Source organism: Streptomyces venezuelae (genome assembly GCF_008642355.1).
Classification (GTDB): Bacteria; Actinomycetota; Actinomycetes; order Streptomycetales; family Streptomycetaceae; genus Streptomyces; species Streptomyces venezuelae_B.
This window is the reverse complement of record NZ_CP029193.1, coordinates 1768006-1880039: the sequence shown is the minus strand read 5'-3', so window position 1 is coordinate 1880039 and position 112034 is coordinate 1768006. Positions and strand designations below refer to the sequence as shown.

Below are 112034 nucleotides of genomic sequence, written 5' to 3'. Positions count from 1 at the left end.
ACCGCATGGTCCCCCTCAAGGTCGGCGAGGAGATCGACCGCGACCAGCTCCTGCGCCGCTTCGTCGACATCCAGTACACGCGCAACGACCTGGCGTTCACGCGCGGCACCTTCCGCGTCCGCGGCGACACCATCGAGATCTTCCCGGTCTACGAAGAGCTGGCCGTGCGCATCGAGATGTTCGGCGACGAGATCGAGGCCCTCTCCACCCTGCACCCGCTCACCGGCGAGGTCATCAGCGACGACGACCACCTGTACGTCTTCCCGGCCTCGCACTACGTAGCGGGTCCCGAGCGCCTGGAGAAGGCCGTCACCGGCATCGAGAAGGAGCTCACCGAGCGCCTCGCCGAGCTGGAGAAGCAGGGCAAGATGCTGGAGGCCCAGCGCCTGCGCATGCGCACCACGTACGACCTGGAGATGCTCCGCCAGATCGGCTCCTGCTCCGGCGTCGAGAACTACTCGATGCACTTCGACGACCGCGCCCCCGGCACCGCCCCCAACACCCTCCTCGACTACTTCCCGGAGGACTTCCTCCTGGTCCTCGACGAGTCGCACGTCACGGTCCCGCAGATCGGCGCGATGTACGAGGGCGACGCCTCCCGCAAGCGCACCCTCGTCGACCACGGCTTCCGGCTGCCCTCCGCGCTGGACAACCGCCCCCTGAAGTGGGAGGAGTTCCTCGGCCGCATCGGGCAGACGGTCTACCTCTCGGCGACCCCGGGGAAGTACGAGCTCTCGCGCGGCGACGGCTTCGTCGAGCAGATCATCCGCCCCACCGGCCTCGTCGACCCCGAGGTCGTCGTCAAGCCCACCGAGGGCCAGATCGACGACCTCGTGCACGAGATCCGCACGCGCACCGAGAAGGACGAGCGCGTCCTGGTCACCACCCTCACCAAGAAGATGGCCGAGGACCTCACGGACTACTTCCTGGAGCTCGGCATCCAGGTCCGCTACCTGCACAGCGACGTCGACACCCTGCGCCGCGTGGAGCTCCTGCGCGAACTGCGCGCCGGTGAGTACGACGTCCTGGTCGGCATCAACCTCCTCCGTGAGGGACTCGACCTCCCCGAGGTCTCCCTCGTGGCGATCCTCGACGCCGACAAGGAGGGCTTCCTGCGCTCCGGCACCTCCCTGATCCAGACCATCGGCCGCGCGGCGCGCAACGTGTCCGGCCAGGTCCACATGTACGCCGACAAGATCACTCCGGCGATGGAGAAGGCCATCGACGAGACCAACCGGCGCCGCGAGAAGCAGATCGCGTACAACAAGGAGAAGGGCATCGATCCACAGCCCCTCCGCAAGAAGATCAACGACATCGTGTCGCAGATCGCCCGCGAGGAAGTCGACACCGAGCAGCTCCTCGGCTCCGACTACCGCAAGGCGAAGGCCGGTAAGGCACCGGTGCCCTCGCTCGGCGGCGAGGCGGCCAAGGCGGGCAAGGCCGCCGCGCCCGCCAAGGGCAAGGCGAAGGGCAAGAAGGGCGCCCAGACCGTCCCCACCGACCGGCCCGCCGCCGAACTGGCCGAGCAGATCGACGAGATGACCGAGCGCATGCGCGCGGCCGCCGCCGACCTGCAGTTCGAGATCGCGGCCCGGCTGCGCGACGAGGTGTCGGAGATGAAGAAGGAACTCCGGCAGATGCGGGAGGCGGGCCAGGCCTGATCCCGGTCGGCCCGAGCCCGGCCCGATGCTGTGACGGCAGGGCCTCGGGAACACGTCTGGGGCCCGGGAAACGGCGTACTGCCCGGTCTGTTGCAAAGCCGCCACAAAGTACGGCCCGGACTGCTGCTTCGCAGGTCGGAGTGCATAAGGTGCTGGGCAACCGCAAGAGGCGGTTGCCCAGGCAGTTCGAGAGGGGACAGCGCGTGACGGTCAACATGACCAAGGGTCAGGCCATCAGCCTGCAGAAGGACGACGGGGGCGCCCTGACCGCGGTGCGCATGGGACTGGGGTGGCAGGCGGCTCCGCGCCGCGGTCTGTTCGGCTCGCGGACCCGTGAGGTCGATCTGGACGCCTCGGCGGTGCTGTTCGCCGACAAGCAGCCGGTGGACGTCGTGTTCTTCCGCCACCTGGTGAGCGACGACGGCTCCGTGCGGCACACCGGCGACAACCTCGTGGGCGGCGTCGGCGCGGGCGGGGACGACGAGGCGATCCTCGTCGACCTCCAGCGGATCCCCGTCCACATCGACCAGATCGTCTTCACGGTGAACTCGTTCACCGGCCAGACCTTCCAGGAGGTGCAGAACGCGTTCTGCCGCCTGGTCGACGAGACCAACGGCCAGGAGCTCGCGCGCTACACCCTGGACGGCGGCGGCCAGTACACCGCGCAGATCATGGCGAAGGTCCACCGGGCGGGCGCGGGCTGGCAGATGACGGCCATCGGCACTCCGGCCAACGGCCGCACCTTCCAGGACCTGATGCCGTCGATCCTGCCGCACCTGTAGAGCGCCACAAGCACCATCCGTACGTACAAGGGGGAACGAACGCGATGACGGCCGAGCTGGTGCGGGGGCAGAACCACCCGCTTCCCGGGACCCGTATGGAGATCCGCGTGTCGGCGGGCCGGCCCGTCGTCGCGGGCGCCACACTCGGCGACGACCGGGGCCGGGTCCACGGCGTGGAGTGGGTGGCCCACCCCGGCTCGCCCACCCTGCCGGGCCTCGAGGTGTCCAAGCAGGCGGCCGCCGACCACCGCCTCGCCGTCGACCTCGGCGCCCTCCACGACACCGTGCACCGCGTCAGCGTCCTGCTCGCGCTGCCCGTCGGCGTCGAGGGTCCGGCCACGTTCCGCGCCCTCGCCGCACCCTTCATCGCGGTCACCGGACTCGACGGCACCGAGATCGCCAGCTACACCATCACCGACCTGGACGCCGAGTCCGCCGTCGTCGCCCTGGAGCTCTACCGCCGCCAGGGCGCCTGGAAGGTCCGCGCCGTCGGCCAGGGGTACGCGGGCGGCCTCGCCGACATGCTCACCGACCAGGGCCTGCCCGAGGCCCGCGAGCTGGCAGCCGCCATCAACGAAGCGGTCGCCCGGGGCCTGGCCCGCTCCGTGGCCGCCCCGCCGCCCCGCCCCGCCGAGGGCACCCGCGTGCGCACCGCGTCCCAGGGTCAGGAAGGCCACCCCGCCCCGCCGCCCGAGAGCCACCCCGACGCCGCACCAGGACGCCCCGCGCGGCAGCCGGGCGACGACGCCCCGCTCGCCCCCGCCGACCGGCCGAGCGGCGGCCCCGTCGACTACGCGCACCCGCGCCGCCAGACCACCGCGCCCCCGCCACCAGCGCCCACCGCACCACCGGCCCGCCCCGGGGAACCCGCCCAACCGGTCGCGGGCGACGCCACCGGCTGGTCCATGGAGGAGCGGCTCTACAACCAGGTGTGGGGCATGTTCGAGGATCTGGCCCGCACCACGGCGGCGTACCGCAGCGCCGTCGACTTCGCCGACTCCCGCATGGAGCAGGAGCTCGACAAGGTCCTCTCCGACCCGCGCAGCCGCATCGGCGGCGCGGGTGACGCCGCACGCGAGAGTGCCCGCGCCAAACACGCCGACCTCGTCGCCCGCGCCAGGGCCGCCCTCGACCGCGACCTCGCCCAGCTCGCCGCCGAGGCCGAGGTCGTCGAGCCCGCCCTGCCCCCGGCGTACGCGTCGTGGAGCAGCCCGGCCTGGCACGCCTACCGCGCTCCGATGGAGATCCCGATGGCGCTGCGCCTCGGCGACCTCCACCTGCCCGAGCGCGTCGACCTGCGCATCCCGATGCTCGTCCGGCTGCCCCTGGAGCGCGGCCTGTGGATCGACAGCGGCAAGGCCCTCACCAACTCCTTCACCGACGCCGCCGAGCTGCGCAGGCTGGCCATGGACACCGCCGTCGCGCACGCCGCGCGGCTCCTCGCGGCCTATCCGGCGGGCGAGTTCCAGGTGCACGTCATCGACGCGGCGGGCGCCGCCGCGTCCTCGCTCGCCCCGCTCGTGGAGGCCGGTGTGCTCGCCGGGCCCCCGGCCACCGGGGCGGCGGGCGTCGCGGACGTCCTCGGCGGGCTCACCCAGCGCGTGGACCTGGTCCAGATGGCCGTCCGCGGGGGCGCCGCCGACGCGCTGCCGCCGGACCTGGACATCGCCGAGCAGCTCCTGATCGTCAACGACTTCCCGCACGGCTTCGACGACCGGGCGGTGACGCAGCTGCGCTACCTCGCGGACGAGGGACCGGCCGTCGGCGTCCACCTCATGATGGTCGCCGACCGCGAGGACGCCGCCGCGTACGGCCCGCTGCTCGACCCGCTGTGGCGTGCGCTGCTGCGGCTGACGCCGGTGCCCGACGACCACCTCGCCGACCCCTGGGTCGGGCACACCTGGACGTACGACCCGCCGGTGATCCCGGCGAACAGCCAGATCCTGCGGCAGCTCCTCGACCGGATCGCGGTGGCCAGGCGCAATGGCGGGCGTTGACGTCAAAGCGACTTTTGTACCTCCCTGACCAGGCCTTTTGGTTTTCGTTTGCCGTCTCCTTTACCAATGCTTGGTGTTTCGCGTACGCTTCTACCTGCGGAGGGGAGTACTCCCGGCTGCGACGTACCCGTCAATACGGACCGCCATCGGTCCCGGGGCGTCGGCCCGACACATGGCGGCAACCGCCTCGGGTGGAAGAGACCTCCGGCAGCGACGACGCTGATCAGTAGCCGTACGACGCCGGAGGCGCAGTGGACGTTTCAATGACCCTGTGGGTGACGACCGTTCTCGGTCTGTGTGCCCTGATCGCGGTCGACTTCTTCATCGGGCGCAAGCCCCATGACGTGTCGATCAAGGAAGCCGGAATCTGGACGATCGTCTGGATCGTCCTCGCGGCGCTCTTCGGACTCGGCCTGCTCGTCGCGGGCGAGAGCCAGGCGTCCGGCGAGTTCTTCGCCGGCTTCATCACCGAGAAGTCCCTCTCCGTGGACAACCTCTTCGTCTTCATCCTGATCATGGCGAAGTTCTCGGTCCCCTCCCACCTGCAGCAGCGCGTGCTGCTGTTCGGCGTGCTGATAGCGCTGGTCCTGCGAGCGATCTTCATCGCCGCCGGCGCCGCGGTGATCGCCAACTTCTCGTGGGTCTTCTACATCTTCGGCGCGTTCCTCATCTACACCGCCTGGAAGCTCATCCAGGAGGCCCGCGCCGACGAGGAGGAAGAGGACTGGGAGGAGAACCGTCTCCTGAAGTCCATCGAGAAGAAGTTCGGCGTCTCGGACCGGTACGAGGGCACGAAGCTGTTCGTCAAGAAGAACGGCAAGAAGATCATGACGCCGCTCATGGTCGTCATGCTCGCCATCGGCACCACCGACGTGCTCTTCGCGATGGACTCCATCCCGGCGATCTTCGGCCTCACCCAGGACCCGTACATCGTCTTCACCGCCAACGCCTTCGCCCTGATGGGCCTCCGCCAGCTGTACTTCCTCATCGGCGGACTCCTCAGGAAGCTGGTCCACCTCAGCTACGGCCTGTCGGTGATCCTCGGCTTCATCGGCGTGAAGCTCGTCCTGCACGCCCTGCACGAGAACGGGGTGCACGTCCCCGAGATCTCCATCCCCGTCTCGCTCGGCGTCATCTGCGGCGTCCTGGTGATCACCACGATCACCAGCCTCATCGCCTCCAAGAAGCAGGAGCAGCAGGCCGCCGCCGAGGCCGGGGACGACGCCCGCAAGGACAGCGTCGAGGCCTGACGGCACCCCTCCCGCCCGGCAGCGGGCGGGAGGGACCGAGTAGCGGCACCAGAGCGCCCGGGGCAGCATCGAGTCATGGTCACTCGGCTCCGGGCGCTCGGCACGCAGTGGACGGCCGTGGTGCCCGTCCTCGCCATCGTTCTCCTCGCCCTCACCTGGGGGCGGGACCTGCCCGGCGTGGTGGTCGCCGTGGTGACACTGGTCCTCGCCGGGGCGGTGCTCGCCGCCGTCCACCACGCCGAGGTCATCGCGCACCGCGTCGGCGAGCCCTTCGGCTCACTCGTCCTCGCGGTCGCCGTCACCATCATCGAGGTGGCGCTGATCGTCACCCTCATGGCCGACGGCGGCGACAAGAGCTCCACCCTCGCGCGGGACACCGTCTTCGCCGCCGTGATGATCACCTGCAACGGCATCGTCGGACTCTGCCTCCTGGTGGGCGCGCTCCGCCACCGCGTCGCCGTCTTCAACCCCGAGGGCACCGGCGCCGCCCTCGCCACCGTCGCGACGCTGGCCACGCTCTGCCTGGTCCTGCCGACGTTCACCACCACCAAGCAGGGCCCCGAGTTCTCCACCGCCCAGCTCACCTTCGCCGCGATCGCCTCGATCGTCCTCTACGGCCTCTTCGTGACCACCCAGACCGTGCGGCACCGCGAGTACTTCCTGCCCCTGACCGAAGAGGGCGAGGTCATCGACACCGACGGCCACGCCAAGGGTCCTTCCTCCAAAGCGGCACTGCTGAGCCTGGGGCTGCTCGGGCTCGCGCTGGTCGGAGTGGTCGGCCTGGCCAAGGGCGTGTCCCCGACGATCGAGTCGGGCGTGGAGAGCGCCGGCATGCCGCACGCCGTCGTCGGCGTGATCATCGCGCTGCTCGTACTGCTTCCGGAGACCATCGCGGCCGTGCGCGCCGCCCGCCGCGACCGCGTCCAGACCAGCCTGAACCTCGCCCTCGGCTCGGCGATGGCCAGCATCGGGCTGACCATCCCGGCCGTCGCCGTCGCCTCCGTGTGGCTGTCGGGACCGCTCGTGCTGGGGCTGAGCTCCACCCACATGGTGCTGCTCGCGCTCACCGTCATCGTCGGCACGCTCACGGTCGTGCCCGGACGCGCCACGCCGCTGCAGGGCGGTGTCCACCTGGTGCTGTTCGCGGCGTTCCTGGAACTCGCCGTCACCCCGTAGCGGCGGCCGGGTCGGGGGCCGCTACCGGACGGGTCTCCGGCAGCAGCGCGAAGCAGCCGAGGCTCAGCAGCGCGATGCCCGTCAGATACGCGGCCACACCCCACGGCGTCCCTCCGCCCTGCGCCGCCGCCGTCGCCACGATCGGGGTGAGCGCACCGCCCACCACCCCGCCGAGGTTGTAGCCGACCGCGGCGCCCGTGCACCGCATCCGGGGCTCGTAAAGCTCCGGCAGATACGCGCCGATCACCGCGAACATCGCGATGAACGCGAGCATCGCCACCAGGAACCCGGTGAACATCAGCAGCGGCTGCCCGGTCGAGAGCAGCGCGATCATCGGGAACATCCACAGGGCCGTCGCGGCGCACCCGAACAGGCACAGCGGACGCCGTCCGTAACGGTCCCCGAGCACGGCGACCACCGGCGTCAGGGCGCCCTTCACCACCACCACGGCCATGATGCAGCCGAGCATGACGGTGCGGCTGACGCCGAGTTCCTCCACTCCGTACGAGAGCGACCACGTCGTCACGGCGTAGAACACCGCGTACCCGACCGCCAGTGCGCCCGCCGTGAGCAGCACGAGACGCCAGTGGTCGCGCACCACTTCGGCGAGCGGCACGCGCGCGTGCTCGCGCAGCCCCAGGAAGTCCGGGCTCTCGGCGAGCGAGCTGCGCAGCGCGAGGCCCACCGCCACGAGCAGCCCCGCGATCCAGAACGGCACCCGCCACCCCCAGGCCGCGAACTGCGCCTCGCTGAGCGTCGCGGACAGACCCAGCATGATGCCGTTGGCCAGCAGGAACCCGACCGAGGGGCCGACCTGCGGGAAGCTCGCCCACAGCCCGCGCCGCTCGGCCGGCGCGTGCTCCGCGGTCAGCAGCACGGCACCGCCCCACTCGCCCCCGAGCCCGAGCCCCTGCAGGAACCGAAGGACGAGGAGCAGCACGGGAGCGGCGATCCCGATCGACTCGTACGTGGGCACGCAGCCGACGGCGACCGTGGCGACGCCGGTCAGGAGCAGCGACGCGATGAGGACGGGCCGCCGTCCGTGCCGGTCACCGATGTGCCCGAAGAGGACGGACCCCAGCGGGCGCGCGACGAACCCCACTCCGAAGGTCGCGAACGCGGCGAGAGTTCCCGCGAGCGGCGAGAACGTGGGGAAGAACAGCGGCCCCAGGACCAGAGCGGCCGCTGTCCCGTAGATGAAGAAGTCGTAGAACTCGATGGCGGTCCCGGCGAGCGAGGCGGCCGCGAGACGCGGCAGTGAGGGTGGTGCGGTTCGGTGCATGCCGCGTCAACTACCCACGGTGACCCCCAGTAACGCATCGCGACCAACTCGCGTCGCTGGGGAGTGTGTTCCCGTGCGTGGAGTGCGTGATAGACCTCCCCTATGACGCGCAGCCTCGCCACCGCCCCGATCATGATCCTGAACGGCCCGAACCTGAACCTCCTCGGTCGGCGCCAGCCCGAGATCTACGGCACGGACACCCTCGCCGACGTCGAGGTCCTCTGCGCCAAGGCCGCCGCAGCGCACGGCGGGACCGTGGACCTGCGGCAGAGCAACCACGAGGGCGAGCTGGTCGACTGGATCCAGGAGGCGCGCGAGCACCACGCGGGCATCGTCATCAACCCCGCGGCGTACTCCCACACGTCCGTCGCGATCCTGGACGCCCTCAACACCTGTGATGGCTTGCCGGTGGTGGAGGTGCACATCTCCAACATCCACCAGCGCGAGGCGTTCCGGCACCACAGCTACGTCTCGCAGCGCGCCGACGGCGTCATCGCCGGATGCGGTGTGCAGGGGTACGCGTTCGCGGTGGAGCGGGTGGCGGCGCTGGTGGCCGCCGGGGCGTGACGCGTACCCCTCCGGATCACCAGCCCCGCGCGCGCCACTCGGCGAGGTGCGGCCGCTCGGCGCCGAGCGTCGTGTCGCCGCCGTGGCCGGGGTAGACCCACGTCTCGTCCGGCAGCGCCCCGAAGATCTTCGTCTCCACGTCGTCGATGAGGCTCGCGAAGGCCTTCGGGTCCTTCCACGTGTTGCCGACGCCGCCCGGGAAGAGGCAGTCGCCGGTGAACACGTGCGGGTGGCCGTGCGGGTCGTCGTAGACCAGCGCGATCGAACCCGGGGTGTGGCCCACCAGGTGCCGCGCGGTCAGCGTGACGCGGCCGACCGTGATCGTGTCGCCGTCGTCGACCAGGACGTCCGTCGGGACGGGGATGCCCGTGGCGTCCTCGCGACCCGCGTACGTCCGCGCCCGGGTGGCCCCGACGACGGCCGCGAGGGCCTGCCAGTGGTCGCCGTGCTGATGCGTGGTGACGACGGACGCGATGCCGTCGTCACCGATCAGCGTCAGCAGCGTCTCGGCGTCGTTCGCCGCGTCGATCAGCAGCTGCTCGCCGGTGGCCCGGCAGCGCAACAGGTAGGCGTTGTTGTCCATCGGCCCGACCGCGACCTTCGAAATCATCAGGTCCGGCAGCTCGTGCACATCCGCGGGTCCGCCGACCTTCACCGCTCCGCTGTACGTCATGTCCGCCAGCCTATAGCGGGGGCAGGGCGGGCAGGAGGCCCCCTTCGGCCGTGAGTGCGGTGCCGTCGCGGCGGCCCGCGAGCCAGCCGACCACGTCGGGCGCGGCCCCGGAGACGGTGACTTCGGGGCTGCCCGCCCTACCGGTGCTCCACGCGTGCGTGCCGTCCGTGATCCGGACGGGCGGGACGTCGGGGTTCCCCGAGAAGCGTGCCGTCAGGAAGGCGATCTCCCGCTGCACGAAGTCCACGGGCAGGTCCTCCAGCTCGTACCCGATGCCGAGGTCGACGTGGTGCAGCTCGACCTCGACCCAGCGCCGGAAGGGCACCCGCGCCGCCGTATCCGTGACGCCGTTGCGGAGCTCCACCGTGCGGGACCAGTCGGCGTCCCGCTCGCCCTCCGCCAGGAAGCGGGCGCCGCTCTCGCGCACGTCCGCCAGTTGCGCGTCCAGCGGCCGAGGGGCGTCCCGCTCGATGTCCGCGTCCCTGGCCTGCGCGCTCTCGTACATCGGCCGCCCGGCGAGGACGTTCACCAGCGCGTCCGCGTTCCGCGCGATGTGGGCGAGGACGTGGCCGCGGCTCCAGCAGGGGAGCCGTGACGGCTCGGCAGTCGAATCGTTGTTCAGTTTCGCCGCTGCGCTGAGCAGCCGGTCGGTCGCGTCACGTACAGACGCCAGGTCGCGCACATGATCAATCATGCGGTCGACAATAGCTGCGCCACACGTTCGGGTGAAGGGCTCTCGGGGCGGCCGCAAATCGAATACGCGTGCTATATGGTCGATGGCGGCATCGGGCATTCTTGAAGGTCCGGGTTTGTTGTGCATGTGGAACCAGGGAAGCGGCCCGGCGTTGTCAGTGGCTCGCCCTAGTCTGTGAACGACGGGGGTTCTGCCCCCTGTCTCTCTCTCAAGAAAGGTGCGGACCCGGCGTGGCCGACCGTCTCATCGTCCGTGGCGCGCGCGAGCACAATCTCAAGAACGTCTCGCTCGACCTCCCGCGCGACTCACTCATCGTTTTCACCGGACTCTCCGGGTCGGGCAAGTCCTCGCTCGCGTTCGACACGATCTTCGCCGAGGGCCAGCGGCGGTACGTGGAGTCCCTCTCCTCGTACGCCCGCCAGTTCCTCGGTCAGATGGACAAGCCGGACGTCGACTTCATCGAGGGCCTCTCGCCCGCGGTCTCCATCGACCAGAAGTCGACGTCGCGCAACCCGCGCTCCACGGTCGGCACGATCACCGAGGTGTACGACTACCTGCGCCTGCTCTTCGCGCGCATCGGCAAGCCGCACTGTCCCGAGTGCGGTCGCCCGATCTCCCGGCAGTCGCCGCAGGCCATCGTCGACAAGGTCCTCGAGCTGCCCGAGGGCAGCCGCTTCCAGGTCCTGTCCCCGCTGGTGCGCGAGCGCAAGGGCGAGTTCGTCGACCTCTTCGCCGACCTCCAGACGAAGGGGTACTCCCGCGCGCGGGTCGACGGACAGACGATCCAGCTCTCCGAGCCGCCCACGCTCAAGAAGCAGGAGAAGCACACCATCGAGGTCGTCGTCGACCGCCTCACGGTGAAGGACTCCGCCAAGCGCCGCCTGACCGACTCCGTGGAGACGGCCCTCGGCCTCTCCGGCGGCATGGTCGTGCTCGACTTCGTCGACCTCCCCGAGGACGACCCCGAGCGCGAGCGGATGTACTCGGAGCACCTCTACTGCCCGTACGACGACCTGTCCTTCGAAGAGCTGGAGCCCCGCTCCTTCTCCTTCAACTCGCCCTTCGGCGCCTGCCCGGACTGCACCGGCATCGGCACGCGCATGGAGGTCGACCCCGAGCTGATCGTCCCGGACGAGGACAAGTCCCTCGACGAGGGCGCCATCCACCCCTGGTCGCACGGCCACACCAAGGAGTACTTCGGCCGGCTCGTCGGAGCCCTCGCCGACGCCCTCGGCTTCTCCACCGACATGCCGTGGGCCGGACTCCCGCAGCGCGCCAAGAAGGCCCTCCTCAACGGCCACAAGACGCAGATCGAGGTCCGCTACCGCAACCGGTACGGCCGCGAGCGGGTCTACACCACCGCCTTCGAAGGTGCCGTCCCCTTCGTCAAGCGCCGCCACAGCGAGGCCGAGAGCGACGCGAGCCGCGAGCGGTTCGAGGGGTACATGCGCGAGGTGCCCTGCCCCACCTGTGAGGGCACGCGCCTCAAGCCGATCGTCCTGGCCGTCACGGTCATGGGGAAGTCCATCGCCGAGGTCTCCGCGATGTCCATCAGCGACTGCGCGGACTTCCTCGCCGAACTGCGGCTGGGCGCCCGCGACAAGAAGATCGCCGAGCGCGTCCTCAAGGAGGTCAACGAACGCCTGCGGTTCCTGGTCGACGTCGGCCTGGACTACCTCTCGCTGAACCGCGCCGCGGGCACCCTCTCCGGAGGCGAGGCCCAGCGCATCCGCCTGGCCACCCAGATCGGCTCCGGCCTGGTCGGTGTCCTGTACGTCCTGGACGAGCCGTCGATCGGTCTCCACCAGCGCGACAACCACCGCCTGATCGAGACCCTCGTCCGCCTGCGCGACATGGGCAACACCCTCATCGTCGTCGAGCACGACGAGGACACGATCAAGGTCGCCGACTGGGTCGTCGACATCGGCCCCGGCGCGGGCGAGCACGGCGGCAAGGTCGTGCACAGCGGCTCCATGAAGGAGCTGCTCGCCAACGACAAGTCGATCACCGGCCAGTACCTGTCGGGCAAGAAGGCCATCCCGGTGCCGGACGTGCGCCGCCCGGCCGACCCGTCCCGGCAGCTCACGGTGCACGGCGCCCGCGAGAACAACCTCCAGGACATCGACGTCTCCTTCCCGCTCGGCGTCCTCACCGCCGTCACGGGCGTCTCGGGCTCCGGCAAGTCGACGCTCGTGAACGACATCCTGTACACGCACCTGGCCCGCGAGCTGAACGGCGCCCGGTCCGTCCCGGGCCGCCACACGCGCGTGGACGGTGACGACCAGGTCGACAAGGTCGTGCACGTCGACCAGTCGCCCATCGGCCGCACCCCGCGGTCGAACCCGGCGACGTACACGGGCGTCTTCGACCACGTCCGCAGGCTCTTCGCGGAGACCACGGAGGCGAAGGTCCGGGGCTATCTGCCCGGCCGCTTCTCCTTCAACGTCAAGGGCGGCCGCTGCGAGAACTGCTCCGGCGACGGCACGATCAAGATCGAGATGAACTTCCTCCCGGACGTGTACGTGCCGTGCGAGGTCTGCCACGGCGCGCGCTACAACCGCGAGACGCTGGACGTGCACTACAAGGGCAAGTCCATCGCCGAGGTCCTCGACATGCCGATCGAGGAGGCGCTCGACTTCTTCGAGGCCGTGCCCGCCATCGCCCGGCACCTGAAGACGCTCCACGACGTCGGCCTCGGGTACGTACGCCTCGGGCAGTCGGCGCCCACGCTCTCCGGAGGCGAGGCCCAGCGCGTGAAGCTGGCCTCCGAACTCCAGAAGCGGTCGACGGGCCGGACCGTGTACGTCCTGGACGAGCCGACCACCGGTCTGCACTTCGAGGACATCAGCAAGCTGATCACGGTCCTCTCCGGCCTGGTCGACAAGGGCAACACGGTCATCGTCATCGAGCACAACCTCGATGTGATCAAGACGGCCGACTGGGTCGTCGACATGGGTCCCGAGGGTGGCAACGGCGGCGGTCTGGTCGTCGCCGAAGGCACGCCCGAGGAGGTCGCGGGCGTCCCGGCCAGCCACACCGGCAAGTTCCTGCGGGACATCATCGCGGCGGACCGGATCAGCGACGCGGTGCCCTCGCAGGGGCGTAGCGCGGCGAAGAAGACTCCCGCGAAGAAGAGCGCCGCGAAGAAGTCGGCCGCCAAGAAGGTGGTGGCGGCGAGCGCCACGGCCAAGAAGACGGCCACGGCGCGGACGAGCGCGGCCACGAAGAAGCCTGCCGCCTCCAAGGCGGCCACGGCAGGCTCCGCCAAGAAGACCGTCACCAAGAAGGCCGCCCCCGCCAAGAAGACGGCCGCGAAGAAGACCGCGCGGGCCCGCAAGGCCTGACCGGCGCCGCGCATGGGGGACCCGACCGGGATTCCCGACCGACGCGCCCCGCCCCTCACCAGGGGCGGGGCGCGTCGTCGTGCGCGGGGGAGCGGCGGCCCGAAGACGTCTTGTCCGGCGCCCCGTTGTCATGGTCGGCTTGCCCCATGCCCGTACGCAGCGAACGCGCAGGCCCCGTCACCACCGTCGTGCTGTCCCGCCCCACCGCGCGGAACGCCGTCGACGGGCCCACGGCCCGCGCCCTCGCCGACGCCTTCCGCGACTTCGACGCCGACCCGCGCGCCTCCGTCGCCGTGCTGTGGGGCGAGGGCGGCACGTTCTGCGCGGGCGCGGACCTCAAGGCGATCGGCACGCCCGACGGCAACGAGGTCACCGAGGACGGGGACGGCCCCATGGGCCCCACCCGGATGCGTCTGACGAAACCGGTGATCGCGGCGATCGCCGGCCACGCCGTCGCGGGCGGCCTCGAACTCGCCCTCTGGTGCGACCTGCGCGTCGCCGAGGAGGACGCCGTCCTCGGGGTGTTCTGCCGCCGCTGGGGCGTCCCGCTCATCGACGGCGGGACGGTGCGGCTGCCCCGGCTGATCGGCGAGGGGCGCGCCATGGACCTGATCCTGACCGGCCGCCCGGTGGGCGCCGCGGAGGCGCTGGGCATGGGTCTGGTCAACCGGACCGTGCCCACGGGCACCTCACGCGCCGCGGCCGAGCGCCTGGCCGCCGAGATCGCCGCGTTCCCGCAGACCTGCATGCGGCACGACCGGCTCTCCCTGCTCGAACAGAGCGGCCTGCCCGAAGAGGAGGCGATGGCGGGCGAGCTGGCCCATGGCCTGCACTCCCTGGCGGAGGCGGCACAAGGAGCGGCACGGTTCGCGGCGGGGGCGGGGCGGCACGGGGCGTTCAACGGGCGTTGAGCGCAGGGACACCGCCGCGTTCAGCGTTCCGCGACCGGCTCCAGGAACTGCATGTCCAGCTGGATCTTCACGACGTCGCCGAGCAGCCCCGGGGCGAAGTCGAGCCCGAAGTCGCCGCGGCGGATCTCGCCCGACGCCTCGAACCCCGCGTGCCTGCGCTCCCGGCCGGGGAAGCCCTCGACACCGCCGAACTCCACGGCCAGCGTCACCGGCCTGGTCACGTCGCCGATGGTCAGCTCGCCTTCCATCACCCACTCCTCGTCCGCGCCCGCGATCCGCGTCGAACGGAACGTCATCGTGGGCCGTTTCTCGACGTCGAGCAGATCGGAGGACACCACGTGCGCGTCCCGGTCCTTGTTCCCCGTGTCGATCGAGGCGAGGGCGATGGTGGCCGTCACCGAGGAGTCCTCGGCACGCTCACCCACCACCAACTCCGCCCGCACGTCGGCGAATCGGCCGCGCACCTTGGAGATGCCGAGGTGGCGGACGGAGAAGTTGACGGCGGAGTGCAGGGGCTCGATCTCCCAGACCCCGGCGGCCAACGGCAGCGCGGGGGCGGGTGCAGAGGCGGAGGCGGACGAGGCGTTGGTCGCTTCAACAGTCATGGCCCCACCTTGCGCCGCGCTCCGGCCGCGAGGGAGGCCGAGCCGAGGCTGGTAGTGACAGGGCCACGATCCGCGGCCCTGCCGTTGGTACGTTCGCACCGTGAGCGAGAAGAAGCCGTGAGCGAGAAGAAGCCGTGAGCGAGAACGAGCTGGGTGCCTTCCTGCGGGCGCGACGGGAAGCCGTCACGCCCACCGAGGCCGGCCTGCCCACCGGCCCCCGCCGCCGCACTCCCGGCCTGCGCCGCTCCGAGGTCGCCGCCCTCGCCGGCATCAGCGTCGAGTACCTCACCCGGCTCGAACAGGGCAGGGACCGCCACCCCTCCGCCCAGGTGCTCGGCGCGCTCGCCGACGCGCTCCGCCTGCGCGTCGAGGAACGCGTCCACCTGCGCCGCCTGGAGAAGGAGAGCGGCAAGGACCCGTGCTGCCCGGCCGCAGTCGCCCCGGCCGCGTCGGTCAGGCCCACCGTGCGCGCCATCCTGGACAGCATGGAGCCGACGCCCGCCGTCCTCCTGAACCGCCTCGCGGACGTGCTGGCCTGCACGACGGGCTACCGACGGATCGCGGAACCCCTCGGCATCCTGGACGGCGCGCGACCCAACCTCGCCCGGTACGTCTTCACCGACGAGCGGGCCCGCGCCGCCCACCCCGAGTGGGACCGGCTCGCCGACGACCTGGTCGGACACCTGAAGACCGACTCGATGCTCGACGATTCCCATGTGCGGGGCTTCCTCGACGAGTTGACCGTCGACGCGGGCGCACCCTTCGCCGACCGGCTCACCGGCGCGCCCGTACTGCCCCGCCGCAGCGGCGTCCAGCGCATGATCCACCCCGACGCGGGCCCGCTCCGCCTCGAATACGAGACGCTCGCGCTGCCCGACGCCGACCCGCAGCGGCTGATCGTCTACGTACCGGCGGACAGCGCCACCGCGGCCGCCCTGGACCGGCTCAACGGCCGCAGACCCGGCGGCCTGCACGTCGTCAACGGCTGACGGCACACCAGCACACCGGTCGACCAGCGCACCTGCCGGCCGGCGGCGGTCACGGTCGGGCCAGTTCCGCCGCGTACGGAGGCTCCGCGCCCGCCCGGGAACACGTGAGCGCCGCCGCGTGTGCCGCGAACCGCAGCACGTCCGTCCAGCCCTCCGCGCCGAGACCGGCGAGCGCGTCCGCCGACAGCGCGTCCCGGGCGCGGAGGCCGTGCAGCAGCGCCGCGTTGACGGTGTCGCCCGCGCCGATCGTGTCGACCACGTCGACCTTCTCGCCGGGCACGCGCAGCTCCGTACCGTCCCGCGTGTACAGCGAGAGCCCGTCGCCGCCGTGCGTGACCACCACGGCGGCGGGCCCGGCGGCCAGCCACTCGTGCGGGGTGCCGCCGAGCCAGTCGGCGTCCTCCCGCGACAGCTTGAGCAGCGTCACCGACGGCAGCCAGCTCTTGAAGCGCGTGCGGTAGGCGTCCGCGTCGGGGATCAGACCGGCGCGTACGTTCGGGTCGAGCGCCGTGAAGACACCGTTCGCCGCCGCCCGGCGCATCAGTTCCTCGTACGCGCTCGCGCCCGGCTCCAGGACGAGCGAGCAGGTGCCGAACGACATCGCCCGCACCCCGTCGGGGAGGCGGTCGGGCACTTCGAAGAGCCGGTCGGCCGTGCCCTCGACGTAGAAGGAGTAGCCCGCCGAGCCGTCCGCGCCGATCGAGGCGACGGCGAGCGTCGTCGGCTCCGGACCGCGCTGCACGGGCGTCACGTCGACGCCGGCCGTCCGCAGCCCGTACAGCAGTGCCTCGCCGAACACGTCCCGGGAGACGCGCGAGCAGAAGGCCACGGGGGAGCCGAGCCTGCCGAGCGCCACGGCGGTGTTGTACGGGCCGCCACCGAGGCGCGGGGCGAGCGCGGGCAGCCCGGCGCCGCCACCCGCACCGGCGTGGTGCACGCTGTCCGGTTCCCCGCCCGCGTCCTGCGGTACGAGGTCGATCAGGGCCTCTCCTGCGACGACAATCACGGGTCATTCCTCTCGGGCACCGTCCGGGTGGGCTCGCCGCGCCCAGGCTAGGCCGTGCGCGGCGCAGCACGCGGAACCGGGCAGGACTCGGGCACGGTCGTGCCCGACCCGGTCGGAGCGCGGTGCACCGGTATGGTCTGATCCGTCACCGATGCCCTCCTGACCTGTGGAGACACCATGTCCGGCACCCCCCACGCCGCCCGTCGCACCGTGCTGCGGGCCGCCGCTCTCGCCCCGGCCGTCGGACTCGGTCTCACCGCCTGCTCGTCCGGCGACGGGGCGAACCGGTCGGCGCCGACCGCGCCGGTGGATCTCGGCAAGGCCGACGACGTGAAGGTGGGCGCCTCCAAGCTGTACAAGGACAGCAACGTCGTCGTCAGCCGGATCTCCGACGACGAGTACAAGGCGTACAGCACGATCTGCACCCACGCGCGCTGCCCCATCCAGAACCTGGAGGGGCACAAGCTGATCTGTCAGTGTCACGGCAGCGAGTTCGACGCCACCAACGGCAAGGTGCTGCACGAGCCGGCCAACGAGCCGCTCCCCGAGGTGCCGGTGAAGGTCACGAACGGCAAGATCATCGCGGGCCCGGCGAAGAAGGCCTGACCCCGGGCGGCCGTTCGGCTCTCACTCCCAGTCCCACGCGATCCCCAGGATCCCCGCCCGCACCTGCGGCTCGACCACGTGCACCGACCGGTGGCTGCCGCTCAGCGTCAGCTCCTGCCGGCCACCGCGCGGGGCCGCCGCCGACTGCTGGGTGAAACGGTGGCAGCGTACGGGCAGCGCCTTCTCGTCGTACCGGATCTGCAGTGCGTACTGGCCCCCCGCGTAGGTGAAGCCGCGCATGTACTCGGTGGCGGTCCCGGCCGTGCCGTCCTCGAAGCCGTAGCCGAACAGATGGGTGTCACCCGCGCGCAGCCGGGCGTCGAAGAGCAGCTCGGCGACGAGCACCCCCGTGCCCTTGTGCCAGCGCACCCTCCCCGTGCGGCAGTTCTCCAGGGCGAGCACCCGGACGCGGTCGGGCGCGCACCCGGGGTCGCCGTGGTGGATGGCCACGTAGCGGTCCACGCCGTCCCGGTGGGCGCGTACGACATGCTGCGACTCGCGGCCGAGCAGCTCGCGTGCCGCGCCGATCCGCACCCGTTCGTGGTGGCCGATGGTGTGCAGCCCGCCGTCGACCGGCGAGCCGAGGTCGGTCAGAAGGGACCGCAGCACGTCGGACGCCTCCACCAGGGAGCGGTACGAGCGGGCGGCGGGCCGGGCCCGGTCCGCGCGCTCCGCCGGCCGCACGAGCAGCCTGATCAGTGACTCCTCCGGGAGCTGGAGGATCTCCTCAAGGGCGCGTACGGCGCGCAGGGACTCGGGGCGCTGCGGCCTGCGGGCGCCCTGCTGCCAGTAACTGAGGCTCGTCACCCCTACGTTGACGCCGTGCCGGACCAGATGGTGGCGTATGCGCTGCAGGGGGAGGCGCCGCGCGGCGATGGCGGTGCGCAGCGCGAGGTGGAAGGGGCCGGTGCGCAGGGCGGCCTCCAGGTCCGCGGGCGCCTCGGGCCCGGGTTCCGCCGCGAGTGGTGTGCCGTGCCGCAAGACGGGCTCCTCTTGTGAACGTTCACATCTGCCGTTCCGGCGTTCGCGCCGGTGGGGGCGGGCTGCCAGGTGGACGCACGGCCCGCGTTCACATCCGTACGCCGCCGTTCACGGCCCAAGTAATTCCGCATTGAAGCGTGTTGACCTGCACCCGACAACACTTGATGCTCAATCGCAGCGTCCGGACGCGCTCCTCCAACCCCACCCGCATGGGAGGAACGCGATGCGCTCACCACACAGCAGGAGCGGCGGCGCCGGCAGGCAGAGATGTCTCTCCGCGCTCGCCGTCGTCACGGCGGCCCTGTTCGCCGCGCCGGTGGCCACGGCCACGGCAGCCCCGATCCACCCCGCCCCCGCCACGTCGGCCGCGCCCGAGGCCCGCACGGCCAACGCCGACCCGTCCGTTCTCGCCGCCAAGCGGCTGAACATCACCATGCAGGCCCAGCAGAAGACCAACTGGTGCTGGGCGGCGGGCGGCAACACCATCGCGACCTACATGGGCCGCAACTACAGCCAGAACCAGTTCTGCAACGCCGCCTTCGGGCGCAGCCAGAACACCGAGTGCCCCAACAACCAGGCCACGCTCGGCAACGTGCAGAGCGGCCTGCGCTGGGCGGGCATCAGCCCCGGCTCGTACGTCACCGGATGGCTGCGCTATCCGACCGTGAAGGCCGAGATCGACGCCGGCCGCCCGGTCGAGACCCGCATCCAGTGGTCCAACGGCGGCGGCCACATGCACGTCCTCTACGGCTACGACGACGCCGGCAGCTGGGTCTACTGGGGCGACCCCTGGCCATCGAGCGACCGCTACAACTGGGCCTCGCACGCCTGGTACGTCGACAACAACACCTTCTCCTGGACCCACTCGCTCTACCGGATCGGGGCGTGAGAGCGATGACCCGTCACCCTTCCCGCCCCGTGCCGGGCCGACTGGTGAGGGCCGCGCTCGCGGGCAGCGCCGCCACCCTGCTCCTCGGTCTCGCCGCCCCCGCCGCCTCCGCCGACACCGACCCCGCCGCGCCGTCCGCCGCGTCCAGGGCCGCAGCGCACCGGGCGGCCGAGGCGCCGAAGAACCTCGACACGCTCTCCCGCTTCTTCGCCAGGGAGGGCGCGGTCACCAAGGCCGCGGCCGACCCGCGCGTCGAGGGCAGGACCGTGCCCGTGTACTACCTCTCTCCGGACTTCGTCGCGGGCAAGAAGGGCGCATCCATCGCCCGCCTTGAGTTCCTCGCCAGCAAGGCGGTCTCCTCCGACGGCCAGGAGGCGTCCCTGTGGACCGTCCGGCAGGGCGGCACCTGGCAGGTCGTGAACATCGCCACCGGCGACGACGAGACCCACTACGCGCGCGTGGGCGCGGAAAAGGCCCCCGGAGGCACCGTCTTCCACGAGCCGCAGATCAACGCCTGGTATGTCCTGGACGACCGGGACGGCACACACACGCGCGTGCTGCCCCTCGACAAGGACGCCACACGCGCCGTGGGCGCGCAGGGCACCTCGGTCGCCGCCTACCGCGAGCGCGTGCACAAGGCGTACGCCGACAAGCTGCCGGGCTCCGCCTATGAGAAGTCGGGCAAGGCGGGCGGCTACGACGAGCCCGCGCCGGGACCGAAGACGGACGACGGCGGGCCGGTCACGGTCGCCTCGTCGCTGGCGGGCGCGGGGGCACTGCTCGCCCTCGGCCTCTCCGGAGCGGCTCTCGTCAGGCGCCGCGGCGCCCGGCAGCGGGGCTGAGCCGGGGGAGCGGCGGCCGGGACGCCGGCCGCCGCTCCGCAACCCACCGCGCTCTCAGTTCAGCGCGCTGCCGGCCAGCCACTGCTTCCAGTCCACGTTCCAGTCGCCGTAGCCGTTGCCCGGCGCCACGGTCTCCTTGGAGCCGACGACCCGCACGATGTCGCCGGGGATCACCTCTTCGTAGAAGCGCCGCGCGGTCCCGTCGGTGGCCAGGCCTATGCAGCCGTGCGTGACGTTGCTCTCCCCGGCCGTGGCGTTGGCGTTCGGGTTCTCGTGCAGGTACGTACCCGAAGTGGTCAGGTGCACCGCGTAGTTGTAGTAGTCCTTGTACGCCTTTCCGTATCCCACGGTCCGGGAGTCCATGAGGACACGGGACTGCTTGTCGAGGACGACCATCGTGCCGTTCCAGGTGTCCATGCCCGGGGCGCCCGCGGTCACCTTCACCTCGCGCGTCCTGCCGTCCTTCACCACCTTCATGGTGTGGGTCCGCACGTCCACCGTGGCGACGAGTGAACGGCCCACCTCGAACGTCCGGGTGGTCCGCGATCCCGCGCGGACGGTGACCTTCGTGCCCGGCTTCCACGGCTCGCGCGGCCGGTAGTCGACGCGCTGGCCGTCGTGCAGGTTGCGGTCCTTCACCCAGCTCCACGACCCCGTCACGCCGGGGTCGGTCGTCACCTTCAGGCGCCGCTCGACCGCGGCCCGCTCCGCCTCCGGCACCGGGCGGTCGAAGGTGAGCGATATCGGCATGCCTACGCCGACGGTCCGGCCGTCCGCGACGTTGACCCGCACGTTCTTCAGGGCGGCGGGATCCGGAGCGGGCTTCGTCGTGGGCTCCTGCCGCGCCGCCGCGCGGTCCGCCGCGGGCTTCGCGTCGGACGCCCGTCCCTCGTCCGCCCCGCCCTGCGCGGAGCAGCCCGCCAGCGCGAGCGAACAGAGCACCGCGGCCCCCCACGCGCGCGTGCCGCGCCTCGCCGTCATTCCTGTGGTCATCGGTCCCCCTGGGCTGTGTTTCGATATACGCGACCTGTACGCACGGCGGAGGCGGCGGGTTGCACGCGAGATGCGGGAAATTCCAGAACACGTGATCCGGCGGGGCCGGACGGGGGCGCGGGGCATGACGGAGGACGAGTTCGACGCGTTCTACGCCGCCGCCTTCCCGCGCCTCGTCGGTCAGCTGTACGCGCTGACCGGTGATCACGGCGAGGCGCAGGACGTCGTCCAAGAGGCGTTCGTACGCGCCTGGGACCGCCGCCGCAGCTTCCTCGCCGACGAGGCCCCCGAGGCCTGGATCCGCACCGTCGCCATGCGCCTCGCCGTCAGCCGCTGGCGCAGGGCCCGGCGCTGGGTCGACCTGGTGCGCAGGAACCCGCCCGCCGACCGCGTACCGGGGCCGGGACCCGAACGCACCGCCCTGGTGCAGGCGCTGCGCACCCTCCCCGAGGCGCAGCGCACCGCCGTCGTCCTGCACCATCTGTGCGACCTCAGCGTCGAGCAGGTAGCCTCCGAGACCGGCTCGCCCGTCGGGACGGTCAAGGCCCGCCTCTCGCGCGGCCGGGCGGCGCTCGCCGCGCAGCTGTCCGCCGGACCGGACGCGATCGGCGCACGTGACGACGACGGTGACGGGCGGAGCGCGAAGGAGAGTGGCCGTGTCCGATGACCTGACCTCCGCGCTCCACGGCCTGGCGGCCGACCACGCGACGCCGCCGCCCGTGCCCGGCGCCGAGATCCGCCGCCGCGCCGTGGTGCGCGGACGCCGCCGCCGCGCCGCGGCCGCGGGAGTGACCCTCGCCACGGCGGCCGTGGCCGTGACCGTCGTCGCCGGACTTTTCACCGGCTCGGACGACGCCCCCCGGCCGCACAGGAAACCGGCCCCCGTCGCCACGGACAGCGCCCGCGCGCCCGCCGCCACCGTCGACCTGGCCCGGCACCGCATGACGCTCGACGGCCGGGAGCTGCCGGTCTCCGCGGGCACCGCGGCGCACCCGACGCCCACCGGCCGGATGACGGTCGTCGCCACGTACCCGAAGAAGCGCCTGACGGCGGGGAACGTGGGACTCGACAAGTACGACCTGACGCTGCCCTGGGTCGTCGAACTGCGCACCCCCGACGGCTCGACCAACTACGTCGTCGCCCTCACCTACAACGAGAAGGCGCCGGGCGACATGGACGTCACCAAGGGCTGGATCGGCCTGCGCGTGGACGACGCCCGCACCTTCCACGACAGCGTCGAACCCGGCGACGTGATCACCGTCCGCACCGGTGCCTCCGGCGGCTGACCCGTACTGTCAGCGGCCGCCAGTAGGCTGTCCGACATGGCCGACCCTTCCAGCTACCGCCCCAAGCCGGGACAGATCCCCGACGCCCCGGGGGTCTACAAATTCCGCGACGAGCACCGCCGGGTGATCTACGTCGGGAAGGCCAAGAGCCTGCGCCAGCGCCTGGCCAACTACTTCCAGGACCTGACGGGGCTCCACCCGCGGACCCGCTCCATGGTGACGACGGCCGCGTCCGTCGAGTGGACGGTCGTCACCAACGAGGTCGAGGCGCTCCAGCTGGAGTACACCTGGATCAAGGAGTTCGACCCCCGCTTCAACGTCAAGTACCGCGACGACAAGAGCTATCCGTACCTCGCGGTGACGATGAACGAGCAGTTCCCGCGCGTGCAGGTGATGCGCGGCGCCAAGAAGAAGGGCGTGCGCTACTTCGGGCCCTACGGCCACGCGTGGGCGATCCGTGACACCGTCGACCTGCTCCTGCGCGCCTTCCCGGTCCGCACGTGCTCCGCGGGCGTCTTCAAGAACGCCACCCGCACCGGCCGCCCCTGCCTGCTCGGGTACATCGGCAAGTGCTCGGCGCCCTGCGTGGAGCGCATCACGGCCGACGACCACCGCCAACTGGCCGAGGACTTCTGCGACTTCATGGGGGGCCGCACGGGCACGTACATCCGCCGTCTGGAGCGGCAGATGGCGGACGCGGCCGAGGAGATGGAGTACGAGCGGGCGGGCCGCCTGCGCGACGACATCGAGGCCCTCAAGAAGGCCATGGCGAAGAGCGCCGTCGTCCTCGCCGACGCCACCGACGCCGACCTCATCGCCCTCGCCGAGGACGAGCTCGAGGCCGCCGTGCAGATCTTCCACGTCCGCGGCGGACGTGTGCGCGGCCAGCGCGGCTGGGTCACCGACAAGGTAGAGGCGGTCACCAGCGGCGACCTCGTCGAGCACGCCCTCCAGCAGCTGTACGGGGAGGAGCGCGGCGACGCCGTGCCCAAGGAGGTCCTCGTCCCCGCCCTGCCCGACCCCATAGAACCGGTCCAGGAGTGGCTGACCGAGCGCCGCGGCGCCAACGTCTCGCTGCGCATCCCGCAGCGCGGCGACAAGAAGGCACTCATGGAGACCGTCGCGCGCAACGCGCAGCAGTCCCTCGTCCTGCACAAGACCAAGCGCGCCTCCGACCTCACCACGCGCTCGCGCGCCCTGGAGGAGATCGCCGCCGCCCTGGAGCTGGACAGCGTCCCGCTGCGCATCGAGTGCTACGACATCTCGCACCTCCAGGGCGACGACGTCGTCGCGTCGATGGTCGTCTTCGAGGACGGCCTCGCCAGGAAGAGCGAGTACCGCCGCTTCCAGATCAAGGGCTTCGAGGGCCAGGACGACGTCCGCTCCATGCACGAGGTGATCACGCGCCGCTTCAAGCGCTATCTCGCGGAGAAGGAGAAGAGCGGGGAGTGGGTGGACGAGGAGACCGGTGAGGTGGCCGACCTCGGGCCCACCGAGGAGGACGGCCGCCCCAAGCGGTTCGCGTACCCGCCGCAGCTCGTCGTCGTCGACGGCGGCCAGCCGCAGGTCGCCGCCGCCAAGCGGGCCCTGGACGAGCTCGGCATCGACGACATCGCGGTGTGCGGTCTCGCCAAGCGCCTGGAGGAGGTCTGGGTGCCCGACGAGGACGACCCGGTCGTCCTGCCGCGCACCAGTGAGGGCTTGTATCTCCTCCAGCGGGTACGTGACGAGGCCCACCGCTTCGCGATCACCTACCAGCGGACCAAGCGGGCCAAGCGCTTCAAGGCCGGACCACTGGACGAGGTGCGCGGTCTCGGCGACGCCCGCAAACGGACGGTGATCAAGCACTTCGGTTCGGTGAAGCGGCTGCGGTCCGCGACGATCGACCAGATCTGCGAGGTTCCGGGCGTGGGCCGCAAGACGGCCGAGGCCATCGCGGTGGCCCTCGCCCAGGCGGCACCCGCCGCCCCGGCGGTCAACATGACCACCGGGGAGATCCTGGACGACGACGAGCCGCTCGCCGCCGCCGAGGAGGTGCCGGCCGCCGACGAGCCGCTCGTCGCGGCCGAAGAGGACCGGGAGCCGCCCCTCGGGGCCGCGCCCGGGGAGAATGGGAGCGGGGAGCCCGTGACCGCGGGCACCCCGGAAGAACGACGGGGGCAGGAGACATGACCGAGCACGACGAAGGTGGAGAGCAAGTGAGTGCGGGCACGCCCATGGAGACGCCGGCCGTCCCGGACGCCGCGATTCCCGAGCTGGTGATCATCTCGGGCATGTCCGGCGCCGGACGCAGCACCGCCGCGAAGTGCCTGGAGGACCTCGGCTGGTTCGTGGTCGACAACCTGCCGCCCGCGCTAATCCCCACGATGGTGGAGCTCGGCGCCCGCTCGCAGGGCAACGTCGCCCGCATCGCGGTCGTCGTCGACGTGCGCGGCAGGCGGTTCTTCGACAACCTCCGCGAGTCCCTCGCCGAGCTGGAGTCGAAGAACGTCACCCGGCGCATCGTCTTCCTGGAGTCCTCCGACGAGGCCCTGGTCCGCCGCTTCGAGTCGGTCCGCCGCCCGCACCCGCTGCAGGGCGACGGCCGCATCGTCGACGGCATCGCGGCCGAGCGCGACCTGCTGCGCGAGCTGCGCGGTGACGCCGACCTGGTCATCGACACCTCCAGCCTGAACGTGCACGAGCTGCGCGCCAAGATGGACGCCTCGTTCGCGGGCGAGGAGGAGCCCGAGCTGCGGGCCACCGTCATGTCCTTCGGCTTCAAGTACGGCCTGCCCGTCGACGCCGACCTGGTCGTGGACATGCGCTTCCTGCCGAACCCCCACTGGGTCCCCGAGCTGCGCCAGTACACCGGCCTCAACGAGGAGGTGGCGGCGTACGTCTTCAACCAGCCCGGCGCCAAGGAGTTCCTCGACAGGTACGCGGAGATGCTCCAGCTCATCGCCGCGGGCTACCGCCGCGAGGGCAAGCGCTACGTGACGATCGCGGTCGGCTGCACCGGCGGCAAGCACCGCTCCGTCGCCATGTCGGAGAAGCTCGCGGCGCGTCTGGCCTCCGAGGGCGTGGAGACGGTCATCGTCCACCGGGACATGGGGCGCGAATGACCCCGAACCGCCGGAGCGTCCGCCTGAGCAGGCTGGGCCGCAAGAGGGGCACCCAGCCGAAGGTGGTCGCCCTCGGCGGTGGCATGGGCCTGTCCGCCTCGCTCGCCGCACTGCGCCGCATCACCGGAGCCGGTGACCTCACCGCCGTCGTCACGGTCGCCGACGACGGCGGCTCCAGCGGCCGGCTCCGCGACGAGCTGGGCGTGCTGCCCCCCGGTGACCTGCGCAAGGCCCTCGCCGCGCTCTGCGGCGACGACGACTGGGGCCAGACCTGGTCCCGCGTCATCCAGCACCGCTTCCAGTCCAAGGGTGACCTGCACGAACACGCGGTCGGCAATCTGCTGATCGTCGCCCTGTGGGAGCAGCTCGGCGACCACGTCCAGGCGCTCGACCTCGTCGGGAGGCTGCTCGGCGCGCAGGGCCGCGTGCTGCCCATGTCGGCGGTGCCGCTGGAGCTCCAGGCCCTGGTCAGGGGCCACGACCCGGCGCGCCCCGACGACGTGGACACCGTGCGCGGGCAGGCCACGGTCGCCCTCACGCCCGGCGAGGTCCAGTCCGTGCACGTCGTGCCGCACGACCCGCCGGCGGTCCCCGAAGCGGTCGCCGCCGTCCTCGACGCGGACTGGGTGGTCCTCGGTCCGGGCTCGTGGTTCTCCTCGGTGATCCCGCACCTCCTGGTCCCCGAACTGCTCGACGCGCTCACCGAGACGAAGGCCCGGAAGGTGCTCTCGCTCAACCTCGCGCCGCAACCGGGAGAAACCGAAGGGTTCTCTCCGCAGCGTCATTTGGAGGTTTTGGCCCGACACGCCCCTAAACTCGCCCTGGACGTGGTGCTGGCCGACGAGGCCGCCGTGCCCGACCGTGAGTCACTGACCGATGCCGCCAAGCGGCTCGGTGCCACGGTCGAGCTGGCGCCGGTGGCCCGGCCCGACGGGACTCCGAGGCACGACCCGGAGCTCCTGGCAGCCGCGTACGACCGTATTTTTCGGATGCATGGAAGGATCGGCCCATGGCGATGACGGCAGCGGTGAAGGACGAGATCTCCCGGCTCCCCGTCACCCGGACCTGCTGCAGAAAAGCAGAGGTCTCGGCGATCCTGCGGTTCGCGGGCGGCCTTCACCTGGTGAGCGGCCGCATCGTGATCGAGGCGGAGCTGGACACCGCGATGGCCGCACGGCGGCTCAAGCGGGACATCCTGGAGATCTTCGGGCACAGCTCGGAGCTGATCGTGATGGCCCCCGGCGGCCTCAGGCGCGGTTCGCGCTACGTGGTCCGGGTCGTCGCGGGCGGCGACCAGCTGGCCCGCCAGACGGGTCTTGTCGACGGCCGCGGCCGTCCCATCCGGGGCCTGCCGCCGCAGGTGGTCTCGGGGGCCACCTGCGACGCCGAGGCGGCGTGGCGCGGCGCGTTCCTCGCGCACGGCTCGCTGACCGAGCCCGGCCGGTCCTCCTCCCTGGAGGTGACCTGCCCGGGGCCGGAGGCCGCGCTCGCGCTGGTCGGCGCCGCGCGCAGGCTGCAGATCGCGAGCAAGGCGCGCGAGGTGCGGGGCGTGGACCGCGTGGTCGTCCGTGACGGCGACGCGATCGGCGCGCTGCTCACCCGTCTGGGTGCACACGAATCGGTGCTCGCCTGGGAGGAGCGGCGGATGCGCCGCGAGGTGCGGGCCACCGCCAACCGCCTCGCCAACTTCGACGACGCGAACCTGCGCCGCTCGGCCCGCGCGGCCGTCGCGGCGGGTGCCCGCGTGCAGCGCGCCCTGGAGATCCTCGGCGACGAGGTGCCGGAGCACCTCGCGGCCGCCGGACGCCTGCGCATGGAGCACAAGCAGGCCTCCCTGGAGGAGCTGGGCGCGCTCGCCGACCCGGTGCTGACGAAGGACGCCGTCGCGGGCCGCATCCGGCGCCTGCTCGCCATGGCCGACAAGCGCGCCCAGGACCTGGGCATTCCGGGCACGGAGTCCAACCTGAGCGAGGAGCTCGCGGACAACATGGCGGTCTGACCCGCCGCTCCCGTACGTCCCGGAGACATCTCGTACGTCTCGTCAGCCGCTGGTGTCCCACAGGGCACCGGCGGCTTTCGCCTGCCGCCCCGCACGCCTGCACCCGCCGTATTGACATGATCATGCACTGTCACGAGCCTGGCATCCCGCACATCTGTGCCGGACAACCGCAAGGGGGGCTCATGAGACGAAGAGCGAGCGCGAGATCCGTTCTCGCCACCGGCGCACTACTGGTCGGCGGCCTCGTCGCCGCGCCGACCGCCCAGGCCAGTGGCCCGGGCAAGGCCCCGGCCGCCGACGACCCGGCGGCCCTGCAGGTCTACCAGGCAGAGGTCACCGAGAAGCAGATACCCATCCTCGCCGAAGCCGGCCAGGACACCCACGAACTCGCGGGACAGGCACCCGAGAGCGGCACCCACTCCGTCGAGCTGTACCTGACCGAGGGCCAGGCCAGGGCCATCGAGCGCAAGGGCATCGAGCTCAGCGAGCACAAGGTGTCGGCGGCGGCACTGAAGCGGATCGAGGCCGCGGGAGACGGCGTCTACCGCCCGTACAGCGGAAAGGGCGGCCTCCAGGAGGAGATCGTCAAGACCGGGCAGGCACACCCCGGCATCACCAAGGTCGTCTCCATCGGCAAGACCCTCCAGGGCAAGGACATCCTCGCCCTGAAGCTCTCCAGGAACGCCAAGAAATCCAAGGACGGCTCCAAGCCCGCCACGCTCTACATGTCCAACCAGCACGCGCGCGAGTGGATCACCCCCGAGATGACCCGCCGCCTCATGCACCACTACCTGGACAACTACGGCAAGGACAAGCGCATCACCAAGCTCGTGAACTCCACCGAGCTGTGGTTCGTGCTCTCCGCCAACCCCGACGGCTACGACTACACGCACGCTGCCGACGGCAACCGGCAGTGGCGCAAGAACCTGCGTGACATCAACGGCGACGGCAAGATCGCCCCGGGCGACGGCGTCGACCTCAACCGCAACTTCGCCTACAAGTGGGGCTACGACAACGAGGGCTCGTCCCCCGAGCCGTCCTCCGAGACGTACCGCGGCACGGGCCCGATGTCCGAGCCCGAGACCAAGGCGCTCGACCGCTTCCAGAAGCGCATCGGCTTCACGTACGGCATCAACTACCACTCCGCGGCCGAACTGCTCCTCTACGGAGTGGGCTGGCAGGTCGCCACACCCACCCCGGACGACGTGCTCTACCGCGCGCTGAACGGCACCCCGGAGAAGCCCGCCGTCCCCGGCTACCACCCGCAGGTCTCCTCCGAGCTGTACACCACCAACGGCGAGGCCAACGGCCACGCGGGCAACATCAACGGCATGTCGATGTTCACCCCGGAGATGTCCACCTGCCAGACCGCGTCGAACGTGGACCCCAATGACGCGTGGAAGCCCCAGGACTGCGCCTCGATCTTCACCTTCCCGGACGACGAGAAGCTGATCCAGCAGGAGTTCGCCAAGAACGTCCCGTTCGCGCTCGCCGTCGCCGAGACCTCGCTCCACCCCGACCAGCCGGTCTCCGTCAGCGGCATCGAGGCCCCCGATTTCACCCCCGACTCCTTCACCACCTCATACGCCCGCGGGGGCGACCAGGAAGTCGCCGTCACCGCCCGCAAGTCGGTGCGGGACAAGGAGCTCAACTACCGCGTCAACGGCGGCCGCACGCACGATGTGGGTCTCAAGGCCTGGAAGGGCGGCGAGACCTACGGCGGCGACGACAACCTCCACTTCGACGAGTACCGCGCCGAGATCGAGGCCGCCCGCGTCGGCGACAAGGTGGAGGTGTGGTTCACCGGACGCACCAAGAAGGGCCGCACCCAGAGCGACCACTTCACCTACACCGTCGCCGAGCGCCCGAAGGCGAACACCCTCGTCGTCGCCGAGGAGGGCGCGACGGCCACCCAGACCCAGAAGTACGTCGACGCCATCAAGGCCAACGGACGCACGGCCGCCGTCTGGGACGTCGCCAAGCAGGGCGTCCCGCACCCCCTCGGCGTCCTGTCGCACTTCTCCGCCGTCGTCCACTACACCGGCGACCCCGTCCCCGGGGCGCCCACCCAACTCGCCCTGCGCGACTACCTCAACGAGGGCGGCAAGCTCATCGAGTCCGGCGAGCGCGCCGGCGGCAACGTCGACCTCGGTGAAGCCCTCACCGACGACTTCGCGCAGTACTACCTGGGCGCCTATCAGCGGCTCAACGCACCGGGCGTCACCGGCTTCAAGGGGAGCGGCGCACTCTCCGGGGTGACCACACCGCTCGCCGGAGCCGACACCAACCCGCTGGACAAGGCAGGCCGCTTCGCCGTCACCTCCGAGACGCTGCCCGCCGACAGGTTCCCGCAGTTCAAGAGCGCGGCCGCGGGCTCCTACCCCGGCCTCACCAACCCGTACGCGCCCTTCGAGGGCCAGGGCATGGCCTCGGCGACCCACGCCGACCAGGACTGGAAGCGGCTCACCCGCACCATCGACCTGACCGGCGTCACGGCGGCCGACGCGCCCGAGCTGCGCCTCGCCCTCAACTGGAACCTGGAGACCGGCTACGACCACGGCCTCCTGGAGGCGCACACCGCCGGGGCCGACGACTGGACCACGCTGCCCGACAAGAACGGCAACTCGTCCGCCGCCGTCCCCGCCGAGTGCGAGGCCGGCTACTTCGTCAACGGCCACCCGTTCCTGCGTCACTACCTGACGGTCGGCGCCACCAGCTGCACGGCGTCCGGCACCACCGGCGCCTGGAACAGCTTCACCGGCTCCTCCGGCGGCTGGAAGCCGGTCGCCTTCGACCTCAGCCCCTACGCGGGCAAGAAGATCGAGGTGGCGCTCAGCTCCGTCACCGACCCCTCCACCGGAGGCCGCGGCCTCTTCGCCGACAACGCACAAATCGTCCTCAACGGCAACGCCACGGAGACCGAGGGATTCGAGTCCTCGCTCGGCTCCTGGAGCGTCGCGCCGCCCCCGGCCGGAAGCCCCTCTATCACAGGCGACTGGGCGCGGACCGGGGAGCTCTTCCGCTCCTTCGCGGCGGTCACAGCGCGTGACAGCGTGCTCCTCGGCTTCGGCTTCGAGCACGTAGCCGGAAACGCCGAAAGGGCCGCTCTTATGGGCGCCTCCCTGGCACATCTGCGCAGCTGACAGTGCGTAATCGGGACCAAGGTCCCGGTGGCCCGTACCCCTACTGCGGGGTACGGGCCTTTGTGCCGCCAACGGGCCCTCTCGATGTCACCTCAGAGGCTTCAGAGAGGTAGGGTCGGAGGCGGTCGGGGACATCCCATACAACTCGCCGGCGTCTAAAACCGGCGTACCAACGAGGAGATCGGTTTCGTGACGATCCGCGTAGGCATCAACGGCTTTGGCCGCATCGGTCGCAACTACTTCCGCGCGCTGCTCGAGCAGGGTGCGGACATCGAGATCGTGGCTGTCAACGACCTGGGTGACACCGCGACCACGGCGCACCTGCTGAAGTACGACACCATCCTGGGCCGCCTCAAGGCCGAGGTGTCGCACACCGAGGACACCATCACCGTCGACGGCCACACCATCAAGGTGCTGTCCGAGCGCAACCCCGCCGACATCCCGTGGGGCGACCTCGGCGTCGACGTGGTCGTCGAGTCCACCGGTATCTTCACCAAGAAGGCCGACGCCGAGAAGCACATCGCCGGCGGCGCCAAGAAGGTCCTCATCTCGGCTCCGGCCAAGGACGAGGACATCACGATCGTGATGGGCGTCAACCAGGACAAGTACGACGCGGCCAACCACCACGTCATCTCCAACGCCTCCTGCACCACCAACTGTGTGGCGCCGATGGCGAAGGTTCTCGACGAGAACTTCGGCATCGTCAAGGGCCTGATGACCACGGTCCACGCGTACACCAACGACCAGCGCATCCTGGACTTCCCGCACTCGGACCTGCGCCGCGCCCGCGCCGCCGCCGAGAACATCATTCCGACCACGACCGGTGCCGCCAAGGCCACCGCCCTGGTCCTGCCCCAGCTCAAGGGCAAGCTCGACGGCATCGCGATGCGCGTCCCGGTCCCGACCGGCTCCGCCACCGACCTGGTCGTCGAGCTGCAGCGCGAGGTCACCAAGGACGAGGTCAACGCCGCGTTCAAGAAGGCCGCGGACGACGGCGACCTGAAGGGCATCCTCTACTACACCGAGGACCCGATCGTGTCGTCCGACATCGTGAGCGACCCGGCGTCCTGCACCTTCGACTCCTCCCTGACCATGGTCCAGGAGGGCAAGACGGTGAAGATCCTCGGCTGGTACGACAACGAGTGGGGCTACTCGAACCGCCTCGTCGACCTCACCGTCTTCGTCGGCGGTCAGCTCTAGTCACCAGAGCAGGCACCTAGATGTGAGCACAGGGTCCGGACCGCGCAACGTCGCGCGCTCCGGGCCCTGTTGCGCGTCAGCCCACCCAAGGAGTCCAGTTCATGAAGACGATCGACGAACTTCTCGCCGAAGGAGTCGACGGCAAGCGGGTCTTCGTCCGCGCCGACCTCAACGTGCCGCTCGCCGACGGCACCATCACCGACGACGGCCGCATCCGCGCCGTCCTGCCGACCGTCAAGGCCCTCGCCGAAGCGGGCGCCAAGGTTGTCGTGGCCTCGCACCTGGGCCGCCCCAAGGGCGCCCCGGACCCGGCCTTCTCGCTGCTGCCCGCCGCCGAGCGGCTCGGTGAACTCCTCGGCGCGCCCGTCGCGTTCGCGCAGGACACCGTCGGCCCCGCCGCGCACGACGCGGTGAACGGTCTGCAGCCCGGCCAGGTCGCCGTCGTCGAGAACCTCCGCTTCAACGCCGGCGAGACGTCCAAGGACGACGCCGAGCGCGGCGAGTTCGCCGATCAGCTGGCCGCCCTCGCCGACGTCTACGTGGGCGACGGCTTCGGCGCCGTGCACCGCAAGCACGCGTCCGTGTACGACCTGCCGGCGAAGCTCCCGCACTACGCGGGATACCTGATCGCCACCGAGGTCGGCGTCCTCAAGAAGCTCACCGAGGACGTGAAGCGCCCGTACACCGTCATCCTCGGCGGCGCCAAGGTCTCCGACAAGCTCGCCGTCATCGACGAGCTGCTCGGCAAGGCCGACCGGCTCCTCATCGGCGGCGGCATGGCGTACACCTTCCTCAAGGCCAAGGGGTACGAGGTCGGCATCTCCCTCCTCCAGGAGGACCAGATCCCGACCGTCACGGAGTACATGGAGCGCGCCGAGAAGAACGGCGTCGAGCTCGTCCTTCCGGTGGACGTCCTGGTCTCCACGGACTTCCCCGACCTGAAGACGAAGGCTCCGGCGGACTTCGAGACCGTCGACGCGGACAAGATCCCGTCGGACAAGGAGGGCCTGGACATCGGCCCGAAGACGCGTGAGCTCTTCGCCTCCAAGATCGCCGATGCCGAGACCGTATTCTGGAACGGCCCGGTCGGCGTCGCCGAGCACCCCGACTACGCGAACGGCACCGCCGCGATCGCGCGGGCCCTGCTCAACTGCGACGGCTTCACCGTGGTGGGCGGCGGCGACTCCGCCGCGGCCGTCCGTAACCTGGGCTTCGACGAAAACGCATTCGGCCACATCTCGACCGGCGGCGGCGCCTCCCTCGAATACCTCGAGGGCAAGACGCTCCCCGGCCTCGCCGCACTGGAGAACTGACACCTGATGACTACGCGTACCCCGCTGATGGCGGGCAACTGGAAGATGAACCTCAACCACCTCGAGGCCATCGCCCACGTCCAGAAGCTCGCCTTCGCCCTGGCGGACAAGGACTACGAGGCCTGCGAGGTCGCCGTCCTGCCGCCCTTCACCGACCTGCGCTCCGTGCAGACCCTCGTCGACGGCGACAAGCTCAAGATCAAGTACGGCGCCCAGGACATCTCGGCGCAGGACTCCGGTGCCTACACCGGCGAGATCTCGGGCCCGATGCTGGCCAAGCTGAAGTGCACCTACGTCGCCGTGGGCCACTCCGAGCGCCGCCAGTACCACAACGAGACCGACGAGATCTGCAACGCCAAGGTGAAGGCCGCGTACAAGCACGGTCTGACCCCGATCCTCTGCGTCGGCGAGGGCCTGGACATCCGCAAGGCCGGCCAGCAGGTCCAGTACACGCTGAACCAGATCGACGGCGGCCTGAAGGACATCCCGGCCGAGCAGGCCGAGACCATCGTCATCGCCTACGAGCCGGTCTGGGCCATCGGCACCGGCGAGGTCGCGACCCCCGAGGACGCGCAGGAGGTCTGCGGCGCGATCCGCGGCCGCCTCGCCGAGCTGTACTCGCAGGAGCTCGCCGACAAGGTCCGCATCCAGTACGGCGGCTCCGTGAAGGCGAAGAACGTCGCCGACATCATGGCGCAGCCCGACGTGGACGGCGCGCTCGTCGGCGGCGCGGCGCTGGACTCGGACGAGTTCGTCAAGATCGTTCGCTTCGGCGACCAGTGAGTATGCGCTAGCGGCGTTACGTCGTACCCTGACGGGGGTCGAAGCTCGATGCTTTCGGCCCCCGTCGTCGATTCAGATCCGAGGAAGTTGGTCCAGCCGTGGTTATGGGGTTCTCGATCGCCCTGATCGTCTTCAGCGCCTTGCTGATGTTGCTGGTGCTGATGCACAAGGGCAAGGGCGGCGGTCTTTCCGACATGTTCGGTGGCGGCATGCAGTCGTCCGTCGGCGGGTCCTCCGTCGCCGAGCGCAACCTCGACCGCATCACGGTCGTGGTCGGTCTGCTGTGGTTCGCGTGCATTGTCGCGCTCGGCCTTCTGATGAAGGCGAACAACTAGCGTCAGCCACTGGTCGCTTGTCCGGTGCGAGCCCGCGTGCGCGGCTTATCATGGGGCTTGCGTCCGGGGGTGGGGTGTAACTCCCAACACTGGACGCGCGTTGGGCCTTACGTAAACTGAGGCGCCCGCAGCAGCACCATCACGCAGGGAGTTACGACCGTGGCAAGTGGCAACGCGATCCGAGGAAGTCGGGTCGGGGCGGGGCCGATGGGCGAGGCCGAGCGCGGTGAGTCCGCGCCGCGACTGCGCATCTCCTTCTGGTGCTCCAACGGGCACGAGACGCAGCCGAGCTTCGCCAGCGACGCGCAGGTCCCCGATACGTGGGACTGTCCCCGCTGCGGCTTTCCGGCAGGTCAGGACCGGGACAACCCGCCGGACCCGCCGCGCACCGAGCCGTACAAGACGCACCTGGCGTACGTACGCGAGCGGCGCAGCGACGCGGACGGGGAGGCCATCCTCGCGGAAGCGCTCGCCAAACTGCGGGGCGAGATCTAACACGTGAATACGACAACGGAACCGGCCGGACAACGAAAAGTGTCCGGCCGGTTCCGTTGTTTGGGCACGTGTGCGGAGAGACAGTTTCGGACATCTCATCCCGCTCCCTGATCGATTAGGTTGGAGAGTGCAGCGGGGCAATTGACGTACGCACGTACGAGAGAAGGCTGAAGTCCGAGATGAACGCAGAAAGCCGCGCCAGGCTCGACCGGATTCCCGAGTGGACGGCGCTCGCCGAGCACCGTGACCAGCTGGGGGAGGTGCAGCTGCGAGAGCTCTTCGCCGCGGACCCGGCGCGCGGCACGGCGTACACCCTCCAGGTCGGCGACCTGCACATCGACTACTCCAAGCACCTCGTCACCGACGAGACGCTGAGGCTCCTGCGCGACCTGGCGGCCGCGACCGACGTCTTCGGGCTGCGGGACGCCATGTTCCGCGGCGAGAAGATCAACACCACCGAGGACCGGGCCGTCCTGCACACGGCGCTGCGCGCCCCGCGGGAGGCCGTCGTCGAGGTCGACGGCGAGAATGTCGTGCCCGCCGTGCACGCCGTCCTCGACAAGATGAGCTCCTTCTCGGAGAAGGTCCGCTCCGGCGAGTGGACCGGTCACACCGGCAAGCGCATCAAGAACGTCGTCAACATCGGCATCGGCGGCTCCGACCTCGGCCCCGCGATGGCGTACGAGGCGCTGCGCTCCTTCACCGACCGCGGCCTCACGGTCCGCTTCGTGTCGAACGTGGACGGCGCGGACCTGCACGAGGCCGTGCGGGACCTGGACGCCGCCGAGACGCTGTTCATCATCGCCTCGAAGACGTTCACCACCATCGAGACGATCACCAACGCCACCTCCGCGCGGGACTGGCTGCTGACCGAGCTGAAGGCGGGTCAGGACGCCGTCGCCAAGCACTTCGTGGCGCTGTCGACCAACGCCGAGAAGGTGTCGGAGTTCGGCATCGACACGGCCAACATGTTCGAGTTCTGGGACTGGGTCGGCGGCCGCTACTCGTACGACTCGGCGATCGGTCTCTCCCTGATGATCGCCATCGGGCCCGACCGCTTCCGCGAGATGCTCGACGGTTTCCACCTCGTCGACGAGCACTTCCGCACGGCGCCCGCCGAGTCCAACGTGCCGCTCCTGATGGGCCTGTTGGGCATCTGGTACGGCAACTTCCACGACGCGCAGTCGCACGCCGTCCTGCCGTACTCGCACTACCTCTCCAAGTTCACCGCGTACCTCCAGCAGCTGGACATGGAGTCCAACGGCAAGTACGTCGACCGGGACGGCAAGGAGGTCGACTGGCAGACGGGCCCGGTCGTCTGGGGCACGCCCGGCACCAACGGCCAGCACGCCTACTACCAACTCATCCACCAGGGCACGAAGTTGATCCCGGCGGACTTCATCGGCTTCGCCGAGCCCGTCGCCGACCTGCTGCCCGGCCTGGTCGCCCAGCACGACCTGCTGATGGCCAACTTCTTCGCGCAGACCCAGGCGCTGGCGTTCGGCAAGACGCCGGACGAGGTGCGCGCCGAGGGCGTCGCGGAAGAACTCGTCCCGCACAAGACGTTCAAGGGCAACCACCCGACGACGACGATCCTCGCCAAGGAACTGACCCCCTCGGTACTCGGCCAGCTCATCGCGCTCTACGAGCACAAGGTGTTCGTGCAGGGCGCCGTGTGGAACATCGACTCCTTCGACCAGTGGGGCGTCGAGCTGGGCAAGGTCCTCGCCAAGCGCGTCGAGCCCGCGCTGACCGAGGGCGCCGAGGTGCCCGACCTGGACGGGTCGACCACGGCGCTGGTCGCCAAGTACCGGGACCTGCGCGGGCGTTGAGTCCCGCCATGCGTTAATCGGGTGCGGGCGGCCCTCCCGGCGGGTGACACTGCTTCGGCTCTGTCACCCGCCGGGAGGGACCCCGTCATGGACCAGCTGCACGCCGCGCTCGCCGACCCCGAGAGACTCAGGCTGTACGCGCGGATCGTCCTCGACGACCTGCCGGCGCGCGAGGCCGACTCCGCCGTCGCCCGCAAGCACCTGGGCCGCCTCCTCGCCACCGGGCTCGTGGAGCGGTTGCCCGACGGCTCGCTGCGGGCCGACTCCGCCGTCTTCCGGCGCTCGCCCGACCCCGTCGACGCGCACGACCGTCCCACGGTGCCGCGTCGTCTCACCGGCTTCTTCGCGCACGGCCGTCTCACCGCCATACCGGTCCGCCCCGTCGTGCGCCACGAACTCCTCGTCCACCTCACGGACACCCTCTTCGACGCCGACCGCACCTACAGCGAGGGCGAGGTCAACGACGCCTTCCGCACCGTCCACGACGACACGGCGGCCCTGCGCAGATACTGCGTCACCGACGGCCTCCTCGTCCGCGACCAGGACGGCAGCAGCTACCGACGCGTCCTCGCCGACGCCTGAGGGCCCCGCACCGGGATGGTGCGGGGCCCTCAGGGACGTAACGCGGTGAACCGCTAGGCGACAGCCGGCGGGTACAGCTCCGGGGGGAGCTGGGAGGCCGCCGCGGCGTCCAGGAGCCACAGCGTCCGCGAGCGGCCGTAGGCACCGGCCGCGGGGGCCTGCACCTCACCGGCGCCGGACAGGGCGATGGCCGCGGCGTTCGCCTTGTCCTCGCCCGCCGCGAGCAGCCACACCTCGCGGGCCGCCCGGATCGCCGGGAGCGTCAGCGTGACGCGGGTCGGCGGGGGCTTCGGCGCGCCGTGCACGCCGACCACCGAGCGCTCCGTCTCCCGCACCGCGGGAAGCTCCGGGAAGAGCGACGCGACGTGCGTGTCCGGGCCGACGCCGAGCATCAGGACGTCGAACGTCGGTACCGGACCGTGGTCCTCCGGGCTCGCGGCCGCGGTGAGCTCGGCGGCGTAGATCTCCGCCGCCGCGTCCACCTCGTACGCGCCGTCCGAGGCCGGCATCGGGTGCACCCGGGCCGGGTTCAGGGGCACCGAGTCGAGCAGTGCCTCCTTGGCCTGGGTGTAGTTCCGCTCCGGGTCGCCGTCCGGCAGGAACCGCTCGTCGCCCCACCACAGGTCGAGCCGCGACCAGTCGATCGCGTCCTTCGCCGGGGACGCGGCGAGCGCCGCGAGCACGCCGTTGCCGTTGCGGCCGCCGGTGAGGACCACCGACGCGTGGCCGCGGGCGGCCTGCGCGTCGACGATCTTCGTGATGAGGCGGGCCGCCGCGGCCTGCGCCATCAGCTCCTTGTCGCGGTGGACGACGAGCTGCGGGGCCGCGGTCACTTCGCCGCCGCCTTCTTCGCCGCGGTCTTCTTGGCCGGAGCCTTCTTGGCCGGGTCCTTGTCCGGCTCCTCCGACGCGGCCGCCTTGGCCTCGGCCTCGGCCTTCGCGTCGTCGGACGGCTTCTCGTCGCGCAGCGTGTCCGTGTGCTCCGCCGGGTCGCCCAGGCGGTCCACGCCGTACTTCAGCGCGGACGCGTAGGTGTCGTCCGGGTCGAGACGCCGCAGCTCCTCGGCGATCAGCTCGGCCACCTCGCGGCGCTTGAGTGCCACTGCGCGGTCGGGCTGCCCCTGGATGGAGAGCGTGGCGAGCGAACCGTCGGCGCGGTCGAGCACGATGGGACCGCAGGTGGTCTCCATGCGGACACCGGTCAGGCCGGGACCCGCCGACAGCGTGCGCTTCACGGGGACGTCGAGGCGGTCCGCGAGCCACATGGCGAGCAGCTCGCAGCTCGGGTTGAACTCCTCGCCCTCCACCTGCACCGACGTGACCTTGCAGGTGACCTGGTCGAGCGCGGCGGCCAGCATGGAGCGCCACGGCGTGATGCGGGTCCAGGACAGGTCCGTGTCGCCGGGGCTGTAGGCCTCGGCTCGCGCGGTCAGCTCGTGGATCGGCTGCTCCGCGGCGTACGTGTCCGTGACGCGGCGCTGGGCCAGGGCGCCGAGCGGGTCCTTGGCGGGATCCAGCGGGGCGTTCACCGGCCACCAGGCGACCACGGGGGCGTCGGGGAGCAGCAGCGGCAGGACGACGGACTGGGCGTGGTTGATGCCCTCGCCGTAGAGCCGCAGGATCACCGTCTCGCCGGTGCCCGCGTCCGCGCCGACCCTGACCTCGGCGTCGAGGCGCGAGGTGGTGCGGTCGCGGGGCGAGCGGGCGGCGCGCTTGATGACCACGAGGGTGCGCGAGGGGTGCTCGCGGGAGGCCTCGCTGGCCGCCTTCAGGGAGTCGTAGGCGTTCTCCTCGTCGGTGACGATGACGAGGGTGAGGACCATGCCGACGGCCGGGGTGCCGATCGCGCGGCGGCCCTGCACGAGCGCTTTGTTGATCTTGCTGGACGTGGTGTCCGTGAGGTCGATCTTCATGGCCGGCGCCAGCTCCGTCCGTCTCGTGCGAGCATTTCGTCCGCTTCGGTCGGGCCCCAGGTGCCGGCCGGGTACTGCGCGGGCTTGCCGTGCTTGTCCCAGTACTCCTCGATCGGGTCGAGGATGTTCCAGGACAGCTCGACCTCCTCCGTGCGCGGGAAGAGGTTGGCGTCGCCGAGCAGGACGTCGAGGATCAGACGCTCGTACGCCTCCGGGCTGGACTCGGTGAAGGACTCGCCGTACGCGAAGTCCATCGAGACGTCCCGGATCTCCATGGAGGTGCCGGGCACCTTCGAGCCGAACCGCACCGTGATGCCCTCGTCGGGCTGGACGCGGATGACGATCGCGTTCTGCCCGAGCTCCTCGGTGGCGGTGTGGTCGAAGGGGGAGTGCGGCGCGCGCTGGAAGACGACCGCGATCTCGGTGACGCGCCGGCCGAGGCGCTTGCCGGTGCGCAGGTAGAAGGGGACGCCCGCCCAGCGGCGGTTGTCCACCTGCAGCTTGATCGCGGCGTAGGTGTCGGTCTTCGACTTGGGGTCGATGCCGTCTTCCTGGAGGTAGCCGACGGCCTTCTCGCCGCCCTGCCAGCCCGCGGCGTACTGCCCGCGCACGGTGTCCTTGCCGAGGTCCTTGGGCAGCCGGACGGCGCCGAGCACCTTCGCCTTCTCGGCGACGAGCGCGTCGGCGTCGAAGGAGGCGGGCTCCTCCATCGCGGTCAGCGCCATCAGCTGGAGCAGGTGGTTCTGGATGACGTCGCGGGCGGCGCCGATGCCGTCGTAGTACCCGGCGCGGCCGCCGATGCCGATGTCCTCGGCCATCGTGATCTGGACGTGGTCCACGTACGACCGGTTCCAGATCGGCTCGAACATCTGGTTGGCGAAGCGGAGCGCCAGGATGTTCTGGACGGTCTCCTTGCCGAGGTAGTGGTCGATCCGGAACACCTGGTCCGGGTCGAACACCTCGTGCACGATCGCGTTGAGGTCCTGGGCCGACGCCAGGTCGTGGCCGAACGGCTTCTCGATGACGGCACGCCGCCAGGAACCCTCGGGGGCGTCCGCGAGCTCGTGTTTCTTGAGCTGCTGGACGACCTGGGGGAAGAACTTCGGGGGCACGGAGAGGTAGAAGGCGAAGTTGCCGCCCGTCCCCTGCGCCTTGTCCAGCTCCTGGATGGTGGCCTTCAGCTGTTCGAAGGCCTCGTCGTCGTCGAAGTTGCCCTGGACGAAGCGCATGCCCTGGATGAGCTGCTGCCAGACCTCCTCGCGGAAGGGCGTGCGCGCGTGCTGCTTGACGGCGTCGTGCACCTCCTGCGCGAAGTCCTCGTCCTGCCATTCGCGGCGGGCGAAGCCGATGAGGGCGAAGCCCGGCGGCAGCAGACCCCGGTTGGCGAGGTCGTACACGGCAGGCATCAACTTTTTACGGGACAAATCGCCCGTGACGCCGAAAATGACCAGGCCCGACGGCCCCGCGATACGCGGGAGCCGTCGGTCTGCGGCGTCACGCAGCGGATTGCTGCTTGACAAAGTGGGTCAGCCCTTCGCGGGAGCGAGGCGCTGGAGCTCGGCCTCGGTGGACTTGAGCAGGTCGGTCCAGGACGCCTCGAACTTCTCGATGCCCTCGTCCTCGAGGAGCTGCACGACCTCGTCGTAGCTGATGCCCAGCTTCTCCACGGCGGCGATCTCGGCGCGCGCCTGGTCGTACGTGCCCGCGATGGTGTTGCCCGTGATCCGGCCGTGGTCGGCCGTGGCCTCCAGGGTCGCCTCGGGCATCGTGTTCACCGTGTTCGGCGCGACGAGGTCGTCCACGTACAGGGTGTCCTTGTACGCGGGGTCCTTGACGCCGGTCGAGGCCCACAGCGGACGCTGCTTGTTGGCCTGCGCCTTGTCCAGGGCGGCCCAGCGGTCCGAGGAGAAGACCTCCTCGTACGCCTCGTACGCGAGACGGGCGTTGGCCAGCGCGGCCTTGCCCTTGAGGGCCTTGGCCTCGTCCGTGCCGATGCCGTCCAGGCGCTTGTCGATCTCGGTGTCCACGCGGGACACGAAGAAGGACGCCACGGAGTGGATCTTCGACAGGTCCAGGCCGCGCTCCTTGGCCTTCTCCAGGCCCGCCAGGTACGCGTCCATCACCATGCGGTAGCGCTCCAGCGAGAAGATCAGCGTGACGTTGACGCTGATGCCGAGGCCGATGACCTCGGTGATCGCCGGGATGCCCGCCTTGGTGGCCGGGATCTTGATGAGCGCGTTCGGCCGGTCCACCAGCCAGGCGAGCTGCTTGGCCTCGGCGACCGTCGACTTGGTGTTGTGCGCGAGCCGCGGGTCGACCTCGATCGACACCCGGCCGTCCTGGCCGTCGGTGGCGTCGAAGACGGGGCGCAGGATGTCGGCGGCGTCCCGGACGTCCGCCGTCGTGATCATGCGGATGGCCTCTTCGACGGTGACCCCGCGGGCGGCGAGGTCCGAGAGCTGCTGGTCGTAACCGTCGCCCTGCGAGATCGCCTTCTGGAAGATCGAGGGGTTGGTCGTGACGCCCACGACGTGCTGCTGGTCGATCAGCTCGGCGAGGTTGCCGGACGTGATCCGCTTGCGCGACAGGTCGTCCAGCCAGATCGCGACGCCTTCTTCTGAAAGGCGCTTGAGTGCGTCTGTCATGGAATTACATCTCCTACTTGGTCGTATATGGGCGTCAGCGCTGAGCGGCGGCGATCGATTCCCGCGCCGCCTCGGCCACCGCGTCAGCGGTGAAACCGAACTCGCGGAACAGCACCTTGGCGTCCGCGGAAGCACCGAAGTGCTCCAGCGAGACGATGCGTCCGGCGTCACCCACGAAGCGGTGCCAGGTCAGGCCGATGCCCGCCTCGACCGCCACGCGCGCCTTGACCGACGGCGGCAGCACCGAGTCCCGGTACCCCTGGTCCTGCTCCTCGAACCACTCGACGGACGGCATCGAGACGACACGCGTCGGGACGCCGGCGGCCTGCAGCTGCTCGCGCGCCTCGACGGCGAGCTGGACCTCGGAGCCGGTGCCGATGAGCACGACCTCGGGCGAGCCGCCCTCGGCCTCGAACAGGACGTAGCCACCCTTGGCGGCGTCCTCGTTGCGCTCGTACGTCGGCACGCCCTGGCGGGTCAGCGCGAGGCCGTGCGGGGCGCCCTTGCCGAACTCCTTGGTGTAGCGCTTGAGGATCTCGCGCCACGCGATGGCCGTCTCGTTCGCGTCGGCCGGGCGCACGATGTTCAGGCCCGGGATGGCGCGCAGCGAGGCCAGGTGCTCGACCGGCTGGTGGGTCGGGCCGTCCTCGCCGAGGCCGATGGAGTCGTGCGTCCACACGTACGTCACCGGCAGGTGCATCAGCGCGGACAGACGCACGGCGTTGCGCATGTAGTCGGAGAACACCAGGAAGGTGCCGCCGTAGATGCGCGTGTTGCCGTGCAGCGCGATGCCGTTCATCTCCGCGGCCATGGAGTGCTCGCGGATGCCGTAGTGGATCGTGCGGCCGTACGGGTCGGCCTCCGGCAGCGGGTTGCCCTTCGGCAGGAACGACGACGTCTTGTCGATCGTCGTGTTGTTCGAGCCCGCGAGGTCGGCGGAGCCGCCCCACAGCTCGGGGATGACCGCGCCGAGCGCCTGGAGGACCTTGCCGGAGGCGGCGCGCGTGGCGACGGCCTTGCCGGTCTCGAACTCCGGGAGCTTCTCCTCCCAGCCCTCGGGCAGCTCGCCCTTGGCGATGCGGTCGAACTCCGCGGCGCGCTCGGAGTCGGCGGTGCGCCAGGCGGCGAAGCCCTTCTCCCACTCGGCCTTGGCCTCGCGGCCGCGGTCGAGCGCCTTGCGGGTGTGCGCGAGGACCTCGTCGGAGACCTCGAAGGTCTGCTCCGGGTCGAAGCCGAGGACGCGCTTGGTGGCGGCCACCTCCTCCTCGCCGAGCGCCGAGCCGTGCGCGGCCTCGGTGTTCTGCGCGTTCGGGGCGGGCCAGGCGATGATCGAGCGCATCGCGATGAAGGAGGGGCGCTCGGTCTCGGCCTTGGCGGCCTCGATCGCGGCGTAGAGCGCGGCGGGGTCGAGGTCGCCGTCCTCCTTGGGGGCCACGCGCTGGACGTGCCAGCCGTACGCCTCGTACCGCTTGAGGGTGTCCTCGGAAACGGCGGTCTCGGTGTCGCCCTCGATCGAGATGTGGTTGTCGTCCCACAGCAGGATCAGGTTGCCGAGCTTCTGGTGCCCGGCCAGCGACGAGGCCTCGCCGGAGATGCCCTCCTGGAGGCAGCCGTCACCGGCGATGGCGTACACGTAGTGGTCGAACGGGGACGAGCCGTCGGTCGTCTCCGGGTCGAACAGGCCGCGCTCGTAGCGGGCGGCCATCGCCATGCCCACGGCGTTGGCGACGCCCTGGCCCAGCGGGCCCGTGGTCGTCTCCACGCCCACCGTGTGGCCGTACTCCGGGTGGCCCGGGGTCTTCGAGCCCCAGGTGCGGAAGGCCTTCAGGTCATCCAGCTCCAGGCCGAAACCGGCCAGGTACAGCTGGATGTAGAGGGTCAGGGACGAGTGGCCCGCAGAGAGGACGAACCGGTCGCGGCCGGTCCAGTCGGCGTCCGCGGGGTCGTGGCGCATCACCTTCTGGAAAAGGGTGTACGCGGCGGGCGCGAGGCTCATGGCCGTACCGGGATGGCCGTTGCCGACCTTCTGTACGGAGTCCATGGCCAGGACGCGGGCGGTGTCAACGGCCCGCTGGTCCAGTTCGGTCCACTCGAGGTCTGTGGTGGTCGGCTTGGTGCTCACCCTGAGTCAGGGCTCCTCTCCACATGTCGAATGCCGGCGGCGTAGATCCCACCGGCCGTTGTCGAGCCTACCGCTGCTAGAACGCTCATTTTTTCGAGTCATTCCAGACTGCAGCGACATGCGAGGATGCGCCTCCCGAAAGGAAAGCGGAGGCATTCCGCAAGTGAATACGGGCTCGCTCATATGTCCGCTCAAAAGGCCATAGGTATCGCCCATTTGTCCGCTCAATGAACGCACGGTTCCGCTCATGTGGCGACCCGGTCCGCCCCGGACGCCGTTCGGCCGGCCGCCCAACACGAACCCACCCCCGCGAAGGGCGAGGTATGGGCAACGTCTACAGTGGCGTGGTACGCGCGGGCTTTACCGGATCTTCATGTCAGAAGGTGCTGGTCGGCCTGCTGGGATGTCTCTGTCAGGGGTGTGCGTGACGGCCGTTGAATCCCGTCCAGCGGGGGTTTCCGGGACGGACCTTAGCCCGAGCCATCGGCCGTTCGGGGCTCGTGTCAAGGCGTTCGTGGCGCTGACCAAGCCGCGGATCATCGAGCTTCTGCTCATCACCACCGTTCCGGTGATGTTCCTCGCCGAGCAGGGCGTGCCCGACCTGTGGCTGGTCTTCGTGACCTGTCTGGGCGGGTACCTCTCCGCGGGGGGCGCAAACGCCCTCAACATGTACATCGACCGCGACATCGACGCGCTGATGGACCGCACGTCGCAGCGGCCGCTCGTGACCGGCATGGTCAGCCCCCGCGAGTGCCTCGTCTTCGGCATCACCCTCGCGGTCGTCTCGACGCTGCTCTTCGGCCTCGCGGTCAACTGGCTCTCCGCCTGGCTGTCGCTCGGCGCCCTGCTCTTCTACGTGGTCGTCTACACGATGATCCTGAAGCGCCGGACCTCGCAGAACATCGTCTGGGGCGGCATCGCGGGCTGCCTGCCGGTCCTCATCGGCTGGTCCTCGGTCACCAACTCCATGTCGTGGGCACCGATCGTCCTCTTCATGGTGATGTTCTTCTGGACGCCGCCGCACTACTGGCCGCTCTCCATGAAGGTCAAGGACGACTACGCCCGCGTCGGCGTGCCGATGCTGCCGGTCATCGCCTCCAACAAGGTGGTCGCCCGCCAGATCGTCCTCTACAGCTGGGTCATGGTCGCCGTCTCGCTGCTGCTCCAGCCCCTCGGCTACACCGGCTGGTTCTACACCGCGGTCGCGCTGGTGACCGGCGGCTGGTGGCTGTGGGAGGCGCACGGGCTGCAGAACCGCGCCAAGGCCGAGGTCACGGGCGGCAAGCTCAAGGAGATGCGCCTCTTCCACTGGTCGATCACCTACGTGTCGCTGCTCTTCGTGGCCGTCGCGGTGGACCCCTTCCTGCGCTAGTCAAGATGGCTACCCGTCGGTAGCATCCTGGCCATGGCAGAGATCCAGCAGGTTGAGGACAGCAAGCAGGCCGCTCGTGCCGAGCGGAAGGCCGCCCGGCTGGCCAAGGAGATCGGCGCCTTCGCGCAGGCCCACGGCGGCGCCGAGGGGCAGATCGCGTACATCGGGCACGAGGGCACCCGGATCGTGCTCGTCGGTGCGGACGGCGGCTGGGGCGACCTGGTCGCGCCCACCTACGCCGTCGCGCAGAGCGCCGTGGAGAAGGCCGGGATCACCGTGCACGAGGAGTTCGCCGGGGAATTCGCCGCCAAGGTGAAGACCGGACCCTACGAATGGACGCGCATGGCCGGCATCCAGGTCGGCGGCCCCAGCAACGGCTGACGGCCCGCAACGGCTTGCGCCGATACGCGCCGAAAGCAACACCTGACACCCGGCTCACCCGTTAGGACCGTAGAAGCAAGGTCCGCCGATCGGGAGTCCGGATGATCGAAACGCCGTCCCTGGTGGACCAGTACTGCCATGGCGTCCTCCGCACGGAGCTGGGGCTCGGCACCTTCGAGGCCCACCTCGGCCGGGGCGGGGGGCCGCCCGCCCCCGGCACCACCTTCTTCGACACCCAGACCGGCTTCGCGGTGCGCCGCTGGTGCCCGCCACTGCTCGGCATCGAACCGCACTGCCCGCCGGCCCGCTATCTCGCCCGCCGCCGCGAACTGGGCGTCCTGGAGTCGGGGCGGCGCCTCCTGCGCGGCAGCGGCATCACCACGTACCTCGTCGACACGGGCCTTCCCGGGGACCTCACGGGGCCCGGCGAGATGGCGTCCACCGGCGACGCCGACGCGCGCGAGATCGTCCGCCTGGAATTACTGGCCGAACAGGTCGCGGACACCTCGGGCACCGCCGACTCGTTCCTCGCCAACCTCGCCGAGTCCGTGCACGCGGCCTCCGCCGGAGCCGTCGCCTTCACCTCGGTCGCGGGCGTACGGCACCCGCTCGCCCTCGCCCCGGAGCCGCCGGGGCCCGGCGAGGTGCGGGGCGCGGTGGAGCGCTGGCTGGCGGGCCGGCAGGTCGGCGGGGTGCTCACCGACCCGGTGCTGCTGCGGCACCTGCTGTGGATCGCGGTGGCCTCGGGACGGCCCCTCCAACTGCACGCGGGCGCCGGGGACCCGCAGACGTACTTCGGCGAGTTCGCGCGGGCCACTGCCGGGCTCGGCACCGATCTGGTGCTGCTGCACGGCTATCCGTACCACCGCAGCGCCGCGCACCTGGCGGCCGTCTTCCCGCACGTGTACGCGGATCTGGGCCCCGCGCTGGTGCGCACCGGGGCCCGCGCGGCGGCCGTGCTCGCCGAGATCCTGGAACTCGCGCCATTCGGCAAGCTGCTGTTCTCCAGCGGCGCACACGGCCTGCCCGAACTGCACGTCGTCGGGGCACAGCTGTTCAGGGAGGCCCTCGGACGGGTGCTCGGCACCTGGGTCGCCGAGGGCGCCTGGTCGCTCGGCGACGCGCAGCGCGTGGCGGGCCTCATCGCCGCGGGCAACGCGCGGCGGGTCTACGGGCTGCCGGACGGGCCGGGGCAGCGCCTCTCAGACGGCCGAGAGGCGTGAGTCGTCGGCCTGGGCGGGCAGGTCGGCCGTGGTGAGCGGGCGCTCCCGCAGCGAGAGCAGGACGCGCATCACCGCGATCCACACGACGCACGAACCGAGCATGTGCAGGCCGACGAGGAGCTCCGGCAGGTCCGTGAAGTACTGGACGTAACCGATCGCGCCCTGCGAGAGCAGGATCAGGAACAGCTGGCGGGTGCGGGTCAGCGGGCCCGGGGGCGCGTCGACGGCCTTCAGGACGAACCAGAGGGCGAACGTCAGCGTCACCACGATCCACGCGAGGACCGCGTGGAGCTTGGCGACCGCCTCCCAGTCGACGCCCATCCGCGGCACGTCGCTGGAGTCACCCGCGTGCGGTCCGGCACCCGTCACGACGGTGCCCACCGCGATGAGCAGCACGGACGCCGCGACCAGGAACCACACGAGCTGCGCCACGGCCTTGCCGACCAGCGGCCGCGGTTCCGCGTCGCCCTCCTGTGTCCGCTGCCACATGACGACGGCGACCGCGATCAGGGCGGAGGAGAGCAGGAAGTGCGCCGCGACGGTGTACGGGTTCAGGCCGACGAGGACGACGATGCCGCCGAGCACCGCGTTGCCCATGACCAGCCAGAACTGCACCCAGCCGAGCCGGGTCAGGCTGCGCCGCATCGGCTTCTGCGAGCGGGCCGCGATGATGGCCCAGCCGACGGCCGCGCAGAGCACGTACGTCAGCAGGCGGTTGCCGAACTCGATGACTCCGTGGAAGCCCATCTCGTGGGTGGCCGTCAGCGAGTCGTCCGTGCACTTGGGCCAGGTCGGGCAGCCGAGGCCCGAGCCGGTCAGGCGGACGGCGCCACCCGTCACCACGATGAGGACCGTCATGACGAGGGAGATCAGGGCCGCCCGCTGGACGGTCCGCTGGGTGGGGGTCCAGCGCTCGGCGATGAAGGCGAGCGGGTTCCGCACGGCTTGAGCGATGTCGGCTCGGGTCACGTTTGGCACGGGCCCCATCGTAGGGGGCCGCTTGTGCACGGCTTCACGAGGGGGACGTATGCGGTGCTTCTGTGACCGCGATGACGCCGGGCGCCCGCTGCTCGCCCCGCACCGCCGCTCACTCCCAGCGGAAGAACTTCGCCGCCGCGCCGAGCCCCAGCACCGCCCATACCGCGAGGATCCCGAGATCCCCCCACGGCATGCCCGCGCCGTGCTGCAGGACGTCGCGCAGACCGTCCGAGAGCGCCGAGATGGGGAGCAGCCCGAGAAGCGTCTGGGCCGCGTCGGGGAACTTGTCGAGCGGGACGATCACGCCGCCGCCCATGAGCAGCAGCAGGAAGACGAGGTTCGCGGCGGCCAGCGTCGCCTCCGCCTTGAGCGTGCCCGCCATCAGCAGGCCGAGCCCGGAGAACGCGGCCGTGCCGATCACCAGGAGCAGCAGGACGGCGAACGGGTTGCCGTGCGGCGACCAGCCGAGCGCGAACGCGATGACCGTGACGAGCACGACCTGGAGGACCTCGGTGACGAGCACCGACAGTGTCTTCGCCGTCATCAGCCCCCAGCGCGGCAGCGGCGACGCGCCGAGCCGCTTCAGCACTCCGTACCGGCGCTCGAAGCCCGTCGCGATGGCCTGCCCGGTGAACGCCGTCGACATCACGGCGAGCGCGAGGATGCCCGGCGCGAGGAAGTCCACGGCCTCGCCCTTGCCGCCCGCAGTTTCCGTGGGCACAGTCACGATGTCGACCGCGCTGAACAGGACGAGGAGGAGCGTCGGGATGATGACCGTGAGGAGCAGCTGCTCGCCGTTGCGCAGCAGCATCTTCGTCTCCAGGGCCGCCTGCGCCGCGATCATGCGGGGGAGCGGTGCGGCGCCCGGCTTCGGCGTGTACGTTCCGGCGGCGCTCATCCGCGCAGCTCCTTACCCGTGAGCTCCAGGAAGACGTCTTCCAGAGTGTGGCGTTCGACCGAGATGCGGTCCGGCATGACTCCGTGCTGGGCGCACCACGAGGTGACCGTGGCGAGCAGCTGCGGGTCGACCGTGCCGCTGACGCGGTAGGTGCCGGGGGTGAGTTCGGCGGCGGCGGAGTCCGAGGGCAGGGCCTTGAGGAGCGAGCCGACGTCGAGGCCGGGGCGGCCGGTGAAGCGCAGGGTGTTCTCGGCGCCGCCGCGGCACAGCTCGTCGGGGCTGCCCTGGGCGATGACCTTGCCCGCGTCGACGATCGCGACGTCGTCGGAGAGCTCCTCGGCCTCGTCCATGTGGTGGGTGGTGAGGATGACGGAGACTCCGTCGCGGCGCAGGTCCCGTACGAGCTCCCAGGTCGCCCGGCGGGCCTGCGGGTCGAGGCCCGCGGTCGGCTCGTCGAGGAAGACCAGCTCGGGCCTGCCGACCACGGCCATGGCGAGCGCCAGGCGCTGCTGCTGGCCGCCGGAGAGCCGCCGGTAGGTGGTGCGGCCGCAGCTGCCGAGGCCGAGGCGCTCGATCAGCGCGTCGACGTCCAGCGGGTGGGCGTGGAGCCTGGCCACGTGGCGGAGCATCTCGTCGGCGCGGGCGCCGGAGTAGACGCCGCCGGACTGGAGCATCACGCCGACGCGGGGCCGCAGGGCCGCCGCCTCGCGGACCGGGTCGAGGCCGAGTACGCGGACGGAGCCGGAGTCCGGCCTGCGGTAGCCCTCGCAGGTCTCGATTGTGGTGGTCTTGCCCGCGCCGTTGGGGCCGAGGACGGCGGTGATGCCGGCCCCCGCCGTCAGGTCGAGACCGTCCACCGCGGTCTTGGGGCCGTACCGCTTGACCAGATCGCGGATCTGGACGACGGGCTCGTTTCGCATGGTGAGCCAGTCTAGGGACGGCCCTGGGGGTCCGGATGCGCGGGGCGGTTCGTCGCCAGCCACCGCTCCGCGTACGCCACGGCGTCCGCCACCGGGAAGAGGCGTGACTCGGCGGCGCCGACGAAGCCGCGTACGACCTCCGAGTCCTTCTCGAACGCCGCGCCGAGCTCGGCGAAGCCCTCCTCGCTGATCGAGCGCTCCCGCACGGTCTTCCAGACGCGGCCCCGGGAGGTCATCGCGGCGAAGGAGTTCTCCTCCTCCGGGCCGGGGACGCGGTACTCGGCGAGGTGGAACGAGGTGCACGCGTCATATCCCGCGCCGAGGAGGAGGACGCGGGCACCGGCCTTCTCCAGGCGGGCCAGGGGGCTGCGCTCGCCGAGGCGGCAGTCGCGGGCGTGCCCGGCGGTGATCGTGGCGGCGGCGGGGCCGAGCGCCGCGAACGAGGTCTGCGGGTGGGCGCTGCGCAGGGCGCCCGGCCAGGTGCGGACGGTCTCCGGGACGATGCCGACGCCGTACGTGGGCGAGGTCAGCGGGTCGTACGCGGGCATCGACGCGCGCAGCACCGGCCACCACTCCTCGGGCACGGGAGGGTTCTGCCACGCCGAGGGTTCGGAGTTGTCGCCGGAATGGGCGGGGACCACCAGCGTGCCCTCGGGGCCCAGGGCGTCCAGGAGCGCCTGGACGAGGGCGACGGCGCCGCCGCTCACCCAGCCGAGCGCGCTGAGCGAGGTGTGGGCGAGGAGGGTCTCCCCGGGGCGCACACCGAGCGCGAGCAGCTCGCGCGCGATCGAGTCGCGCGTGCACAAAGGGCCGGTGGGAGGGGGTGTCGCCATGGTGAGGGAGTCTCCTGGAACGGGCGGGGGAGCGCCACCGATTTCCCCGATCGGTGATCGTTTCCGCAGGTCAGCTTAGGTTTGCCTAAGTGATGCAGCGCACCGTCCGGTGATCAGGACGCGGGTTGTCAGGCTCTGAGGAATTACGCAACAATGGCGTTGTGAAAAACGTTGGCGAGGCTCCGCAGGAGGAACTCGCGACCGGTGAGCGCTCGACGCGCAACCGTGTCGCGCGGTCCATCCTGGACCACGGCCCGTCCACCGTCGCCGACCTCGCGAAGCGCCTCGGCCTCACCCAGGCAGCCGTCCGCAGGCACCTGGACGCCCTCGCCCATGAGAACGTGGTCGAGCCCCGCGAACAGCGGGTCTACGGCGCGAGGACCCGCGGTCGCCCCGCCAAGGTCTTCGCGCTGACCGACTGCGGGCGTGACGCCTTCGACCAGTCGTACGACAAGCTGGCCGCGGAAGCGCTGCGGTGGATCACCGAGCACCACGGCGAAGAGGCCGTCGTCGCGTTCGCCCGGGCGAGGATCACCGCCCAGGCCGAGACGTACCGGCAGGCGATCGACGCCGCGCCCCCCGAACAGCGCACCGAGGCTCTGGCGAAGGCGTTGACCGCCGACGGGTACGCTGCTACGGCGCGCAGCGCACCGGTCGGCGAACAGCTCTGCCAGCACCACTGCCCGGTCGCCCATGTCGCCGAACAGTTTCCGCAGCTCTGCGAGGCGGAGACGGAGATGTTCTCCGAACTCCTCGGCACGCATGTGCAGCGCCTCGCCACCATCGCCCACGGAGACGGCGTCTGCACGACGTTCATTCCGCGCAGCGGCGGCAGCGGCACCATCACCACCAGGCAAGCCACCACACCAGCATCAGCAAGCACGGCCGGGAGGAACCCCGCATGACGCTCCCCACGGAGACTGCCCACCCCGAACTCGAGGGCCTGGGCAACTACGAATACGGCTGGGCCGACTCCGACGTCGCCGGTGCCTCTGCCAAGCGCGGCATCAACGAGGACGTCGTCCGCGACATCTCGGCGAAGAAGAACGAGCCGGAGTGGATGACCAAGCTCCGTCTCAAGGGCCTGCGCCTCTTCGACAAGAAGCCCATGCCCAACTGGGGCTCGGACCTCTCGGGCATCGACTTCGACAACATCAAGTACTTCGTGCGGTCCACGGAGAAGCAGGCGGAGTCCTGGGAGGACCTGCCCGAGGACATCAAGAACACGTACGACAAGCTCGGCATCCCCGAGGCGGAGAAGCAGCGCCTCGTCGCCGGTGTCGCGGCCCAGTACGAGTCCGAGGTCGTCTACCACCAGATCCGCGAGGACCTGGAGGAGCAGGGCGTCATCTTCCTGGACACCGACACGGCGCTGAAGGAGCACCCGGAGCTCTTCAAGGAGTACTTCGGCACCGTCATCCCCGTCGGTGACAACAAGTTCGCCTCGCTGAACAGCGCCGTCTGGTCCGGCGGCTCGTTCATCTACGTCCCCAAGGGCGTGCACGTCGAGATCCCGCTCCAGGCCTACTTCCGCATCAACACGGAGAACATGGGCCAGTTCGAGCGGACCCTGATCATCGTGGACGAGGACGCCTACGTCCACTACGTCGAGGGCTGCACGGCGCCGATCTACAAGTCGGACTCGCTGCACTCCGCCGTCGTCGAGATCATCGTGAAGAAGGGCGGCCGCTGCCGCTACACGACGATCCAGAACTGGTCGAACAACGTCTACAACCTGGTCACCAAGCGCGCCGTGGCGTACGAGGGCGCGACCATGGAGTGGATCGACGGCAACATCGGCTCCAAGGTGACGATGAAGTACCCCGCCGTCTACCTCATGGGCGAGCACGCCAAGGGCGAGACGCTGTCCATCGCCTTCGCGGGCGAGGGCCAGCACCAGGACGCCGGCTCCAAGATGGTCCACATGGCGCCGAACACCTCGTCCAACATCGTCTCCAAGTCCGTGGCGCGCGGCGGCGGTCGTACGTCGTACCGCGGCCTCGTCGAGATCGGTGAGGGCGCCGCCGGATCGAAGTCGAACGTGCTCTGCGACGCACTGCTCGTCGACACGATCTCGCGCTCGGACACCTACCCCTACGTCGACGTCCGCGAGGACGACGTCTCCATGGGGCACGAGGCCACCGTCTCCAAGGTCTCCGACGACCAGCTCTTCTACCTGATGAGCCGCGGCATGACGGAGTTCGAGGCCATGGCGATGATCGTGCGCGGCTTCGTCGAGCCGATCGCCAAGGAACTGCCCATGGAGTACGCCCTGGAGCTCAACCGGCTGATCGAGCTGCAGATGGAGGGTTCGGTCGGCTAAGACCGGACACCGTCCCCGCAGCGACTGACTTCTTACGCAGAGAGAGAGCACGACGACAGCCATGGCTGAGGCTCAGAACATCCCGGTGGGCTCCACCACCGCCGGATCGATCGCGGTGGCCGCCGAGTCCACCGTCGCCACCCGCATGAGCGCGCCCCCGTCCTTCGACGTGGCGGACTTCCCCGTCCCGCACGGCCGCGAGGAGGAGTGGCGGTTCACGCCGCTGGAGCGCCTGCGCGGGCTGCACGACGGCACCGCGGTGGCGGACGGCGGCATCCGCGTCGAGGTGAGCGCCCCCGAGGGCGTCACCCAGGAGACCGTCGGCCGCGACGACGCCCGCGTCGGCAAGGCGGGCAAGCCCGTCGACCGCGTCGCCGCCCAGGCCTACTCGTCCTTCGAGAAGGCCTCGGTCGTCACCGTCCCCAAGGACACGGTGCTCACCGAGCCCATCCGCATCGCCGTGCACGGCGAGGGCGGCACCGCCTTCGCGCACCAGGTGATCGAGCTCGGCGCGTTCGCGGAGGCGCTCGTCGTCATCGACCACACCGGTGACGCCGTGCTCGCCGCCAACGTCGACTTCGTCGTCGGCGACGGTGCCAAGCTCACCGTCGTCTCCGTCCAGGACTGGGACGACACCGCGGTGCACGTCGCCCAGCACAACGCGCTGGTCGGCCGTGACGCGTCCTTCAAGTCCGTCGTCGTCACCTTCGGCGGCGACCTGGTCCGCCTGCACCCGCGCGTGAACTACGCGGGCACCGGCGGCGAGGCCGAGCTCTTCGGCCTGTACGTCACCGACGCGGGCCAGCACCAGGAGCACCGCCTCCTGGTCGACCACAACACCCCGCACTGCAAGTCGAACGTCGTCTACAAGGGCGCGCTCCAGGGCGACGACGCGCACGCCGTGTGGATCGGCGACGTCCTCATCGAGGCCGCCGCCGAGGGCACCGACACGTACGAGATGAACCGCAACCTGGTTCTGACCGACGGCGCCCGGGTCGACTCGGTGCCGAACCTCGAGATCGAGACCGGCGAGATCGTCGGCGCGGGCCACGCCTCGGCGACCGGCCGCTTCGACGACGAGCAGCTCTTCTACCTGCAGTCGCGCGGCATCCCGGAGGAGGAGGCACGCCGCCTCGTCGTCCGCGGCTTCTTCGCCGAGCTGGTCCAGCAGATCGGCCTGCCCGACGTCGAGGAGCGCCTCATCGCGAAGATCGAAGAGGAGCTGGAGGCGACCGTCGCATGAGCCTCGACCAGGCCCGATTCGTTCGGGCGTGCGGACTGAGCGAGCTGGAGGAGGACACCCCGAAGCGGGTGGAACTCGACGGCACGCCGGTCTCGGTCGTCCACACCGAGGGCGAGGTGTACGCGATCCACGACATCTGCTCGCACGCGAACGTCTCCCTCTCCGAGGGCGAGGTGGAGGACTGTCAGATCGAGTGCTGGCTGCACGGCTCCAGCTTCGACCTCCGCACCGGCAAGCCGTCCGGCCTTCCCGCGACGCGCCCCGTCCCCGTATACCCCGTAAAGATCGAAGGGGACGACGTGCTCGTCTCCCTCACCCAGGAGTCCTGAGGCACCCATGGCAACGCTTGAAATCAAGGACCTGCACGTCACCGTCGAGGCCGACAACGCCACGAAGGAGATCCTCAAGGGCGTCGACCTGACCGTGAAGCAGGGCGAGACCCACGCCATCATGGGCCCGAACGGCTCCGGCAAGTCGACGCTCGCCTACTCGGTCGCGGGTCACCCCAAGTACACGATCACCCAGGGCAGCGTGACCCTCGACGGCGAGGACGTCCTCGAGATGTCCGTCGACGAGCGCGCCCGCGCCGGCATGTTCCTCGCCATGCAGTACCCGGTCGAGGTCCCCGGCGTCTCGGTCTCCAACTTCCTGCGCACGTCGGCGACGGCGATCCGCGGCGAGGCCCCCAAGCTGCGCACCTGGGTGAAGGAGGTCAAGTCCGCGATGGAGCAGCTCCAGATGGACCCGGCCTTCGCCGAGCGCAACGTCAACGAGGGCTTCTCCGGCGGTGAGAAGAAGCGCCACGAGATCCTCCAGATGGAGCTCCTCAAGCCGAAGATCGCGATCCTCGACGAGACGGACTCCGGTCTGGACGTCGACGCGCTCCGCCAGGTCTCGGACGGCGTCAACCGCGTCCGCGAGACGGGCGAGGTCGGCACCCTGCTGATCACGCACTACACGCGCATCCTGCGCTACATCAAGCCCGACTTCGTGCACGTCTTCGCGAACGGCCGCATCGCCGAGTCCGGCGGCGCCGAGCTCGCCGACAAGCTCGAGGCCGAGGGCTACGAGGCCTACACGAAGGGTGGCGCATCTTCGTGACACAGCTGCCGGGCCTCCTCGACACCGAGGCGATCCGCAAGGACTTCCCGATCCTGGATCGCACGATCCACGACGGCAAGAAGCTCGTGTACCTGGACAACGCGGCGACCTCGCAGACCCCGCGGCAGGTCCTCGACGTACTGAACGAGTACTACGAGCAGCACAACGCCAACGTTCACCGCGGCGTGCACGTCCTCGCCGAGGAGGCCACGGCGCTGTACGAGGGCGCCCGTGACAAGGTCGCGGAGTTCATCAACGCGCCCAGCCGCGACGAGGTGATCTTCACCAAGAACGCCTCGGAGTCGCTCAACCTCGTGGCCAACATGCTGGGCTGGGCCGACGAGCCCTACCGCGTGGACCACGAGACCGAGATCGTCATCACGGAGATGGAGCACCACTCCAACATCGTTCCGTGGCAGCTGCTCTCGCAGCGCACCGGCGCGAAGCTGAAGTGGTTCGGCCTCACCGACGACGGCCGTCTCGACCTCTCCAATATCGAAGAGGTCATCACCGAGAAGACGAAGATCGTCTCCTTCGTCCTGGTCAGCAACATCCTGGGCACGCACAACCCGGTCGAGGCCATCGTGCGCCGCGCCCAGGAGGTCGGCGCGCTCGTCCTCATCGACGCCTCGCAGGCCGCCCCGCACATGCCGCTGGACGTGCAGGCGCTGCAGGCCGACTTCGTGGCCTTCACCGGTCACAAGATGTGCGGCCCGACGGGCATCGGCGTGCTGTGGGGCCGGCAGGAACTCCTGGAGGACCTGCCCCCGTTCCTCGGCGGCGGCGAGATGATCGAGACCGTGTCGATGAACTCGTCGACGTACGCGCCCGCGCCGCACAAGTTCGAGGCCGGCACGCCGCCGGTCTCCCAGGCCGTCGGCCTGGGCGCGGCCGTGGACTACCTCTCTGCCATCGGCATGGACAAGATCGCCGCGCACGAGCAGGCGATCACCGAGTACGCGGTCAAGCGCCTCCTGGAGGTTCCCGACCTGCGCATCATCGGCCCGACGACGGCCGAGGAGCGCGGCGCCGCGATCTCCTTCACGCTCGGCGACATCCACCCGCACGACGTGGGCCAGGTCCTCGACGAGCAGGGCATCGCGGTGCGCGTGGGTCACCACTGCGCGCGTCCGGTCTGCCTGCGGTACGGAATTCCTGCGACCACGCGAGCGTCGTTCTATCTGTACTCCACGCCCGGTGAGATCGACGCTCTCGTCGACGGCCTGGAGCACGTACGGAACTTCTTCGGCTGAGGGGCTGGCTGGGAACGTGAAGCTGGATTCGATGTACCAGGAAGTCATCCTGGACCACTACAAGCACCCGCACGGGCGTGGTCTGCGCGATGGCGACGCCGAGGTGCACCACGTCAACCCGACGTGCGGCGACGAGATCACGCTGCGCGTCAAGTACGACGGGTCGACGATCGCCGACGTGTCGTACGAGGGCCAGGGCTGCTCCATCAGCCAGGCCAGCGCGTCCGTCCTGAACGACCTCCTGGTCGGCAAGGAGCTCGCCCAGGCGCAGCGGATCCAGGAGGTCTTCCTGGAGCTGATGCAGTCCAAGGGCAAGCTGGAGCCGGACGACGCGATGGAGGAGGTCCTGGAGGACGCGGTCGCGTTCGCCGGGGTCTCCAAGTACCCGGCGCGTGTGAAGTGTGCTCTGCTGAGCTGGATGGCGTGGAAGGACGCGACGGCCCAGGCGCTGGGCACCGATGCCGCCGACGTCGCTGAGAGGAAGACCGCATGAGCGAGAACGAGACCCTGACCACGAAGCCCGCTTCCGAGGAAGAGGTCCGCGAGGCGCTGTACGACGTCGTCGACCCCGAACTGGGCATCGACGTCGTCAACCTCGGCCTGATCTACGGCGTGCACATCGACGACGCCAACATCGCCACGATCGACATGACGCTCACGTCCGCGGCCTGCCCGCTGACCGACGTCATCGAGGACCAGGCGAAGTCGGCGACGGAGGGCATCGTCAACGAGCTCCGGATCAACTGGGTCTGGATGCCGCCGTGGGGCCCCGACAAGATCACGGACGACGGGCGCGAGCAGCTTCGGGCGCTCGGGTTCAACGTCTGAGCGGCACCGCCGCACACGAAGCCCCCCGGAGGATTCTCCGGGGGGCTTCGTCGTGCCCGCCCGCCACACGCCCGCCGACGCGTGGACGGGCACGTTCTTGTGTACGCCCGTACGCATCGATATGTACACTCGTACACATGGGATACGCACTGCTGGCCGCGGCCATCGCGGCGGAGGTGGCCGGGACGACGGCCATGAAGTACAGCGAGGGGTTCAGCAGGCTGGTCCCCTCGCTCATCACGGTCGCGGGGTATCTGCTCGCCTTCACGCTGCTCGCGCAGACCCTGAAGACCCTGTCCGTGGGCACCGCGTACGCGATCTGGGCGGGCATCGGCACCGCCGCCGTGGCCGCCATCGGCATGCTCTTCCTGGGGGAGTCGGCCAACATGGTCAAGATCGCGGGCATCGCGCTCGTCATCGCGGGCGTCGTCGTGCTCAATCTGGGCGGGGCCCACTGATGGGGCGCCGGTACGATCCCGAGCGCCGCCAGCGGATCATCGACGCGGCGATCCGCGTCGTCGGGGAGAAGGGCATCGGCGGGCTCAGTCACCGCTCCGTCGCCGCCGAGGCGGACGTGCCGCTCGGCTCGACCACGTACCACTTCAAGACGCTCGACGAGCTGCTCACCGCCGCGCTGCGGCAGTGCAACGAGGGGTTCGCGAAGGTGGTGGCCGCCAGTGGTGTGTGCGAGGACCCGGCGGCCGACCGCGCCGAACTGGCCTGTGGCCTCGCCCGGGTGCTCGGTGAGTGGTTCGCGGGGGAGCGGGCCGGGGTCGAGCTGGAGTACGAGCTTTATCTCGCCGCCGTGCGCAGGCCCGCGCTCCGGCCCGTGGCCGCCGAATGGTGCGCGGGGCTCACCGACGTCATCGAGCGCCGTACCGACCCGGTCACCGCGCGCGCCCTCGTCGCCCTGATGGACGGGATCAGCCTGCAAGTGCTCCTCACGGGCGGCGAGTACGACGAGGAGTACGCGCGGGAGATGCTCGGCCGCCTGCTTGTGTAGATCCGTCAAGGATTCGCTTTTTGCTGACAAAGATCATTGCGTGCTCCGAGTTGCCGCTGGTAGCGTCCCGCGTGCATTGACCAAGCAATTGCGAGAACTTGGGGGAAACGAGTTCATGAGCATGCGTCATAAAGGTATTTCCGTCGCCATTGCCTGCGCCATGACCGGGGTCGCGGGCGGTACGGCGTACGCGGCTTCCGCGCCCGGCCAGACCGGGCATGTCGAGCGGACGACGCAGCGGCAGGCTCTCGGCGCGGACGAGATATGTGCCGTCCTCGGGATCGGCAGCGGGGCGGCAGGTCTTGCCAAAGCCCTGGCCAAGGGGGCATCGTGGGTAGGGATCGGCGCCAGCGTCGGGTGCTACGCGTACACGAAGGCCAAGGAAGCGACGCCCGCGCAGAAGCGTGCCGCCATGATCAAGTCGTACAAGAAGTACCAGGCGATGAGTGACCTCAAGAAGCTCGACGCCCTCGGCTATTACTGCCGGAAGCAGGGCGGCGGCGGTGGTGGCGGAACGGATGTAGCCCCGGTGAATTCCTCGTCGACGGTGGGGGTGATGGCGGGATGGCGGACCATCAAAATGAAGGGCGTCAAGTACTCGTGCACCGCGAGCAGGGACTGAACAAACCCCGTAATGAACCTCGCACTCCCGGACGTTCTCCGGGAAATGCCGAGAGATTTCTGCTCTCCCTCGCACTGGTCGCCGTGAGCCTTCTCTGGATGACACGGGAACTGGCTCAGTGGGCGGTCGTGCTGTGTGCCGTCGGTGCGGTGGCCGGGGTGGCGGGAATGGTCTTCTTCGGGCTGCGTTTTTTGCGGGAACGCGCGCAGTCCCAGTGAGTGCGGCGCGTCACGCGTGAAGCGGTGTCACTCGCTCGTTCCGCTCCGGCGCCGCGCCCTCAGCCGGAGCGGGACGCGAGGCCCCTGACCGTCCGCAGCGCCGCCTCGACGCTCGCCGTGACGTCCGTGACCGGGTACTGAACGTCCCGCACGGTCCGGTCGCGGTCGAGCACCAGCGTCAGCCGCTTCAGGCGGCTCACCCCCGCCGCGCGGAACGTCGGCAGGCGCAGAGCCGCCGTGAGGGCCAGGTCCGCGTCCGAGAGGAGCGGGAAGCGCAGGCCCTCCTTCTCCGCGAACGCCCGCTGTTCGTCCGGGCGTTGCGACGACACCCCGTGCACCGTCGAGCCCGCCGCGGTGAACTCCGCCAGCTGGTCGCGGAACGAGCAGGACTCCAGCGTGCAGCCGCGCGCGCCGGGGATCTGCGCCCAGCCCGGCGGGTAGGCGTCCTTGCGGGCGTACGCGCCGGGGAAGCAGTACAGGACCGTGTACGGCGTGTCCGCGGACACCGGGTCGCGCAGCTCCCCGTCGTGGCCCACGAGCCGCAGCTCCGGCAGGCGCGTGCCGAGCAGCGCGTGCACCCGCTGCGCCTCCCGTGAGGTCTCCGCTGCCGTCGCCATCGTCTCTCCCTCTCCCAGCACCCATGTGTCCCCCCAGTCCTGGAGGGCGACCAGGACGGGCAGCAGCGCGCGGCCGCGCGGCGTCAGACGGTACTCATGGCGCACGGGCCGGTCCTGGTACGGGACACGCGTGACGACGTCCGCCTCCACCAGGAGCTTCAGCCGCTCGCTCAACACCTTCCGGGACACGCCCAGTTCGCGCTGCATCTCGTCGAAGCGGCGCACCCCCCGCGCCGCGTCGCGCACGATCAGCAGGGTCCACCAGTCGCCGACGACGTCCAGCGCCTGCGCGATCGCGCAGTGGTCGTCGTCGAGTCGGGTCCGTTGCGCCATGCCGCACATGCTGACATAGTCCGTTCCCAAAAGGAACTGACCCCGAGGATCGACCTCTCGGAGTCGACTCACCGATCTGCCGGGGGGCGGCGTGCGTGATGTGCCCAGGACCGTGTGGCTGCTCGCCGCCGGTCAGTTCTTCAACATGGTCGTGGCCTTCACCTTCGTCTACTTCTTCGTCTACCTGACGGACGAACGCGGCCTGCCCGTCGCCCAGGCCGGACTGATCAGCGGCATCGGCGGCGTCGGCATGGTCGCGGGCAACTTCACCGGCGGCTGGTTCGGCGACCGCTCGGGCCACCGGCGCGTCCTGCTCGTCGGATCGCTGATCGGCGGCGCGGGCGTCCTTGCGCTGCCGTTCCTGTCGGCCGCGCTGCTGTACGTCGTGCCGCCGCTCAGCCAGTACGCGGGCGGCTGCGTGCGCGCCGCCACCGGCGCCCTCGTCGCCGTGACCGTGCCGGAGGGCGCCCGCCGCCAGGGGTTCGCGGTCACCCGGTTCGCGGGCAACGCGGGCTTCACCGTCGGACCCCCGCTCGGCGCGCTCCTCATCGCCCACACCTCGTACACCTGGCTCTTCGTCGTCGACGGCATCGGCACACTGGTCTTCGCCGCGTACGCCGCGCGGATCCTGCCCGCCCACGGGGCCGCGCGCTACGGACCGGACCGCGCGAAAGCCGAAGACGGACCGCGGCCAGGTGTCTTCGCCGCCCTGCGCGAGCGGCCCACCGTCCTCGTCCTCCTCGTCGCCATCCTCCTCACCGACCTCGTCTACCGGCAGCAGTACTCGACCCTCCCCGTCGACCTCGACCGGCACGGCCTCGGCACCGGCGTCTACGGCTGGCTCCTCGCCATCAACGGCGGCGTCATCCTGCTCCTCGAACTCCCCGCCACCCTCGCCCTGCGCGACCGGGCACCGCTGCGCATCATCGGCTCCGGCCTGCTGCTCGTCGGCGCGGGCTGCGCCGTCCTCGCCCTCGGCACCGGGCTCGGCACCGCCGTGGCCATGATGCTGCTGCTCACCGCGGGGGAGATCCTCTACAAGACACCGGCCACCGCGTACGTCGCCGACCACGCCCCGGCGCACGTGCAGGGCCGCTTCCAGAGCCTGTACTCGGGTGTCTCGGTCAGCGGCGTCGTGCTGTCGGCGCCGCTCGGCGGGGCGCTCTACTCGGCGGCGCCCGGCCTGCTCTGGCCGGTCTGCGCGGCGGTCGCGGGGGCGGCGGGCTGCCTGGTCCTCGTGGCGGGGCGGGGCCGGGTTCGGCAGCCCTCCACGGCGGTGGCCGCAGGCGGCCCCGCGGACGGCCCGGACCTTGAGACCGGTTCGCCCGCGCGGCGCACCTCCGGTTAGGTTTCACCCATGACCGACACGAACGCTTCCCGCACCACCGGCGCCGTCGCCGCAGGCCTCGCCACCGTCACCGCCGACGGCACCGTTCTCGACACCTGGTTCCCCGCCCCCGAGCTCGTCGCCGAGCCCGGCCCCGCCGGCAGCGAGCGGCTCACCGCCGAGCGCGCCGTGGAACTGCTCGGTGAGGGCGCCGCCAAGGCCATCGGCCCGGACACCCGTCGCGGCGTGGAGATCATCGCTGTCCGTACGGTCATCGGATCCCTCGACGACAAGCCGCTGGACGCCCACGACGTCTACCTGCGCCTGCACCTGCTCTCGCACCGCCTGGTCAAGCCGCACGGCGTCAACCTCGACGGCCAGTTCGCCTTCCTCGCCAACGTCGCCTGGACCTCGCTCGGCCCGGTCGCCGTCGACGACGTCGAGAAGGTGCGCCTCAACGCCCGCGCCGAGGGCCTCCACCTCGCCGTGACGTCCATCGACAAGTTCCCGCGCATGACGGACTACGTCACGCCGAAGGGCGTCCGCATCGCCGACGCCGACCGCGTGCGGCTCGGCGCGCACCTCGCCGAGGGCACCACGGTCATGCACGAGGGCTTCGTGAACTTCAACGCGGGCACCCTCGGCACCTCCATGGTCGAGGGCCGCATCTCCGCCGGCGTCGTCGTCGGCAACGGCTCGGACATCGGCGGCGGCGCCTCCACCATGGGCACGCTCTCCGGCGGCGGCAACGTGCGCATCGTCATCGGCGAGCGCTGCCTCGTCGGCGCCGAGGCGGGCGTCGGCATCGCGCTGGGCGACGAGTGCGTCGTCGAGGCCGGCCTGTACGTCACCGCGGGCACCCGCGTGACCCTGCCCGACGGACAGATCGTCAAGGCCCGCGAGCTCTCCGGCGCCTCCAACATCCTCTTCCGCCGCAACTCGGTCACCGGCGCCGTCGAGGCCCGCCCGAACAACGCGGTGTGGGGCGGCCTGAACGACGTACTGCACAGCCACAACTAGTCGAGGAACCGCATGAACCGAACGGGTGCGACGGCCCTGGCCGTCGGCGCCGCGGCGGTGCTCGGCCTGGTGGCCGGGTGCGGGCAGAGCGCGGGCCGGCCCCGCGACGACGCCCGCGGGGACGCGCACCACATGAGCCGCGCGGCGACCGGCGACCACAGCCACCCGCTGCGCAAGAGCGACATTCCCTGGAGCGGCAGCCCCAGCCCGTTCAACGCGCAGGTCGAGCTCGCCGACGGGCGCCGCGTGGCCATGCACTACCTGCGCGGCAAGGGCCTGTTCGCGCAGGACTACAGCCCCCGCGCGAAGGGCTGGTCCAAGCCGGCCCTCGTGTACGGGACGAAGACCGACGCGTGCCAGGGCATCACGCTCAAGGCCAAGGACGGCACGGTCGCGGCCTTCGGCGACTTCGGCGTGTACTGCGCGGACGGCGAGCCGCCGACCGAGTCGGTCGCCGCGGTGGCCGTGGGCCCGCCGGCCAAGTGGGACAAGCACGTCAAGAAGGACTTCGACGGCTGGGAGAAGACCGTCGTCGCTCCCGGGGGCGAGAAGGTCACGTTCAGCCGGGGCAGTGACACGCTGCGCTGGACCAAGGCGGCGGGGTTCCCCGCGCTCCCCTGACCCGCGCCTCGACCGGAGCGGCCATCCCCTTCGCGGGGTGGCCGCTCCGTTTTTTCTGCCGAGTTCTTCCGCCGGAGAGGCATAGCAGGGGTCTCCCGGACCCGTCCTCATCCATGCGGGAGGGCAACAGGCCCACCAGGGAGCGAAGGTGACGATGGATGCCCATGAGCAGGACAGTTTCCGGGAATTCGTGGCGACCAGATCGTCGGCGCTGCTGAAGACCGCCGTACTGCTCAGCGGGGGCGACCGGCACGCGGGCGAGGACCTGCTGCAGAACGCGCTCGTCAAGGCGGCCGGGCGGTGGCAGCGGATCGACGAGCCGGAGGCGTACGTACGCCGGATCCTGTACCGGCAGCAGGTCAGCCGGTGGCGGCTGAAGTGGCCGCGGCGCGAACTGGCCGTCGCCGAACCGCCGGAGCGTGCCGCGTCGGGGGACGGCACGGCCGCGGTGGAACTGCGCCTCGTGATGCGCGGGGCCCTCGCCAAGCTCACCGCGCGGCAGCGGACCGTACTCGTCCTGCGCTACTACGAGGACCTGCCGGAGGCGGAGGTCGCCGCCGTGCTCGGCTGCTCCGTCGGCACCGTGCGCAGCACCACGCACCGCTCGCTCGCCCGGCTGCGCGGCCTGGCGCCCGAGCTGGCGCACCTGGACCGCTCCGGCCCCGCCGAGGCTTCCTCCCGCTCCCGTGACTTCTCGCCCATGGAGGTATCACCGTGAACGTCGCAGAACTGGTGCGCGAGTCGCTCCGGGAGCAGGCGACCCAGGGGCCGCCCGTGCCGGGGGACTTCGCCGACCGCGTGCTCGCCGTGCGCCGGCGGCGCAGGAACCGGGCGATCGTGGGCGCGTCGCTCGCCGTGGTGACGGCTGCCGTCGTGGGCGTGGCGGTGCCCGCCGTGGACTCGGACTCGGAGGAGCGGGGTCCGCGCCCGGCCAGTGAGTCGCTGACCGACGACGTCATCGCGCACCCGGGCCAGACACCGCCGCGTGAGCTGATCGCCGCGGGCGGCACGGCACTCGCCGCGTACAGCACGAGCAAGAAGGTCAAGCAGCCCGACGGTGACGCCGTCATCACCCGTACCTACCGGCTCCTCGACCAGAGGACCGGCACCTACCGCGAGGACGCCCGCTGGTCGTGGGTCGACGTCGCGCCCGGCATGCGGACCGCCGCCGTCCTGGAGCGCGGGCTCCCCGCCGACCGGATCGGCCTGCTGAACCTGAGCACCGGCAAGGTCGAGCGCTGGCTCCCCGTGCAGCACGGCGTCGGCGGCGTCGAGTTCTCGCCCGACGGCAGGAAACTCGTCGCCACGACGTACGCCGAGAACCCCGACCGGCTCGACCGCGACCGGCCCATGAGCGACGGCAAACACGAGGAGCCGGGCCCCGCCGACCCCACAAGGACCGGCTTCTACGTCCTCGACGTGGCCTCTGGGAACGGCAGCTGGAGCGAGGTGAAGACGAAGCGCGGCGGGTTCGGCATCGCGGACATCAACACCCGGCAGGACTTCGACTTCAGTCAGGACGGCACGCTGGTCCGCACGGGCCGCCACCAACCCGGTCATCTGTACTACGACTTCCAGGGGCGGAAGACGGGCACACCACCGCGCGAGAAGCACCTGTCCTGGTTCGTCGCCGCCGGGCTCTCCCCGAACGGGAAGCTCGCCGCGGGTGACTTCGCGGGCGGCGCCAGGACCACCGCCACGGAGGTCCTCGACCCCCTCACCGGCAAGCGGGTCGCCAAGATCCCCGGTCAGCAGCTGCTCGCCTGGGCCGACGACAAGCGGCTCATCGCCTGGGACATCGCACCCGGCGCGAGCGAGTACCGCAACCGGCTCGTCCTGGTCACCATCGGGAGCAAGAAGACCGTCCCGCTCAGCGGTTACCGCTCCTCGAAGGCCGACGGCGTCGGGCGCTGGACGCCGGTCTTCGCCGACCGCTGATCACCCCGTCGCCGGGACCGCCGCGGGGACCGCCGCGCCCCGCGCCGCCTCGTACGCGGCGAGCAGCCCGTCGGTCGCCCCGCGGCCGGCGGGCAGCAGCGGTGCCCGGACCGGCCCCGACGGCAGGCCGAGCGCGCCGAGCACGGCCTTCGCCGTGACGGCGCCCGGCAGGCCCGACGCCATCATCGCCTCGATCAGCGGGGTCGCGGCCAGCTGCGCCCGGCGCGCGCCCTCCGTGTCCCCGGCGTCGAACGCGTCGAAGATCTCACGGGGGCGGCCGGGGAGCACGTTGGCCACGGTGCTGACGCAGCCCGCGCCGCCCACCGCGTACAGCGCCAGGTTGAACTCGTCGCAGCCCGCGTAGTACGCCAACTCCGTGCGGGAGATGACCTTCTGGCTGCCGAGCATGTCGTACGCGCAGTCCTTCACGCCGACGACGCGAGGATGATCCGCGAGCCGCAGCACCGTCTCCGTCGCGATGCGGGTGCCGGTGCGGCCGGGGATGTCGTAGAGCAGCACGGGCAGCCCGCTGCTGTCGGCGACCGTGCGGAAGTGGGCCTCCACGGCGTCCTGCGGCGGCAGGCTGTAGGACGGGGTGAGCACCAACAGGCCGTCGGCGCCCGCCTTCTCGGCCCCCCGCGCCTGCTCGACGGCGTGCCGGGTGTCGTTGCTGCCGACGCCGGCCACGACGGTGGCGCGGTCGCCGACCGTGTCGGCCACGGCCCGGACGAGAGCCGCCTTCTCGGCGTCGGAGACGGTCGGCGACTCGCCGGTCGTACCGGACAGGACGAGTCCGTCGCAGCCCCGCGACACGAGGTGGTCGGCGAGGCGGCACGCGCCGTCGAGGTCGAGGGCGCCGTCGGCGGTGAACGGGGTGATCATCGCGCAGAGGGCGCGGCCGAAGGGCGCCGCGGTTCGGGAGGTCATGACGGCAGTCTCGGTACGCCGCTGCTGAAGCTCCACTTAATTCTCCTACGAGGTACTGGACAGGAACGCTACGAGAAGTGCTCGTCCGAGTTCAGGAGATCAGCGGGGGTAGCGTCGCCAGGTACGGGTACTCGGCCATCCCAGCCAGAAGGGAGGCGGACCCCGTGACCGGGACCATGGGCGAGCAGCCGACGCGCGATCACGCGCAGCACTCGGTGGGAGAGCTCGTCGAACGTGCCACCGCGCAGCTTTCGGAACTCGTACGTCAGGAGATGCGGCTCGCCGGGCAGGAGATGGCGGCCAAGGGCAAACGCGCGGGCCGTGGCGGAGGGCTCCTCGGAGCGGCCGGCGCGGTCTCGTACGTAGGACTCATGGCGCTCGCGGCCACGGCGGTCGCGGCACTCGCGCTGACGCTGCCCGTGTGGGGCGCGGCCCTCATCGTCACCGGCGTGCTCTTCGTCGTGGCGGGGGTGCTCGCCGTGCTGGGCCGCAAGCAGCTGGCCCGTGCGGTGCCCCCCGTGCCGCAGGAGGCGATGGACAGCGTCAAGGCGGATGTCGAGGAGATCAAGGAAAGGGCGCACCGATGACGGACACCCCCAAGGACGCCAAGGACGCTTCGGCGAAAAAGGACGCGGGCGCCAAGGGCCCCGACGAACTGCGCCGGCAGATCGAGGAGACCCGCGGCGAACTCGGCGAGACCGTCGAGGAACTCGCGGCGAAGGCAGACGTGAAGGCCCGCGCCCGGGAACGGGCAGCGGCGGTGAAGGACCACGTACAAGGGACGGCGGCACAGGTGAAGGACAAGGTGACGGAGCAGGCGGCGCGCGCCAAGGGCAAGGCCGCGGACGGAGCCGGGCAGGCGAAGAACGCCACGGCCGAGGGGGCGGCAGGCGCCAAGATCATGGCGGCCGACGGCGTGGCGGGCGTCAAGAGCAAGGCGGCCGAGGGCGCCGCACGGGCGAAGGGCCTGGCGGCGGAAGGCGCCGGACGTGCCAAGGGCATCGCGGCGGAGGGCGCGGGGCGCGCCAAGGGCGCCGTGCTCGAGGGCAAGGCGCGCGCGGAACAGTACCCCGCCGTGGTTCAGGCCGAGGAGAAGGTCGCCGAGGCCGCACGCCGCGTACAGGACGGCGCGCCCGAGCCCGTGCGCGCCGCAGCGAGCAGCGTCGCGCGGATCGGCGGGCGCCACCCGAGGACCGTCGCGGCGGCCGGGGCGGGTGTTCTGGTGGCCTGGATGCTGCTGCGCCGCGGCAAGCGGAACGGCCGCTGATGAGCGGGGCCACGATCCTCTACAAGCCGCTCGGCATGGCTTTCGGCATGCTGGGCGGCGCGGTCGCGGGTGCGGTGTTCCGCCGTACCTGGAAGGCCGTGGCGGGCGAGGACGACGCGCCGGACGCACACGACGAGGAACGCTCCTGGAACGAGATCCTCGTCGCCGCCGCGCTCCAGGGCGCCATCTTCGCCGTGGTCAAGGCGGCGGTCGACCGCGGCGGCGCGGTCGGCGTGCGGCGTCTGACGGGCCGCTGGCCGGGCTGACGGCCGTGCCCGTCCGGCATGATCGGTGCGCGCGCCGACAGGCCGGACCGGCACAGAGGCCAAGGCACGAAGAACAACGCTGAACACAGCGGCACCCACGGCGGCGGCGACGGCGCAGGAGGGGACGAGCGAGGCGTCGCGCTGGTGACGGGCTCTTCGTCCGGCACCGGCGCCGCCGTCGCCCGCCGCCTCGCCGCCGCAGGGGTGCGCGCCGTCGCCAACTCCGCCCGCTCCGTCGAGGCGGGCCATTGACTCGCGGCCGAACTGCCCGACGCCGTCCACGTGAGGGCGAGCGTCGCCGACGAGGCCGACGTGGCGCGGCTCGTGCAGGCCGCCGTCGACACGCAGGGCCGCCTCGACATCCTGGTCAACCGCGCGGGCACCACCTGGTCCATCGACCACGACGACCTGGAGGCGGCCGGTCCCGACGTGTGGGGGGGAGCTGTACGACGTGAACGTCATCGGCGTGTGGCAGACCATCACTGCCGCCGTCCCGCATCTGTGCGCGAGCGGTGCGGGCGACATGGTCGACATCTCCTCTCAGGCGGGCGTCCGTCCCGACGGCAGCTCCATCCCGTACGCGGTCGGCAAGCAGCCGTGCACCACATGACCAAGCCGCTCGCCACGACGCTCGGCCCGGCCGTGCGGTCGACGCGGTGGCGCCCGGCATGATCGAGAAGTGCTGCTCGTCGACGGCGGCGGCCACCTCCTCCAGCCGCGACGGGGCCGCGTTGACGGGGCCGGACGCCCGGAGGAAGCTCGGGCCATGGCCACGACGCAGCAGCATCCGTACGCGCGGTACGTCGCGATCGGCGACAGTCAGACGGAGGGCCTCGGGGACGGCGACGAGGAGCGCGGCTACCGCGGCTGGGCCGACCGGCTCGCCGAGATCCTCGCCGCCGGGCACCCGGACTTCACCTATGCCAACCTCGCCGTGCGCGGCCGTCGGACGGCGCTGATCAAGGCGGAGCAGCTCGGCCCCGCCCTCGCCCTGAAGCCGGACCTCGTGACCGTCATGGCGGGCATGAACGACCTGGTGCGGCCGGGCTACGACGCGGCGCGCGTCGCCGCGGACGTCGAGGAGATGTTCACCGAGCTCACCGCGGCGGGCGCGCGCGTGGCCACCGTCACCTTCCCGGACATCGGGCGCGTCTCACCGCTCGCGCGCCGCGCGCTGCCCCGCGTCCTGGACCTCAACGCCCGGATCCGCGCCGCCGCCGACCGGCACGGCGTGACCGTCTTCGACACGTTCCCGCACCGCATCACCACCGATCCGCGGCTGTGGAGCCGCGACCGCATGCACGCGAGCCCGCTCGGCCACGCCCGGATCGCCGCGGGCATGGCGGACGCGCTCGGCCTCGCCGGGCACGAGAGCTGGCTGAGCCCGCTGCCGCCGCTCGCCCCGGTGTCGGTGTTCGGGGCGGTGACAGCGGAGGCGCGCTGGTTCGCCGGGTTCATGGGTCCCTGGATGTGGCGGCGGGTGCGGGGACGTTCGTCGGGCGACGGCCGGGAGGCGAAACGTCCGGTGCTGGAGGCGGTGACGGTGGCACCCGCGCCGCACGAACGGGCTTGACCTCAACCTCGGTCGAGGTCGGAGTGTGGTGCGTGCACCGGGCGACCACCCGCTCGTGCACCCGACCTCGACCGAGACGGACGGACCACACCATGCCCGTGACCACCACCCGCAGCACCGGCACCCTCCCCGACCCGGCGCGCGCCGACGGAGGCCTCACCTTCATCAGCACCTGGAGCACCGGCTCGCCCGAGCGGCTGCGGGCCACCCTGGACGCCATCGCCAAGGCCTGGGAGGCCCGGCCCTGGCCGCACGAGGGGCTCCTCTCGTACACGGTGTACGCGGGCGCCGACGGATCGACCGTCCTGCACTACTCGCAGTGGCGGGACGAGGAGGCGTACCAGGACTTCTTCGCGGGCGTCGGCAACGGCAGGGACGCCAGGAACGCGGAGATCGACGCGGCGGTGCCGGGAATCGAGCGGCTCGGCCTCAACAAGACGCGGCTGTACCGCAGTTGGGAGGGAGGTGATGGAGGTGAGCCCGACACGGTGGTGATCGGTCTCACCGACTTCGAAGGCCCCGACCCCGAGGCGCAGCGCGCCTGGTCGGACCGGGCGGCCGAAGCCCTGGACCGGGACGTCGCCGACACCCCCGGCCCGCACGCCGCGCACTTCCACCTCACCCTGGACGGCAGGCGCGTCGTCACCTACGCGGAGGGCGGCGGAGAAGGCGCCCGGTACCGGTTCGCGTACGGCTTCGTACCGAGCCAGGCGTAGATTTTCCCCGGCCCGCGCCGCCGAGCGCCCCGCTCTCCTGGACAGCCCCTGGAGGCGGCGGGACGGTGGAGCCATGAGCGGGGACGGGAGGGCCGGCCGGGGCAGGCCGCGCAGGCGCAGGCCCGGCAAGGGGGAGGCCGCCGCCGGCGCCGCCCCGGCAGTCGGTGGGAACGGCGGCACCGGCAAGGCCTTCGAGATCGTCCGGGAGCTGGAGGTCGAGGGCTCCCCGGCCAGGCTCTGGGCCGCCCTCACCACCGGCACCGGCGGCTGGTTGTGGCCCATGGAGTACGAGCCCCGCGAGGGCGGCGCCGCCCCCTCCGGCGGCACCGTCACCCGCTGGGACCCGCCCCACCGCCTCACCGCGCGCGTCGAGGACCCGGACGGCATACCCGGCCAGAGCCTCAACGAGCTCGACCACGTCATCGAGCCGCGCGACGGCGGCCGTCGCTCCTGGCTGCGCCACGTGCACAGCGGCATCTTCACCGGCGACTGGGACACGCAGTACGACGGCACGGTGCGGCACACCGACTTCTACCTGCACTCCCTGGGCCAGTACATGGCGCACTTCGAGGGCCGTCCCGTCGCCTACTCCGCCCTGCACGGCCCGCGCGCCTCCGCCGCCCCGGACGCCTTCGTCAGGCTGGCGAGGGCGCTGGGCCTGCCCGACGACGCCACGGACGGCGCGCGCGTACGGGTGCAGGCGGCGGGCGGGGAGCTGGACGCGGTGATCGACTTCCGCAGCCGGTACTTCATCGGGCTGCGCGCCGACGAGACGCTGCACCGCTTCTACGGCCGCAACCACTTCGGTGCCCCGGTCGGGGTCAGTGTCCACGACTTCGGCGCGCACGCCGACGCCAAGGGCACCGAACTGGCCTGGCAGGACTGGCTGGACCACCTCTACGGCTGAGGCGGCCCGGCCCGTCCTGCCGGTCTCCCGGGGCTACGGCCTGAAACGCAGCACCTGCGGGTCGTGGTCGCTGTTCTGCTCCGCGAACTCCGCGTTGATGTGCACGCTGTCGAAGCTGAAGTCGTCCGCGTCGCCCACCCCCGGACTGGTCAGGATCTGGTCGAGGACCTGCGAGTTGCCCTGGTAGACGTACGAGTAGCGCTCGCTCCTCGGCAGCGACCTGACGGCGGAGCGCAGCGCGCCGCCGTCCTCCAGCGCCCTGGTCGTGGCCGAGAACTCGAAGTCGTTGATGTCGCCGAGCACGACGACGTCGGCGTTCCGCTGGACCTTGCGGATGTCCTTCACGAACCCGTTCACCGCCTGCGCCTGCAGCAGCCGCTTGGTCTCCGAGGAGCGCACCGGCGGCTGGTGGTGCGAGGTCAGGGACTCGTCGCCGCCCTTGGACCCGAAGTGGTTGGCGATCACGAAGACGGTGCGGCCGCGGAACGTGAACTCGCCGGCCAGCGGCTTGCGGCTGTCGGCCCAGGCCGCGTTGGCCGGGTCGACGCGGCCGGGGGAGTGGCTCAGCGCGGCGCGGCCTCCCTCGCGCACGACCTCGGTGGGCGTCGTCGCGTCGCCGGGCGCGCGCTCGGTGAACGAGACGCGCTCGGGGTTGTAGAGGAAGACCTGGCGGATGTTGCCGCCGGGCTCGCCGCCGTCCTTGTTGTTCTGCGGGTCGACGGACCGCCACGCGTAGCGCGGGCCGCCCGCGGCGACGATCGCGTCCGTGAACTTCTGCAGCGTCGCCTCCGCGGAGACGGTGCCGTCGTTCTTCGCCCCGTTGTCGTCCTGGATCTCCTCCAGGGCCACGATGTCGGGCGAGGCGAGGTTCGCGACGACGGCGCCCGCCAGCGCGTCGAACTTCTTCTGCGGGTCGCTCGGGTCGAGGTTCTCGACGTTGTACGTGGCCACGGCGAGCTCGCCCTTGGCCTGCTTCCGCGTCTTCTCGCGCTTCAGGCCCTTGTCGTCGACCGTGCCGAGCTCGCGTGCGACGAGGGTGTAGCCGCCGAACTGGTTGAAGTCCAGGGGGCCTTCGGCGCCGCCGCGCAGGACGTCACCGACGTTCGCCCGGGGGAACGGCCGCTCGGAGACCGGGGCGAGCTGCTGGATCTGGAGCCGTCCGCCGTTCTGCGCGGTGTACGAGCCGTAGACGGTGCCGCCGCGCCGGTTCGGGTTCTCGTGCTTCTTCACGGTCACCCAGAGCTCGTTGTAAGCGTCGGTCGCGCCGACGACGCGGGAGCTGCCGATCCCCACGTTCATGCCCTCCAGCGACTCGTAGAGGTCGAGGGCGTACGAGCGGGGCTTCAGGGGCAGCGCGTTGATGCTGCCGCCCTGCGCCGGGTCGCCCGCGGGCGCGTAGCGGCTCGGCACGGACTTGGCGGTGACCGCCACCGGGGCGGGCAGCGCGTTGCCGGAGGACTCCACGGTCACGGTCGGCTTGGTGATCTGGGTCAGGGACTGGTTGCCGGAGCCGGTGCCCCCGGGCACGTACTCGCCGACGGTGCCCGAGACCCGTACCGCGTCGCCGGCCTTGACCGTGAGCGGAGCGGAGCCGGTGAAGACGAAGATGCCCTCGCTGGTGGCCGCGTCGTCATCGGCGGTCCCCTTCGCGGACTGGATCCAGAAGCCCTTCGAGCCGTAGCCGCGCACGCCCGTCACGATGCCGGGCACATCGCTGACCTGCTGCCCCACCAGGGGCGACGTACGGGTGGTGCCCTGGATGTCATGGATGCGGACCCCGTCGGCGGCGGCCGGGGACGAGGTGACGGCGAGCAGGCCCGCCGCCAGGGCGGCGGCGACCACGGCGCCGACGGCGGCGGATCTCGGAAGGCGGGGCGACGCTATGTGAGACATCAGGGAACTCCGGATGAGGGTGAGGGAACGAAGCTGCGGCGGTGCAGGGCCGGTCGGGCGCTCTACGCGCGTCAATCTCTTGCGTGACCAGGGGAGTTGTCAAGGTTCTCCGGGTGTTCCGCTGCTGTACGTCTCCTGACAGGGACATGAACCGGGCGGCATGGTCCCAAATCCGTCTAGGCTTGCCCACTGCAGAGCCCGCCCCTCCGGAGGAGAACCAGCCGATGTCCGTAAGCCCCGCCACCCTGCCGCCGGTGCTGCTGCACTCCGAAGCGGAACTCGCGCGGGCCGCGCTCGCCACCCCGCTGCTCTCCCGCGCCGTGCGCCTCGCCCGCTGGGCGGGACCGGAGACCCGCGTCGGCGCGGGCGGCGAACTCGTCGACGCGCAGCTCCCCGCGGCCGCGGCCGAGCTGGGCCTCGCGGCGGACGACCCGGACGCCGCCGCGTACGCGAGCGAGGCGTGGCGGGTCGCGGTGGACACCGGGCTCATCGATGTCACGGACGCCGAGGAGGACGGCGCGGAAGGCACCGTCACGCAGGGCGAGGATCTCGCGGTGCTCTCCGGGGGGAGCCCGCAGGACGTCCTCGCCGTCTGGCTCGGCGCCCTCGACACCGTGTACGCGGACGCGACCGTGCCCGACATGGAGAACCTCCTCGACGTCCTGGAGGAGAACGGCCAGGTCGACTTCGACGAGCTCGGCTGGGACCCGCAGGCCGAGGCCGACTTCCTCGACGGCGTCCTCGGCAACCTCTACCTGCTCACCGTCGGCGACGCGGCGGGCGGCGAGAGCCCCGTGCCGCTGCCCGCCCTCGCCGCCTCGATGATCGTCCCCGACGACATGGGCGAGCCCACGGACGACGTCCTGGAGCAGGTGTCGGACGCGATGATGAAGCTCGACGACCAGTTCCGGCTCTTCGAGCCGCTCGGCCTCGTCGAGTACCAGCCGGTCGACGAGGCGCTCATGGCCGACATCGACGACGAGACGGCACAGCCGGAGCAGGCGCCCGTCGACGACGAGGACGTCAGCCGCTACGGCATGGTCCGGCTCACCCCGCTCGGCCTGTACGGCGTCCGTGCCCGCATGCTGGAGGCCGGTGTCGACGCGCCCGCCGTCGGCGACCTCGCGGACAAGGGCGCGGACGTCCTGCTCGACGGCACCGCCGGCTTCCCGCAGCACGCCGCGCAGGCGGAGATCGAGCAGTGGCTCGCCGGGCACGAACCGCTGGACGCGGCACGGGAGTTGCTGGCCGCGGCGCGCGGCGCCGACGAGGGTGCGCCGCTGCGCAGGCTCCGCTGCCAGCAGGCGCTCTCCCTCGTCGGCGACGAGGCGGAACCGGCGCTGCGCGACGTCCTCGACGACCCGCAGCTCGGTGGCCTCGCCCGGGTCTGGCTCGCCGAGCACGGCGCCACGGACGTGCCCGCGCCGTCGGAGGAGCTCATCTTCTGGCTGACCATCGACACGCTCGCCGCGCAGCTCTCCGCCGAGGGCAACTCGGACGAGCTGCAGGGCCTCGTCGAAGGTCTCGCCCAGCAGCACAGCGGCTTCTTCGCCACGGCATGGCGCGTCGAGCACCCCGCCACGGCCGACGTCCTGGAGGCGATGGGCCGCCTGCACCCCGACAAGAAGGTGGCGAAGGAGGCCCGCAAGGCGGCGTTCAAGGCGAGGTCGCAGCAGGGTCTCTAAGGGCACTCTGCCCCCCCTTGGCACCCAGTCCTCAAACGCCGGACGGGCTGAGACATCCAGCCCGTCCGGTGTCTTACCTCAGCACTCGTACCGCGTCGTGTGCTTGAACGACGATGTCGCCCCGTCGAACCCGTACGTCCCCCGGTACGCCGGAGGATTCTGGTACTCGCCCACGATCGTGATCGTGTTCGCGCACGACCCCTGCCCGGCCCGCTTCGCGTCGAGCCGTATCGTCTCGCCGATCGTGCCGCCCGTGATGTCCCACGGCGCGCCGCAGATGCCGGACGTGATCTGCCCGCCCGTCACCACGTGCGGATAGGTGTTCGGGTTGTACTTCACCTCGAGGACGAACGTGACCGCGCCCGCGTGGAGCGTCAGCTTGCACTCCGTCGACAGGGCCTCGGCCGACACCTCGCCCAGCGGCGCCGCGAACGCCTCGTCACGCGTCTTGACCTCGGCGCCCTGCGGATTGTGGAAGCGGTGCTCCGACGTCCGCGACTGGCCGCCCTTCTGCTTACGTGCCTGAGTGGTCATGGAAGACCCTCCTCCCGTCCTGACCGTCAGGCCAGCAGCTCGGCGATCTCCACACGCAGCAGCGCGCGGACGTTCTCGATGTGGTTGACGATGGTCGCGACCGACGAACCGGCGAACAGCAGACCCACCGCGACGTCGTCCTGCGAGGTGACCAGCGAACCGGAGTCGCCGCCCGCGGAGATGTTCGTCGTGACGATCTGGTCCTTGAAGCGGGCCGTGCCCGCCGTGCCGTAGTTCACGTCGACCGTCGCGTCGACCGCGATGATCCGGCCGAAGCTGATGTTCGTCGTCCTGCCGGTCTTCTTCACCAGGTCACCGACGGCCACGTTGGCCTTGCGCCGCCAGGCACGCGGGGCACCGCTGAAGTACTGCTCGCGCGTCGCGTCCTGGAAGTCGACCGCGCCGAGCGCCGCGTCCACGACGTTGTTGTGCCGCTCCAGCGGGATCTGCGGGGCGAACTGGATCGTGATGAACCGCTCCAGGGTCGCGATGCGGTCGGCCGGGTCCTGGCCGCCGTCGAAGACACCGGGCTGCACGATCGCGCTGCCCAGCTGCGCCCGGTTGGAGTCGGCGAGCACATGGTTGTTGGACAGGATGTAGAACTTCGCCGGTACGCCGAGACCGGCGCCGGGCGGGTCGACGGAAGCGCCGGGCAGGAAGTCGTAGACCACGCTGCCGAGCGTGCCCGCGGTCACCCGGACGTTGCCGACCGAGAAGCCCGACGGGCACGGACGCATCCGGCGCTTCAGGAGCTGCGGCTCGAACGCGCCGCGCCCCGCGAGCTCTTCGAGCTGCGGCTGCCCGAGCCCCGCGAGCTGCTCGCTGACGCTGCCGTCCGGTCCGTACGTCACCGAGGCACGGTCGTCGGCGCGCCGGCCGCCCGCGCGGCTCTGCTGGCGCTGCGCCGCGATGTGGCCCACCGCGACGACGTCGGTCGGAGTGCCGTCGTCCATCTGGCGCGGGACGACGTCCCGCTCGGGGAGCATGGACTCCGGGACCTTCTGCGTGACGAACACGATGACGGCGGGCTCGCCCGTGGGCTCCCCGCCGCTCCACTTCACGCCGTGGCCGAAGCCGACCACGTTGGAGAGCGGCTGCTGGGGCCGCAGGAAGTCGGACATCGCCTGCTGACGGGAGCTGTCGCTCAGCTGACCGCCGGTGGGTCCTCGCATCAGTTCGGGCTGGCTCACCACGCCAGACCACCTCTTCCCCTTTGAAGGGTGGGAGTTCCGGGCGCGCCGGGGGCGTCGGGGCGTCGCTCTCGCTACGCCCCGCCGTCGTGGGCGTCGACCTCGCCGATGGCGAGTACGCGCACGGGGACGCCTTCGAGCGTGTCCGGAACCACGTCTGCGTCACGGAGCCGGTCACGGGGCACCAGGTGGGTGACAAAGACGACGATCACGTCCTGACCCGTGTGTTCGTCTCTACCGGTGCCGACTCCTGTGACATTGGCCAGCCTCATCAGCCGGCCCTCATGGAGGCTGCGTGCCTGATGTGCGTCCACTCGGCTCGCCTCCCCGTGCGGGTGGTGCAGCACTGCACGTAGGTGATGTCTATTGCGGTGTGCATCCCGGGTCAAGGTGTTCTGCGGTGATTCTTGGCTTTACGTTCTCGTGCGCAGGTGCGACGCGCTCACGTACGCAGGTGCGACGCGCCGTTGAGGTCGAGCACCGCGCCCGACGCCCACTCGGCGACCGGGGACGCCAGCCACAGCACGGCCGCCGCGATCTCCTCCGCCGTGCCCGCCCGCCCGAACGGGCTCTGCGCCCGGATCGCCTCGCCCTCGGCACCGCTGAGACGGTGCGCGACGCGTTCCGTCGCGAAGAACCCGGGGGCCACCGACGCCACCGCGATCCCGTGTGGCGCGAGGGACACGGCGAGCGACTGGCCGAGCGCGTGCACCGCCGCCTTCGTCGCGCCGTACGCCGGGTGGTCCGGCTCGCCGCGGAACGCGCCGCGCGAGCCGATGTTCACGATCCGGCCGCCCGTGCCCTGGTCGATCATGCGGCGGGCGGCGAGGTGGCTGAGGTTCGCCGTGGCGAGCAGGTTGACCGAGACGTGCCGCTGCCACAGGGCCGCCCACTCCTCGTACGGCGTGTCGGCCAGGGGGTGCGGCAGGTTCACGGCGGCGTTGTTGACCAGGACGTCGATGCCGCCGAGCGCCTCGGCCGCGCGCCCCGCGATGTCCGCCGCCCCGGCGGGGTCCGACAGGTCGCCGCCCACCAGCACGTGTCCCTCGCCCGCCAGCGAGTCGAGCGTCGCCCGTGCGTCCTCCTCGCGCGAGCCGTAGTGCACGGCGACCCGGTCGCCGTTCTCCGCGAAGGCGCGGGCGAGCGCGCGGCCGAGGCCCCGGGAGGCCCCGCTGATCAGGACGCGACGGCCGGTGCCTGACAGGTTCACGGGCAGGTTCATGGAAGCGGGCCCCTCGACGTCGAACAGTGTTCAACCGCCGTTTATACGCGAGCGGGACGGTGACGCCGACAGCGGTCCGGTCGTACGCAGCCACCTTCGCGCCTCAGGAGAAACGATGTCGCTCACCCGCAGGGATTTCGCCAGACACTCCGCGCTCACCGGGGCGGGAGTCGCCCTGGCCGGCAGCGTCGGCGCGCTCGCCACGGCCCCCGGAGCCCTCGCGGCGACGGACGTCGAGAGCGTGCACGACGCGGAGGACGCCCGGGGCAACGGCCACCACGGCCACCACCACGGCCCCGGCTACGGCCCCCTGATCCCCGACCCCGAAGGCCTCCTCGCCCTGCCCGCCGGCTTCTCGTACCGCGTCCTCACGCACAGCGGCAAGACGAAACTGGAGAGCGGCGAGTTCACGCCCTCCAACCACGACGGCACCGCCACCTTCCGCGGCCCGCGCGGCACCACGCTCCTCGTCAACAACCACGAGCTGGGCGGCCCCCGCAGCAAATGGAAGCACCCCGTACCGCTCGCCGAGGGCCTCGTCTACGACCCCGCGGCGTCCGGCGGCTGCACCGTCGTCGAGGTGCGTCCCGACGGGCGCGTCGCCGAATGGGTCGGCGTAGCCGGCACCGCCACCAACTGCGCCGGTGGCAGCACCCCGTGGGGCACCTGGCTCACCTGCGAGGAGACCGAGGACCGGGCCGGCCAGAACGGCATGACCAAGGACCACGGCTACGTCTTCGAGGTCGACCCCCTGGACCGGCGCGCCAACCGCGCCCCCAAGCCCATCAAGGCGCTCGGCCGTTACGCCCACGAGGCCGTCGTCGTCGACCCCAAGCGCGGTCACCTCTACCTCACCGAGGACGCCTCGGGCCCGAACGGGCTCCTCTACCGCTGGACCCCGCCGCGCGGCTTCGCGCACGGCCGCGGCAGGCTGCGCACCCTCGCCGACGACGCGGGCGTCCTGAAGGCCCCCAAGTGCTACGACTCCGGCGGCCGCTTCGTCGACGACCTGTCCCGCGCGACGAAGACCGGCACGGTCTACGGCGTGGACTGGGTCGAGGTCCCCGACCGCGACGCGCGGACCGTGCCCGTGCGCGAGCAGTTCGACGACGGCGACATCACGCGCGCCCGCAAGCTGGAAGGCATGTGGTGGGGCGACGGCGGCGTCTACATCGTGGCGTCCTTCGCCCGCGGCGAGAGCCCCGTCCCGCACGACGGACAGGTGTGGTTCTACCACCCGGGCCGCCGCACCCTCACCCTGAAGGTGCTCCTCGGCGTGAACCGCGACCCCGGCGAGGACGGCGCCTTCGACGGCCCCGACAACATCACCGTCTCGCCCTACGGCGGCCTCGTCGTCGCCGAGGACGGCGACGGCATCCAGCACCTGTTCGGCGCGACGGAGAGCGGCCGCACGTACCCGATCGCGCGCAACGAACTCAACGCGGGCACGGCGGAGAAGCCGGAGTACAGCGAGTTCACCGGCGTCACGTTCTCCCCCGACGGCCGCACGCTCTACGCCAACATCCAGTCGCCCGGCATCATGTTCGCCATCACCGGCCCGTGGAAGCGGCAGCGCCGCTGATCGCGGGCCCCGCGAAAAACCCTTGGCGTCCACGAAGTTCGCTCTCCTAAAGTTGCTCACGCACCTCCCGGTGCGCAGGCAGCGGCTCCTTCTTCTCATGAAATACGCCGCAGCCACTTTGAACTCGGGAGGCAGCAGCTGGTGTGTGCCCGGTGCGCAGGCAACGGTTACTTCCTGGATCGGACGGTTGCGGGTTCGAGTCCCGTCATCGACTTCTGGTCGGTGTAGCTCAATCGGTAGAGCATCTGGCATAAGTCCGTCGCCGACTTTGACCTCGGGCACACTCCTGCCGCCTGTCTCCCCCTTTGCTTTCGCACGTCTTTCACGCAATGAATTCGGGGGAATTCTCATGGCGCGTTTCAACACCAAGTCCGTCAAGGCGCGGGTCACTTCCGCGGTGAAGTCGACCGGCCGCACCACCCGCACGCACGAGGGCGGTCGCGGTCATCTGCGGGACGCGCGGTCCGAGCTTTTTCTGCTCTCCGTCGCGAATTTCGTCTCCCAGCAGACCTTCTACGAGACCGGCGACCGCCGCGACGACCGGTTCGCCGCACTCGTGCGGCGCCTCGCCGTCGAGGACCCGGAGTGGACCGCGGGCCTGCTCGGCTGGCTGCGCGGCGACGGCAACCTGCGCACCGCCTCGCTCGTCGGCGCCGCCGAGTACGTCAAGGCGCGCCTCGACGCCGACGCCACCGGCGGCCCCACGGGCCGTCAGGTCGTCGCGTCCGTGCTGCGCCGCCCCGACGAGCCGGGCGAGCTCCTCGGCTACTGGACGTCGACGTACGGCCGCGCGATCCCCAAGCCCGTCAAGCGCGGCATCGCCGACGCCGTACGCCGCCTCTACACCGAGAAGTCCCTGCTCAAGTACGACACCGCGACCAAGGGCTACCGCTTCGGCGACATCCTCAACCTCGTGCACGCATCACCGGACCCGGCGAAGCCGTGGCAGGGCGACCTGTTCCGGTACGCGCTCGACCGTCGGCACCACCCGGAGACCGCGGTGCCGCCCGAGGGCGCGCGCGTCCTCACCGCGCACCGCGCGCTCATGGCGCTGCCCGTCGAGGAGCGGCGCGCCGTGGTCACCGGTGACGGCGGCGCCGAGCGGCTCGCCGCCGCGGGCATCACCTGGGAGGCGCTCGCCGGCTGGCTGCAGGGCCCCATGGACAAGGCGGCCTGGGAGGCCGTGATCCCGTCGATGGGTGCCATGGCGCTCGTCCGCAACCTGCGGAACTTCGACGAGGCGGGCGTCTCGGACGAGGTGGCGGCGACCGCCGCGGCCAGGCTCGCCGACCCGGAGACCGTGGCGACGTCGCGGCAGTTCCCGTTCCGCTACCTCGCCGCGTACCAGCACGCGCCGTCGCTCCGCTGGTCGTACCCGCTGGAACAGGCGCTCGGCCACTCGCTCGCGAACGTGCCGTCGCTGCCGGGCCGGACGTTGATCCTCGTCGACCGCTCCGGCTCGATGTGGTCGCCGCTCTCGGACCGCTCGCAGCTCAACCGGGCCGACGCGGCCGCGATCTTCGGCACGGCGCTCGCGCTGCGGGCCGCCGACGCGGACCTGGTCCAGTTCGGCACCAGCAGCCAGGCGGTGACGTTCCGCGCGGGCGAGTCCGTCCTGAAGGTCCTCGGCCGCTTCGGCGACCTCGGCGGCACGAACACCACCGAGGCCGTGCGCCGCTTCTACAGGAAGCACGACCGGGTGCTGATCGTCACCGACGAGCAGGCGACGTACCACTACCACGGCGACCCGACCGAGCAGGTCCCGGCGGACGTCCCCGTCTACACCTGGAACCTCGCGGGCTACCGCGCGGGCCACGGCGCGTCGGGCGAGGGCAACCGGCACGTCTTCGGCGGCCTGTCGGACGCGGCGTTCCGGATGGTGCAGCTGATCGAGGCGGGGGAGAACGCCGACTGGCCGTGGACCGTCGGCTGAGTCCCCCGTTCGGGTCGTATCCGTACCGTCGCCGAGGGCGCACACACCGTGACTTGTGTGTCTGTTCCATACCGATGTGAGGGCAGTGTCAGTACAGAGCATGGTGCCGCGGGCTCCCGAAGCCCCATACTGCGAATATGACGAGGCCCCCCGGCTCGCGCCGACACCTGCCGAACAGTCCCTTCAACGTGCCCGCCCCGCCCGCTCCACCCGTGGAGCACTTCGAGGTGGGTGACAGGGTCTCCCACGACCAGTACGGCCTGGGAAGGATCGTGGGCGTCGAGGGAGAGGACGCGGTCGTCATCGACTTCGCCGGCCGTCAGGGACGGTTCCTGAGCCCTTATCCGAAGCTGGCCAAGCTCTGACACCGACGCTGTCGATGTAGATGCCGATGCCGTGACCCGAACCGATCGAGGGGCGGCGGACCGCTTGTGCGGACCGCCGCCCCTCGGCGTGTTCCCGGGCGGGGGCGCGGAAGGTCAGAGCGCCTGCGCCGCGGGCTTCACCATGCCGCGCACCGTACGGGACTTGACGAACTGTCCCATACCGGTCATTTCCCACTCGCCGCTGAACTGCTTGATCAGCTTCGCCATCATGACGCCCGTCTGCGCCTCGGCGTTGGTGAGGTCGAAGCGGACCAGCTCCTCGCCGGACGCCGCGTCGATCAGGCGGCAGTACGCCTTCGCGACCTCCGTGAACTTCTGGCCGGAGAACGAGTTCACCGTGAAGACCAGGCCCGTGACGTCCTGCGGGAGACGGCCGAGGTCGACGACGATCACCTCGTCGTCACCGCCGCCCTCACCCGTGAGGTTGTCGCCGGAGTGCTTGATCGCGCCGTTCACGATCGACAGCTTGCCGAAGTAGCAGCTGTCGACGTGGTTGCGCTGCGGGCCGTACGCGATCACGGACGCGTCGAGGTCGATGTCCTTGCCACGGAACGCGGGCTCCCAGCCGAGACCCATCTTGACCTGCGAGAGCAGTGGACGGCCACCCTTGACCAGGGACACCGTCTGGTTCTTCTGGAGGCTGACGCGGCCCTTGTCCAGGTTGATCTTCCCGGCGCCGGGCGCGGGCGCGGCGGGGGCCGCGGGAGCGGCGGGCGCCGCCTGACGCGGGTCGGCGACCGGCGGGGGCGGGCCCTGCACCGGCCGGCCGACGGGCGGAGCCGGGGGAGCAGGGGGAGCGGCGGGAGCCGCGGGCGCGGCGGCGGGGGCCGGGGCGGGCTCCTCCACCGAGACGCCGAAGTCCGTGGCGATGCCCGCGAGACCGTTGGAGTACCCCTGGCCGACCGCGCGGGCCTTCCACGCGCCGTTGCGCAGGTAGATCTCCACGATCACGAGGGCGGTCTCGGTGCCGAGCTGCGGCGGAGTGAAGGTGGCGAGCACCGAGCCGTCGTCGGCGTTGCGGATCGTGGCGGTCGGCTCGATGCCCTGGAAGGTCTGGCCCGCCGCGTCCGGGCTCGCGGTCACGACGATCTTCTCGATGCCGGGCGGCACGGCGGCCGTGTCGACGGTGACCTTGTCGGGGGTCGTGCCGCCGCCCGACTGGTAGGTCACGCCGGGGCCGGAGGGCTGGTTGAAGAAGATGAAGTCGTCGTCGGAGCGCACCTTGCCGTCGGCGGTGAGCAGCAGGCCCGATACGTCGAGCCGCACCGGAGCGGCGACGTCCACCGCCACGCGGGCGGCGGTCAGCGGGATGTTCGAGCCGGGGGTCATAGCTGTCATGCCTGGGGTAACGAACGATCCCGCTTTGCCGTTCCCTTACCCGGCGAAGGTTTTTTCCAGGTGTTTTCCGGCCGTGTGAGGCGTGGTTTCTCAGCCGCGGTTGCGCGGGTGGGCGCGGGCGGCACGTTCGTTGCCGCGCTTGTGGTTCCCGGTCCAGCGGGCCATCACCAGCTGCGGGTCGCCGCCCGTCACCTCGCCGAGGAACTGCTCGGCGCGGCCGCCGCGCAGCGTTCCCGCGGCACGCCCGCCGTGGGTGATCAGGACGGTCCCGTCGGCGCGCTCTTCGTACGTGAATCCGTGCGGTCTCGGCATGGCCGGGAGCGTACGTCCCGGCCCCGCCCTCGCGGTACCGAATTTGGGCACACCGGTCTACGGGACGACCACGATCTTCCGCCCCATCCCGGCGGCGAACCGGTCGAGCGCCTGCGGGTACTCCGCGAGCGGCAGCCGGTCGCTGATGAAGACGTCGGGGTCGAGGACGCCGGCCGCGAAGAGCTCCGCCGCCCGCTCGTAGCTGTGCAGGACCGCCATCGAACCGGTGATGGTGATCTCCTGGTTGTAGATGCGGTACGGGTCGATCTTCACGCGCGTGGCGTAGTCGGCGACGCCGAACTGCAGGAACGTGCCCGCCTTGGCGACGCGTTCGAGCCCGTCCTGGATCGCCGCCGCGTTGCCGGTCGCGTCGATGACGACGTCCCAGCCCTGGGGCCGGTCCAGCTCGTCCGCGCCGGCCGCCGACCCCGAGACGCCGAGGCGTCGCGCGGTCGCGAGCCGGTCCGCGTTCAGGTCCACGACGTCCACGCTCGCCGCGCCGGTGCGTTTGGCGAGTTCCAGCATCATCAGGCCCATCGTCCCGGAGCCGTAGATCAGGACGTGCGCGCCGAGCCGGGAGCGCAGCACGTCGTAGCCGCGCACCGCGCAGGACAGCGGCTCGATCAGGGCGGCGTCCTGGGTGCGGACGTGGTCGGGCAGGCGTACGCAGTTGGCGGCGGGTGCCACCGCGTACTGGGCGGCGCCGCCCGCGGTGGTCACGCCGATCGCGGCCCACCGCTCGCAGAGGTTGCCCCGGCCGTCCCGGCAGTAGCGGCACTCGTGGCAGTGCAGCGAGGGGTCGACGGCGACCCGGTCGCCGACGGCGAGCGTCCGGACGTCACTGCCGAGCGCGACGACCTCGCCGGCGAACTCGTGGCCCGGCACGACCGGCAGGGTCGGCGCGAACTCCCCCTGGAGGATGTGCAGATCGGTGCCGCACAGGCCGCACGCGGCGACCTCGACGACGACGTCACGGGGGCCGGGCGTCGGGTCGGGCACGTCCCCGACGACGGCCTTGCCGACGGACTCGATGATGGCGGCCTTCACTTGGCGGCTCCCTGGTTCATTTGACGGCTCCCAACGACAGGCCCTGGACCAGCTTGTCCTGGGCGGCGAACCCCGCGGCGAGCACCGGCAGGGAGATCACGAGCGACGCGGCGCACACCTTCGCCAGGAACAGGCCCTGGCTGGTGATGAAGCCGGTCAGGAAGACGGGCGCGGTCTGGGCGACGACGCCCGTGAGGACCCGCGCGAAGAGCAGCTCGTTCCAGCTGAAGATGAAGCAGATCAGGGAGGTCGCCGCGATCCCGGGCAGTGCGATGGGTGCCACCACGCGCGTGAGGATCGTCGGCAGCCGCGCCCCGTCGATCTGCGCGGCCTCGATGACGGGTTTGGGCACCTCGGCGAGGAACGACTGCATCATCCACACCGCGATCGGCAGGTTCATCGAGGTGTAGAGCAGGACGAGCAGCCAGATGTTGTCCAGCATGCCGGTGTTCTTGGCGAAGAGGTAGATCGGCAGGAGTCCGGCGACGACCGGCAGCATCTTCGTCGACAGGAAGAAGAAGAGCACGTCCGTCCACTTCTTCACGGGCCGCAGGGACAGGGCGTACGCGGCCGGCAGCGCGAGGACGAGGACCAGGAGGGTCGAGGCGAGCGACGCGACCGTCGAGTTGATCAGGGACGGCCAGGGGCTCGCGCCGCCGCCCGTCCCGAAGAAGTCCCGGTAGCCGTCGAGGGTGAGCGGGGCGGCCAGTGAGGGCGGGTTGGTCGCGGCGTCCTCCTCCGAGTGGAAGGAGGTCAGGACCATCCAGGCGATGGGCAGGAAGAACAGGATCCCGGCGAGCCAGGCGGCGAGGCCCAGGCCGATCCCCTTGCCGCGTGCTCCCTTGTCGCGTGCGTTCCTCATCAGCGGGACACCTCCTCACGGAACAGGGACGAGACGACCCGCAGGGCGAACGTCGCGATGATGATCGAGCCGATGACGACGAGCACGCCCGCCGCGGAGGCCAGACCGTTCTCGTGGGCCTGGTAGAAGCTCTGGTAGACGGTGTACGGCAGGTTCGCCGTGCCGAGGCCGCCCGAGGTGATGGTGAAGACGGCGTCGAAGTTCTGCACGATGTAGATCGAGCCGAGCAGCGCGCCCAGTTCGAGGTAGCGGCGCAGGTGCGGCAGCGTCAGATGGCGGAAGACCTGCCAGTTGCTCGCGCCGTCCATGCGGGCCGCCTCGACCAGCTCGGGGTCGCGGCTCTGCAGCCCCGCGAGCAGGATCAGCATCATGAAGGGCGTCCACTGCCACACGAGGGACGCCTCGATGGCGAGGAGCGGCGTGTTGGAGATCCAGTCGGGCTGCGCCGCCGAGTCCCCGCCGACCCAGTGCAGCAGCCCGTTGAAGAGCCCGTACTCGGGGTTGTAGAGCACGTGTTTCCACAGCAGCGCGGCGGCCACGGGGACCAGCAGGAACGGCGCGATGAGCAGCGTGCGGACCAGTCCGCGCCCCTTGAACCTCCGGTTCAGGAGCAGGGCGAGAGCGAGTCCGAGGACCAGGCTCGCGAGCACCACGGTGGCGGTCAGGAGGATCGTGGTGAGCACGGACTTGCGCAGGTCGGGGTCGGTGAGGACCTCGGAGTAGTTGCCGAGTCCGGTGAAGCTGCGGGCGTCGGGGTAGAGGGCGTTCCAGTCGAAGAAGGAGATCACCAGGGTCGCCACGAAGGGCAGCTGGGTCACGGCGACCATGAAGATGAGGGCGGGCAGCAGGGGCGCCCTGGTGGCCCAGGCGCGCAGTCGGTTCGAGGGTGGCGCGGTCTTGGGGGTGGGCACGCGCGTGTGCCGCACGGGGGTGGTGTTCGCGGTGGCGGTCATCGTCCCTCGTACTCCTCGGAGATCTTCTCGGCGAGGTCCTGTGACTTCTCCAGGGCCGACTCGACGGACTGGCGTCCGGCGATGGCCGCGCTGATCTCCTGGGAGACCTTGGTGCCGAGGTCGGTGAACTCGGGGATGCCCACGAACTGGATGCCGGGCGCCGGGCGGGGCTGCACGCCGGGGTCGCGGGGCCTGGCCCCTTCGATGGCGGCGCGGGTGACGTCCTGGAAGGCGGCGGCCTCCTCGCGGTACGCGGGGTTGGCGTAGGTCGACGCGCGCTTGCCCGCGGGGACGTTGGACCAGCCGATCTTCTCGCCGACGAGCTTCTCGTACTCCTTGCCGGACGCCCAGGAGATGAACTTCCACGCCTTGTCCGGGTTGCGCGAGGCTTTCTGCATGCCCCAGGCCCAGGTGTAGAGCCAGCCGGAGTTCTCGGTCTTCACCACGGGAGCGGGTACGTAGCCGATCTTGCCCTTCACGGGGGACTTGGCGGACTCCAGGGACCCGGCGGCGGCCGTGGCGTCGTACCACATGGCGGTCTTGCCCTGGGTGAGGTTGTTGAGGCACTCGGCATAGCCGGACTGCGCCGCCCCGGACTCGCCGTGCTCGCGGACGAGGTCCACGTAGAAGCGGGTTGCCTTTTCGAACTCGGGGGAGTCCAGGCGGGCCTTCCAGTCCTTGTCGAACCAGGTGCCCCCGAAGGTGTTGACGACGGTCGTGAGCGGTGCCATCACCTCGCCCCAGCCGGGCAGTCCGCGCAGACAGATGCCCTTCATCCCCGGCTCCTTGCCGTCCACGCGGGCGGCGAGGTCGGCGACCTGCTGCCAGGTGGGGTGCTTCGGCATGGTCAGGCCGTTCTTCTCGAAGACGTCCTTGCGGTACATCAGGAAGGACGACTCTCCGTAGAAGGGCTGTCCGTAGAGCTTGCCGTCGCTGCCGGTGAGCGACTCGCGCATGGGCGGCAGGATGTCCTTCTCGTCGTACGTCCTGTCCTCGCGGGCGTACGAACCGACCTCGTGCAGCCAGCCGTTCCTGGCGTAGATCGGTATCTCGTAGTTGCTGAGCGTCGCGACGTCGTACTGGCCCGCCTGGTTGGCGAAGTCCTGGCTGATCTTGTCGCGGACGTCGTTCTCGGGCAGGACGGTGAAGTTCACCTTGATGCCCGTCTCCTCGGTGAAGTGGGCGGCGGTGAGCTTGCGCAACTCCACCATCTGCGGGTTGTTCACCATGAGGACGTTGATGGAGTCGCCTGAACCTGCACCGCCGGCGCCGGCCCAGCAGCCGGCGAGCAACGGGGCGAGCAGCGCCCCTGCGGCGGCCGCGGCGAGCGTGCGCGGCCTCCGTCGGCTCGGGGTTCGCATGAAAGCTCCTGAGGGTGTTTCGGGGCGTGCGGGACCCCGGATCGGCGTACGGGGGGACGGGGGAGGGGAGGGGTGACGGCGGGAATGGAGGGGAGTGGGCGTCAGACGCGGAGGACCTGCGGGCCCAGGAGGGAGTAGCGGTGCGCCTCGGAGGCGGGCAGCCGACTGCTCGTGACGATCGTGTCGAGGTCGCCGATGCCCGCGAACCGGCAGAAGCTCGTCGCCCCGAACTTGGTGTGCACGCCCATGAACACGGTGCGCCGCGAAGCCCTGATGGCCTGCGCCTTCACCTCGCTGACGGCGGGATCGGGCGTCGTCAGGCCGTGTTCGCGGGAGATGCCGTTGGCGCCGATGTACGCGAGGTCGATGACGAACCCGGCGAGCATGCGGGTCGTCCAGTGGTCGACGGTGGCGAGCGTGCCGGGCCGTACCCGGCCGCCGAGCAGCAGCACGGTGATGTTCTCGGCCTCGGCGAGGGACCCGGCGGTGGCGAGCGAGGCGGTGACGACGGTGAGGGGGCGGCCCGCCGCGGCTCCGGGCAGCGCCTCGGCGATCAGCTGCGGGGTGAAGCCCTCGTCGACGAAGACGGTCTCGGCGTCGCCGAGGAGTTCGGCCGCGGCGGCGGCGATGCGCCGCTTCTCCGGGACGTGCATGGTCGTGCGGAAGGCGAGGGTGGTCTCGAACCCCGCGCTCTCCACGGGATAGGCGCCGCCGTGGGTGCGGCGGACCAGGCCGTGGTCCTCCAGGGCCCGCAGGTCGCGGCGGACGGTCTCCTTGGCGACGCCGAGCTCACCGGCGAGGGCCGTCACGTCGACGGAGCCGGCGTGCCGGGCCGCGTTGACGATCCGCCGCTGACGTTCCTCCGCGGTCATCGGCGCCACCTTCTTCCCCTGGGTCTGCGGGCCGCGGCCCGTGGTCCGCCGCGGTGCCCGTTCGGGCCTGTGGGGAAGTTCTACAGCGCGGACGAGGGGGGTTACCAGGCTCCGAGCGGGCACGATGATGCCCGTATCTGCCCGCTTGGCGGGGCGGGGGCCAGTGGCGCGGGGTGCGGGCGTGCCCGTTTAAGGGGCATGGGGTGCCCGTTCGGTGCCCGAATGGGCCGCTGTGTCAGTACGGCCAGACCGGCGGGTTCGTGCAGAAGTGGCCGCCCAGGTGTGCGTGGTCCGGGTTCGCGGGGTCCAGTTCGCCCTGCTCGGCGATCAGCTTCGGCGCGTACCGCTCGGAGTCGTCCCGCGGCTCGTAACCGAGCGCCCGTGCGGAGGCAAGGTCCCACCACAGGCGGGTGTTGGCCGACGAGCCGTACACCACGGTGTGCCGCACGTCCTCGGCGGTGAGGGCCGCGTGGAAGAGCCGGGCGCCGTCGTCGGGGCTCATCCAGACGGACAGCATCCGCACGCTCGTCGGCTCGGGGAAGCACGATCCGATGCGGACCGACACGGTCTCGATGCCGTGCTTGTCCCAGTAGAACTGGGCGAGGTCCTCGCCGAACGACTTCGAAAGGCCGTAGAAGGTGTCGGGGCGGCGCGGCGTGCCGACCGGGATCAGCGGGTCGTCGCCCCGGGGGCGCGGGGTGAAGCCCACGGCGTGGTTGGAGGAGGCGAAGACGATCCGCCGGACGCCTTCCTCGCGGGCCGCCTCGTACAGGTGGTACGTGCCCTCGATGTTGGCCTTCAGGATCTTGTCGAAGGTGGACTCCAGGGAGATGCCCGCGAGATGGAGGACCGCGTCGGTCCCGCGCACGGCCTCACGCAGGGCGTCCCGGTCGGCGAGGTCGGCGGTGAGGGCCCGGGGCTCGTCGTCGATGGGGCGGATGTCCAGCAGGCGCAGGTCGTATCCGTACGCGGGCAGGAGGCCGCGCATCAGGGTGCCGAGGCCGCCGGCTGCGCCGGTGAGCAGGACGGTGCGGGGAGCGGGCATGCGGGTCTCCTCGGGCAGCGTACTCATACGGTTACGCATGCGCGTACTCATGCACGCACAGAGTTCACATTCATGGACGAGTGGCAGGTTAGGGATCTCCGTTGAGTCGCGTCAAGAGGGCCTTGAGGTGGTGCATCCGCTTGACCGGCCCCGATGGGGCGTCCTAGCGTGGTGCCGTTCAGAAATATGGACGTGAATCAGAAACATGCACACCTGATGCTGCGCATCCGATCCATGCACGCCTAGGGAGAGTCCGTGACGTCAGCTTCCCTCGCTTCCCGACTCCGCGTCCCCAGCGGGCCGCTGTTCTTCCCGGTCACCGCGTACGCGCCCGACGGCTCTCTCGACCTGGAGACCTTCCGTACCCACGTGCGCGGCGGCGTCGAGGCGGGTGCGGCAGCCGTTTTCGCGTGCTGCGGCACGGGCGAGTTCCACGCGCTGACCCCCGAGGAGTTCCAGGAGTGCGTCGCCGCCGCGGTCGAGGAGTCGGCGGGCCGGGTGCCGGTGGTCGCGGGCGCCGGATACGGCACCGCACTCGCCGTGCGGTACGCGCGCCTCGCCGAGGAGGCGGGCGCCGACGGGCTGCTCGCCATGCCCCCCTACCTCGTCGTCGCCGGTCAGGAGGGGCTCGTCCGGCACTACACGGAACTGGCCGCGGCCACCTCCCTGGACGTCATCGTCTACCAGCGCGACAACGCCGTCCTCACCCCGGCGACCGTCGTCGAACTCGCCCGCGCGGACGGGATCATCGGCTTCAAGGACGGTCTCGGCGACATGGACCTGATGCAGCGCACGGTCAGTGCCGTGCGCGCCGAAGTGCCGGGCGACTTCCTGTACTTCAACGGCCTGCCGACCGCAGAGCTGACCGGCCTCGCCTACCGCGGCATCGGCGTGACCCTCTACTCCTCGGCGGTCTTCTGCTTCGCGCCGGACATCGCGCTCGCCTTCCACCGCGCGTTCAACGCCGGTACGCCGGAGGGGGACGCCCTGGTGAACCGCCTCGTCGACGGTTTCTACCGGCCCTTCGTGGAGCTGCGCGCCCTCGGCCGCGGGTACGCGGTCTCCCTCGTCAAGGCCGGTGTGCGGCTCGGCGGCCTGGACGTCGGCCCCGTACGGCCGCCGCTGCACGAGCCGGCCGGGGAGCACGTCAAGCGGCTCGCCGAACTCGTCGAACAGGGCCGCGAACTGCTCGCCACCACGCACCCGGGTGCGGGCGCGTGAAGGCCGCCGCGTTCCTCTACCCGTGGGACGTCGTCGGCGACCCCGACGCGCCCGCACGCCTCGCCGACCTCGGCATCCGCCAGGTCACCCTCGCCTCCGCCTACCACTCCACGCGCGCGCTGACCCCGCGCCACCCGCGCCACCGCATCGTCACGGCCGCGCACGCCGCCGTGCTCTACCCGCCGGGTGAGCGCTGGCGGGGCCGCGAGCCGCGGCCGTACGCGGCCGGGGACTGGGCGCCGGGCGACGCCTACGGAGAGGCGGCGCGGGCCCTGCGCGACGCCGGCCTGGACGTGCACAGCTGGGTGGTCCTCGCCCACAACTCCCGCATGGGCGCCGAGCATCCGGCGACGTCGGTGGTCAACGCCTACGGTGACCGCTATCCCTGGGCGCCCTGCATCGCACAGCCCGCCACGCGCGCGTACCTCACCGCTCTCGCGGCCGAGGCAGCCGTACGTCCCGGGGAGGAGACGCGCGGCACCGAACTGGAGTCCTGCGGCTGGTACGGACTGGCGCACCTGCACGCCCACGACAAGATCGCGGGCGTCGCCCTCGGCGAGGCCGGGCAGTACCTGATGTCGCTGTGCTTCTGCGGCTCCTGCCGTGCGGGGTACGCGGAACAGGGCCTCGACCCCGCTGAGCTGGCCGGCGCCGTGCGCCGCGCCCTGGAGCCGGTGTGGCGCGGCGGCCACGAGGGCGGAGGTTGGCCCGCCGTCGAGAAGCTCGTCGGCGCGGACCTGGCGGCCGCCACGCGCGCGTGGCGCGAGGAAACCGCCCGCACCCTCCAGGAGGCCGTCGTCGCAGCCGTCCGCGCCGCGGCCCCCACCGGATTCCAGGTACTGCTGCACGCCGACCCGGTGCCCTACCACTGCGGCGCCAACGCCGGCGTCGATCCCGGGCACATCCTCTCCGTCGCCGACGGCGTCGTCGTGCCCTGCACGGGCGGCGCGCACCTCCTTGAGCCGTTCGCCGCGCGAGCCGGGGACGGGACGGGCGACGGACCGGTCCTGGCGGCCAACCTCACCGTCGTGAGCGGCATGGGCGGCAGCCCCGCCACCCTCGCCGCCGACGCGGCACGCGCAGCCGAACTCGGCGCGACGGAACTGCGGCTCTACCACGCCGGATTGGCCTCGGACGCCGACCTCGCGCACGTCGCGAAGGCCCTGTCGCACGCGAAGTGATCACCGATACGATCCGCGCACCACAACCGTCACTCCCGCACCACGGGACAGAGGGGGAAGAGTGCGCAACAAGGGGATATCCGCGCTGGTCTGCGCCGGAGTGGTCGCGGGCGCCGCGGTGCTCGGCGCCACACCGTCCGCGGCCGCGCAGACGCCGACGGCGGCCCACGAGGCGGCCGCGGCACCCGGCAAGGAGACCGCGGCGACCGGCAAGGACAGCACGGCCGGAACCACTGCCTCCGACACCCGCGACCACATCCGCGAGCGCCTGGAGCGAATACCGGGCGTGACGGTCGTCTCCGTGGCGGACAAGGAGGGCCACCCCCTCTACACGCTCACGTACGAGCAGCCCGTCGACCACCGCAAACCCCACGGCGCCACCTTCACGCAGCGCGCCACGCTCTGGCACAAGGCCACGGACAAGCCGACCGTCCTGTACACCGGCGGCTACACCCTCCCCGGCGGCACCACCGCCCTCACCAAACTCATCGACGCCAACCAGGTCGGCGTCGAGCACCGCTACTTCGCCGAGTCGCGGCCCAAGGGCGCCGCGGGCGACGACTGGTCCAAGATGACCGTCGAGCAGGAGGCCGCCGACGAGCACCGCCTCACGCGCGCCCTGCGCACCATCGAAAAGGGCAAGTGGCTGGGCACGGGTGCCAGCAAGGGCGGCATGACGGCGACGTACCACGAGCGTTTCTACCCCGGGGACCTCGACGCGGTGGTCGCGTTCGTCGCGCCCGACGACGCGAACAACCGCGACGACTCCGGCTACGAACGCTTCTTCAGGACCGTCGGCACCAAGGAGTGCAGGAACGCGCTGAACGCCGTGCAGCGCGAGATGCTCGTACGCCGTGACGCGCTGCTGCCCAAGTTCGAGGCGGACGCCGAGGCCGCGGGCCACACCTTCGACGAGACCCTCGGCACGACCGACCGTGCCTACGAGTTCGCGGTCCTCGACCAGGTGTGGAACTTCTGGCAGTCCGGCACCGCCGCCGACTGCCCGACCGTGCCCGACGCGAAGCGCGCCACCGACGACGAGCTCTACTCCTGGTCGAAGGGGCACGGCCTCAGCGTCTACCACGACCAGGAACTCGGCACCAACGGCACAGGCCCCTACTACCGCCAGGCGGCCACCCAGCTCGGCTGGGCCGGCCTCAAGTTCTCCCACCTCAAGGACGTCCGCCACCACCCGGACATCTACCAGCCCAACTCGGTGCTGCCCGCCGCCATGCGCGGCACGTACGACAACAGGACCATCGCGGACGTCGACCGCTGGGTGAAGAAGCGCGGCCAGCGCATGATGTTCATCTACGGCGAGAACGACCCGTGGAGCGCCGAGAAGTTCACCCCGAGCCGCCACGACTCGTACCGCTACGTGGTTCCCGGCGCCAACCACGGCGCCTCGATCGCGAAGCTCCCCGCAGCGGAGCAGACGGAGGCCGTCGCAACGATCAAGCGCTGGGCGAACGTGCAGTAACCCGGGCCCGGGAGGGCCGCAGCAGGGGCGCGGCGATCAGCAGTCGTGCCCCTGCGAGCGCCGGGAGCAGTACCGCGAGGTCGACGGTCTCCACCAGGGCCGCGCCCGCCGCGATGCCGACGGCGGTCGGGGCGAACATCAGCGTGCCGGCCGTGGCCGCCACCCGGCCAAGGAGGGCGTCCGGTGTCTCGCGCTGCACCGCCGTCAGGCCCGCGATCAGGACGCACGGCAGTCCGGCGCCGTTCGTGAAGCTGCCGATGAGGGCCGCGGCGTCGTTCGGGACCGCCGGGAGTGCCGCCGCCACAGCGGTCAGGGCGATGCCGGCGCCGCCGAATCGGCGCGCCCCGAACCGGCGGAGCAGTGCCCCCGACGCCACGCCCACCGCGACCGAACCGACGCCCTGCGCGACGTACAGCACGCCCGTGTACGAGGGGGAGCGGCCGAGGTTGTCGACGATGGCGTAGACCGTCGCGCCGCTGATGCCCGAGGTCAGCATCGTCAGGCCGCCCGCCACGACCAGGGGGCGCAGCCGCGGGTGTCCCCACAGGTACCGGGCTCCCTCGGCCGTCCTCGCGCGCAAGGGCGTGCGGTCGGGCGTCGGAGCGGTCTCCCTGACCCGCAGCAGTGCGAACATGCCCGCCGCCAGTACGAACGTCACCGCGTCCAGGAGGGCCACGCGGGCGCCCCCGTACGCGGCGAACAGGCCCGCTCCGGCGAGCGGTGCCACCAGCTTCATGCCCTCGTTCGCGGACATCCGCAGGCCGTTGAAGTCGCCGAGGAGGTCTTTGTCGAGTGCCGTCGCGGCCAGGGCCGCCTCCGCCGCGTCGGTGACGACGCCGCACGCCCCGTACACCACGAGGACCGCGAAGAGGATCCACAGGCGGGCCGGTGTGTCCACGGTGAAGAGGGCGAGGAGCAGGGCGGCCAGGGTCAGGTTCGTCGTCACCAGCAGCGGTCTGCGGCGCGTGCGGTCCGCGAGGGTGCCGAGGAGCGGGCCGGTGAGGGTGGGCGCCCACAGGGCGAGCTGGCAGAGGGCGGCCAGTCCGTCCGAGCCCGTCAGCTCCTTCACCCAGATCCCGGAGGCCAGCCACAGCGCGGACGTCCCGAAGCCGGAGACCAGCACGGCGCCCAGGTACAGGCCCGCGTCGCGGTCCCGCAGGACGCGCCCGATCGAAGATGTCATGTGAGGTGATGCTGGCTTCTAAGGCCCCCTGCCGGGTATCGGGCGACTGCCCTGCGCGGTGGCGATGAGTTCGGGGGGCGGGGACGGTCTGCAAGGGGAGACGTCCCGTATTCGCCTCCTCAGAAGGACATCCCATGGCCGACATGTTCGACTTCGGGCCGCAGGCCCGCCTCGTGGCGCGGATCGCCGAACGCGTCACCGACGAGCAGCTCGCGGCGCCCACCCCCTGCCCCGAGTACGCGGTGCGCAACCTCCTGGGCCATGTGCTCGGCCTCTCCCACGCCTTCGACCGGGCCGCGCACAAGGACTTCGTGCCCGAGCTCGACCGCGCCCCGGACAGCACGCTTCCGGACATCGGTCCCGGCTGGCGCGGCGACCTGCCGAAGGCCCTCGCCGCCCTCGCCGACGCCTGGCGCGACCCGGCGGCCTGGGAGGGCATGACCCGCGCGGGCGGCATCGACCTGCCCGGCGAGGTCGCCGGACTCGTCGCCCTCGACGAACTCGTCGTGCACGGCTGGGACCTTGCGCGCGCAACCGGCCAGGACTACGCCCCCGACGAGGCGAGCCTGCGGGCCGCCGAGGCGCTCCTCACGCCCGTCGAGGGCGGGGACGGGGACGACAGCGGGTTCTTCGGGACGCCCGTTCCCGTCGCCGACGACGCGCCACTCCTCGACCGGGTGATCGGGCTGAGCGGGCGCGACCCGCGGTGGGGAGCGCACTCCTGACCCAGGTATGGATCAGGTAAAGGGTCGGGCCATGGTCTCCCCAGGGGCGGGTTGATGCGCGTAGACAGTCCTTGACCTGCCCGAACCCTGATGCGGAGACGCAACACATGCGCAAGTCCCTACGTGTGGCCGGCCTGGCCGCTGCCTGCACCGTCGCCGGCGCCGCCCTCTACGCCACCGGCGCCACCGGCGCCGCCAGTGCCGACCAGGCCCGGCCACGGCCCACCGAGGAGCCCCACAACATAGGCCTGCTCGTCGGCGAGATCGACGAGTACTACGGCGCGGCCAAGGGTGCGGACGGCGTCTGGAAGTCCTCGCCCGACAGCCCGTACGCCAAGGATCTGGCCCGCATCCAGGCCAAGGCGAAGAAGGACATCAGGAAGGCGGCGCGGCATCCGCACGGCGGGCACGGCAAGAAGCCCGCCATCGTCCTCGACGTCGACGACACCGCCCTGCTCAGCTTCGACTACGAGAAGTCCACCAACTTCACGTACAACAACGACAGTTGGGACGCGTACGTCAAGGCGGCCAAGCGCCCCGCCGTGTTCGGCATGCCCGAGCTCGTGGCGTACGCGAAGCGTCACGGCGTCGAGGTCTTCTTCCTCACCGGCCTCGCCGAGTCGCAGCGCGAGGGCGCCGTCACCAACCTCGCCAAGGCGGGATACAAGACGCAGCTCGACCGTACGCACGTGTTCACCAAGAACAAGCCGAACCCGCCGGCCTACCTGAGCCACTGCGCCACGCCCGACGCCTGGAAGTGCGACACCGTCCAGTTCAAGGAAGGCACACGCAAACACATCGAGTCCACCGGCTACGACATCATCGGCAGCTTCGGCGACCAGGTCTCCGACCTCGCCGGCGGTTACGCGGACCGGACGTACAAGCTCCCGAACCCGACGTACTTCGTGGGCTAGTCGCCGCGTCGGCCGAGGGGCGGCCGAGGGCCGCGGCGCGAGATAGGTTGCAATCCTGACTAGGTCGGCATACGGTCTAGGTAGCTCAGTCGCTCAGGGTAGGGGGAACCCCATGACCATCTCGCCGGACTTCTCGGCCGCCTCGACGGCCGTCACCGCCGTACTCGCCGCATACCTGCTCCTCGGTGAGCCGTGGGCGGGACGGCGCATGTACGAGTCGCTGGCCCGCCGCAGGGACATCGAACCGCGCGCCCTGGTCCGCTACTTCGGCCTCGTCCTCACCCTGTGGTGGGCCTTCGCCGCTCTCGCCGTCGCCGCCCTGCTGCTCTCGCCCGGCACGGACGCAGCCGACTTCGGCCTGGCGATGCCGGACCGGCCCGTGTACGCAGTCGTCGCCGTCCTCCTCGCGGGCGCGATCGCCGTCGGCTCCGGGCGGAACTTCCGCGACCTCGCCCGGCAGGGCAAGAACGTGCCGGGACTCGCCTCCATCGAGGCGATGCTGCCGCGCACGGCCGAGGAGCGCAGGCTCGCGATCGCCGTCGCCGTGACCGACGGCATCGGTGCCGAGCTCGTCTACCGCGGACTCCTCATCGCCTTCGGCGTCGGAGTGCTCGGCCTCGACCTCTACGCGGCGGCGGCCCTCTCGGTCCTCGTCTACGCGGTCGCCGGGTTCTACCAGGGCTACCGGGGCGTCCTCGCCTTCGCGCTCCTCGGTACGGTGTTCACCGGCCTCTACCTCGCCACGGGCAGCCTCCTGCTCCCCGTCGCCGTGCACGTCTTCCTCTCCGTACGCGATCTGACGCTGCCCGCGCCGGAGAAGCCGCGCGCCGCGCACGAAGCCGCCGTCTGAAGGAGAGATGTGACGTGACGACCGACCGCCGCGCCAGCTGGTTCAAGGGCGTCCTCGACCTGCTCGTGCTCGCCGCCCTCACCGACGGCGAGAGCTACGGCTACGAGATCGCCAAACAACTCGGGGCCGCGGGCTTCGGCCAGATCAAGGGCGGCACGCTCTACCCCGTGCTCAACCGCCTGGAGGAGGCGGACCTGGTCGCCGCGGAGTTCCGGGTCACCGAGAAGGGCCCCGGCCGGCGCTACTACCGGCTCACCGACGCCGGACGCGCGACCCTCGGCGAACAGGGCGGGCTGTGGCTCGCTTTCGACGGATCCGTACGCGAGGCCCTCGCCAAGGCGGGAGTGGAGTCACGATGACCACGCAGAACACGCCCTCCGCGCAGTACATGCGGGACGGCTACCTCATCGACCTCGCCGAGCGGCTCCGGGCGCGCGGCCTGCCCGCCGACCGCGTCGAGACGACCGTCACGGACCTCGCCGCGCACCTCGAAGAGTCCGGGGCCGAGGACGCGGAGGCCGAGTTCGGGCCCGCCGACGAGTTCGCGGCCCAGCTGGTGCCCGCCGCGGGGGAGCGGGCACCACGGACGCCGGACAAGACGGTCGAGACCTGGCGCTGGACCGCCGACACCTACGTCGACGAGGAGCTCCTCAACCGCTTCGGCGACGAGGGCTGGGAGGTCGAACGCGTCGACGCCCTCGGCCGCTTCGTCAGCCACCGGGACGTGGCGCAGCCGCAGCGCTGGGAGTACCGGCGCGAGCTGATCACACGCGGGCGCGAGAACCTCGACGAGCGGCTCGCCCCCGACGGCTGGGAGGCCTGCGGGACGTGGATCGTCTACGCCTGGTTCAAACGGCCGCGCGCCGCGAGCCTCGGGCCCGCCGCGCGCGTGGAGTCACCGCCGCCCGTGCCGGAGCGGTCCCGCTTCTTCAGCCGCAAGTTCCACGTCCTCCTCGGCGTGCTCGCCCTCGCGGTGGCCGCCGCCGGTGTCTCCGTCGCCGTCGATGACGGGGAGGCGAGCTCCGGCCTCGGGTTCGTGGTGGGCCTGGTCGCCGGGGTGGTCGCGGTCGCGGGCGTGATGGGGGCGCTGCACATGTGGCGCGGGCGCCGCCCCTGACCCGGGGGGAGGGGGTCGGGGCGGCGCCTCGGGAGGGAGCGTCAGGCGGGTGAGGCGGTGTGGTCGTCGCTCAGGACTTCAGCGCCGCCGACATCATCGCCTTCGCGATCGGCGCAGCCAGACCGTTGCCGCTGACCTCGTCGCGTGCCGCGCTCGACGACTCGATCATCACCGCGACCGCCACCTCCTTGCCGTCGCCGCCCTTGGCGTACGACGTGAACCAGGCGTACGGCGTCTTGCTGTTGTTCTCGCCGTGCTGCGCCGTACCGGTCTTGCCGCCCACCGTCGCGCCGTCGATCTTCGCGTTGGTGCCGGTGCCCTTCTCGACGACCGTCTGCATCGCGGACTGCAGGCCCTCGGCGGTCGACGTGTCCATCACGCGCTGCGACGCGCCGTCGTCGTACTTCTCCAGGACGTCGCCGCCGGAGTCGCTGATCTGCGACACCATGTGCGGCTTCTCCAGCACGCCGCCGTTGGCGATGGCCGCGGAGACCATCGACATCTGGAGCGGCGTCGCCGTGACGTCGAACTGGCCGATGCCGCTGAGCGCGGTCTGCGCCTTGTCCATGCCGGACGGGTAGACGCTCTTGGCCGCGCGCACCGGCACGTCCAGCTTGTCCGTGTCGAAGCCCATCTTGTCCGCCATCGCCTTGACCTTGTCCTGGCCCAGGTCGACGGCCATCTTCGCGAAGACGTTGTTGCACGAGTACTGCAGCGCCGTGCGGATGTTCGCGTTCTCGCAGGGAGCCGACTGGTTCTCGTTCTTGAGGACCGTGCGCGTGCCGGGCAGCGTGTACGGGTTCGGGCTGCTCGTCCGCTCGTCCACCGAGCCGTACAGACCGTCCTCCAGGGCCGCTGCCGCGACGACCAGCTTGAAGGTGGAACCGGGCGGGAGCGGCTGCCGCATCGCGCGGTTGACCATCGGCTTCTCCTTGTCGGTGGTCAGCTCCTTCCACGCCTCGGAGTCCGACGAGCCGCTGATCCTCGACGGGTCGTACGACGGGGTCGAGACCATGCCGAGGATCTTGCCGGTCTCGGGGTCGATGGCCACGGCGGCGCCCTTGGTGTCGCCGAGCGCCTTGTACCCGGCCTTCTGCACCGCCGGGTCGATCGTCGTGACCACGTCACCGGGGGCGGCCCGCTTGTTGGTGAGCACGTCGAGGGGGTTCTTCAGGCGGTTGTCGGTGCCGTCGAGCAGGTCCTTGTAGATGCCCTCTAGCTGAGTGGCGCCGTACACCTGCGAGCTGTACCCCGTGATGGGCGAGTAGAGGGCGCCGTTCTTGTACGTGCGCTTGTACGCGAGGTCTCCTCCCTTCGTCCTTTCGGAGCCGGTGATGGCCTCACCGCCCACGATGATGTCGCCCAGCGGATTCGCGTACTGCGCCATCACGTTCCGCCGGTTGTGCTTGTCGTCCGCGAGAGCCGTCGAGTCGTGGAACTGCACCCATGTCGCCCGCACCAGCAGGGCGAGCACGAGCAGCAGCGCGAAGACCGAGGCGCGCCTGATCGTCTTGTTCATCCCGTGGGAGGACGAACGGAGGGGACGGTTTCGTTCCCTTCTGGCGTGCTTGAGGCGGTTTTCTCATCCAGTCCTCATGTGTCGTCCGGACGGGGTCCGGCCGCTCAGCCGGTCTTCATGAAGCCCGCCTCGTACGCCGCGATCACCGCCTGCGTGCGGTCCCGCGCCCCGGTCTTGGCGAGGACGGACGCCACATGCGTCTTCACCGTCGCCGCGCCCACGCCCATCCGCCCGGCGATCTCCGCGTTGGTGAGTCCCGCCGCCATCAGCCGCAGCACCTCGCTCTCGCGGCCGGTGAGCCGGGCCATCCAGGCGGGCGGGGCGGGCTCGGCGCGGCCGTGCTCGGCGGCCAGGGCGCGGACCGCCGCGGGGAAGAGCAGCGAGTCGCTGCGCGCGACGAGCCGGACCGCCTGGACGAGCTCGTCCGCGTCCGCCCGCTTGAGGAGGAACCCGGCGGCTCCCGCGCGCAGCGCCTCGTACACGTAGGCGTCGTTCTCGAAGGTCGTCACGACGACGACGCGCGGCGGCGCGGACATCGTCCGCAGGATCTGCTCGGTGGCGCGGATGCCGTCGACCTCCGGCATGCGGACGTCCATCAGGACCACGTCGGGCTTCAGGTCCCGTACGACGGAGACCGCCTCGGCGCCCGTCGTCGCCTCGCCGACCACGTCGATGCCCCGTTCGGCCGAGAGGATCGCGCGCAGGGCGGTGCGGACCATGCGTTCGTCGTCGGCGAGGACGACCCTGATGCCGTTCGCGGTCACTGCTGTCTCTCCACTCGCTCATCTTTCAGAGGCAGTCGTACGTCCAGGTGCCACGTGCCGTCGCGGGGGCCCGCGTCCGCCGTGCCGCCGAGCAGCCGGGCCCGGTCGGCGATGCCGCGCAGGCCGTGGCCGCCGCCGGGCCGGGAGGCGGGGGAGCAGGCCGGGAGGGGGTTCTCGGCCGTGACGGTCAGCTCGGTGCCGACCACGGCGACGCGCAGGGTGACGGAGGTGGCGTCGCCGCCGTGCCGCAGCGCGTTGCTCAGGGCCTCCTGGACGATGCGGTAGGCCTCGCGGGAGACCTGCGGGGGCAGCGTGTCGGGGTCCGCGTCGACCGTCGCGGACACGCGCAGGCCGCCCGCGCGGGTGCGGCGCAGGAGGCCGTCGAGGTCGGCGCCGAGCGTGGGGGCGGGGGCCGTCGGGCGGGCGCCGTCGCCCTCGCGCAGCACGCCGAGCACGGCGTCCAGCTCGCCCACCGTGCGGCGCGTGGTCTCCTCGATGGCGGCGAGGGCCCCGCGCACGAACTCCGGGTCGTGGTCGAGGACGCGGCGGGCCGCGCTCGCCTGGAGGGTGACCGCGCTGAGGGCGTGGCCGACCGAATCGTGCAGTTCGCGCGCGAGGCGGTTGCGGACGGCGAGGTCGGCGGCGCGGCGCTCGGCGGCCGCGAGCCGGTCGGCGGGCGTCGGCCCGAGGAGGCCGGGCGCCCAGCGCGCGAGGAGCCCGCCGGCCGCGGCGGCGCAGGCGGCGAGCGCGGCGAACGAGAGCAGACCGGCGACGGGGGAGAGGACGAGCCACCAGGGTTCGTCGAAGAACGGGGGCGGCCCGGTGCTGTCGTCCCGCAGCGCGGGGACGAAGGGCAGTGCGACGAGGAACGCCGCGAACGGCGGCAGCGCGAGCGACATGCCGCTGACGACCCCGCCGAGGCCGAGGTGCAGCGTGAACCAGGCGACGGTGCGGCCACGTGCCGCGCGGGTCCGTGCGGGGCCGTCGGCGAGGGACTCGTCGGGCACCGCGCACAGGGCGCGCACGGCGGCCACCGACATGGGCCGGGTCAGCGGGAACAGCGCGGTGATCGCGGCGAGCGGCAGGCCCACGGCGAACGCGCTGAGCTGGGCGCCGAACGAGCCGAAGAACGTCCTGTCGCCGAAGAGCGGTCCGACGGCGACGGAGCCGACGAAGACGTACGGCATGGCGAGGGCCCCGCCGAGGATGAGGTGGATCCACCGGCGGCGGGTCCGGCGCCCGAAGAGGGCGGTGGCGAGTGACGTCACGCCGTGGACTCCGCCCGCCGCGTCAGGTGGCGGGCCCCGGCCGCGGCGACGAGCAACCCGGTGATCATCTGCACAGCGTAGGCCAGGACTGTCGGGCCGGAGGGGCCCGTGGCGAGGTCGTCCGCGGGGCCGGTGAGCGAGGCGGCGAGCAGCCAGGCGCCCCAGCAGCCCGTGGCCCCCGAGCCCGCCCACGCCAGGGCCAGCGGCACCTTCACGGGGAGCGCGGGAAGCCTGCGGAAGACGAGCACGAGGGCGCCGCCCACGGCGGCGACGAGGTACAAGACGTCCAGGAACTCCAGTACGTGGAAGTCGGCCGTACGCCCCTGAACCCGTCCTTCGCCGAGCCCCACGGTGGAGCCCGCGGCCCACAGGGCGTGCAGGCAGGCGGGGAAGAGGGCGAGCGGCGCGGCGACGACCGCGGCGGTCCGCGTCCACCGGTCGCCTCCGGACGGCGGCCCGTCCCCGATCCGTCCGCGCCACACATGTCCCCAGCGGTCCCGGGCGTGGAGCGCGAAGAGGGAACCGAGCGCGACACCCTGCACGATGAACCCGGTGTACACGACGCCGAAGACCCAGCCGTCGAGGAACGGCTCGTCCCCGCTGTTCCCCGACGGGCCGCCGGTATCGCCGCCGAGCGCGCCGACCGCGAGCTGCAGCGGGTACCCGGCCATGATCGGCGTCAGCAGCCCGGTGGCGACCCACAGGGGCGCGGCGAGCAGCCAGGCGGGCGCCCGCAGCCCCCACGGCAGGGTCAGGAGCAGCGCGAGCACGATGACGCCCGCGTCCATGAGGACGGTCACCCCATTGGCGACGATCATCGTCGCCCGGTGCTCCAGCAGTGGACTGCCGTCGGGGATCCCGACGTGACTCCCGCCGATCCAGGCGGCCTTGAGAGCGAGGTACGGCACGCAGGCGACCACGGAGACGAGCCGGAGGACGCGCCGGGGCCTGCTGAGACGGAGTGCCGCGGGCCCGACGGGCGGGGCGGCGGGCGGCGTTGCGGGGGACAGGGTCTGCGACATGCCTCAACGCTCCCGCCCGAGCACCCCTCCGCACCTCCTGCCCCGCGACGATCCACCTCCGCCGCACGGTGGAGGCCCGGCCACCGCGCGGCGGACCCTCAGCCGGCGTGCAGGACGAGGACGACCTCGTCGATCTCCTCGCCGCGGGCCGGTGCGTAGCCGCGGTCCTTCGCGGAGAACCGGAAGCCGCACTTCTCCAGGACCCTTATCGACGCCGCGTTGTCCGCCGCCGCGCGGGCGTAGAGCGGGCGGTCCCGCTCCAGTTCCAGGAGGCCGCGCAGGGCGGCCGTGGCGAGGCCGCGGCCCCAGTACGCGCGGTCGATCCAGTACGTGACCTCCCGCTCGCCCGGCGCTCCGTACACCCCCGCGTTCCCCACCACGTCCCCGTCCGCGAGGACCGTGCGGACGGCGATGTCGGCGGAGGTCCGCATCTTCGCCCAGTGCGCCTCGAAGGCGTCGTGGTCGGACGGGTCCTCGGGGGTGAACGCGGCCATGCGGGTCGCTTCGGGGTCGTTCATCTGCCGGAAGAAGACGGGCAGATCGCTGTCGTGGACTTCGCGCAGGCTGACATCCATGCGTCAGAGCCTACGAGTCGCCAGTGACAGCCGGTCGCGCGCGTCGAAGAGCGCGTCCTTCACCATCTGTTCGTGCGCGGGCGTGAGCCGCGCCACCGGCACGGAGCAGCTGATCGCGTCGCGCGCGGGCGTGCGGTAGGGGATGGCCACGCCGAAGCAGCGAAGTCCGAGCGTGTTCTCCTCGCGGTCGACCGCGAAGCCCTGCTCGCGGACCACGCGCAGCTCCTCGACGAGCTTCTCGCGGTCGGTGATCGTGTGCTCGGTGAGCGCGGGCAGCGTCTCCGGGAGCATCTTGCGGACCTGGTCGTCGGTGTACGTCGCGAGCAGCGCCTTGCCGAGCGACGTGGAGTGCGCGGGCAGGCGGCGGCCGACGCGCGTGAAGGGGCGGAGGTAGTGCTGCGACTGCCGGGTGGCGAGGTAGACGACGTTCGTGCCGTCGAGCCGCGCGAGGTGGATGGTCTCCGTGGTGTCGTCGGAGAGCCGGTCGAGGGTCGGGCGGGCGGCGGCCACGACTTCGTCGCCGTCGATGTACGACGTGCCGACGAGCAGGGCGCGCACCCCGATCCCGTACCGCGTGCCGGTCGCGTCCGTCTCCACCCAGCCGAGCTCCACCAGGGTGCGCAGCAGCATGTAGAGGCTCGACTTGGGGTATCCGACGGCCTCCTGGACGGCTGCCAAGGAGTGCATTCCGGGACGGCCCGCGAAGTACTCGAGCAATTCCACCGTCCGCACGGCGGACTTGACCTGCGCACCGCCTCCGGTCTCGCCAGCCGACATCGCCCTTGACCCCTTTGAACGCCGAGAAATAGTCTCCGAAGTCCCCGCCATTCATCAACGAAGACAGCGTTCAGCATATCGAACAGCCCTGGTGAGTGGCATACCTTTGGAAAGGGAAACCGCGGTGGCAGCAGCACCAGTCTGGAGTGTCGACCCCCGAACCGGGAAGCAGCGCGAGCAGGTTGCGGTGGAGGCCACAGCCGAAGAGGTCGACGTCGCGGTCCGCGCCGCCCGCGACGCCGCGTCCGCCCTCGCCGACCGCACGGTCCGTGCCGCCTTCCTGCGCACCGCGGCGGACCTCCTCGAAGAGGCGAAGGACCACCTCGTGGAGGCCGCGGACGCGGAGACCGCCCTCGGCCCCGTCCGGCTCTCCGGCGAACTCGCCCGCACCTGCTACCAGTTGCGCGCCTTCGCGGACATGGTCGACGAGGGTGCCTTCCTCGGCATCGTCATCGACCACCCCGACGCCTCGGCGACCCCGCCCGTCCCGGACCTGCGCCGCTACAAGATCCCGCTCGGCGTCGTCGCGGTCTACTCCGCCTCCAACTTCCCGTTCGCCTTCTCCGTGCCCGGCGGCGACACGGCGAGCGCCCTCGCCGCGGGCTGCCCCGTCGTGGTCAAGGCCCACCCCGACCACCCCGGCACCTCGGAGCTGGTCGCCTCCGTGCTGCGCAGGGCCGCGGTCCGGCACGGCATCCCCGAAGGCGTCCTCGGTCTCGTGCACGGCTTCGACGCGGGCGTCGAACTCGTCAAGCACCCGCTGGTCGCCGGCGCCGGATTCACCGGCTCCATCCGCGGCGGGCGCGCCCTCTTCGACGCGGCCAACGCCCGGCCCGTGCCGATCCCCTTCCACGGCGAGCTCGGCTCCCTCAACCCCGTCGTCGTCACCGAGGCGGCGGCCGCCGAGCGCGGCGAGCAGATCGGCACCGGACTCGCGGGCTCCATGACGCTCGGCGTCGGCCAGTTCTGCGTCAAGCCCGGCCTGGTCCTCGCCCCCGAGGGCGCGGGCGGCGACCGGCTCGTGAAGTCCCTGACCGAGGCGGTCAGCAACACCGAGTCGGGGGTGCTCCTCGACCACCGCATGCGGGACAACTTCGTCGCCGGGGTGCGCGAGCGCGCCGCCCTGCCCGACGTGGACGCGCCGGTCACCCCCGGCGCGGGCGGCGAGCACACCGTCAGCGCGGGCTTCCTCACCGTCCCGGCCGCGCGCCTCGCCGCCGAAGGGGCGCACGACCTGCTCCTGGAGGAGTGCTTCGGCCCGGTCACCGTCGTCGCGCGCTACGCCGACGACGCGGAGATCACCGCCGTCCTCTCCCGCCTGCCCGGCAACCTCACCGCCACCGTGCAGCTCTCCTCGGACGAGGCCGCGGGGGAGAGCGGCCGGGGCGTCGAACTGCTCGCCGAGCTGACGCCGCTCGCCGGACGCGTCCTCGTCGACGGCTGGCCGACCGGCGTCGCCGTCGCCCCCGCCCAGCACCACGGCGGCCCCTACCCCGCCACCACGTCGACCTCGACGTCGGTGGGCGGCACGGCCGTCGAACGGTGGCTGCGCCCGGTCGCGTACCAGAACACCCCCGAGGCGCTGCTCCCGCCGGAGCTGCGCGACGACAACCCGCTGGGACTGCCCCGGCGCTACGACGGGCGCCTGCAGCACTGAGTCCGCGGGCGGGCCCCGCCGGGACCGCTTCGCGCCTCCCGACTGCGGGACGGCTCGCAGAGCCTCACGGGCCCTGGAGCAGCACGCGCGTGCCGGTCGCCGCCGACCGTTCGACGGCGTCGAGCAGCCGCTGGCGCCGGACCGCGTGCGCGAAGTCCGGTGCGTGCGCGGTGCCTCCCCTGAGGTCGGCGAGGACCTGCGCGTACTGCGCGCCCACGTTGTACGCGGGCAGCCCCCGCAGCCCCTCGACGGCGGGCACGTCGAAGTAGCGTGCGGGCAACGGGAGTTCGGCGACACCGGTGTCCGTGCCGCGTCCGCCCCGCACGGTCAGGGACGCCTGCTGGAGATGGCCGGAGTCTCCGGTGACCACGAGGTCGCCCTCCGTGCCGTTGATCTCCCAGTGGAAGTCCGTGCCCCGCGAGAGCCCGGCCCGGAAGTGCACGGAGGCGACGGCCCCCGACGCGAGCCGCCCGCTGACCGCGATCTGGTCGTCGACGGTCATCGCGGCCGGGCGGCCCGTGCCCTCCTCGTGCACCACCGGGCGCCGGGTCGCCAGGGTCGCGGAGACCTCGGTGAACTCGCCGAGCACCATCGAGACGGCGTCGACGGTGTGGCCGAAGGGGATGGTCAGCATGGTCCCGCCGTTCCGCCGGTCGAGGAGGTACTCCCCGGCCGGTTCGAAGACGGGCCCCCAGCGCCGCCCCGACGCCACGAGACCGGTCGACAGGACCTCCCCGACGTAGCCCTCCGCGACGAGATCGCGCACGAACCGCACCACGGGTGCCGAGCGGGCCTGCAGCCCCACGAACGTCCGCACCCCTGCCCGCTCCGCTGCCGCCGCCAGCTCCTCCGCCTCGGCGACCCCGTTGCCGAGCGGCCACTCGCAGAGCACCGCCTTGCCCGCGTCCAGCGCGCCCAGGACCACCTCGCGGTGCAGCGGCACCCGCACGCTCACCACGACGAGATCCACCTCGTCGCTGCGGACGAGCTCCGCGGTCGAGCCGAAGGCCAGCGGCACCCCGTACCTGGCGCCCGCGGCCCGCGCCGAGGCGTCGCTCGACGCGGACAGCGCGCGGAGCTCGTACCCGTCGAGCAGGGAGAGCGCGGGGACGTGGGAGTGCGGCGCCCAGCCGCCGCGGGCGGACAGGCCGACGAGACCGACACGGACGGGGGCGGAAAAGGCGGGGGCGGGGAAGGAGTTCATGGCCGGCACGGTAGGAGCCGCCCCCTGATCACCCGCAAGGGACCCAACTATATTTTGGAAACCATGACTGGTCAGACCCCTGAGGACCCCTCCACCCGGCACGACATCTACGGCCTCCTCTGCCCGGGACGTGCGATCTTCGAGCTGCTCGTCAACAAGTGGACCGGCCTCGCCGTCACCGCCCTGGAGGACGGCCCGCGCCGGTTCGGTGAGCTCCGCCGCCAGCTGGAGGGCGTCAGCCCGAAGGTGCTCACCCGGACCCTGCGCCGCCTGGAGGACCACGGCCTGGTGACCCGCACGGTCCACGCCGAGGTGCCGCCCCGCGTCGAGTACGCGCTCACCGACCTCGGCCGCGGCGCCCTGGAACCCCTCGCCCACCTGCGCACCTGGATCAGGGCGAACACGGGGAGGTTCACGGCGGCACGGTGAGGCCGGGGGAATGCGGTGCTTTGCCCGTACGTTGACGGCAGGAGCGGAGGCCACCTCCGCACCGACCTGACGTACGACCTGAAGAGAGCCACACACATGCGCGTCGAGATCTGGAGCGACATCGCCTGCCCCTGGTGCTACGTGGGCAAGGCCCGCTTCGAGAGGGCGCTCGCCGCCTTCCCGCACCGTGACGGCGTCGAGGTCGTGCACCGCTCCTTCGAGCTGGACCCGGGGCGCGCCAAGGGCGACACCGGGCTCGTCCTGCCGATGCTGATGCAGAAGTACGGCATGAGCGAGGAGCAGGCCCGCGAGGGCGAGAAGCGGCTCGGGGAGAACGCCGCCGCCGAAGGCCTCGACTACCGCACCGAGGGCCGCGACCACGGCAACACCTTCGACATGCACCGCCTGCTGCACCTCGCCAAGGAACAGGGCAGGCAGGACGAGCTGATCGGGCTGCTCTACCGCGCGAACTTCGCCGAGGAGCGGTCCGTCTTCGCGGACGACGCGCGCGTCGTGGAGCTCGCCGTCGAGGCGGGACTGGACGAGGGCGAGGTGCGGGCGGTCCTCGCCGACCCGGAGCGGTACGCCGACGACGTCCGCGCGGACGAGCGCGAGGCCGCCGAGCTGGGCGCGAACGGCGTGCCGTTCTTCGTCCTCGACCGCAAGTACGGCATCTCCGGCGCCCAGCCCGCCGAGGTCTTCACGCAGGCCCTTGAGCAGGCGTGGGGCGAGCGCGCGCCGCTCACGACCCTCGCGTCGGCCGACGGCGGCGACGCCTGCGGGCCCGACGGGTGCGCGGTTCCGCAGGCCTGACACGCCGCATAGGTTGATCCCCATGCGCACCATGGGGATCAACACCGGTAAGGAATTCGCTCCCACCTCGACCTATTTGAACACCGCCGCTTGCGGGCTGCTGCCGCGTCGCGCCGTCGACGCGATCCGCACGCTCGCCGTGGAGAACGGTGAGGGGCGTCCGGGCGGCTCCGGTGACTCCGAGAGGGTCGACGCGGCGCGGGCCGCCTTCGCCCGCATCGTCGGCGTGGCCGAGGGCCGCGTGGCGGTCGGCGGTTCCGTGGCCGTGCACGCCGGGCTGATCGCCGCTTCCCTGCCGCCGAGCGCCGAAGTCCTCGTGCCCGAGGGGGACTTCGCCTCCATCGTCAACCCGTTCGTGCTGCGCGGCGACCTCAAGGTGCGGTACGCGCCGCTGGAGGAGCTCGCCGCCGCGGTCCGGCCCACGACCACGCTCGTCTCCTTCTCCGCCGTCCAGTCCGCCGACGGCCGCACCGCCGACCTGCCCGCCGTTCGCGAGGCCGCCGCCGCCCACGGCGCGCGCACCCTCCTCGACGCGACGCAGGCCGTGGGCTGGCTGCCGCTGGCCGCCGACGCGTACGACTACACCCTCACCGGCGCCTTCAAGTGGCTGCTGTGCCCGCGCGGCGTGTCCTTCCTGACCGTGCGCGAGGACGCCCAGGAATCCCTCGCCCCGCTGCACGCAGGTCTGCTGGCCGCGGCCGACACCTCGGACTCCACGTACGGCCCGCTCGCCGAACTCGCCCCCGACGCCCGCCGGTTCGACGAACCCGTCGCCTTCCTCGCCTACCACGGCGCCGCCGCGTCCCTCACCCTCGTCGAGGAGACCGGCGTCGGCGCGATACGCGCCCACGACACCGCGCTCGCCGCCCGCTACCGCGCGGGGCTCGCCGCCCTCGGCCACGCCCCCGTGCCGGGCACCTCGCCCATCGTCTCCGTGCCCGGACTCGCCGACCGGGCACCGGAGTTGACGCGTGCGGGCATTCTGACGTCGGCACGGGCGGGGCACCTGAGGGCCGCGTTCCACCTGTACAACACCGAGGCTGATGTGGACCGTCTCCTCGACGTGCTGTCGGGCTGAAGCCTGGCGCGGCGGGCCGCGGGGCGCCACGCTTGGCAGTGCTACGCGGCCGCGCGGCCGCACGAGGTGGTGGTGCCGGTGGAGCCGTCCGCCGAGAGGCCGGGCACGTCGGACCTGCCGTCCGGCGCGGCGAGGGTGCCCGTCGACGCCGAGCTGCACCGACGGCTCGTCTACGGCGAGGAGGCGGCGCTCGCCGACGCCTACGCCGCGTACGGCGTGCTCGTCCACCGCGTCGCCACCCGCGTCACCCGCGACCGCACCGCCGCCGAGGACGTGACCCAGGAGGTCTTCGCCCACTTGTGGACCAGGCCCTACACCTTCGACGCGCGCCGCGGCAGCCTGCGCGGCTGGCTGTCGATGCTCGCCCACCGGCGCGCCGTGGACTGGGTCCGCGGCGAGGAGCGTCACCGCAAGGCCGCTCACGCCGACGAGATGTCCCTGCGGGCCGTCCCGGCGCCCGGCCCCTCCCCGGACGAGGCGATCCTGGAACAGGAACGCTCCCTGCTCCTGCACTCCGCCCTCGCCCGGCTCCCGCTGCCCCAGCAACAGGTGGTGCACCTCGCCTACTTCGCCGGCCGCACCTACCGCCAGGCCGCCGTCGAACTCGGCATCCCCGAGGGCACCGCGAAGACCCGCCTGCGAACGGCCCTGCGCACCCTCGCCGAGACCCTCGCGGACCCACCCCTGCGAGGTGACCACCCATGACCGGCCCTCACGAAGAGGTACGCGAACTCCTCGGCGCCTGGGCCCTCGACGCCCTCATGCCGGGCGACGAGACCGCTGTCGTACGGCACGTGGGGGAGTGCGAGCACTGCGCGGCCGAGGCGGCGCGGCTGCGGGCCACCGTGCGGCACCTGGACGGCCCCGCGCCACCCGGCCCCGTACCGGACCCGGATCCCGGCCCGAGGGGACTCTCCCTCGCTCTGCGCAGCCGAGCCCCCGCCCTGCGCACCGCCCCGCACGCCGCGCCCTACGCCGCCGCGGTGGCCGGACTCCGGGCGCTCCTCGCCGAGCTGGACGAGCACGGGCCGTGGGGGACGCCGGTCGTCCACGAATGGGACGTGCACGACACGGTCGCGCATCTGATCGCCGCGGACGAGCCCCTGGCCCGGCACGTCGACAGGAACGGACAGGCCCCCGCGGCGCCCCCCGCCCCCTCCGGGCCGGCGACCCCGTGGCGCGTCGCGTGGGCGGCGCGCACCCGCGAGGTGATCCTCCGCGAACGGGCCCGTACGCCCGCCCAGACCGTCTCCACCTGGCGCAACCAGGCCGCCGGACTCCTCTCGTCCCGTGCCGCCCACGACCCCGAACTCGCCGCCCGCACCGTGCTGCTCACCGGCGGCCGGCTCCCCGTCGCCGACCACTTCCTCGCCCGCGCCTTCGAGGCGTGGGTGCACGCCCGCGACATCGGCACCGCCCTCGACCTGCCCGTCCCCCCGCCGCCCGCCCCGCACCTGTGGCAGCTGGTCCGCTTCGGCGTCCGCATCCTCGGCCCCGCTCTCGGGCCCGGCGCCCCGCCCGTCGCCCTGACGGTCTCGGGCGAAGGCGGCGAGACGGAGTGGATCCTGGGCAGCGGGGACGACCCGGTACGCGCGCAACTGGTCCTGGACCCGGTCGACTTCTGTTTGCTGATCGGCGGCCGTCGGGCCCCCGGCCAGGTCCCGCGCGGCATGTCGGGCGACGCGTCGGCGGCCGAGAACGTCCTGACCCGGGCGGCGTCGCTGTCCTGGCTGTAGCGCGGGCGCCTGACGCCCGTCAGGCCGCTCTCAGGCCCCCCGGCCCTTCCGCTCCGGGCAGTCCTCCGTCTCCCTGCACAGGTTCGTCTCGACCTTCGCGAGGAGCCGCGCCAGGTCCGCGCGTTCCGTGTCGTCGAGGCCCGCCAGCGTGTGGGTCTCCAGCTCGCCCCACGCGCGCTCCACCTGCGTGAGCAGGCCGCAGCTCGCCGCGCTCGCCTCGACCAGGACCGCGCGGCGGTCGGCCGGGTCGGGGCGGCGGCGCACATGACCCGCCTGCTCCAGGCGCTGCAGCATCTTCGTGACCGTGGACGGGTCGAGCTCGACCGCCTTGATCAGCTCGGACTGCCGCACCGCGCCCGCCTCCCACAGGTGCATCATCACGAACTCCTGGCCGGGGTAGAGGCCCAGGCCCTTCAGCAGCTTGCCCGCGGCGATGCGGTGCAGCCGGGCGACCCGGCTGACGGCGAGGCTGACGGGTCCCGCGGCGGCGACGCCGGACGCGCCGGGCGTACAGACGGGGTCGGCCGGGGGTGCCTGGACGGTGTCGGCCTTCATCGCGCGCTCCTGTAGTCGGTCGTGGATGTCGTTCGTGAGACGTCTGCGGAAACATTACCTTGGTCGGCCAAGGAATGGGTTACAGTGCTCTCGGCGCGAATGATTGGCCGACCACATATATCTGTCGCATCTCAGCCCGGGAGTTCTGATGACCACCGCGTTCGACTCGATCGACCTGTCCGGCACCCCGCTCCGCAACCGCATCGCCATGGCCCCCATGACCCGCAGCCGCGCCGGTGAGGGCGGTCTCGCCACCGATCTGACCGCCGAGTACTACGTGCAGCGCGCCTCCGCGGGCCTCATCGTCACCGAGGGCATACAGCCTTCCGTGGTCGGCCAGGGATATCCGGATACGCCGGGCCTGCACAGCGCCGACCAGATCGCCGCCTGGCGCAAGGTCACCGACGCCGTGCACGCCGCCGGGGGCACGATCTTCGCCCAGCTCATGCACGCGGGCCGCGTCGGCCACCCCGTCCTGCTGCCCGACGGACTGATCAACGTCGGTCCGTCACCCGTCGCCGCCGACGGGCAGGTCTACACCGCCGAGGGGCCCAAGGACTTCATCACCCCGCACGAGCTGACCGACGCCGAGATCCGTGCCACCGTCGCGGACTTCGCGACCGCCGCGCGCAACGCGGTCGACGCGGGCTTCGACGGCGTGGAGCTGCACGGCGCCAACGGCTACCTGATCCACCAGTTCCTCGCCCCCGGCTCCAACCGCCGCACCGACGCGTGGGGCGGCTCGCCCGAGAACCGCGTCCGGTTCGCCGTCGCGGTCGCCTCCGCCGTCGCCGAGGAGATCGGCGCCTCCCGCACCGGCTTCCGTGTCTCGCCCGGCAACCCCGCCAACGGCGTCTCCGAGCCCGACCCCGAGCCCGAGTACACCGCGCTCGCCAAGGAGCTCGGCGCGCTCGGCCTCGCGTACCTGCACGTGGTGGAGGTCGGCGACATCCGTGACCTCACCGTACGACTGCGGCAGGACTTCGGCGGCACGCTGGTCCTCAACCCGCACAGCGAAGGCCCCACAGGGCCCGACGCGCTCGC

At 71.4% G+C, this 112034-nt stretch carries 112 protein-coding genes and 1 pseudogene (2 of these 113 only partly in view); 73 read left to right on the top strand and 40 right to left on the bottom strand.

Features of this window, described 5'->3' with window-relative positions; all coding sequences use genetic code 11:
- The 5 genes from uvrB to DEJ47_RS08725 form a co-directional block, all read left to right on the top strand.
- Positions 1-1661: the 3' portion of an excinuclease ABC subunit UvrB gene (gene uvrB / locus DEJ47_RS08745; protein ID WP_150166559.1), read on the top strand. Its footprint begins 493 nt before the window's first position; 1661 of the gene's 2154 nt are visible here — the last part of the coding sequence; its start codon lies off the left edge, out of view; the stop codon is at positions 1659-1661.
- Between the two features lie 203 nt (positions 1662-1864).
- Positions 1865-2443: a TerD family protein gene (locus DEJ47_RS08740; RefSeq protein WP_150166557.1), complete on the top strand. Its 579-nt coding sequence runs from the start codon at positions 1865-1867 to the stop codon at positions 2441-2443.
- Positions 2444-2487: 44 nt separating this feature from the next.
- Positions 2488-4440, top strand: coding sequence for a TerD family protein (locus DEJ47_RS08735; protein WP_150166555.1), 1953 nt, complete (start codon positions 2488-2490; stop codon positions 4438-4440).
- 251 nt (positions 4441-4691) lie between these two features.
- Positions 4692-5690 (top strand): TerC family protein, encoded by a 999-nt coding sequence (locus DEJ47_RS08730; protein ID WP_150166553.1) that lies wholly within the window; start codon positions 4692-4694, stop codon positions 5688-5690.
- Positions 5691-5765: 75 nt separating this feature from the next.
- Positions 5766-6866 (top strand): calcium:proton antiporter, encoded by a 1101-nt coding sequence (locus DEJ47_RS08725; protein ID WP_150166550.1) that lies wholly within the window; start codon positions 5766-5768, stop codon positions 6864-6866.
- Here DEJ47_RS08725 and DEJ47_RS08720 read toward each other — a convergent pair.
- Positions 6856-8148 carry an MFS transporter gene (locus tag DEJ47_RS08720; RefSeq protein WP_190415336.1) on the bottom strand — a complete coding sequence of 431 codons (1293 nt, stop codon included), beginning with the start codon at positions 8146-8148 and terminating at the stop codon, positions 6856-6858. The genes DEJ47_RS08725 and DEJ47_RS08720 overlap by 11 nt on opposite strands.
- Positions 8149-8250: 102 nt before the next feature.
- Here DEJ47_RS08720 and aroQ point away from each other — a divergent pair, with 102 nt between their 5' ends.
- Positions 8251-8715: a type II 3-dehydroquinate dehydratase gene (gene aroQ, locus DEJ47_RS08715; protein WP_150166548.1), complete on the top strand. Its 465-nt coding sequence runs from the start codon at positions 8251-8253 to the stop codon at positions 8713-8715.
- A 16-nt stretch (positions 8716-8731) separates the two neighbouring features.
- On the opposite strand, the gene DEJ47_RS08710 is transcribed toward aroQ, so the two are convergent.
- Together DEJ47_RS08710 and DEJ47_RS08705 are read right to left on the bottom strand one after the other, a co-directional pair.
- Positions 8732-9388 carry an MBL fold metallo-hydrolase gene (locus DEJ47_RS08710; protein ID WP_150166546.1) on the bottom strand — a complete coding sequence of 219 codons (657 nt, stop codon included), beginning with the start codon at positions 9386-9388 and terminating at the stop codon, positions 8732-8734.
- Between the two features lie 10 nt (positions 9389-9398).
- A complete protein-coding gene (locus DEJ47_RS08705; protein WP_150166544.1) occupies positions 9399-10082 on the bottom strand; it encodes a maleylpyruvate isomerase family mycothiol-dependent enzyme in 684 nt (227 codons plus the stop codon).
- A 230-nt stretch (positions 10083-10312) separates the two neighbouring features.
- Here DEJ47_RS08705 and uvrA point away from each other — a divergent pair, with 230 nt between their 5' ends.
- Together uvrA and DEJ47_RS08695 are read left to right on the top strand one after the other, a co-directional pair.
- A complete protein-coding gene (gene uvrA, locus DEJ47_RS08700; protein ID WP_150166542.1) occupies positions 10313-13426 on the top strand; it encodes an excinuclease ABC subunit UvrA in 3114 nt (1037 codons plus the stop codon).
- A gap of 146 nt (positions 13427-13572) precedes the next feature.
- Positions 13573-14337, top strand: coding sequence for a crotonase/enoyl-CoA hydratase family protein (locus tag DEJ47_RS08695; protein ID WP_150166540.1), 765 nt, complete (start codon positions 13573-13575; stop codon positions 14335-14337).
- A gap of 20 nt (positions 14338-14357) precedes the next feature.
- Here DEJ47_RS08695 and DEJ47_RS08690 read toward each other — a convergent pair whose 3' ends face one another.
- On the bottom strand, positions 14358-14942 hold the full coding sequence (locus tag DEJ47_RS08690) for a YceI family protein (protein WP_150166539.1): 585 nt from the start codon (positions 14940-14942) through the stop codon (positions 14358-14360).
- A 134-nt stretch (positions 14943-15076) separates the two neighbouring features.
- Between DEJ47_RS08690 and DEJ47_RS08685 the strand changes: the two genes are divergently transcribed.
- On the top strand, positions 15077-15931 hold the full coding sequence (locus DEJ47_RS08685; protein ID WP_150166537.1) for a helix-turn-helix domain-containing protein: 855 nt from the start codon (positions 15077-15079) through the stop codon (positions 15929-15931).
- Between the two features lie 49 nt (positions 15932-15980).
- Here DEJ47_RS08685 and DEJ47_RS08680 read toward each other — a convergent pair whose 3' ends face one another.
- The gene (locus tag DEJ47_RS08680) at positions 15981-16937 is read right to left on the bottom strand and encodes a carbohydrate kinase family protein (RefSeq protein WP_150166535.1); all 957 of its coding nucleotides are present in this window, start codon (positions 16935-16937) and stop codon (positions 15981-15983) included.
- 177 nt (positions 16938-17114) lie between these two features.
- Here DEJ47_RS08680 and DEJ47_RS08675 point away from each other — a divergent pair, with 177 nt between their 5' ends.
- On the top strand, positions 17115-17543 hold the full coding sequence (locus tag DEJ47_RS08675; RefSeq protein ID WP_150166533.1) for a Rieske (2Fe-2S) protein: 429 nt from the start codon (positions 17115-17117) through the stop codon (positions 17541-17543).
- Positions 17544-17564: 21 nt separating this feature from the next.
- Here the strand turns inward: DEJ47_RS08675 and DEJ47_RS08670 are convergent, their stop codons facing one another.
- The gene (locus DEJ47_RS08670) at positions 17565-18524 is read right to left on the bottom strand and encodes a hypothetical protein (RefSeq protein WP_150166531.1); all 960 of its coding nucleotides are present in this window, start codon (positions 18522-18524) and stop codon (positions 17565-17567) included.
- 223 nt (positions 18525-18747) lie between these two features.
- Between DEJ47_RS08670 and DEJ47_RS08665 the strand changes: the two genes are divergently transcribed.
- Both DEJ47_RS08665 and DEJ47_RS08660 read left to right on the top strand, forming a co-directional pair.
- On the top strand, positions 18748-19413 hold the full coding sequence (locus DEJ47_RS08665; RefSeq protein ID WP_150166530.1) for a papain-like cysteine protease family protein: 666 nt from the start codon (positions 18748-18750) through the stop codon (positions 19411-19413).
- 5 nt (positions 19414-19418) lie between these two features.
- Entirely contained in the window at positions 19419-20255 is an 837-nt protein-coding gene (locus tag DEJ47_RS08660; protein ID WP_150166528.1) for a hypothetical protein, read from the top strand.
- Between the two features lie 54 nt (positions 20256-20309).
- On the opposite strand, the gene DEJ47_RS08655 is transcribed toward DEJ47_RS08660, so the two are convergent.
- Positions 20310-21248: a L,D-transpeptidase gene (locus tag DEJ47_RS08655; RefSeq protein ID WP_223828279.1), complete on the bottom strand. Its 939-nt coding sequence runs from the start codon at positions 21246-21248 to the stop codon at positions 20310-20312.
- A gap of 124 nt (positions 21249-21372) precedes the next feature.
- On the opposite strand from DEJ47_RS08655, the gene DEJ47_RS08650 reads away from it, so the two are divergent.
- The 14 genes from DEJ47_RS08650 to DEJ47_RS36805 all read left to right on the top strand — a co-directional run bounded on the left by DEJ47_RS08650 (position 21373) and on the right by DEJ47_RS36805 (position 37320).
- Positions 21373-21915, top strand: coding sequence for a SigE family RNA polymerase sigma factor (locus DEJ47_RS08650; protein WP_150166525.1), 543 nt, complete (start codon positions 21373-21375; stop codon positions 21913-21915).
- On the top strand, positions 21905-22534 hold the full coding sequence (locus DEJ47_RS08645) for a L,D-transpeptidase (protein ID WP_150166523.1): 630 nt from the start codon (positions 21905-21907) through the stop codon (positions 22532-22534). Before DEJ47_RS08650 ends, DEJ47_RS08645 begins: the two co-directional genes overlap by 11 nt.
- 36 nt (positions 22535-22570) lie before the next feature.
- Positions 22571-24706 (top strand): excinuclease ABC subunit UvrC, encoded by a 2136-nt coding sequence (gene uvrC / locus DEJ47_RS08640; protein WP_150166521.1) that lies wholly within the window; start codon positions 22571-22573, stop codon positions 24704-24706.
- A complete protein-coding gene (gene rapZ, locus DEJ47_RS08635; protein WP_150166520.1) occupies positions 24703-25638 on the top strand; it encodes an RNase adapter RapZ in 936 nt (311 codons plus the stop codon). The genes uvrC and rapZ overlap by 4 nt, the downstream gene beginning before the upstream one ends.
- Positions 25635-26657 (top strand): uridine diphosphate-N-acetylglucosamine-binding protein YvcK, encoded by a 1023-nt coding sequence (locus DEJ47_RS08630; protein ID WP_150166518.1) that lies wholly within the window; start codon positions 25635-25637, stop codon positions 26655-26657. Before rapZ ends, DEJ47_RS08630 begins: the two co-directional genes overlap by 4 nt.
- On the top strand, positions 26648-27637 hold the full coding sequence (whiA, locus tag DEJ47_RS08625) for a DNA-binding protein WhiA (RefSeq protein WP_150166515.1): 990 nt from the start codon (positions 26648-26650) through the stop codon (positions 27635-27637). The genes DEJ47_RS08630 and whiA overlap by 10 nt, the downstream gene beginning before the upstream one ends.
- A gap of 182 nt (positions 27638-27819) precedes the next feature.
- The gene (locus DEJ47_RS08620) at positions 27820-30780 is read left to right on the top strand and encodes a M14 family metallopeptidase (protein WP_150166514.1); all 2961 of its coding nucleotides are present in this window, start codon (positions 27820-27822) and stop codon (positions 30778-30780) included.
- A 189-nt stretch (positions 30781-30969) separates the two neighbouring features.
- On the top strand, positions 30970-31980 hold the full coding sequence (gap, locus tag DEJ47_RS08615; protein WP_150166513.1) for a type I glyceraldehyde-3-phosphate dehydrogenase: 1011 nt from the start codon (positions 30970-30972) through the stop codon (positions 31978-31980).
- A gap of 101 nt (positions 31981-32081) precedes the next feature.
- The gene (locus tag DEJ47_RS36815; protein ID WP_150166512.1) at positions 32082-33293 is read left to right on the top strand and encodes a phosphoglycerate kinase; all 1212 of its coding nucleotides are present in this window, start codon (positions 32082-32084) and stop codon (positions 33291-33293) included.
- Between the two features lie 6 nt (positions 33294-33299).
- On the top strand, positions 33300-34076 hold the full coding sequence (tpiA, locus tag DEJ47_RS36810) for a triose-phosphate isomerase (RefSeq protein WP_150166511.1): 777 nt from the start codon (positions 33300-33302) through the stop codon (positions 34074-34076).
- 104 nt (positions 34077-34180) lie between these two features.
- Positions 34181-34411 (top strand): preprotein translocase subunit SecG, encoded by a 231-nt coding sequence (gene secG / locus DEJ47_RS08600; RefSeq protein ID WP_150166510.1) that lies wholly within the window; start codon positions 34181-34183, stop codon positions 34409-34411.
- Positions 34412-34570: 159 nt separating this feature from the next.
- A complete protein-coding gene (locus DEJ47_RS08595) occupies positions 34571-34906 on the top strand; it encodes an RNA polymerase-binding protein RbpA (RefSeq protein ID WP_003957010.1) in 336 nt (111 codons plus the stop codon).
- Between the two features lie 179 nt (positions 34907-35085).
- Positions 35086-36738 (top strand): glucose-6-phosphate isomerase, encoded by a 1653-nt coding sequence (gene pgi, locus DEJ47_RS08590; RefSeq protein WP_150166509.1) that lies wholly within the window; start codon positions 35086-35088, stop codon positions 36736-36738.
- Positions 36739-37056: 318 nt separating this feature from the next.
- Positions 37057-37320 (top strand): DUF2087 domain-containing protein, encoded by a 264-nt coding sequence (locus DEJ47_RS36805; protein WP_223828680.1) that lies wholly within the window; start codon positions 37057-37059, stop codon positions 37318-37320.
- 53 nt (positions 37321-37373) lie between these two features.
- Here DEJ47_RS36805 and pgl read toward each other — a convergent pair whose 3' ends face one another.
- The 5 genes from pgl to tkt are packed head-to-tail and all read right to left on the bottom strand — an operon-like array spanning position 37374 to position 43999.
- The gene (pgl, locus tag DEJ47_RS08580; RefSeq protein ID WP_150166507.1) at positions 37374-38153 is read right to left on the bottom strand and encodes a 6-phosphogluconolactonase; all 780 of its coding nucleotides are present in this window, start codon (positions 38151-38153) and stop codon (positions 37374-37376) included.
- Positions 38150-39232, bottom strand: a complete 1083-nt coding sequence (gene opcA / locus DEJ47_RS08575; protein WP_150166506.1) for a glucose-6-phosphate dehydrogenase assembly protein OpcA — start codon at positions 39230-39232, stop codon at positions 38150-38152. Before opcA ends, pgl begins: the two co-directional genes overlap by 4 nt.
- Complete coding sequence (gene zwf / locus DEJ47_RS08570) at positions 39229-40752, bottom strand: glucose-6-phosphate dehydrogenase (RefSeq protein WP_150166505.1); 1524 nt, start codon at positions 40750-40752, stop codon at positions 39229-39231. The genes opcA and zwf overlap by 4 nt, the downstream gene beginning before the upstream one ends.
- Before the next feature lie 6 nt (positions 40753-40758).
- On the bottom strand, positions 40759-41877 hold the full coding sequence (gene tal, locus DEJ47_RS08565; protein ID WP_150166504.1) for a transaldolase: 1119 nt from the start codon (positions 41875-41877) through the stop codon (positions 40759-40761).
- 34 nt (positions 41878-41911) lie between these two features.
- A complete protein-coding gene (gene tkt / locus DEJ47_RS08560) occupies positions 41912-43999 on the bottom strand; it encodes a transketolase (protein ID WP_150166502.1) in 2088 nt (695 codons plus the stop codon).
- Between the two features lie 418 nt (positions 44000-44417).
- On the opposite strand from tkt, the gene DEJ47_RS08555 reads away from it, so the two are divergent.
- The 3 genes from DEJ47_RS08555 (at position 44418) to DEJ47_RS08545 (ending at position 46975) form a co-directional block, all read left to right on the top strand.
- Positions 44418-45371 (top strand): heme o synthase, encoded by a 954-nt coding sequence (locus tag DEJ47_RS08555; protein WP_161237164.1) that lies wholly within the window; start codon positions 44418-44420, stop codon positions 45369-45371.
- A gap of 33 nt (positions 45372-45404) precedes the next feature.
- Positions 45405-45752 carry a hypothetical protein gene (locus tag DEJ47_RS08550; protein ID WP_150166498.1) on the top strand — a complete coding sequence of 116 codons (348 nt, stop codon included), beginning with the start codon at positions 45405-45407 and terminating at the stop codon, positions 45750-45752.
- Between the two features lie 101 nt (positions 45753-45853).
- Positions 45854-46975 carry an amidohydrolase family protein gene (locus DEJ47_RS08545; protein ID WP_150166496.1) on the top strand — a complete coding sequence of 374 codons (1122 nt, stop codon included), beginning with the start codon at positions 45854-45856 and terminating at the stop codon, positions 46973-46975.
- On the opposite strand, the gene DEJ47_RS08540 is transcribed toward DEJ47_RS08545, so the two are convergent.
- The 4 genes from DEJ47_RS08540 to DEJ47_RS08525 all read right to left on the bottom strand — a co-directional run bounded on the left by DEJ47_RS08540 (position 46955) and on the right by DEJ47_RS08525 (position 50604).
- A complete protein-coding gene (locus DEJ47_RS08540; RefSeq protein ID WP_150166494.1) occupies positions 46955-47962 on the bottom strand; it encodes a COX15/CtaA family protein in 1008 nt (335 codons plus the stop codon). The genes DEJ47_RS08545 and DEJ47_RS08540 overlap by 21 nt on opposite strands.
- Before the next feature lie 100 nt (positions 47963-48062).
- Positions 48063-48851, bottom strand: coding sequence for an ABC transporter permease (locus DEJ47_RS08535; protein ID WP_150166492.1), 789 nt, complete (start codon positions 48849-48851; stop codon positions 48063-48065).
- Positions 48848-49771 (bottom strand): ABC transporter ATP-binding protein, encoded by a 924-nt coding sequence (locus tag DEJ47_RS08530; RefSeq protein WP_150166490.1) that lies wholly within the window; start codon positions 49769-49771, stop codon positions 48848-48850. The genes DEJ47_RS08535 and DEJ47_RS08530 overlap by 4 nt, the downstream gene beginning before the upstream one ends.
- A gap of 11 nt (positions 49772-49782) precedes the next feature.
- Positions 49783-50604 carry an aminoglycoside N(3)-acetyltransferase gene (locus tag DEJ47_RS08525; protein WP_150166488.1) on the bottom strand — a complete coding sequence of 274 codons (822 nt, stop codon included), beginning with the start codon at positions 50602-50604 and terminating at the stop codon, positions 49783-49785.
- Between the two features lie 161 nt (positions 50605-50765).
- On the opposite strand from DEJ47_RS08525, the gene DEJ47_RS08520 reads away from it, so the two are divergent.
- The 11 genes from DEJ47_RS08520 to DEJ47_RS08470 all read left to right on the top strand — a co-directional run bounded on the left by DEJ47_RS08520 (position 50766) and on the right by DEJ47_RS08470 (position 58977).
- Positions 50766-51509, top strand: coding sequence for a helix-turn-helix transcriptional regulator (locus DEJ47_RS08520; RefSeq protein WP_150166486.1), 744 nt, complete (start codon positions 50766-50768; stop codon positions 51507-51509).
- On the top strand, positions 51506-52927 hold the full coding sequence (sufB, locus tag DEJ47_RS08515; RefSeq protein ID WP_062776871.1) for a Fe-S cluster assembly protein SufB: 1422 nt from the start codon (positions 51506-51508) through the stop codon (positions 52925-52927). The genes DEJ47_RS08520 and sufB overlap by 4 nt, the downstream gene beginning before the upstream one ends.
- Before the next feature lie 61 nt (positions 52928-52988).
- Positions 52989-54170, top strand: coding sequence for a Fe-S cluster assembly protein SufD (sufD, locus tag DEJ47_RS08510; RefSeq protein ID WP_150166484.1), 1182 nt, complete (start codon positions 52989-52991; stop codon positions 54168-54170).
- On the top strand, positions 54167-54499 hold the full coding sequence (locus DEJ47_RS08505; protein WP_150166482.1) for a bifunctional 3-phenylpropionate/cinnamic acid dioxygenase ferredoxin subunit: 333 nt from the start codon (positions 54167-54169) through the stop codon (positions 54497-54499). Before sufD ends, DEJ47_RS08505 begins: the two co-directional genes overlap by 4 nt.
- A gap of 7 nt (positions 54500-54506) precedes the next feature.
- Positions 54507-55271, top strand: coding sequence for a Fe-S cluster assembly ATPase SufC (gene sufC, locus DEJ47_RS08500; RefSeq protein WP_150166480.1), 765 nt, complete (start codon positions 54507-54509; stop codon positions 55269-55271).
- Positions 55268-56524 carry a cysteine desulfurase gene (locus DEJ47_RS08495; RefSeq protein ID WP_150166478.1) on the top strand — a complete coding sequence of 419 codons (1257 nt, stop codon included), beginning with the start codon at positions 55268-55270 and terminating at the stop codon, positions 56522-56524. The genes sufC and DEJ47_RS08495 overlap by 4 nt, the downstream gene beginning before the upstream one ends.
- A 16-nt stretch (positions 56525-56540) precedes the next feature.
- A complete protein-coding gene (gene sufU, locus DEJ47_RS08490) occupies positions 56541-57017 on the top strand; it encodes a Fe-S cluster assembly sulfur transfer protein SufU (RefSeq protein WP_150166476.1) in 477 nt (158 codons plus the stop codon).
- Positions 57014-57352 (top strand): metal-sulfur cluster assembly factor, encoded by a 339-nt coding sequence (locus DEJ47_RS08485; protein WP_030358830.1) that lies wholly within the window; start codon positions 57014-57016, stop codon positions 57350-57352. The genes sufU and DEJ47_RS08485 overlap by 4 nt, the downstream gene beginning before the upstream one ends.
- Before the next feature lie 137 nt (positions 57353-57489).
- The gene (locus DEJ47_RS08480; protein WP_150166474.1) at positions 57490-57810 is read left to right on the top strand and encodes a DMT family transporter; all 321 of its coding nucleotides are present in this window, start codon (positions 57490-57492) and stop codon (positions 57808-57810) included.
- Complete coding sequence (locus DEJ47_RS08475; RefSeq protein ID WP_150166472.1) at positions 57810-58355, top strand: TetR/AcrR family transcriptional regulator; 546 nt, start codon at positions 57810-57812, stop codon at positions 58353-58355. The genes DEJ47_RS08480 and DEJ47_RS08475 overlap by 1 nt, the downstream gene beginning before the upstream one ends.
- A gap of 160 nt (positions 58356-58515) precedes the next feature.
- The gene (locus DEJ47_RS08470) at positions 58516-58977 is read left to right on the top strand and encodes a hypothetical protein (protein ID WP_223828278.1); all 462 of its coding nucleotides are present in this window, start codon (positions 58516-58518) and stop codon (positions 58975-58977) included.
- A gap of 277 nt (positions 58978-59254) precedes the next feature.
- Here DEJ47_RS08470 and DEJ47_RS08460 read toward each other — a convergent pair whose 3' ends face one another.
- Entirely contained in the window at positions 59255-60145 is an 891-nt protein-coding gene (locus tag DEJ47_RS08460) for a winged helix-turn-helix transcriptional regulator (RefSeq protein ID WP_150166468.1), read from the bottom strand.
- Positions 60146-60236: 91 nt separating this feature from the next.
- Between DEJ47_RS08460 and DEJ47_RS08455 the strand changes: the two genes are divergently transcribed.
- From DEJ47_RS08455 to DEJ47_RS08435, 5 genes are all read left to right on the top strand, one after another.
- Complete coding sequence (locus DEJ47_RS08455; protein ID WP_150166466.1) at positions 60237-61493, top strand: MFS transporter; 1257 nt, start codon at positions 60237-60239, stop codon at positions 61491-61493.
- 9 nt (positions 61494-61502) lie between these two features.
- Positions 61503-62492, top strand: coding sequence for a 2,3,4,5-tetrahydropyridine-2,6-dicarboxylate N-succinyltransferase (dapD, locus tag DEJ47_RS08450; RefSeq protein WP_150166464.1), 990 nt, complete (start codon positions 61503-61505; stop codon positions 62490-62492).
- Between the two features lie 12 nt (positions 62493-62504).
- Positions 62505-63113: a hypothetical protein gene (locus tag DEJ47_RS08445; RefSeq protein WP_223828277.1), complete on the top strand. Its 609-nt coding sequence runs from the start codon at positions 62505-62507 to the stop codon at positions 63111-63113.
- A 154-nt stretch (positions 63114-63267) separates the two neighbouring features.
- Positions 63268-63831, top strand: coding sequence for a SigE family RNA polymerase sigma factor (locus tag DEJ47_RS08440; protein ID WP_150166462.1), 564 nt, complete (start codon positions 63268-63270; stop codon positions 63829-63831).
- Positions 63828-65051, top strand: a complete 1224-nt coding sequence (locus DEJ47_RS08435; protein WP_150166460.1) for a WD40 repeat domain-containing protein — start codon at positions 63828-63830, stop codon at positions 65049-65051. Before DEJ47_RS08440 ends, DEJ47_RS08435 begins: the two co-directional genes overlap by 4 nt.
- On the opposite strand, the gene dapA is transcribed toward DEJ47_RS08435, so the two are convergent.
- The gene (gene dapA / locus DEJ47_RS08430; RefSeq protein WP_150166458.1) at positions 65052-65978 is read right to left on the bottom strand and encodes a 4-hydroxy-tetrahydrodipicolinate synthase; all 927 of its coding nucleotides are present in this window, start codon (positions 65976-65978) and stop codon (positions 65052-65054) included.
- 164 nt (positions 65979-66142) lie between these two features.
- On the opposite strand from dapA, the gene DEJ47_RS08425 reads away from it, so the two are divergent.
- The 9 genes and pseudogenes from DEJ47_RS08425 to DEJ47_RS08395 all read left to right on the top strand — a co-directional run bounded on the left by DEJ47_RS08425 (position 66143) and on the right by DEJ47_RS08395 (position 70707).
- Positions 66143-66565 carry a phage holin family protein gene (locus DEJ47_RS08425; RefSeq protein ID WP_398333224.1) on the top strand — a complete coding sequence of 141 codons (423 nt, stop codon included), beginning with the start codon at positions 66143-66145 and terminating at the stop codon, positions 66563-66565.
- The gene (locus tag DEJ47_RS08420) at positions 66562-67245 is read left to right on the top strand and encodes a DUF3618 domain-containing protein (RefSeq protein WP_150166456.1); all 684 of its coding nucleotides are present in this window, start codon (positions 66562-66564) and stop codon (positions 67243-67245) included. Before DEJ47_RS08425 ends, DEJ47_RS08420 begins: the two co-directional genes overlap by 4 nt.
- Positions 67245-67511, top strand: coding sequence for a DUF4235 domain-containing protein (locus DEJ47_RS08415; RefSeq protein ID WP_150166454.1), 267 nt, complete (start codon positions 67245-67247; stop codon positions 67509-67511). The genes DEJ47_RS08420 and DEJ47_RS08415 overlap by 1 nt, the downstream gene beginning before the upstream one ends.
- Positions 67512-67529: 18 nt before the next feature.
- Positions 67530-67763: a hypothetical protein gene (locus DEJ47_RS36800; protein WP_223828276.1), complete on the top strand. Its 234-nt coding sequence runs from the start codon at positions 67530-67532 to the stop codon at positions 67761-67763.
- 30 nt (positions 67764-67793) lie between these two features.
- Positions 67794-67850, top strand: a pseudogene (locus DEJ47_RS37500) (hypothetical protein); the annotation flags it as partial.
- 112 nt (positions 67851-67962) lie between these two features.
- The gene (locus DEJ47_RS36795) at positions 67963-68121 is read left to right on the top strand and encodes a hypothetical protein (protein WP_223828275.1); all 159 of its coding nucleotides are present in this window, start codon (positions 67963-67965) and stop codon (positions 68119-68121) included.
- A gap of 156 nt (positions 68122-68277) precedes the next feature.
- On the top strand, positions 68278-69084 hold the full coding sequence (locus DEJ47_RS08405; protein ID WP_150166452.1) for an SGNH/GDSL hydrolase family protein: 807 nt from the start codon (positions 68278-68280) through the stop codon (positions 69082-69084).
- 92 nt (positions 69085-69176) lie between these two features.
- Entirely contained in the window at positions 69177-69800 is a 624-nt protein-coding gene (locus tag DEJ47_RS08400; RefSeq protein WP_150166450.1) for an antibiotic biosynthesis monooxygenase, read from the top strand.
- 73 nt (positions 69801-69873) lie between these two features.
- Complete coding sequence (locus DEJ47_RS08395; protein WP_223828274.1) at positions 69874-70707, top strand: SRPBCC domain-containing protein; 834 nt, start codon at positions 69874-69876, stop codon at positions 70705-70707.
- A 33-nt stretch (positions 70708-70740) separates the two neighbouring features.
- On the opposite strand, the gene DEJ47_RS08390 is transcribed toward DEJ47_RS08395, so the two are convergent.
- The gene (locus DEJ47_RS08390) at positions 70741-72600 is read right to left on the bottom strand and encodes an endonuclease/exonuclease/phosphatase family protein (protein ID WP_150166448.1); all 1860 of its coding nucleotides are present in this window, start codon (positions 72598-72600) and stop codon (positions 70741-70743) included.
- 224 nt (positions 72601-72824) lie between these two features.
- Here DEJ47_RS08390 and DEJ47_RS08385 point away from each other — a divergent pair, with 224 nt between their 5' ends.
- Complete coding sequence (locus DEJ47_RS08385; RefSeq protein WP_150166446.1) at positions 72825-74285, top strand: hypothetical protein; 1461 nt, start codon at positions 72825-72827, stop codon at positions 74283-74285.
- A gap of 78 nt (positions 74286-74363) precedes the next feature.
- Here the strand turns inward: DEJ47_RS08385 and DEJ47_RS08380 are convergent, their stop codons facing one another.
- The 4 genes from DEJ47_RS08380 to DEJ47_RS08365 all read right to left on the bottom strand — a co-directional run bounded on the left by DEJ47_RS08380 (position 74364) and on the right by DEJ47_RS08365 (position 77231).
- The gene (locus tag DEJ47_RS08380; protein WP_150166444.1) at positions 74364-74819 is read right to left on the bottom strand and encodes a hypothetical protein; all 456 of its coding nucleotides are present in this window, start codon (positions 74817-74819) and stop codon (positions 74364-74366) included.
- A 26-nt stretch (positions 74820-74845) separates the two neighbouring features.
- Complete coding sequence (locus tag DEJ47_RS08375) at positions 74846-76009, bottom strand: S1 family peptidase (RefSeq protein WP_223828273.1); 1164 nt, start codon at positions 76007-76009, stop codon at positions 74846-74848.
- 74 nt (positions 76010-76083) lie between these two features.
- Positions 76084-76281 (bottom strand): hypothetical protein, encoded by a 198-nt coding sequence (locus tag DEJ47_RS08370; protein WP_165283749.1) that lies wholly within the window; start codon positions 76279-76281, stop codon positions 76084-76086.
- Between the two features lie 170 nt (positions 76282-76451).
- Complete coding sequence (locus DEJ47_RS08365; protein WP_150166440.1) at positions 76452-77231, bottom strand: SDR family NAD(P)-dependent oxidoreductase; 780 nt, start codon at positions 77229-77231, stop codon at positions 76452-76454.
- A 115-nt stretch (positions 77232-77346) separates the two neighbouring features.
- Here DEJ47_RS08365 and DEJ47_RS08360 point away from each other — a divergent pair, with 115 nt between their 5' ends.
- The 3 genes from DEJ47_RS08360 (at position 77347) to DEJ47_RS08350 (ending at position 81111) form a co-directional block, all read left to right on the top strand.
- Positions 77347-78813 carry an alkaline phosphatase PhoX gene (locus tag DEJ47_RS08360; protein WP_150166438.1) on the top strand — a complete coding sequence of 489 codons (1467 nt, stop codon included), beginning with the start codon at positions 77347-77349 and terminating at the stop codon, positions 78811-78813.
- Between the two features lie 349 nt (positions 78814-79162).
- On the top strand, positions 79163-80746 hold the full coding sequence (locus DEJ47_RS08355; protein ID WP_150166436.1) for a TROVE domain-containing protein: 1584 nt from the start codon (positions 79163-79165) through the stop codon (positions 80744-80746).
- 137 nt (positions 80747-80883) lie between these two features.
- Positions 80884-81111, top strand: a complete 228-nt coding sequence (locus DEJ47_RS08350) for a CarD family transcriptional regulator (RefSeq protein ID WP_055564387.1) — start codon at positions 80884-80886, stop codon at positions 81109-81111.
- 114 nt (positions 81112-81225) lie between these two features.
- On the opposite strand, the gene DEJ47_RS08345 is transcribed toward DEJ47_RS08350, so the two are convergent.
- The 8 genes from DEJ47_RS08345 to DEJ47_RS08310 all read right to left on the bottom strand — a co-directional run bounded on the left by DEJ47_RS08345 (position 81226) and on the right by DEJ47_RS08310 (position 88922).
- A complete protein-coding gene (locus DEJ47_RS08345; RefSeq protein ID WP_190415743.1) occupies positions 81226-82461 on the bottom strand; it encodes a TerD family protein in 1236 nt (411 codons plus the stop codon).
- Positions 82462-82560: 99 nt separating this feature from the next.
- Complete coding sequence (locus tag DEJ47_RS08340) at positions 82561-82782, bottom strand: hypothetical protein (protein WP_150166432.1); 222 nt, start codon at positions 82780-82782, stop codon at positions 82561-82563.
- 57 nt (positions 82783-82839) lie between these two features.
- Positions 82840-83829, bottom strand: a complete 990-nt coding sequence (locus tag DEJ47_RS08335) for a zinc-dependent alcohol dehydrogenase family protein (RefSeq protein ID WP_150166430.1) — start codon at positions 83827-83829, stop codon at positions 82840-82842.
- A gap of 16 nt (positions 83830-83845) precedes the next feature.
- On the bottom strand, positions 83846-84691 hold the full coding sequence (locus DEJ47_RS08330; RefSeq protein WP_150166428.1) for a carbohydrate ABC transporter permease: 846 nt from the start codon (positions 84689-84691) through the stop codon (positions 83846-83848).
- Positions 84691-85644: a carbohydrate ABC transporter permease gene (locus DEJ47_RS08325; protein ID WP_161237287.1), complete on the bottom strand. Its 954-nt coding sequence runs from the start codon at positions 85642-85644 to the stop codon at positions 84691-84693. The genes DEJ47_RS08330 and DEJ47_RS08325 overlap by 1 nt, the downstream gene beginning before the upstream one ends.
- A complete protein-coding gene (locus DEJ47_RS08320) occupies positions 85641-87005 on the bottom strand; it encodes an ABC transporter substrate-binding protein (RefSeq protein WP_150166426.1) in 1365 nt (454 codons plus the stop codon). The genes DEJ47_RS08325 and DEJ47_RS08320 overlap by 4 nt, the downstream gene beginning before the upstream one ends.
- A gap of 101 nt (positions 87006-87106) precedes the next feature.
- Positions 87107-87877 (bottom strand): DeoR/GlpR family DNA-binding transcription regulator, encoded by a 771-nt coding sequence (locus DEJ47_RS08315; protein ID WP_190415334.1) that lies wholly within the window; start codon positions 87875-87877, stop codon positions 87107-87109.
- A 235-nt stretch (positions 87878-88112) separates the two neighbouring features.
- A complete protein-coding gene (locus DEJ47_RS08310; protein ID WP_150166422.1) occupies positions 88113-88922 on the bottom strand; it encodes an NAD-dependent epimerase/dehydratase family protein in 810 nt (269 codons plus the stop codon).
- A 255-nt stretch (positions 88923-89177) separates the two neighbouring features.
- Between DEJ47_RS08310 and DEJ47_RS08305 the strand changes: the two genes are divergently transcribed.
- The 3 genes from DEJ47_RS08305 to DEJ47_RS08295 all read left to right on the top strand — a co-directional run bounded on the left by DEJ47_RS08305 (position 89178) and on the right by DEJ47_RS08295 (position 92804).
- On the top strand, positions 89178-90143 hold the full coding sequence (locus DEJ47_RS08305; RefSeq protein WP_150166420.1) for a 5-dehydro-4-deoxyglucarate dehydratase: 966 nt from the start codon (positions 89178-89180) through the stop codon (positions 90141-90143).
- The gene (locus tag DEJ47_RS08300) at positions 90140-91324 is read left to right on the top strand and encodes a hypothetical protein (protein ID WP_150166418.1); all 1185 of its coding nucleotides are present in this window, start codon (positions 90140-90142) and stop codon (positions 91322-91324) included. The genes DEJ47_RS08305 and DEJ47_RS08300 overlap by 4 nt, the downstream gene beginning before the upstream one ends.
- A gap of 61 nt (positions 91325-91385) precedes the next feature.
- Complete coding sequence (locus DEJ47_RS08295) at positions 91386-92804, top strand: S28 family serine protease (RefSeq protein ID WP_150166416.1); 1419 nt, start codon at positions 91386-91388, stop codon at positions 92802-92804.
- On the opposite strand, the gene DEJ47_RS08290 is transcribed toward DEJ47_RS08295, so the two are convergent.
- Positions 92779-93987: an MFS transporter gene (locus tag DEJ47_RS08290; protein WP_150166414.1), complete on the bottom strand. Its 1209-nt coding sequence runs from the start codon at positions 93985-93987 to the stop codon at positions 92779-92781. The two genes, DEJ47_RS08295 and DEJ47_RS08290, sit on opposite strands and share 26 nt — an antisense overlap.
- A gap of 134 nt (positions 93988-94121) precedes the next feature.
- Here DEJ47_RS08290 and DEJ47_RS08285 point away from each other — a divergent pair, with 134 nt between their 5' ends.
- From DEJ47_RS08285 to DEJ47_RS08265, 5 genes are all read left to right on the top strand, one after another.
- Positions 94122-94712 (top strand): TIGR03086 family metal-binding protein, encoded by a 591-nt coding sequence (locus tag DEJ47_RS08285; protein WP_190415332.1) that lies wholly within the window; start codon positions 94122-94124, stop codon positions 94710-94712.
- A gap of 107 nt (positions 94713-94819) precedes the next feature.
- Positions 94820-95626: an HAD family acid phosphatase gene (locus DEJ47_RS08280; protein WP_150166411.1), complete on the top strand. Its 807-nt coding sequence runs from the start codon at positions 94820-94822 to the stop codon at positions 95624-95626.
- Between the two features lie 112 nt (positions 95627-95738).
- Positions 95739-96476, top strand: coding sequence for a CPBP family intramembrane glutamic endopeptidase (locus DEJ47_RS08275; RefSeq protein WP_150166409.1), 738 nt, complete (start codon positions 95739-95741; stop codon positions 96474-96476).
- A gap of 14 nt (positions 96477-96490) precedes the next feature.
- Positions 96491-96835, top strand: a complete 345-nt coding sequence (locus DEJ47_RS08270) for a PadR family transcriptional regulator (protein WP_150166407.1) — start codon at positions 96491-96493, stop codon at positions 96833-96835.
- The gene (locus DEJ47_RS08265) at positions 96832-97593 is read left to right on the top strand and encodes a hypothetical protein (protein ID WP_223828272.1); all 762 of its coding nucleotides are present in this window, start codon (positions 96832-96834) and stop codon (positions 97591-97593) included. The genes DEJ47_RS08270 and DEJ47_RS08265 overlap by 4 nt, the downstream gene beginning before the upstream one ends.
- 70 nt (positions 97594-97663) lie before the next feature.
- Here DEJ47_RS08265 and DEJ47_RS08260 read toward each other — a convergent pair whose 3' ends face one another.
- The 6 genes from DEJ47_RS08260 to DEJ47_RS08235 form a co-directional block, all read right to left on the bottom strand.
- On the bottom strand, positions 97664-99112 hold the full coding sequence (locus tag DEJ47_RS08260; RefSeq protein WP_150166405.1) for a peptidoglycan D,D-transpeptidase FtsI family protein: 1449 nt from the start codon (positions 99110-99112) through the stop codon (positions 97664-97666).
- A gap of 104 nt (positions 99113-99216) precedes the next feature.
- Positions 99217-99876 (bottom strand): response regulator transcription factor, encoded by a 660-nt coding sequence (locus DEJ47_RS08255; RefSeq protein ID WP_150166403.1) that lies wholly within the window; start codon positions 99874-99876, stop codon positions 99217-99219.
- The gene (locus tag DEJ47_RS08250; protein WP_223828271.1) at positions 99873-101144 is read right to left on the bottom strand and encodes a histidine kinase; all 1272 of its coding nucleotides are present in this window, start codon (positions 101142-101144) and stop codon (positions 99873-99875) included. Before DEJ47_RS08250 ends, DEJ47_RS08255 begins: the two co-directional genes overlap by 4 nt.
- Positions 101141-102166 (bottom strand): hypothetical protein, encoded by a 1026-nt coding sequence (locus tag DEJ47_RS08245; RefSeq protein ID WP_190415330.1) that lies wholly within the window; start codon positions 102164-102166, stop codon positions 101141-101143. Before DEJ47_RS08245 ends, DEJ47_RS08250 begins: the two co-directional genes overlap by 4 nt.
- A gap of 98 nt (positions 102167-102264) precedes the next feature.
- Positions 102265-102741, bottom strand: coding sequence for a GNAT family N-acetyltransferase (locus DEJ47_RS08240; protein WP_150166401.1), 477 nt, complete (start codon positions 102739-102741; stop codon positions 102265-102267).
- Positions 102742-102744: 3 nt separating this feature from the next.
- A complete protein-coding gene (locus DEJ47_RS08235) occupies positions 102745-103518 on the bottom strand; it encodes an IclR family transcriptional regulator (RefSeq protein ID WP_150166399.1) in 774 nt (257 codons plus the stop codon).
- 124 nt (positions 103519-103642) lie between these two features.
- Here DEJ47_RS08235 and DEJ47_RS08230 point away from each other — a divergent pair, with 124 nt between their 5' ends.
- Positions 103643-105175, top strand: a complete 1533-nt coding sequence (locus DEJ47_RS08230) for an aldehyde dehydrogenase (NADP(+)) (protein WP_150166397.1) — start codon at positions 103643-103645, stop codon at positions 105173-105175.
- A gap of 64 nt (positions 105176-105239) precedes the next feature.
- Here DEJ47_RS08230 and DEJ47_RS08225 read toward each other — a convergent pair whose 3' ends face one another.
- Positions 105240-106379, bottom strand: coding sequence for a Gfo/Idh/MocA family protein (locus DEJ47_RS08225; RefSeq protein ID WP_150166395.1), 1140 nt, complete (start codon positions 106377-106379; stop codon positions 105240-105242).
- A gap of 63 nt (positions 106380-106442) precedes the next feature.
- Here DEJ47_RS08225 and DEJ47_RS08220 point away from each other — a divergent pair, with 63 nt between their 5' ends.
- The 5 genes from DEJ47_RS08220 (at position 106443) to DEJ47_RS08200 (ending at position 110435) form a co-directional block, all read left to right on the top strand.
- Positions 106443-106808, top strand: a complete 366-nt coding sequence (locus DEJ47_RS08220) for a winged helix-turn-helix transcriptional regulator (RefSeq protein ID WP_150166393.1) — start codon at positions 106443-106445, stop codon at positions 106806-106808.
- Between the two features lie 96 nt (positions 106809-106904).
- Positions 106905-107621, top strand: a complete 717-nt coding sequence (locus DEJ47_RS08215) for a DsbA family oxidoreductase (RefSeq protein ID WP_150166391.1) — start codon at positions 106905-106907, stop codon at positions 107619-107621.
- A 22-nt stretch (positions 107622-107643) separates the two neighbouring features.
- Positions 107644-108699 carry an aminotransferase class V-fold PLP-dependent enzyme gene (locus DEJ47_RS08210; protein ID WP_150166389.1) on the top strand — a complete coding sequence of 352 codons (1056 nt, stop codon included), beginning with the start codon at positions 107644-107646 and terminating at the stop codon, positions 108697-108699.
- A 66-nt stretch (positions 108700-108765) separates the two neighbouring features.
- The gene (locus DEJ47_RS08205) at positions 108766-109404 is read left to right on the top strand and encodes an RNA polymerase sigma factor (RefSeq protein ID WP_398333180.1); all 639 of its coding nucleotides are present in this window, start codon (positions 108766-108768) and stop codon (positions 109402-109404) included.
- Positions 109401-110435: a maleylpyruvate isomerase family mycothiol-dependent enzyme gene (locus DEJ47_RS08200; protein ID WP_150166385.1), complete on the top strand. Its 1035-nt coding sequence runs from the start codon at positions 109401-109403 to the stop codon at positions 110433-110435. Before DEJ47_RS08205 ends, DEJ47_RS08200 begins: the two co-directional genes overlap by 4 nt.
- 30 nt (positions 110436-110465) lie before the next feature.
- Here the strand turns inward: DEJ47_RS08200 and DEJ47_RS08195 are convergent, their stop codons facing one another.
- Positions 110466-110990 (bottom strand): MarR family winged helix-turn-helix transcriptional regulator, encoded by a 525-nt coding sequence (locus DEJ47_RS08195; RefSeq protein WP_150166384.1) that lies wholly within the window; start codon positions 110988-110990, stop codon positions 110466-110468.
- Between the two features lie 148 nt (positions 110991-111138).
- Between DEJ47_RS08195 and DEJ47_RS08190 the strand changes: the two genes are divergently transcribed.
- Positions 111139-112034, top strand: the 5' portion of a protein-coding gene (locus DEJ47_RS08190; RefSeq protein WP_150166382.1) for an alkene reductase. The gene runs 178 nt beyond the window's last position; the window shows 896 of its 1074 coding nt (coding positions 1-896); the start codon lies at positions 111139-111141; its stop codon lies beyond the right edge, outside the window.

Coding starts and splice junctions, on each gene's coding strand:
- DEJ47_RS08735 (WP_150166555.1), top strand. CDS start 2,488: ATGACGGCCGAGCTGGTGCGGGGGCAGAACCACCCGCTTCCCGGGACC.
- DEJ47_RS08725 (WP_150166550.1), top strand. CDS start 5,766: ATGGTCACTCGGCTCCGGGCGCTCGGCACGCAGTGGACGGCCGTGGTG.
- DEJ47_RS08720 (WP_190415336.1), bottom strand. CDS start 8,148: ATGCACCGAACCGCACCACCCTCACTGCCGCGTCTCGCGGCCGCCTCG.
- aroQ (WP_150166548.1), top strand. CDS start 8,251: ATGACGCGCAGCCTCGCCACCGCCCCGATCATGATCCTGAACGGCCCG.
- DEJ47_RS08710 (WP_150166546.1), bottom strand. CDS start 9,388: ATGACGTACAGCGGAGCGGTGAAGGTCGGCGGACCCGCGGATGTGCAC.
- DEJ47_RS08705 (WP_150166544.1), bottom strand. CDS start 10,082: ATGATTGATCATGTGCGCGACCTGGCGTCTGTACGTGACGCGACCGAC.
- DEJ47_RS08695 (WP_150166540.1), top strand. CDS start 13,573: ATGCCCGTACGCAGCGAACGCGCAGGCCCCGTCACCACCGTCGTGCTG.
- DEJ47_RS08690 (WP_150166539.1), bottom strand. CDS start 14,942: ATGACTGTTGAAGCGACCAACGCCTCGTCCGCCTCCGCCTCTGCACCC.
- DEJ47_RS08675 (WP_150166533.1), top strand. CDS start 17,115: ATGTCCGGCACCCCCCACGCCGCCCGTCGCACCGTGCTGCGGGCCGCC.
- DEJ47_RS08665 (WP_150166530.1), top strand. CDS start 18,748: ATGCGCTCACCACACAGCAGGAGCGGCGGCGCCGGCAGGCAGAGATGT.
- DEJ47_RS08660 (WP_150166528.1), top strand. CDS start 19,419: ATGACCCGTCACCCTTCCCGCCCCGTGCCGGGCCGACTGGTGAGGGCC.
- DEJ47_RS08655 (WP_223828279.1), bottom strand. CDS start 21,248: ATGACCACAGGAATGACGGCGAGGCGCGGCACGCGCGCGTGGGGGGCC.
- DEJ47_RS08650 (WP_150166525.1), top strand. CDS start 21,373: ATGACGGAGGACGAGTTCGACGCGTTCTACGCCGCCGCCTTCCCGCGC.
- uvrC (WP_150166521.1), top strand. CDS start 22,571: ATGGCCGACCCTTCCAGCTACCGCCCCAAGCCGGGACAGATCCCCGAC.
- rapZ (WP_150166520.1), top strand. CDS start 24,703: ATGACCGAGCACGACGAAGGTGGAGAGCAAGTGAGTGCGGGCACGCCC.
- DEJ47_RS08630 (WP_150166518.1), top strand. CDS start 25,635: ATGACCCCGAACCGCCGGAGCGTCCGCCTGAGCAGGCTGGGCCGCAAG.
- whiA (WP_150166515.1), top strand. CDS start 26,648: ATGGCGATGACGGCAGCGGTGAAGGACGAGATCTCCCGGCTCCCCGTC.
- DEJ47_RS08620 (WP_150166514.1), top strand. CDS start 27,820: ATGAGACGAAGAGCGAGCGCGAGATCCGTTCTCGCCACCGGCGCACTA.
- DEJ47_RS36815 (WP_150166512.1), top strand. CDS start 32,082: ATGAAGACGATCGACGAACTTCTCGCCGAAGGAGTCGACGGCAAGCGG.
- tpiA (WP_150166511.1), top strand. CDS start 33,300: ATGACTACGCGTACCCCGCTGATGGCGGGCAACTGGAAGATGAACCTC.
- secG (WP_150166510.1), top strand. CDS start 34,181: ATGGGGTTCTCGATCGCCCTGATCGTCTTCAGCGCCTTGCTGATGTTG.
- pgi (WP_150166509.1), top strand. CDS start 35,086: ATGAACGCAGAAAGCCGCGCCAGGCTCGACCGGATTCCCGAGTGGACG.
- opcA (WP_150166506.1), bottom strand. CDS start 39,232: ATGAAGATCGACCTCACGGACACCACGTCCAGCAAGATCAACAAAGCG.
- tal (WP_150166504.1), bottom strand. CDS start 41,877: ATGACAGACGCACTCAAGCGCCTTTCAGAAGAAGGCGTCGCGATCTGG.
- DEJ47_RS08550 (WP_150166498.1), top strand. CDS start 45,405: ATGGCAGAGATCCAGCAGGTTGAGGACAGCAAGCAGGCCGCTCGTGCC.
- DEJ47_RS08545 (WP_150166496.1), top strand. CDS start 45,854: ATGATCGAAACGCCGTCCCTGGTGGACCAGTACTGCCATGGCGTCCTC.
- DEJ47_RS08540 (WP_150166494.1), bottom strand. CDS start 47,962: ATGGGGCCCGTGCCAAACGTGACCCGAGCCGACATCGCTCAAGCCGTG.
- DEJ47_RS08535 (WP_150166492.1), bottom strand. CDS start 48,851: ATGAGCGCCGCCGGAACGTACACGCCGAAGCCGGGCGCCGCACCGCTC.
- DEJ47_RS08530 (WP_150166490.1), bottom strand. CDS start 49,771: ATGCGAAACGAGCCCGTCGTCCAGATCCGCGATCTGGTCAAGCGGTAC.
- DEJ47_RS08525 (WP_150166488.1), bottom strand. CDS start 50,604: ATGGCGACACCCCCTCCCACCGGCCCTTTGTGCACGCGCGACTCGATC.
- sufB (WP_062776871.1), top strand. CDS start 51,506: ATGACGCTCCCCACGGAGACTGCCCACCCCGAACTCGAGGGCCTGGGC.
- sufD (WP_150166484.1), top strand. CDS start 52,989: ATGGCTGAGGCTCAGAACATCCCGGTGGGCTCCACCACCGCCGGATCG.
- DEJ47_RS08505 (WP_150166482.1), top strand. CDS start 54,167: ATGAGCCTCGACCAGGCCCGATTCGTTCGGGCGTGCGGACTGAGCGAG.
- sufC (WP_150166480.1), top strand. CDS start 54,507: ATGGCAACGCTTGAAATCAAGGACCTGCACGTCACCGTCGAGGCCGAC.
- DEJ47_RS08485 (WP_030358830.1), top strand. CDS start 57,014: ATGAGCGAGAACGAGACCCTGACCACGAAGCCCGCTTCCGAGGAAGAG.
- DEJ47_RS08480 (WP_150166474.1), top strand. CDS start 57,490: ATGGGATACGCACTGCTGGCCGCGGCCATCGCGGCGGAGGTGGCCGGG.
- DEJ47_RS08475 (WP_150166472.1), top strand. CDS start 57,810: ATGGGGCGCCGGTACGATCCCGAGCGCCGCCAGCGGATCATCGACGCG.
- DEJ47_RS08470 (WP_223828278.1), top strand. CDS start 58,516: ATGACCGGGGTCGCGGGCGGTACGGCGTACGCGGCTTCCGCGCCCGGC.
- DEJ47_RS08460 (WP_150166468.1), bottom strand. CDS start 60,145: ATGGCGCAACGGACCCGACTCGACGACGACCACTGCGCGATCGCGCAG.
- dapD (WP_150166464.1), top strand. CDS start 61,503: ATGACCGACACGAACGCTTCCCGCACCACCGGCGCCGTCGCCGCAGGC.
- DEJ47_RS08445 (WP_223828277.1), top strand. CDS start 62,505: ATGAACCGAACGGGTGCGACGGCCCTGGCCGTCGGCGCCGCGGCGGTG.
- DEJ47_RS08440 (WP_150166462.1), top strand. CDS start 63,268: ATGGATGCCCATGAGCAGGACAGTTTCCGGGAATTCGTGGCGACCAGA.
- dapA (WP_150166458.1), bottom strand. CDS start 65,978: ATGACCTCCCGAACCGCGGCGCCCTTCGGCCGCGCCCTCTGCGCGATG.
- DEJ47_RS08420 (WP_150166456.1), top strand. CDS start 66,562: ATGACGGACACCCCCAAGGACGCCAAGGACGCTTCGGCGAAAAAGGAC.
- DEJ47_RS08415 (WP_150166454.1), top strand. CDS start 67,245: ATGAGCGGGGCCACGATCCTCTACAAGCCGCTCGGCATGGCTTTCGGC.
- DEJ47_RS36800 (WP_223828276.1), top strand. CDS start 67,530: ATGATCGGTGCGCGCGCCGACAGGCCGGACCGGCACAGAGGCCAAGGC.
- DEJ47_RS08405 (WP_150166452.1), top strand. CDS start 68,278: ATGGCCACGACGCAGCAGCATCCGTACGCGCGGTACGTCGCGATCGGC.
- DEJ47_RS08400 (WP_150166450.1), top strand. CDS start 69,177: ATGCCCGTGACCACCACCCGCAGCACCGGCACCCTCCCCGACCCGGCG.
- DEJ47_RS08395 (WP_223828274.1), top strand. CDS start 69,874: ATGAGCGGGGACGGGAGGGCCGGCCGGGGCAGGCCGCGCAGGCGCAGG.
- DEJ47_RS08390 (WP_150166448.1), bottom strand. CDS start 72,600: ATGTCTCACATAGCGTCGCCCCGCCTTCCGAGATCCGCCGCCGTCGGC.
- DEJ47_RS08385 (WP_150166446.1), top strand. CDS start 72,825: ATGTCCGTAAGCCCCGCCACCCTGCCGCCGGTGCTGCTGCACTCCGAA.
- DEJ47_RS08380 (WP_150166444.1), bottom strand. CDS start 74,819: ATGACCACTCAGGCACGTAAGCAGAAGGGCGGCCAGTCGCGGACGTCG.
- DEJ47_RS08370 (WP_165283749.1), bottom strand. CDS start 76,281: ATGAGGCTGGCCAATGTCACAGGAGTCGGCACCGGTAGAGACGAACAC.
- DEJ47_RS08365 (WP_150166440.1), bottom strand. CDS start 77,231: ATGAACCTGCCCGTGAACCTGTCAGGCACCGGCCGTCGCGTCCTGATC.
- DEJ47_RS08360 (WP_150166438.1), top strand. CDS start 77,347: ATGTCGCTCACCCGCAGGGATTTCGCCAGACACTCCGCGCTCACCGGG.
- DEJ47_RS08355 (WP_150166436.1), top strand. CDS start 79,163: ATGGCGCGTTTCAACACCAAGTCCGTCAAGGCGCGGGTCACTTCCGCG.
- DEJ47_RS08350 (WP_055564387.1), top strand. CDS start 80,884: ATGACGAGGCCCCCCGGCTCGCGCCGACACCTGCCGAACAGTCCCTTC.
- DEJ47_RS08345 (WP_190415743.1), bottom strand. CDS start 82,461: ATGACCCCCGGCTCGAACATCCCGCTGACCGCCGCCCGCGTGGCGGTG.
- DEJ47_RS08340 (WP_150166432.1), bottom strand. CDS start 82,782: ATGCCGAGACCGCACGGATTCACGTACGAAGAGCGCGCCGACGGGACC.
- DEJ47_RS08330 (WP_150166428.1), bottom strand. CDS start 84,691: ATGAGGAACGCACGCGACAAGGGAGCACGCGGCAAGGGGATCGGCCTG.
- DEJ47_RS08325 (WP_161237287.1), bottom strand. CDS start 85,644: ATGACCGCCACCGCGAACACCACCCCCGTGCGGCACACGCGCGTGCCC.
- DEJ47_RS08320 (WP_150166426.1), bottom strand. CDS start 87,005: ATGCGAACCCCGAGCCGACGGAGGCCGCGCACGCTCGCCGCGGCCGCC.
- DEJ47_RS08315 (WP_190415334.1), bottom strand. CDS start 87,877: ATGACCGCGGAGGAACGTCAGCGGCGGATCGTCAACGCGGCCCGGCAC.
- DEJ47_RS08310 (WP_150166422.1), bottom strand. CDS start 88,922: ATGCCCGCTCCCCGCACCGTCCTGCTCACCGGCGCAGCCGGCGGCCTC.
- DEJ47_RS08290 (WP_150166414.1), bottom strand. CDS start 93,987: ATGACATCTTCGATCGGGCGCGTCCTGCGGGACCGCGACGCGGGCCTG.
- DEJ47_RS08285 (WP_190415332.1), top strand. CDS start 94,122: ATGGCCGACATGTTCGACTTCGGGCCGCAGGCCCGCCTCGTGGCGCGG.
- DEJ47_RS08280 (WP_150166411.1), top strand. CDS start 94,820: ATGCGCAAGTCCCTACGTGTGGCCGGCCTGGCCGCTGCCTGCACCGTC.
- DEJ47_RS08275 (WP_150166409.1), top strand. CDS start 95,739: ATGACCATCTCGCCGGACTTCTCGGCCGCCTCGACGGCCGTCACCGCC.
- DEJ47_RS08265 (WP_223828272.1), top strand. CDS start 96,832: ATGACCACGCAGAACACGCCCTCCGCGCAGTACATGCGGGACGGCTAC.
- DEJ47_RS08260 (WP_150166405.1), bottom strand. CDS start 99,112: ATGAACAAGACGATCAGGCGCGCCTCGGTCTTCGCGCTGCTGCTCGTG.
- DEJ47_RS08245 (WP_190415330.1), bottom strand. CDS start 102,166: ATGTCGCAGACCCTGTCCCCCGCAACGCCGCCCGCCGCCCCGCCCGTC.
- DEJ47_RS08240 (WP_150166401.1), bottom strand. CDS start 102,741: ATGGATGTCAGCCTGCGCGAAGTCCACGACAGCGATCTGCCCGTCTTC.
- DEJ47_RS08235 (WP_150166399.1), bottom strand. CDS start 103,518: ATGTCGGCTGGCGAGACCGGAGGCGGTGCGCAGGTCAAGTCCGCCGTG.
- DEJ47_RS08225 (WP_150166395.1), bottom strand. CDS start 106,379: ATGAACTCCTTCCCCGCCCCCGCCTTTTCCGCCCCCGTCCGTGTCGGT.
- DEJ47_RS08220 (WP_150166393.1), top strand. CDS start 106,443: ATGACTGGTCAGACCCCTGAGGACCCCTCCACCCGGCACGACATCTAC.
- DEJ47_RS08215 (WP_150166391.1), top strand. CDS start 106,905: ATGCGCGTCGAGATCTGGAGCGACATCGCCTGCCCCTGGTGCTACGTG.
- DEJ47_RS08210 (WP_150166389.1), top strand. CDS start 107,644: ATGCGCACCATGGGGATCAACACCGGTAAGGAATTCGCTCCCACCTCG.
- DEJ47_RS08200 (WP_150166385.1), top strand. CDS start 109,401: ATGACCGGCCCTCACGAAGAGGTACGCGAACTCCTCGGCGCCTGGGCC.
- DEJ47_RS08195 (WP_150166384.1), bottom strand. CDS start 110,990: ATGAAGGCCGACACCGTCCAGGCACCCCCGGCCGACCCCGTCTGTACG.